We start from the raw sequence: 113016 nt of genomic DNA, 5'->3' as shown, positions 1-113016 counted from the left end.
CCCTCCCCCCTCCCCCCCCCCCCCCCCCCCCCCCCCCCCCCCCCCCCCCCCACCCCCCCCCCCCCCCCCCCCCCCCCCCCCCCCCCCCCCCCCGCTGCCGCTCGTTTGTGGCGTCCCGGTGACACGTGAGACAAATTTTTGGCACGCAGTGTCTTTACGACTGGCACTGCGTGCCATACCGTGACGGTAGTCCGGGCGGCCGGCGTACGGATATCCCGCGTACGCCGACTGTCCCCAAGGCCCGGACCCGCCTGCGTCACAGGTATCCCCGCGCCACCGCGCACATGGTCAGTTCCACCGCCGTACCCGCCGGACCGACGACGGCACCCCCAGCCATCCGCCCCTGCGTTCCCCCAGCGTCAACGCAGCAGCAGCACGCTTCGCCGGAGGTCAGACACCATGAAGGAAATCCTGGACGCGATCCTCGCGCCTGACAGTTCGGCCGCCGACTTCGCGGCCCTCCCGCTGCCGGAGTCCTACCGCGCCGTCACCGTCCGCAAGGACGAGGCCGAGATGTTCGCCGGACTCACCACCCGCGAGAAGGACCCCCGCACCTCGCTCCACCTCGACCAGGTCCCGCTGCCCGAACTCGGGCCCGGCGAGGCCCTGGTGGCGGTGATGGCCAGCTCGGTCAACTACAACTCGGTCTGGACCTCGATCTTCGAGCCGGTCTCGACCTTCTCCTTCCTCGAGCGCTACGGCAGGATGTCGCCGCTCGCCAAGCGGCACGACCTGCCGTACCACGTCATCGGCTCCGACCTGGCGGGCGTCGTGCTGCGCACCGGCGCCGGGGTCAACGCCTGGAAGCCCGGCGACCGGGTCGTCGCGCACTGCCTGAGCGTGGAGCTGGAGTCCGCCGACGGGCACAACGACACGATGCTCGACCCCGAGCAGCGGATCTGGGGCTTCGAGACCAACTTCGGCGGCCTCGCCGAGATCGCGCTGGTCAAGTCCAACCAGCTCATGCCCAAGCCGGAGCACCTCACGTGGGAGGAGGCCGCGGCGCCCGGACTGGTCAACTCCACGGCCTACCGCCAGCTCGTCTCGCGCAACGGCGCGGGCATGAAGCAGGGCGACAACGTGCTGATCTGGGGTGCGAGCGGCGGACTCGGCTCGTACGCCACGCAGTTCGCGCTGGCGGGCGGCGCCACCCCGATCTGTGTCGTCTCCAGCCCGCAGAAGGCGGACATCTGCCGGGCGATGGGCGCGGAGGCGATCATCGACCGCAGCGCCGAGGGCTACCGGTTCTGGAAGGACGAGCACCACCAGGACCCGCGCGAGTGGAAGCGGTTCGGCGCCCGGATCCGCGAACTGACCGGCGGCGAGGACGTCGACATCGTCTTCGAGCACCCCGGCCGCGAGACCTTCGGCGCCTCGGTCTACGTCACCCGCAAGGGCGGCACGATCGTCACCTGCGCGTCCACCAGCGGCTACACCCACGAGTACGACAACCGCTACCTGTGGATGAGCCTGAAGCGGATCGTCGGCTCGCACTTCGCCAACTACCGCGAGGCGTGGGAGGCCAACCGGCTGATCGCCAAGGGGAAGATCCACCCGACGCTGTCGCGGACGTACACGCTGGCCGAGACCGGGCAGGCGGCGTACGACGTGCACCGCAATCTCCACCAGGGCAAGGTCGGCGTCCTCGCGCTGGCCCCCGAGGAGGGCATGGGCGTCACCGACCCGGAGCTGCGCGCGAAGCACCTGCCCTCGATCAACCTGTTCCGCGACGCGACGTCCGGTGTCCCCGACTCCTTTGCCGGGGACGCCCGATGACAGGGCGTCAGAAGGACCGGCCCTGGCTGATGCGGACCTACGCGGGGCACTCGACCGCGGAGGCGTCCAACGAGCTGTACCGGCGCAATCTGGAGAAGGGCCAGACGGGCCTGTCCGTCGCCTTCGACCTGCCGACCCAGACCGGCTACGACTCGGACCACGTGCTGGCCCGCGGCGAGGTCGGCCGGGTCGGCGTGCCGATCGCCCATCTCGGCGACATGCGGCGGCTGTTCCAGGACATCCCGCTGGAGCGGATGAACACCTCGATGACCATCAACGCCACCGCCATGTGGCTGCTGGCGCTCTACCAGGTGGTCGCCGAGGAGCAAGGACTCGGCGAGGAGGGCCTCACCGCGCTCCAGGGCACGACGCAGAACGACATCGTCAAGGAGTACCTGTCACGGGGGACGCATGTCTTCCCGCCGGTCCCTTCGCTGCGGCTGACCACCGACATGATCACGTACACGGTCAACCACCTCCCCAAGTGGAACCCGATCAACATCTGCAGCTACCACCTCCAGGAGGCCGGGGCCACGCCGGTCCAGGAGATCGCCTACGCGATGTCCACGGCGATCGCCGTCCTGGACGCGGTCTTCGCCTCGGGGCAGGTCCCGGAGGAGCGCAGGGGCGATGTCGTCGCGCGGATCTCCTTCTTCGTGAACGCGGGCGTGCGCTTCGTCGAGGAGATGTGCAAGATGCGCGCCTTCGGCCGGATCTGGGACACCGTCACCCGCGAGCGGTACGGCATCGAGAACGCCAAACAGCGCCGCTTCCGCTACGGCGTGCAGGTCAACTCGCTCGGCCTGACCGAGGCGCAGCCGGAGAACAACGTCCAGCGGATCGTGCTGGAGATGCTGGCCGTCACGCTGTCCAAGGACGCCCGCGCCCGCGCGGTGCAACTCCCGGCGTGGAACGAGGCGTTGGGGCTGCCCCGGCCCTGGGACCAGCAGTGGAGCCTGCGCATCCAGCAGGTGCTGGCGCACGAGAGCGACCTGCTGGAGTACGAGGACATCTTCGACGGCAGCCATGTGATCGAGGCGAAGGTCGAGGAGCTGGTGGCGCTCGCCACCGCCGAGATCGAGCACATCCAGGAGCTGGGCGGCGCCATGGCGGCGGTCGAATCGGGCTATCTGAAGTCGGAGTTGGTGTCCTCGCACGCCGAGCGCCGGGCCCGGATCGAGTCCGGCGAGGAGAAGATCGTCGGCGTCAACGTCTACGAGTCCACCGAGACCAGTCCGCTGACCGCCGACCTCGGCACGGCCATCATGACCGTCGACCCGGCCAACGAGGCGCGGGTGGTGGCCGCGCTGCACGACTGGCGGGTGGCGCGTGACGAGGCGCGCGCGCAGGAGGCGCTGACCGCGCTGCGCTCGGCGGCGGCGGGCACCGACAATCTGATGCCCGCGACGCTGGACTGCGCGCGGGCGGGGGTGACGACCGGCGAGTGGTCGTGGGCGCTGCGCGATGTGTTCGGTGAGTTCCGGGCGCCGACCGGGGTCAGCGGCGCGCCGGTCGCGGTGGCCGCCGAGGAGGGCAGTCCGATGGCCGAGGTACGGCGCAAAGTCGCCGAGACGGCCAAGGAGTTGGGCGGCGGACGGCTGCGGCTGCTGGTCGGCAAGCCGGGTCTCGACGGGCACTCCAACGGCGCCGAGCAGATCGCCGTACGCGCCCGCGACGCCGGTTTCGAGGTGGTCTACCAGGGGATCAGGCTGACACCCGAGCAGATCGTGTCGGCGGCGGTGGCCGAGGACGTGCACTGCGTGGGTCTGTCGATCCTGTCCGGTTCGCACGCCGCTCTGGTGCCGGACGTGCTGGAGCGGCTGCGCGGGGCCGGGGTGGACGACATCCCGGTGGTCGTCGGCGGGATCATCCCCTCGGCGGACGCCAAGGCGCTGATCGAGGCCGGAGTGGCGGCCGTCTTCACCCCGAAGGACTTCGGAATCACCGGGATCATCGGCCGGATCGTGGACGAGATCCGGCTCGCGAACAAGCTGGAAAAGCTGGAGGTATGACGTGCAGTTCGGCCGCACTTACGAGGAGTTCGAGGTCGGTGCGATCTACAAGCACTGGCCGGGAAAGACCGTCACCGAGTACGACGACCACCTCTTCTGCCTCCTCACGATGAATCACCATCCGCTGCACATGGACGCCAACTACGCGGAGAAGACAACCGACTTCGGCCGCAATGTCGTCGTCGGCAACTACATCTACTCGCTCCTGCTCGGGATGTCGGTGCCCGATGTCTCGGGCAAGGCCATCGCCAATCTGGAGATCGAGTCGCTGAAGCACGTGGCGCCGACCTTCCACGGCGACACGGTCTACGGCGAGACGACGGTGCTCGACAAGCGCCCGTCGAAGTCGAAGAACGACCGCGGCATCGTCGAGGTGGAGACCCGGGGCTACAAGCAGGACGGCACCCTGGTCTGCGTCTTCCGCCGCAAGGTGCTGGTGCCGACCGCCACGTACATCAAGGAGCGCGGCGGGGAACAGCCCGGCCGTCCCGAGCTGGGAGAGAGCTGAGTCATGAGCCGCCTCGCGCAGACCGACGGGCTGACCGACGTCCAGAAGGAGATCCTCTCCACCGTCCGCTCCTTCGTGGACAAGGAGATCCTGCCGGTCGCCACGGAGTTGGAGCACCGCGACGAATATCCGACGGACATCGTCGAAGGGCTCAAGGAACTGGGCATCTTCGGCCTGATGATTCCCGAGGAGTACGGCGGCCTCGGCGAGTCGCTGCTGACGTACGCGCTGACGGTCGAGGAGATCGCGCGCGGCTGGATGAGCGTGTCCGGCATCATCAACACCCATTTCATCGTCGCCTACATGATCAAGCAGCACGGCACACAGGAGCAGAAGGACCATTTCCTGCCGCGTATGGCGGCGGGCGACGTGCGCGGCGCGTTCTCGATGTCGGAGCCGGAACTGGGCTCCGACGTGTCGGCGATCCGCACCAAGGGCGTACGCGACGGGGACGCGTACGTCGTCAACGGCCAGAAGATGTGGCTGACCAACGGCGGTTCTTCCCATCTGGTCGCGGTGCTGTGCAGGACCGACGAGGGGCAGGCGGAGGACGCGCCGCCGCACAAGTCGATGACGACCTTCCTGATCGAGAAGGAGCCCGGCTTCGGCGCCAACGCCTCGGTCCCCGGCCTCACCGTGCCAGGGAAGATCGACAAGATGGGCTACAAGGGCGTCGACACCACGGAACTGATCCTCCAGGACGTGAGGGTTCCGGCCGACCGGGTGCTCGGCGGACAGAGCGGCCGGGGTTTTTACCAGATGATGGACGGCGTCGAGGTCGGCCGGGTCAATGTGGCCGCGCGCGGCTGCGGTGTGGCACAGCGGGCGTTCGAACTGGGCATCGCCTACGCACAGCAACGGCACACGTTCGGCAAACCCATCGCACAGCACCAGGCGATCCAGTTCAAGCTCGCCGAGATGGCCACCAAGGTGGAGGCCGCGCACCGGATGATGGTCAACGCCGCACGTAAGAAGGATTCGGGCGAGCGCAACGACCTGGAGGCCGGGATGGCGAAGTACCTGGCCGCGGAGTTCTGCAAGGAAGTGGTGGAGGACGCGTTCCGCATCCACGGCGGCTACGGCTTCTCCAAGGAGTACGAGATCGAGCGGCTGTACCGGGAGGCGCCGATGCTGCTGATCGGCGAGGGGACCGCCGAGATCCAGAAAATGATCATCGGGCGGCGACTGCTGGAGGAGTATCGTCTCCAGGGATAACCGAAGGAAGAATGTCCGTATTTATTGACATTTACCCGAGGGGAAGGTCACACTGCGTGAGCCGTCGCGGCACGGGAACCAGCCATCGACTCGCCCTTGAGCTTGCCGAGTTGCCCGTGTCAACCGATACCATCGGGTTAAAGCCGCCGTCCCCAGAAGTAATTCGCGGCACCCTCCGCTACGAAGGTCTTCCATGCCCCACAGCCATTCCTCTGCACCACGCGACGGCCTTGTCGGCGTACGACTCGCGCGCGGAGCGTCGCCGTGGCTCCTCCCGACCGTCGCCACCGCGGCGGTAAGCCTTGTCCGCGCGCGCCGCTCAGGCCGCTGGGCGACGGTGGCCGTCCCCGCCACCGCGCTCGCCGCGGGCATGCTGTGGTTCTTCCGCGACCCCGAGCGCGAGATCGCCGAGGGCCGTGTGATCTGTCCCGCGGACGGTGTGGTGCAGAGCATCATGCCGTGGAAGGACGGGCGTACCCGCGTCGCGATCTTCATGAGCCCGCTGAACGTCCACGTGAACCGCGCGCCCCTCGCGGGCACGGTCACCTCCGTCGAGCACATCCCCGGCGGATACGTACCGGCGTTCAACAAGGAGAGCGAGAACAACGAGCGGGTGGTCTGGCACTTCGACACCGAGATCGGCGATGTGGAGATGGTGCAGATCGCCGGCGCGGTGGCGCGCAGGATCGTTCCGTACGTGCCGCGCGGCTGCAAGGTGGAACAGGGCGAGCGGATCGGCCTGATCCGGTTCGGCTCGCGGGTCGACGTGTACCTGCCGGAGGGCATCGAGCCCGACGTCGAGGTCGGGCAGACCACCACGGCTGGGGTGACTCGCCTTGACCGTGGTTGAACCCGACACGCAGGCAAAGGCCCACACTCACACTCCGGTGCAGGCGCAGTCGCACTGGGTCACCGAGCTGGAGGACGAGGTAGCCGACCTTCCGCTGTCCACCCGGCTGTCCATCGCCGACGCGCTCACTCTCGGTAACGCGATCTGTGGCTTCATGGCCGTGTACTTCACGACCACCGGAGTCCTGGTCCCGCACCTGATGGGCACCACCGTCGGCGGCATGTCCAAGCACAGCGCCGCCACCGCGGTGACGCTCATGCTGCTCGCGTCCGTCTTCGACCTCTTCGACGGGCTGGTCGCGCGCAAGCTGCGCAGCTCCGCGATGGGCGCCGAGCTGGACAATCTCTCCGACCTGATCAGCTTCGGCCTCGCGCCCGCCTACTTCGTCGTCGTCTGGGGTCTGGTCGCCGACGACGCCCACGGCAAGGTGTCGGCCGCCGCCGCGGTGATGGTCGTCCTGGCCGTGGTGCTGCGGCTCGCCCGCTTCTCCTGCACCACGATCAGGGACGGTGTCTTCCAGGGCATGCCCAGCCCCTTCGGGGCGATGACGGTCGTCTCCGTCGTCCTGCTGGAACTGCCCTTCATCCCCACCGTCGTCGCCATCGTCGGCGTCGCCTGGCTCATGGTGAGCCGCGTGGAGTACCCCAAGCCGCGCGGACGCCTCGCCGTCATCACCCTCGGCTGGATCCTCATCAGCATGGGCTGCCTGACCGCCTGGACCCTCGACGTCCCCGGCGGCCACCTGCTCCTCCAGACGGGCGCCGCCCTCCAGTGCGTGGCCGCGGCGGTCATCCCCTGCTTCGCGACCACGCGCCGCGTCAATACGATGCGGGCCAATCGCCGTGAGGCCAGGGCGGACGCTCTGCGCTGACATGTCTCCGGGGTGAGCCCCCGGTGCGCCGCTACGGCCCGCGGCCCCTCCGCTCTCGGCGGAGGGGCCGCAGTCGTTTCCGCACGCCTGCGCCTGGCGCTGGGGCTGGGGGGGCTGGCGCTGGGGCTAGGGGGCTGGCGCTGGGGCTGGCTAGGTCAGGAAGTCGCGGGCCAGCTCGGCGGAGAGCTGTTCCAGGAGCGGGCCGGCGTTGGGGATGGAGACGGCCGGGTCCGGTTCCAGGGACGAGAGCGGGTAGGCGCGGCGGATCCCGGCGGAGCCGAGGGCGCTGGGGCTGAGCGCGAGACGGCCGCAGACGGCGACGACGTCGATGCCACGGGCGCGGGCGGCCTGGGCGACGCCGACCGGCGCCTTGCCGTGCAGGGTCTGCTCGTCGAGGGAGCCCTCGCCGGTGATGACGAGGTCGACGCCGTCGAGGGCGGCCGCGAAGCCGAGGACGTCGAGCATGACCTCGATACCGGCCCGGAAGGTGGCGCCGAGGCCGACGAGGGCCCCGTAGCCGATGCCGCCCGCGGCGCCCGCGCCGGGGGCGTCGGCCGCCGCGGCGGCGGTCGGACCCTCGGCGAGGGCGAGGACGTCGACGTAGTGCCCGAGGGCGGCGTCGAGCGTGGCGACGTCGGCCTCGGAGGCGCCCTTCTGCGGCCCGTAGACGGCGGCGGCGCCCTTGGGCCCGAGCAGCGGGTTGTCGACGTCGCTGGCGAGGACGATCTCGGTGTCGACCAGCCGCGGGTCGAGCCCGGACAGGTCGGCGGTGGCGAGCGCGGCCAGCGGGCCGCCGCCGGGCGCGACGGGCGCGCCGTCGCGGTCCAGCAGCCGGGCGCCGAGCGCGCTGAGCATGCCCGCGCCGCCGTCGTTGGTGGCGCTGCCGCCGACGCCGAGCACGATGGTGCGGGCGCCCGCGTCGAGCGCGGCCTTCAGCAGCTCGCCGGTGCCGTACGTGGTCGCCGTGAGCGGCGCGAAGACGCCGGACGGCAGGTGCCGGAGGCCGGACGCCTCGGCCATCTCGACCACGGCGGTACGGTCACGCAGCGCGTACGAGGCGTCGACCGGCTCGCCCAGCGGTCCGATGACGCGTACCGTGCGCCGTTCGAAACCGCCGGTGACGGCGGCCTCGACGGTGCCGTCACCGCCGTCGGCGACCGGTACGGAGGTGACGGTCACACCGGGCGCGCCCTTGCGCAGCCCCGCCTCGACATGCGCGGCCACCTGCACCGCGGTCAGCGAGCCCTTGAACTTGTCCGCGGCGATCAGCACACGTCCCGTGGATCTTGTTGCAGCGTCGGACACTGTCGTACTCCCCATCCGAAAACGGAACATCGCGCCGGTGGGACCCTATCCCGGCCGGGCCCGCCTGCCCATGGGCACCGCGCTGTGTCACCGCGTGATCACCGGTTCGCGAGTCCGCCGCGCGGCCCGTGGTCGTAGGTTTGGCGGCATGACGACGACCGACTTCGCCACGTACATCGCAGGGCTGCCGAAGATCATTTCGGGAGCGAACACCCTCTTCAGGTCCGCCGACGGCCGGATCCTCATCGTCGAGCCGAACTACCGCGACGACGGGACCTGGACGCTGCCGGGCGGCACCATCGAGTCCGATCTGAACGAGACGCCGCGGCAGGCGGCCCGCCGGGAGAGCGCGGAGGAGATCGGTCTGGACATCGAGCCGGGCCCGCTGCTCGCCGTCGACTGGGTGACGGGGCCCGGCAGGCCGCCGCTGGCCAGCTACCTCTACGACGGCGGCGTGCTGGACGAGACGCGGCTGGCGGCGGTACGGCTCCAGGAGGAGGAACTGGACTCCTGGAAGCTGGTCCCGGCCGACGAGATCGACTCCTACTTCTCGCCGGGCGCCGCCCGCCGTGTCCACGCGGCCCTGGCCGCGCTCGCCGCGGGCGCCGGTCCTGTGGAGCTGGAGAACGGCCGCCGCGCGGGCGTCAACTGACGTCACGTCAACTGGCTGGGCAGCGGGGCCTGTTGGGGACATGGCCGAGGTCGGGGTCCGGGGCGGCGAGGCGAGTTCGCCTGCGGCGCATGTGCCGTCGAACCGTCCGGCTCGTGCCGCCGCGCGGTATATCCGTCGCCGGGTCCGCGACCCCGGACCTAGGATCCTGCCTCATGATCGAATCCACACGGCCAGCCGGGTCGGTCCCGCCGTCTGCCGCCGTGCTCGCGGCCTTCGGTGCGCCGGGGCGGCCGGTGCCGCTGCCGGGCGGGCAGGGGCAGACCTGGCGGGACGGCGAGGTGGTGCTCAAGCCGACCGGGCTCGCGGCCGAGACCGCGTGGCGGGCCGAGGTGCTGACCGCGCTGCCCGCGTCCCCGCACTTCCGGATCGCGCGGCCGGTCCGGGCGGCGAACGGCGGCTGGACGGCGGAGGGTTGGGAGGCGTGGCAGTACGTGGCCGGCCGGTCCGACCCGGGGCGGCCCGCCGATGTGCTGCGGACGGCCGCCGCCTTCCACGCTGCGCTCGCGGACGTACCGCGCCCCGGCTTCCTCGACACGCGCGAGGGCCCGTGGTCGTACGCGGCCCGGGTCGCCTGGGAGGAGTCGCCGCTGGACGACGGGGGCGACGGTGACGCCGAGGTGGCCGCGCTCATCGCCCAACTGGCCGCAGAACGCCGCCCGTTCGAGCCGTCCGGCGCACCGGCGCCGCAGGTCGTGCACGGCGACCTGCTGGGCAATGTGCTCTTCGCGGACGGCCTGCCGCCCGCGGTCATCGACTGGCCGCCGTACTGGTACCCCGCCGACTGGGCGGCGGCCGTCGTGGTGGTCGACGCGCTGCTCTGGTACGGGGCGGGGCCCGCGGTCCTCGCGCTCGGCCCCGCCGGGGACGGCTGTGTCCCCGACCCCGACGCGTGGGCCCAACTCCTCGTCCGCGCCCTGCTGTTCCGGCTGGTCACCGGCGCCGTGCTCGGCCCGGACGCGCAGCCGCGACCGTACGAGCGGGCGGCGGTCGCGGCCGTACGGGCGTATGTGGCCGCGGGCGGTCAGGGCTTGGGGATGTCGAAGAAGTAGGTCAGGCCGCCGGCCAGCCGGATGTCCCCCTGCACCTTCAGCTTCCGGGTGAAGAACAGCGCCGGGCCCGAGGCGTTGCCCGAGACCAGTTTGAGGAATTCCGGCGCGGCCATCGTGAGGGTGAGCTGCGGCGTACGTCCGGTGTCCTCGGCCGTGACCGCGCAGGCGCCGTTCGCGATGTGCGTCTCGTAGACGTCCGGTGCCTCGTCCCCCGCCGTGATCCGCCAGCGGATCAGGGCGTCGCGGCGGCCCGCCGACTCCGGCTTGAAGAGGGTGCCCATCCGGTGGAAGACCTCGTCCAGGACCCGTCGGCGCTGCGCTCCGTTCATGAACTCCGCGATCCGGCGGGCCGGAAGATCCCGTACGATCCGCGCGAATTCCTTCGGCTCGACCGTGCCGAAGTCGAGGAGTTCGAGGTCGATGTCGTCGAGCGCCGCCATGTCGGGCCTTCCTGACTCCAGAGTAAGTTTACTGGTGAGTAAGGATAGGTACGGCGCGGCACCGTGGCAAGGCGTCGCCTCGGGCACCGCACGGGCAGCGGAAATAGGCGCGCGGGGCCGCCCCGCCCTCCCGTACCGTCACGGCATGCATGCTGATCAGCCGCCGTTGCCCGAAGTCCTCGCCGCCGCGCCGGACGTTCCCGTGGTCGCCATGGCCCAAGCCCTTCGGGAGGTGCCCGGGGTGGTCGGGGTGCTGCTCGGGGGCAGCCGTGCGCGCGGGACGCACCGCGCGGACTCGGACTGGGACCTCGGCGTGTACTACCGGGGCGAGCCGGATGTGGCCGCGTTGGCCGCGCTCGCACGGGAGTTCACCGGGGAACCGGTGGAGGTGGCCGCGCCGGGCGGGTGGGGGCCGTGGGTCAACGCCGGGGCGTGGCTGCGCGTGGACGGGGTCGCCGTCGACTGGATCCTGCGGGACGTCGACCGCGTCCGGCGGGTGTGGCAGGACTGCCGCGAGGGCCGCTACGAGGTCGGTATCCAGCCGGGGCACCCGCTCGGTTTCTGGTCGCCCTGCTATCCGGGCGAGGTCGCCCTCGGGCACGTACTCGCCGACACCGACGGGGAGTTGGCGGCGCTCCGGGCCGAGACGCGGGTGTACCCCGAGGCGTTGCGGCGGGCGCTGGTCGAGGCCGCGTGGGAGGCGGAGTTCACGGTGGCCGCTGCCGCGAAGTCGGCCGTCAAGGGGGATCACGTGCACGTGTCCCTCTGCCTGTCGCGGGCCTTCGGTGTCCTCGCGCAGGCGTTGCACGCCTGGAACCGGGTGTGGTGCCTGAATGAGAAGGGGGCCTTCCCCGCGGCTGCGGTGCTTCCGGGGGCTCCCGCGGGGTTCGCCGACGAGGTCGGCGTTCTTCTCGGTCGCAGTGGGCTCTCGGCCGAGGAGCTTTCCGCCACCGTGGCCTCGGCGGCCCGCCTGGTCCGCGAGGCCCGCCGCGGCCTCCCCCTCCCCTGACCCGGACTGCGCGCCGGGCTGGCGCAGGGCCTGCTTTGAGCAGCGCGGGAATGCGCGCCGGGCTGGCGCAGGGCCTGTTCTTAGGGGCGCGGGGAACTGCGCGCCCAGCCACCAACGGTGGCGAGCTGTAAATACCGGCCCCAGCGGGGCAGTTGCTGTGTGTTTTTCGGGCTGAAAGCCCGGCGGTGGCTGGGCGCGCAGTTCCCCGCGCCCCTGAAAAGATCGGGGTGCCGCCCACAGCAGAGTGACCGCCCGGGCGCCGCGCCCCTGAAAAGATCGGGGTGCCGCCCTGGTTGAGAAACCGCCCCGGCGCCGCGCCCCTAAAGACGCGGGGTTAGCGGCGGGCGGCGCGGCGGAGGTGGTGGAGGACGGCGCGGGCGGCGTGGTGGCCGGGCATGCCGTGGACGCCGGGGCCGGGCGGGGTGGCCGAGGAGCAGAGGAAGAGGTTGGGGCGGATGGTGGTGTAGGGATTGGCGGCGAGGCGGGGCCGGATGACGGACTGGAGTCCGGAGTAGGCGCCGCAGGCGATGTCACCGCCGACATAGTTGGCGTTCCGGGCGGCGAGACCGGCGGGCCCGGTGACGGCGCGGGCGAGGACGAGGTCACGGAAACCCGGCGCGAAGCGCTCGATCTGGCGCTCGACGGCATCGGTGGCGTCCCCGTGCCAGTTGTGGGGGACGTGCCCGTAGGCCCAGAAGACGTGCTTGCCCTCGGGGGCGCGGGAGGGGTCGATCACGGACGGCTGGGCGGTGATGAGGAAGGGCGTCTGCGGCGGGCGGCCAGTCACGGCCCGGTTGAGGGCGTCGCCGATCTCGGTGTAGCTGGGCCCGATGTGCACGGTGCCCGCGCGCCGCGCGTCGGGGGACGTCCACGGCACCGGGCCGTCCAGCGCGTAGTCGATCTTGAAGACGGAGGCGCCGTAGCGGTAGCCGCGGTACGCGTCGCCGAGTCCGGCGATCCGGGCGAGCGCGGTCGGCGAGGTGTCGAAGACATAGGCGCGGGCGGGCGGCAGCTCGTCGAGCTTGCGGACGGTGACGCCGGTGCGGATGACGCCGCCCAGTTCGGTGAGGTGCCCGGCCAGCGCGTCGGAGATGGCCTGGGAGCCGCCGCGGGCGACCGGCCAGCCGTTCTCGTGCGCGGCGAGCGCGAACATCATCGCCATCGCCCCGGTGAACGGCTGCGTGAGCCGGGTAATCGCGTGCCCGGCGAGCCCGGCGATCAGCGCCCGCGCCTTGGGGTCGCGGAAGCGCTGGGCGAGGACGGCGGCGGGCGGCGTGCCGGTCAGGCCGAACCGGAGGAAGCGATACGGGTCACGCGGTATCCCGGCCCACTGCGGCCGGAAGAAGTCCGCGGCGAGGGTGTCCCAGTGACCGGTGTACGGCGCGAGCAGCCGCCGGTAGGTGCCCGCGTCGCGCGCGCCGAGCGAGGCCGCGGTCTCGCCGACCGTGCGGGCGAGAACGGCGGCGGTGCCGTCGGGGAACGGGTGCGCCATCGGGACTTCCGGCTGGAGCCACTCCAGGCCGTGCTCGGCGAGCGGCAGCGCGCCGAAGGCGGGCGAGCCGATGCCGAAGGGGTGCACGGCGGAGCAGGGGTCGTGCCGGAAGCCCGGCAGCGTCAGCTCCTCGGTGCGGGCGCCGCCGCCCACGGTGTCGGCGGCCTCGTAGATCTGCACGGAGAGCCCGGCGCGGGCCAACTCCACCGCCGCCGTCAGCCCGTTGGGACCCGCGCCGACGACGACGGCGTCGGCCACGACCGCGCGGCTCACCTTCCGGCCGCCATCAGCTCGGTGACCTGCCGTGCGGTGGCCTCGTCGCGGGCGAGGGTGAAGGGCAGTTCGTTGCCGCCGGGGATCGAGAAGGGCGCGCCGGACGCCGTACGGCTGACGCCGCCCGCCTCGGTGGCGAGCAGCAGTCCCGCCGCGTGGTCCCAGGGCGCTTCCCAGAAGAAGGCGACAGCGTCGATCGCGCCGCGGGCCACGTCCAGGTAGGCCAGGCCCGCGCAGGTGCAGGGGGTGCAGACCGCGCCCGAGGCGTCCAGCCGGGTCAGGGCGTCGCGTTCGTAGCCGGTGCGGTAGACCGGGTTGGAGGTGGACAGCCGCAGCGGCTCGCCCGCCTCGGGGGTGCGGGTGTGCAGCCGCTCGCCGTCCAGATGCGCGCCCCGGCCGCGCCGCGCGGTGGCGAACAGGCCGCGCTGCGGGGCGTACGTCCAGGAGGCGAGCGGTACGCCGTCGCGCACGAGGGCGACCAGGGTGGCGAAGCCGTCCTCGCCGCGGACGAAGGCGGAGGTGCCGTCGACCGGGTCGACCACCCACACCGGGTCGTCGCCGCCCAGCCGTTCCAGTACGCCGCTGTCGGCGCTCACCGCCTCCTCGCCGACCACGACGGAGCCGGGCAGCAGCGCGGTCAGCTCTTCGGTGAGCCGTTCCTCGGCGCGCCGGTCGGCGGTGGTGACCAGGTCGTACGGGCCGCTCTTGCGCGAGATGTCGTCGTCGCCGAGCCGCCGCCAGCGCGGCACCACCTCGGCGGCGACCACCGCTCTGATCACGTCTTCGACGGCGGCGAGCAGTGCGTCGTCCACGCCGTCGCCGACGCCGTCCGCGCCCGCCGCGTCACCCGATACCGCACCGACCTCATTGCCCATGCCGCCATCCAATCAGACCCGGGCGCCGCGCGGTTCCCGCCCTGTGGACAACGGCCGTCCTACGGGTGCGGGCAGCCGCGGCGCTGCCGCCGCGGGCCCGCTCCCCCAGGTCAGCCGCGCGCCGGGACCCGGCAGCGCGATTCAGCCCAGCACCGGGATGATGTGTTCGCCGTACGCGTCGATCGTCGCCTCCTTCGCGTCGTGCATGTCGTAGACCGCGAACTGGTCGACGCCCAGGTCCCGCAGGGCCCGCAGCTTGTCCAGGTGCCGGTCGACCGGGCCGATCAGGCAGAAGCGGTCCACGATCTCGTCGGGCACGAAGGCGGTGTCGGGGTTGCCCGAGCGGCCGTGGTACGCGTAGTCGTAGCCGTGCCGCTGGGCGATGTACTCGGTCAGTTCCTCCGGCACCAGGTCGGAGTGTTCGCCGTAACGGCTGACGAGGTCGGCGACGTGGTTGCCGACCATGCCGCCGAACCAGCGGCACTGTTCGCGGGCGTGCGCGAGGGCTTCGGGCGAGTCGTCGGCCGTGACGTAGGCGGGCGCGGCGACGCAGACGGTGACCGAGGCCGGGTCGCGGCCCGCCTTCTCGGCCGCGTCCCGTACCGCCTTCACCATCCATTCGGTGAGGTAGACGTCGGCGAGTTGCAGGATGAAGCCGTCGGCCTTCTCGCCGGTCAGCGCCAGCGCCTTCGGCCCGTACGCCGCCATCCAGACCGGCAGTTCGCCGTTCTCGACCCACGGCAGCCGCAGCGGTGTGCCGTCGACCACGGCCTCGCGGCCCTCGGCGAGGTCGCGGATGACGGTCATCGCCTCGCCGACCCGCGCGAGGGTGTTGGGCTTGCGCCCGGCGACCCGCATCGCCGAGTCGCCGCGGCCGATGCCGCAGACCGTGCGGTTGCCGTACATCGAGTTGAGGGTGGCGAAGGTGGAGGCGGTCACCTCCCAGGTGCGGGTGCCGGGGTTGGTGACCATCGTGCCGACCTTGAGCCGGTCGGTGTGGTCGAGGATGCGGCTGTGGATGACGAACGGCTCCTGCCACAGCACGGCGGAGTCGAAGGTCCAGCCGTACGTGAAGCCGTTGCGCTCGGCGCGGCGCATCAGGCCGACGACGTTCGAGGCGGGTGGATCGGTCTGCAGCACGAGGCCGAAGTCCATGGCGCCGCTCCTTCTGTGAGGCTGAGGGCTAGATCAGGTACTGACAGATGCCGCGCGGCGTGTACTGGCCGTGACCGGCCCGGCCCACGTACGACCGGTCCTCGATCACGGGCACCCCGCGGGACAGCACGGTCTCGACCCGGCCGGTCGTCCGCTTGCCCTCGTAGGCGGAGTAGTCGACGTTCATGTGGTGGGTCTCGGCGGACATGACCTGCTCGGCGTGCGGGTCGTAGATCACCACGTCGGCGTCGGCGCCCGGCGCGATGGTGCCCTTGCGCGGGTAGAGGCCGAACATCCGGGCCGGGGTGGCGCAGGCGATCTCGATCCAGCGGCGGCGGCTGATGTGCCCGTCCACGACGCCTTGGTGGAGGAGGTCCATGCGGTTCTCCACGCCGGGCATGCCGTTGGGGATCTTGGAGAAGTCGCCGACGCCCATGTCCTTCTGCCCGGTGAAGCAGAACGGGCAGTGGTCGGTGGAGACCACCTGGAGGTCGTTGGTGCGCAGGCCCTGCCAGAGCGCGGCCTGGTGCTCGCGGGGGCGCAGCGGCGTACTGCACACGTACTTGGCGCCCTCGAAGCCGGGTTCGGCGAGGTTGTCGGTGGACAGGAACAGGTACTGCGGACAGGTCTCGCCGAAGACGTTGAGGCCCAGGTCGCGGGCGGCGGTGAGTTCGGCGACGGCCTGCTGCGCGGAGACGTGCACGATGTAGAGCGGGGCGCCGGCGACGCGGGCGAGCTGGATGGCGCGGTGGGTGGCCTCGGCCTCCAGCAGGGCGTGCCTGACCTCGCCGTGGTAGCGCGGGTCGGTCTTCCCCGCTTCGAGGGCCTGCTGGACGAGGACGTCGATCGCGATGCCGTTCTCGGCGTGCATCATCGTCAGGCCGCCGTTGCCCGCGGCGCGCTGCATGGCGCGCAGGATCTGCCCGTCGTCGCTGTAGAAGACGCCGGGGTAGGCCATGAACATCTTGAAGCTGGTCACGCCCTCCTCGACCAGGATGTCCATCTCCTTGAGCGAGTGCTCGTTCACGTCGGAGACGATCATGTGGAAGGCGTAGTCGATCGCGCACTGCGCGTCGGCCTTGGCGTGCCAGGCGTCGAGCCCCGAGCGGAGCGACGCGCCGACGCCCTGGATGGCGAAGTCGACGATGGTGGTGGTGCCGCCCCAGGCGGCGGCGCGGGTGCCGGTCTCGAAGGTGTCGGAGGCGGTGGTGCCGCCGAACGGCATCTCCATGTGGGTGTGCCCGTCGACGCCGCCGGGGATGACGTATTTCCCGGTGGCGTCGATGACGGTGTCGGCGGTCCAGCCCGCCGCGGTGTCGCTGTCGTGGGCGGCGAGGGCGGCGATCCTGCCGCCCTCGATCAGGACGTCGGCGTGCATCTCGTCGGCGGCGGTGATGACGAGGCCGCCGCGGATCACGGTACGGGTCGCGGTCACTGCGCGGTCCCTCCTTCGGATTCGCCCGGTGCCTGGTCCGCGAGTTCGCTCTGCGCCTGTTTCAGGGCCGCCTCCAGCAGGTCGGCGCCTTCCTCGGCCTCGGCGACGGTGAGCGAGAGCGGCGGGGCGATCCGCAGGACGTTCCCCGCGAGGCCGCCCTTGCCGATCAGCAGTCCGTGCGCGCGGGCCGCTTCGAGGACGGCGGAGGCCGCCGCGGGGGACGGGGTGTCGGTGCCCGGCTCGACCAGTTCGACGCCGAGCATCAGGCCGCGTCCGCGCACCTCGCGGACGATGCCCAGGCCCGCGGAGACGGCGGTGAGGCGGGCCTTGAGCAGGCCGCCGACCCGGCGGGCGTTGCCCTGGAGGTCGTGGTCGAGGAGGTAGGTGAGATTCGCCAGCGCTCCCGCGGTGGTGATCGGGCTGCCGCCGAAGGTGGAGATGGAGTTGGCGTTCAGGCAGTTCATCACGTCGGCGCGGGCCACCACGCCGCCCATGGACATGCCGTTGCCGATGCCCTTGGCGAAGGTGAGGATGTCGGGCGCGCCGGAGCCGCTGTGCGCCTGCCAGCCCCAGAAGTTGTCGCCGGTACGGCCCCAGCCGGTCTGCACCTCGTCGGTGATCCACAGGATGCCGTGCCGGTCCAGGACCCGCTTGAAGGCGGCGAGCAGCCCGTCGGGGCCCGAGGTGAAGCCGCCGACGCCCTGGACGGGTTCGGCGATGAGCGCGGCGACCGTGCCGTTGGCCTGGCCGAGGATGTCCTCCAGGTCCGCGACGCACGCGGCGGTGAACTCGGCGTCCGTCAGATGCGCGTACGGCCCGCGGCTGCGCACCCCGCCGTGCACGTACAGCGTCTGGAGCGGGGACAGGCTGGTCGGCGACCAGGCACTGTTGCCGGTGATGCCGATCGAGGTGAAGGAGCGGCCGTGGTAGCTGTTGCGCAGCGCCAGCACCTGGTTGGAGCGGCGGTAGGCGGTGGCCAGCAGCAGGGCCGTGTCGTTGGCCTCGGTGCCGGAGGTGGTGAAGAAGACCCGGGCGTCGGGGATGCCGGACAGCCGGGCGATCCGCTCGGCCAGCTCCACGGCCTGGCGGCTGAGGTAGAGCGTCGAGGAGTGCAGGATCTTCCCGGCCTGCTCGGCGACGGCGGCGGTGACCTCGGGCAGCGCGTGCGCGGTCATCGTGGTGAGGATGCCGCCGAAGAAGTCCAGGTAGCGGTTGCCCTCGGCGTCCCAGACGTGGCGGCCCTCGCCGTGCGTCAGCTCGATCGGCCGGGCGTAGTACGTGGCCAGCCAGTCGGGCAGGACGGCGCGGTGGCGGGCGTGCAGCGCGGCGTGCGCGCTCTCGGTCGCGGTGGCCATCGCTCAGCCCTCCGTCAGGTCGCCGTAGGCGTCGGGCCTGCGGTCGCGGTAGAAGGCCCAGGTCTGCCGGACCTCGTCGATCAGGTCCAGGTCCAGGTCGCGGACCAGCAGTTCCTCCTTGGTGTCGGAGGCGGTGCCCTCCACGAACTGGCCGCGCGGGTCGACGAAGTAGCTGGTGCCGTAGAAGTCGTTGTCGCCGTACTCCTCGCGGCCGACCCGGTTGATCGCGGCGATGAAGTACTCGTTGGCGACGGCCGCCGCGGGCTGCTCCAGCTTCCACAGGTACGCCGACAGGCCGCGGCTGGTGGCCGACGGGTTGTAGACGATCTGGGCGCCCGCGAGGCCCAGGGCGCGCCAGCCCTCGGGGAAGTGGCGGTCGTAGCAGATGTAGACGCCGATCCGGCCGACGGCGGTCTCGAAGACCGGCCAGCCGAGGTTGCCCGGCTTGAAGTAGTACTTCTCCCAGAAGCCGTTGACCTGCGGGATGTGGTGCTTGCGGTACTTGCCGAGGACGGTGCCGTCCGCGTCGATCACGGCCGCGGTGTTGTAGTAGACGCCGGGCTGCTCGATCTCGAAGACCGGCACGACGATGACCATGCCGGTCTCGCGGGCCAGCGCCCGCATCCGCTGGACGGTCGGCCCGTCGGGGACGGGCTCCGCCCACCGGTAGTGCTCGGCCTCCTGGACCTGGCAGAAGTAGGGGGCGTTGAACACCTCCTGGAAGCCGATCACCTTCGCGCCCTGCGCGGCGGCGGCCCGGGCGTGTTCCTCGTGCTTCGCGATCATCGATTCCGTATCGCCGGTCCAGGTGGCCTGGACGAGCGCGGCACGCACGACATTGCTCATGAGCAGCTCCTCAGACGTGGCAGCTTCACGCCGGTAGTCCCGTTCTACGCCCGTAGATCCCAGCCGTGGGGAAGAACGTAGAAGCGCCCTACCCACTGTGGCAAGACCGCTACCGTTACCGGGCGAAGACGATCACGTTTCCCCCTCGGGGAACCCGTTCGGCGGCGCGCGCCCGCGTCAGCCGCCGGGCAGGCCCGCCCGGCGCAGGGCGGCCACGATGTCGCGGCGGCGGGACTTGGAGACGGCTTCCGCGGCGTCCAGGACGGGAACGGCCAGGCCGGGGCGGGCTCTGACCACGGCGGCGGCGTCCTCGGGCGGACGCGCCCGGGCGAGCGTCCGCAGGAGTTCGCCCGCCTCCTCGTGGCGCCCCGCGTCGGCCAGGTCGCCCGCGATCGTGGCCAGGTCGGCGGGCGGGCGCGACGCGGCCTGGTGCAGGAGCGTGCGGCAGTCGCCGGTACGGCCCGCGGCGGCCAGTTCAGAGGCGGCGGCGGCCAGCGGGGCGCCGGGCAGCGCGGCGACCTCCCAGAGCAGGGTGGCCACATCGGCGGCCAGTTCGGTGCGCTCCAACTCCCTGAGCAGGTAGGGCAGTCGGGGCGCCGGGCCTTCCGCCGCCTCGCAGATGACGACGTAGGCGGCGCCGCTCTGCCCGGTACGGCGCAGCTCGCCGAGGCGCGCGGCCTCCTGCCGCGCCTCGGCCAGCCAGCGCGGGTCGAGGGTGGGCCGCGCCTGGCGCGGTTCCGCGCTCTCCGGAGCGCCGGCGAAGCGCGCGCCGCGCGGGGTGGCGCGTACAGGTCCCTGGGCGGTCTCCGCCTGCGGGGCCGGGGCGGCGGGCGCGCCCGCGAAACGCGCGCCGCGCGGCACCGACCGCTCCAGGGGCGTTTCCTCGGCGCCCGCCGCCTCCTCGAAGGCCCCGGCGAAGCGTGCGCCGCGCGGGCGGGAGGCGCCCTTGGTGCGCGCGCCGGTCGCCTTGGCGGGCCGCGGTCGCGCGGCTTCCTCGGGGCGGGGGTCGCGGGCCCAGGAGGCGGTACGGGCGGTGGGCGCGGCGGGGTCGCGCTCGGGGGGCGAGGAGGGCTGGGCGGCGGGATGCCGCTCGGCGGGCGGGGAGAGCTGGGCGGCGGGATGCCGCTCGGCGGGCGGGGAGAGCTGGGCGGCGGGATGCCGCTCGGCGGCCGGGGAGAGCTGGGCGGCGGAATGGCGCTCGGCGGGCTGGGCGGCGGGATGCCGCTCGGGCGTCTGGCGGAACCAGTCGGCGGCCGGGGGCGCGGCGAAGGCGGCCAGCCGGGCGCGGAGTTCGTCGCAGCGGGCGGCGGCCCGCTCACGGTCGTCGCGGGCCCAGGCGAGGATGTTGGCGAGCCGGGCGGTGGCGGCTCCCGCCGGGTCGGCGGGGGCCTGGTCGAGGGCGCGGGCCGCCTCGCGCTCGCGCAGCAGCGCCATGTCACGGGCCCGCGAGGTCACTTCGAGCCGGAGGCGGAGCGCGCTCTCCGCGCCGGGCGCGGCGTCCCACTCCGCGACGGCGGCGCGGTGCAGGACCCGGGCACGGGACACCTCCGCCTCGTCGAGCGGCGCCCGGACGGCGGCGGCCAGATCGTGCAGGACGGCCCCGACGACGTCCCAGGGCGGTATGTCCGCGCCGCCCTCGTAGGCGTGCGCGGCCTCCGGCTCACGCCCCGCGAACACCCCGTACCAGCCGGGACGGTCCCCGAGCGCCGCCACCATCGACCGGAAGTAGAACGTGAACTCCGTTGCCGCACCGGCCAGTTCCGTTGTCATCACACCCTCGCATCCGCCGCCCCCGCTCCCCGCGCCCGGTGGGCATTCGACACCCACGGTGTTACGGCGCTGCTACGGGGAGTTTTCAACGGCGGACGATTTCGACAGTCAAACTTGCAAGTTTTCCTGTCGAGGTCGTACGGTGCAACCATGCCCACTCAGGACCAGGCGCGGGTCGCCGACGAGCTGACCACGGTGATCGCGCAGCTCCAGCGCCGGTTGCGCACCGCGTCGGCCTCGGCGCAGGGCGCGCTCACGCCCTCGCAGGTCTCGGTGCTGGGGCGGATCGGCAGCGAGGGTCCGGCGACCACCGCCGCCCTGGCCCGCGCCGAGATCGTCCGGCCGCAGTCCATGCGGATGACGCTCGCGGCCCTGGAGGAACGCGGCCTCGTCGCCCGCTCGCCGCACCCCACCGACGGGCGTCAGGTCGTCTTCTCCCTCACCGAGGCAGGGGTCCGGCTGCGCGGCACCGGCCGCCGGGCCCGGCGCGGCTGGCTCGCCGAGGCGATCGGCACCCAGTTGTCCGCCGAGGACCAGCGGCGGCTGACCGAGGCGCTCGGCATCCTCCAGCGCCTGGTCAAGGCGTGACCGCACAGCCACGACCCCGCGACCCGAACAGCACGGCAACACCGTTCACCGCACAGGGAGTTACCCGCATGACCGCCACGACGATCGACCCCCGCACCGCCCTTGTCGTCATCGACCTCCAGCGCGGCATCGTCGCGCTGCCCACCGCGCACCCGGCCCGGGAGATCGTCGCGCGCGCCGCGAAGCTGGCCGCCGCCTTCCGCGAGCGCGGGCTGCCGGTCGTGCTGGTGAACGTAGCCGGGGGCCCGCCAGGACGCAACGAGGGCCCGGCCATGAGCGGTTCGCTGCCCGCCGACTGGACGGAGCTGGTGGACGAACTGGATGTCCAGGACGGCGACATCAGGATCACCAAGCTCCAGTGGGGCGCCTTCCACGGCACCGCGCTCGACCTGGAGCTGCGCCGCCGCGGGGTCACGCAGATCGTGCTGGCCGGCATATCGACCAGCATCGGCGTCGAGTCCACCGCCCGCGCGGCGCACGAACACGGCTACCACGTGACGGTCGCCGCCGACGCGGTGACCGACACCGACGCCGAGTCCCACGCGCACGCGTTCGCCAAGATCTTCCCGCGGCTGGCCGAGACGGCGGGCACGGACGAGATCATCGCCCTGCTGCCCGCCGTCCCGGCCGCCTGAGCGGAGTAGCCGCGTCGAGGCAGGTCAGCGCGTGGGAACCACCACCAGCGCCGAGCCGCCGCCGCGCCGTACCGGCTCCGCCGCGGCCAACCACCGGCCGTCGGAGAGCCGTTGCACACCGGTGGCGGCGCCGATCTCCGGATTCTGCGTGAAGTGCTGCCCGAGGGCTTCGAGTTGGGCCTTGAGCGGGCTGTTCCACAGGGCCGGTTCGAGTTCGGTCGCCGCCGCGTTGCGCTGGCTGGCGCGCGGCGCGGCGATGGCGTCCACCAACGGCAGGCCCCGGTCGACGTGTTCGGTGAGCACCTGGAGCACGGTGGTGATGATGGTCGCGCCGCCGGGCGAGCCGACCGCGAAGTCCACCCGGCCGTTCTTCAGCACGATCGTCGGCGAGATCGACGAGCGGGGCCGCTTGCCGGGCCCCGGCAGGTTCGGGTCGTGCACGGCCGGGCTTGCGGGCACGAAGGAGAAGTCCGTCAGCTCGTTGTTGAGCAGGAAGCCGCGGCCCGGGACCGTGATCGCGCTGCCGCCGGTCTGCTCGATGGTGAGGGTGTAGGCGACGACGTTGCCCCACTTGTCGGCCACCGTCAGGTGCGTGGTGTTCTCGCCCTCGTAGGTGGTCGGCGCGGCCTTGCCGGTGGCGGCGCACGGGGTGGGGTGCGCCGGGTCGCCGGGCGGGAGCGGGCTGGTGAGCGTCGTGTCCTCCTTGATCAGGCAGGCCCGCGAGGCGGCGAAGCCCTTGGAGAGCAGCCCCGCGGTCGGCACCTGCTCGAACGCCGGGTCGCCGACCCAGCGGCCCCGGTCGGCGAAGGCGATCCGGCTGGCCTCGATGTAGTGGTGCAGATACTGCGCCTGGCCGGCGTGCGCCAGGTCGGTGTGCTCCAGGATGTTCAGCGCCTCGGCCACCGTGGTCCCGCCGGACGACGAGGGCGCGGGCCCGTACACGTCGAGGCCGCGGTAGGTCGTGTGCGTCGGCGCCTGGGTCTTGGCGTGGTAGGCGGCAAGATCCGCGGCGGTCAGGTCACCGGTGCGCACCACGCGGGTGGACGCCGGGTCGACCGGGGGTTTGCGTACGGTCCTGACGATGTCCGCGCCGATGTCGCCGCGGTAGATCGCGTTGATCCCCTTGCGACCCAACTCCTTGTACGTGGCAGCCAGTTGGGGGTTGCGCAGGGTGGAGCCGACCGCCGGGGGCTGTCCGCCGGGCAGGAAGAGCGCGGCGGTGGCGGGGAAGTCCTTGAAACGGTCCTGGTTCGCCGCGGTCTGGGAGTTGAAGGTCGCGTCCACGGTGAAGCCGTCGCGGGCGATCCGCTCCGCGGGCTTGAGGACGTCGCCGAGCGAGCGGCTCCCCCAGGAGTCCAGGGCGGTCTGCCAGGTGGCGGCGGTGCCGGGCACGCCGACACTGCGCCCGCTGGTGACCGCGTCGGCGAAGGCGAGCGGCTGGCCGTTCTCGACGAAGAGCTGGTCGGTGGCGCTGCGCGGGGCGGTCTCGCGGCCGTCGATGGTGGAGACCTTGTGCTGCCGCGCGTCGTAGTAGACGAAGTAGCCGCCTCCGCCGATGCCCGAGGAGTACGGCTCGGTCACGCCGAGGGCGGCGGCGGTGGCGACGGCCGCGTCCACGGCGTTGCCGCCGCGCCGCAGCACCTCGATGCCGGCGGCCGACGCGTCGGCGTCCACGCTGGCGACCGCTCCCCCGTAGCCGACGGCCAGCGGGGTCTTGGCCGTGGAGCCGGGCGGATGCGCGGGGCCGCCGTGCCGGGCGGGCGCCGCGGCGGTGACCGCCGCCACCGCCGCGGTGACGGCGAGCGCGGCGACCGCGCGGACGGCGGTCCTGCGGACGCGGGACCCGCGGACGGCCGTACGGGATGCGCGTTGACCGCCGCCCGGACCGCCGTCCGGACCGCCGTCCGGTCCGCTGTCAGAACGCGTGCCCGCGGCCCTGCCCCGGGCGCCGCCGGGGCTGCCGCCCGGGCCGCTACGGAGACCGGTGTCGCCACCACTGCTGTCACTTGTGCGTCGCATTGCGGAGTCCTCCACTCAACGGGCGTCCCGGAAGCGTAACTTCACCTCTCCTGTCCCGTCAGGACCGCGTATCCCCGCGGTGGGTCGAACACCGCTACGATGCCGCGCCATGAGCGACGACCTCCGCAATCTCGTCCTGGGCCTGGTGGCCCTCGCCATCGGCGCCGCCCTGGGCTGGTTCGCGCGCACCTACTTGCTCAGCCGCAGGCTCCAGCGCAAGCAGCGCTTCTTCGGCCTGCCGAAGGACTCCGAGTGCCTGCTGGTGGTGCCGCGCGACCCCGGCTCGCGGGGCTGGAGCCTGGCCAGGCACGACGCCTTCGCGCTGCTGGAGCTGGCCGCGGTGATCAAGGAGTGCGGGGCGCACGCCGAGGTGCTGGCGCACGACACGGCCTGGCAGGGCTTCGGCGCGCGCACCGAATTCTGCATAGGCGGCCCGGCCGCCAACCTCCGGCTGGCCGCGCATCTGCGCTCGATGCTGCCGGGCGTCGAGATCGACACCGACCCGGCGCCGGGGCCCGAGCAGGGCGCGATCAGCGTCGGCGGCGAGACGTACCTGATGGAGAAGGGCGCCGTCGAGTACGTGCTGCTGGCCCGGCTGGCCGCCGCCCGCGACTCGGGCAACGACCGCCCGGTCTTCCTCTCCTCCGGCCAGCGCGGCATCGCCAACCAGGCCGCCGTCCGCTATCTGGCCAGGCACCAGGTGCGGCTGGCCCGCAAGCACGGCGCCGACGCGACCTTCTGCCTGCTGCTGAAGGTGGTCAATTCGCAGGCGTACGGCTCCGACGTGGTGGAGCTGGTCGCGGACGTCACCAAGGCCGCGACGACGGCGCCGAAGGCGCCCAAGGGCGGCAAGGTCATCCCGCCAGACCGATCACCAGCCACATGAGGGACGCTCCGCCGACCGTGCACAGCAGCGTCGAGGTCGACGGGTGCGGGCTGTGCGCCTCGGGGAGGATGTCCGAGGTCGCCAGGTAGAGCAGGAAACCGGCGAAGAAGCCGAGGTAGAGGCCGAGGACACCGGCCGGGATGGTGAAGGCGAGAGTGACCGCGGCGCCCGCCACCGGCGCCAACGCGTCGGCGCCGAGCAGCAGCCGCGCCCTGCTGTGGTCGTTGCCGTACATCCGGGTGATCGTGTACGTGTTGAAGCCGTCCGCGAAGTCGTGCGAGACGACCGCGATGGCCACCACGATGCCGACGGTGCTGCCCGCCTGGAAGGCCGCGCCGATCGCGAAGCCGTCCATGACGCTGTGCCCGACGAGCGCGGCGCCCGCGGTGAGGCCGATGCCCTTGACCGGGGCGTGGGCGTGCCCGTGGCCGTGCGCGTGCGGCGCGTACTCGCCCTCGTGCGCCCGGTGGATCGCCACCGAGCGCTCGACGATGTGCAGGGCCAGGAAGCCGGCGACGAACATCAGCAGCGCGGCGGGGACGCCGAAGACGTCCCGCGGCTGCATGTCCAGCGCCTCGGGCAGCAGGTCGAAGCCGACGACGCCCAGCATCAGACCGGCAGCGAGGCCGAGGACGAGGTGCCTGCGGTCGCCGATGCGCTGGGCGACGAACCCGCCCACCAAGGTCATCGCGAACGCGCACGCGGCTATCAGGACCGGCATGAGGTCATGATCCATGACGCCCGGCGCGCCCGCGACTCAGGGGTACCCCTGAGCCTTACCGACCGTGACCGGCGCGGTGTCCCGTCCCGACCGTCCTCAGCACCGCCCGGGCCATCGACTGCTCGCCCTTGGCGTTCGGGTGCGCGGGCGCGGCGGGTGACGCCGGGGCCAGCGGCTCGATCCAGCGGTCGGCGGGCGCCTTGCACATGTCGTGCCCGACGGTCGGCTTGTACGTGTCGACGTAGCGCGCCCCGCCGAGCAGCGCCTCGACCCGCAGCATCGCGTTGAGCTTCTTCTCCACGTCCCTCAGGTACGGGAAGTCCCCGGCCGCGAAGGGCACGGACGGGAAGCAGCCCACGCCGTCGTCGGGCAGCAGGTCGGGGTAGCCGACCAGGACGACCTCCGCGTGCGGCGCCCTGCTGTGGACCGCGCGCAGCACCTGGGCGATCTTGGGGGCCGTCTTGAGGATGGTCACGGTGAGCTGGTCGACGCCCGTGGCCCGGTAGTGGTCCTTGCACGGGCTGCCCGTGACGTCGGTGACGCTCAGCCCCGCGCAGGTGGCGATGATCGGGCCGAAGCCGACGTCGTTGCCGCCGATCTGCACGGTGACCAGCGTCGTGTCCCGGTGGACGGCGTCGAGCTGCGGGCCGTTGGTGCCCTGCGGCTTCCACATCTCGGCGGTGGTGGCGCCGCCGCAACTCACGTCGGTGAACGACGCGAAGGCGTTCGCGTCGTTCACCAGCGACGGGTAATTGCGGTCGGAGCGCGCGCAGTTGGCGTCGACCTGGGTGGGGATGGCCGGGCCTGAGGTGTACGAGTCCCCGAGCGCGACATAGTGGACGGCCGGTGCCGGGCGCCCGTGCGAGGGCGGGCGGCCTCCTGAGTGGGCCGCCGCGGGCGAGACGGTGGCGGCGGTGAGCGCGAGCGCCCCGCCGAGGGCCGCGGCCACGGTGACGGCGGTGCGCCTGCCGGACGTCCTGCCCCGTACGCTCCCGGTTTCGGTGTCCTTGTCGCCCGCGGTGCCGTTTCCGTTGCCCAGACCTGCGGCCATCGAGCCCTCCCCTGGTGTCGTCATTGACGATGCTCAGGCTCGGGTGTGCTCGCATCGCTGTCAATGGCCCGTCGCTCCCGCGTCGTTCGGGCTTCACGTTCCGTTCCGGCGTCGGTGATGTCGAGGAACACCCGGTCGGCGGTGGGCCACTTGGCGTGGATATCGCGCCGGATGCGCAGGCTGACCTCCTCGACCCGCTCGCTGTCCAGGCCGCCCACCAGGTCGATCCTGGCGGCCACCAGCGTGGAGTCCAGGCCGAGCCGCATGGTGAGCAGTTCCTCGACAGTGTCGATCTCCGTCTGCCCCAGGAGCAGTTCGCGGATGCCGTCGCGCAGTTCGGCGTCGACCGAGACGCCGATGAGCTGGTGGTGGGCGGTGCGGCCGAGGGTGAACGCGACGACCATCAGCAGGGCGCCGATCGCCATCGAGGCGATGGCCTCGCCCAGCGCGTTGCCGGTCGTCATGTGGATGACCATGCCGGCGGCGGCGAACAGCACACCGATCACGGCGGTGCTGTCCTCGGCGAGGACCGTCCGCAGCGCCGGGTCGTCGGCGCCCTCGTCGGACCGGCGCGCCTGGACCACCGCCTTGAGCAGCGAAGCGCCCTCGGCGAGCAGCGCGATCAGCAGGACGGCCAGACCCGCCACGTATCCGCTGCGGGACTCGTCCTCCGTGCCGCCGAGCGCGTGAATGCCCTGGTAGAAGGAGAAGCAGCCGCCGAGCACGAAGATGCCGACGGCGGCGAGCAGCGACCAGAAGTAGCGCTCCTTGCCGTAGCCGAAGGGGTGGTCGCTGTCGGGCGCGCGGCGGCTGCGGCGCAGCGACAGCAGCAGGAACACCTCGTTGAGGCTGTCCGCCACCGAGTGCGCGGCCTCCGAGAGCAGCGCGGGCGATCCGGAGAAGAGGCCCGCGGCGGTCTTCGCGGCGGCGATCACCAGGTTGGCGCCGAGCGCGACGAGCACCGCTCCCTTGGTGCCCTCGTCGCGCTCGCCGCCGGTGTAGTCCGCGCCGGGTTTCGGCGGTCCGGACGCCGCACGGCCGGTGTCCGTGTCACCGGCGTCCGTACCGCTCGCCTCCGTGCCGCCTGCCGCCGTGTCGCCGGTCTCCGTCTCGCCTGCCGCCGTGTCGCCGGTTTCCGTCTCGCCCGTTCCGGTGTGCCCGGAGGGTTCCGGGGCGTCGCCGGTCAGGTCCTGGTCGGTGCTGGTCAGGGTGTGCTCTCCACTCATTCGTGTGTGTGCCCGATCAGCGTCCGGGCCGCGGCGGCGATGGCGTCGGCGTCGATGCCCGCCGCGTGGAGCTGTTCCTCGGGGGTGGCGGAGCCGGGCATGGTGTGGACGGCCAGGCGGGTGAGCAGCGGCATCGGGTGACCGTTGCCGAAGGACTCCAGGACCGCGTCGGCCAGGCCGCCCTCGGGGTGGTGGTCCTCGACGGTGACGAAGCGGCCGGTGGCCCGCGCGGCGGCGCGCAGCGCCTGGGTGTCGACGGGCTTGACCGAGTAGAGGTCGAGCACGCGGGCGCGGATGCCGTCGGCGACGAGCCGGTCGGCGGCGGCCAGCGCCTGGTGCAGGGTGACGCCCGCGCCGATGAGGGTGACCTGGTCCTCGGGGTGCTCGCGCAGCAGCTTGCTGCCGCCGATCGGGAAGTCCTCCTCGGGCCCGTAGATCACCGGGGTGGCCCCGCGGGTGGCGCGCAGATAGCCGACGCCGGTGCGGTCGGCCAGCGCGGCGACGAGCTTGGCCGTCTGATTGGCGTCGCACGGATACAGCACGGTGCTGCCGTGCACCGCGCGCATCATCGCCAGGTCCTCCAGCGCCATCTGCGACGGGCCGTCCTCGCCGATCGCGACACCCGCGTGCGTGCCGACGACGTTGAGGTCCGAGCGGCTGACCGCGGCCATCCGCAGGAAGTCGTGCGCGCGGGTCAGGAACGCGGCGAAGGTGGCCGCGTACGGTGTCCAGCCGCGTACGCCGAAGCCGACCGCGGCGCCGATGAGCTGCTGCTCGGCGATGTAGCACTCCACGTACCGCTCGGGGTGCTCCTTGGAGAACAGCTCGGCCTTGGTGGAGTCGCCGACCTCGCCGTCCAGGACCACGACGTCCTCGCGCCGGGTGCCGAGCGCGGCCAGCGCCTCGCCGAAGGCAGTACGGGTGGCCACGTCCTCGCCGATCCGGTACTCCGGCAGCGCAGCGGACGGGTTCCCGCCGCGCTCGCGCCGCTCGGCGTCCGGCGGACGGCGTACGTGGACCCGCAGGTCGCGTACGCCGCCGAGCTCGCGGATCGCGGCCTCGGCGTCCGGCAGCGGCTTGCCGTGCATGCCCTCGCGGTCCTCGACGGCCGCGACGCCGCGGCCCTTGCGGGTCCTGGCGATGATCGCGGTGGGCGCGCCGCGGTTGGTGCGCGCGGTGGTCATCGCCTCGTCCACCGCGGCGATGTCGTGGCCGTCGATCTCGACGGTGTTCCAGCCGAAGGCGCGGATACGGCGGGTGTAGGCGCCCAGGTCCCAGCCGTGCCGGGTGGGGCCGCGCTGGCCGAGCCGGTTGACGTCGAGGATCGCGGTGAGATTGTCGAGCCCTTCCATGCCGGCGTGCTCGAACGCCTCCCACACCGAGCCCTCGGCCAGCTCGCTGTCCCCGCACAGCACCCAGGTGCGGTACGGCAGGTGCTCCAGGCGCTTGGCGGACATCGCGACGCCGACGCCGATCGGCAGCCCCTGGCCGAGCGATCCGGTGGCGACGTCGACCCAGGGCAGCCGGGGCGTGGGGTGGCCCTCCATGCGGCTGCCGAGCTTCCTGAAGGTCAGCAGTTCCTCGTCGGTGATCGCGCCCGCGGCCTTGTAGGCGGCGTAGAGCAGCGGTGAGGCGTGGCCCTTGGACAGGATCAGGTGGTCGTTGCCGGGGTGGTCGGGGCGGTCGAAGTCGTAGCGCAGATGGCGGGCGAAGAGGACGGCGGCCAGATCGGCCGCGGACATCGACGACGTGGGGTGGCCGGACCCGGCGGCGTCGGCGGCGCGTACCGCGTCCACCCGCAACTGCTGGGCGAGTTCGGTGAGCTCGGCCGTGTCGACCGGTTCGGTGTCGTGCGTGGTGACGTCGTTCATGGCGGCGTCTCTCCCTTCGTGGCGTGGTGGCCGCCTCGTGCCGCCACCCGCTCCCGTGCGTGCCGCTCTTCCTGCTTTCCCCCGCGTTCGGCCGCTGTCCCCCCGCGGTGCGGCTGCCCGGCCCGGGGCCGGACAAACGGGGCGGCGGCGCGGTCTGTCGCGCCCCTGGTGTCGCACCTTCCCCATCAATCGTTACCCGTGCGTAACATGCACGCGAGTTACCTTCGGTAAGTCCGCGTGGTTACTCTCCAGTCACTTCGCATCCGGCGTGTCAGGAGCAGTCCATGAGAGCAACCACAGCGGGTGTCGTCGGCGCGGCGCTGCTCGCCTCCACGGCCCTCGGCCTCGCCCCCGCCGCGACCGCGGCCCCCGCCCCCGCCCCGGCCCCCGTACCGAAGGTGTCCGCCGCCGCGGCCCCGGCCGCCGCGTCGGCCCTGCGCTTCGTCGACATCCCCGGCTCCGGCGGCATCACCCTCAAGGCGAACGTCTACACCCCCGGCGGCTACGACGGCTCGCAGCGCTACCCCGTCGTCGTCCTGCCCAGCAGTTGGGCGATCAACGACCTGGAGTACCTCGCCCAGGAGAAGCTGCTCGCCGACTCCGGCTATGTCGTGGTCAGTTACACCAGCCGCGGCTTCTGGCTCTCCGGCGGCGAGATCGAGACCGCGGGCCCGCCGGACGTCGCCGACGTCTCGAAGGTCATCGACTGGACCCTCGCCAACACCCCGGCGGACCCGGCGCGGATCGGCATGGCCGGTGTCTCGTACGGCGCCGGGATCGGGCTGCTGGGGGCCGCGCACGACCCGCGGATCAAGGCGGTGGCCGCGCTCAGCGGCTGGGCCGACCTCGTCGAGTCGATCTACCAGGGCCGCACCCCGCACCTCCAGGCGGCGGCCCTGCTCGGCGGCTCCGCGTATCTGACCGGCCGCCCCAGCGCCGAACTCCAGTCGATCCTCGCCAATTTCCTCAGCGCGAACCTGGCGTCGGAGGACACCATGATCGCCTGGGCGAAGCTCCGCTCCCCGCTGACCTACGTGGACCGGCTCAACGCCAACCACACCGCCGTCATGCTCGCCAACGCCTGGGGCGACAGCCTCTTCCCGCCCAACCAGTACGCGGACTTCTACGAGAGGCTGACCGGCCCCAAGCGGCTGGAGTTCCGGCCCGGCGACCACGCCACGGCGGAGGCGACCGGACTGCTCGGGCTGCCCAACGACACCTGGACCGACGCCCGCGCCTGGCTCGACCACTATCTGAAGGGCACCGACAACGGGATCGACCGCCAGCCGCCGGTCCAGCTCACCTCCCGCTCCACCGGGGCCTACGAGGGGTACGCCGACTGGTCCTCGGTGCCGTCGCGGACCGAGAAGCTGGCGCTGGGCGCCAAGGGCGCGCGCACCGGGGCGCTCGGCGGCGACGCGGGCACCGGCTGGCACACCACGATCGGCACCGGCGTGGACTCCGGCGCCGACGGCGGCGTCATCTTCCTGTCCAGCCTGCTCGACCAGTTCGCCAAGGCCCCGCCCACCGCGTCGATCCCGCTGCTGCCGCGCGCCTTCGCCGGGGTGTGGCAGTCGCAGCCGTACACCACCGCCCAGCACGTGCGCGGCACGAGCGTGCTGCACACCACGCTCACCCCGTCCGCGGCCAACGGCACGGTGATCGCGTACCTCTACGACGTGGACGCGCTCGGCACCGGCAAGCTCGTCGCGCACGCGCCGTACACCTGGATCGGGAAGACGCCGGGGAAGGCGTTCGGCACCGACATCGCGCTCCAGGCGACGGCGTACGACGTACCGGCCGGGCACCGGCTCGCGCTGGTCGTCGACACCGTCGACCCGCTCTACATCGGGGAGAATCCGGCGTTCGCGACGGTGGGCTTCTCCTCCCCGGCCGGCGACCCCTCGACACTGTCGGTCCCGTTCGACGACAGGTGAACCGCTGAGCGGGACGTCGGGCTCAGATCTCCGGCGGTGTGGCGACCGTGACCGGCACGTCCTTGACCTTGGGGCTGTGCCGTTCACGGCGCGCCAGCCAGTTGGCGAACCACGACAGCAGCATGCACATCCCGATGTAGATCGGCGCGATCACCATCACGACCGGGATGAAGGGCAGGTCGTAGTCGAGGTTGGTGGCGATCAGCTTGCCCGCGTACAGGAACTCCTCGTAGGTGATGAGGTAGCCGAGCGAGGTGTCCTTGAGGGCCACCACGAGCTGGCTGACGATCGCGGGCAGCATCGCGCGGGCCGCCTGCGGCACCAGCACCTGCGCCATCACCTGCGTCTTGCGCATCCCGAGCGCGAAGGCGGCCTCGCCCTGGCCGCGCGGCACCGAGTTGACACCGGCCCTGAACACCTCGGCGAGCACCGAGCCGTTGTACAGCGTCAGGCCGATGACCAGGGCCGTCATCGGCTCCAGCTTGAGGGCGATGAAGATGAAGAAGATCATCACCAGCAGCGGCATCGCGCGGAAGAACTCCACCACCAGCGTGCTGAACCAGCGCACCGGCCGGTGGTCCGAGAGCCGTCCGGCGGCGAAGACCGCGCCGAAGACCAGCGAGAGGACCGCCGCCCAGGCGAACGCCTTCAGCGTGTTGGCCAGGCCCTTGAGCAACAGCCGCTGGATGCCCGCGTAGGCGAAGGGCCGCCACTTCACGGCGGAGAACTGCCCGGTGTCCACGAGCTTGTAGACGACGAAGCCGACCAGCGCGGCGAGCACCGCCGTGGTGAGCCACGCGTACAGCCGGTGCCTGGCCAGCGCCTTGGGCCCCGGAATGTCGTACAGCGCGCTGCTTCCGCTCATCGCGCGACCCCCAGCTTCCGCTCCAGCACGGTGAAGACCGCGCTGATGGTCAACGTGACGATCAGATAGCCGACGGCGATCCAGACGAAGGTCCACACGATGCTGTAGCCCAGTTCGTTGAGCGGCTTGTACGTGCCGAGCAGTTCGGTGACCGAGAAGGACCCGGCGATGGCGGAGTTCTTGGCCAGAGCGATCAGTGTGGAGCCGATCGGCGAGATCACCGCGCGGGCGGCCTGCGGCAGCACCACCAGGCTCAGCGTCTGCGTGAAGGTCATGCCCAGGCTGCGGGCCGCCTCGCCCTGGCCGAGCGGCACGGTGTTGATCCCGGCCCTGACCGCCTCGCAGATGAACGCCGAGGTGTACGCGCCCAGCGCCAGGATCGCGAACACCCGGAAGGGCAGCACCAGTCCGAAGCGCGGCAGGCCGAGCAGCACCGCGAAGAACAGCAGCGTCAGCGGGGTGTTGCGCAGCACCGTCACCCAGGCGGTGCCGAACGCCCGGAGCGCTTTGACGGGCGACACCCGGAATCCGGCGACGATCACCCCGACGACCAGCGAGAGCGCCCCGGCGAGCAGGGTGAGCTGGACGGTGCCCCACAGGCCCTTGCCGAAGAGCGAGTAGTTGTCGGTCAGGACGTTCACGCGGTGTGTCTCCCCCTCAGTACCGGTCGACCGGCGGCGGTACGGGCGCCGGGACCCCGGACAGACCCAGCGTCGCCGCGTACGCCTTCTTCCAGTCGCCGTCGCGCTCGTGCGCCACGATCGCGTCGTCCAGCGCGCCCCGCAGCGCCGTGTCGCCCTTGGCCAGTCCGATGCCGTACGGCTCCTTCGAGAACGGCTTGCCGACCAGCTTCATCTCGTTCGGCGCCTTGGCCGCGTAGCCCAGCAGGATCGAGTCGTCGGTGGTGACCGCGTCGACCTGGTAGGTCAGCAGATTGTCCACGCACACCGAGTACGTGTCGTACGTGACCGGCGTGGCATCGGGGTAGTCGCGCTCGATCCGCTGGATCGGGGTGGAACCGGCCGCCGAGCAGACCTTCTTGCCCTTCAGGTCCTGCGGCCCGTTGATGTCCTTCTCGTCCTTGCGCACCAGCAGGCCCTGCCCGGCCATGTAGTACGGGCCCGCGAAGCCGACCTGCTTCTTGCGCAGCGCGTTGATGGTGTACGTGCCGACGTAGTAGTCGATCTGGCCGTTGCTCAGGGCGGTCTCCCGGTTGGCGGAGGCGATCGGCTTGTACTGCACGCGGTCGGCCGCGAAACCGAGCGAGGCGGCCATCATCTTGGCGATCTCGATGTCGAAACCGGAGTACGTGCCGGTGGCCGGGTCGCGCTCGCCGAGGTACGGCTGGTCGTCCTTGACGCCGACCACGAGCCTGCCGCGCCGGTGGGCGGCCGACCAGGTGGCGGAGGCGGGCAGCGAGAAGTCGCGGTTGACCCGGTAGGCGGGCAGGGCGTCGGCGCGGGGGCCCTTGGCGGGCGGGCTGCCCTGCTTGCCGCAGCCGGTCACAGCGGTCAGCGCGGCCAGCCCGGTCACCGCGGCCAGCGCCGCGAGACGGGCCACGGCCGCCGGGCGCGCCGGGCGGGCGGGCCGGTGAGTGCGTCGCATGGCGGTCCAGGTGCTGATCAGTGGTGCAGGATCTTGGAGAGGAAGTCCTTGGCGCGCTCGCTGCGCGGCGCGGTGAAGAACTCCTCCGGCACCCGGTCCTCGACGATCCGGCCGTCCGCCATGAAGACCACCCGGTGCGCGGCGGACCGGGCGAAGCCCATCTCGTGGGTGACCACGACCATGGTCATGCCCTCCTCGGCGAGCTGCCGCATCACTTCCAGCACCTCGTTGATCATCTCGGGGTCGAGGGCCGAGGTGGGCTCGTCGAAGAGCATCGCCTTGGGGTTCATGGCCAGTGCGCGGGCGATGGCCACCCGCTGCTGCTGGCCGCCGGACATCTGCGCGGGGAACTTGTCCTCGTGCCCCACCAGGCCCACCCGGTCCAGCAGTTCGCGGGCCTGCCGCTCCGACTCGGCCTTGCCCCGGCCGCGCACCTTGACCGGCGCGAGCATCACGTTCTGCAGGACGGTCTTGTGCGCGAAGAGGTTGAAGGACTGGAAGACCATGCCGACATCGGCGCGGAGCCGGGCCAGCTCGCGGCCCTCGGCGGGCAGCGGCACGCCGTCGATGGTGATCGTGCCCGACTCCACGGGTTCGAGGCGGTTGATGGCCCGGCACAGCGTGGACTTCCCGGAACCCGAGGGACCGATGATCACGACGACCTCGCCGCGGCCGATGGTCAGATCGATGTCCTTGAGCACGTGCAGCGGGCCGAAGTGCTTGTTGACTCCGCGCAGGACGATCAGGGGTTCCCGGGTCATCCGCGCGCTCAGCCCAGCACGCGATGGACGAGGGTGTCGCGTTCGGTCTGCGGGATCGCGGTCCAGCGCATGCCGCGCAGCGCGCCCTCCAGCGCGAGCAGCGTGTGCGTGCAGGCGTCTTCCGGCAGTTCGGGCCGGATCTTCTCGAAGGCGCGGCCGGAGCCCAGCCGTCGCAGTTCGCCCGCGTCGTCGACGCCCGCGCGGCGCAGGCGGTCGGCCAGGACCGACCCGATGTTCGGGAGCTGCTGAAGGGAGTCCACGTCGTGCCTCCGGTACCGAGCTGGTGGGGACTGGTGCGAAAAGGGGGACCTTCGGCGCCATCATGCACGTCCTCTAGTGCCCTGCGCGGCCATCGCGTGGTGACACGCCCTGGACCGCACCCCACTGTGTGGTGATGACCACTGGATCGGGTGACAGCCGCACCGCCGTACGGGCTCAGTCTTCCGACGACTCCGCGAGCACCTGGGACAGTTCGGGGCTGCCGCTCTCGGCCCAGGCGTGGCCGATCGCCACGGTGTCGATCTCGCGGCCGGACGCGAGCCGCACCACGGGCTGGCCGTTGGGCAGGATCTCCCACGCCGCGTCGGGGACCGTGAGCACCATGACGGTGCCGAGGTAGAGACCCGCGTCGTTGCCGAGGTCCGACAGCACCTCTTCGTCGTCCCGCCAGCTCGGCGCCAACTGGTCGAGGGCGGCGAGCGATTCGGGGGTGTCGTCCAGGTCCACCCCGTCGTCGGCGGCGCGGGCGCGCAGCAGTTCGCACTCGCCGAGCAGTTCCGCGACGCCGGTCGCGTCGGGGGCGCCGTCGGTGTACACGGCGAAACCGCGGGCGACGCCGTGTCTTCTGCGCCACTTGCCGATCAGGGGGATGTCCATGCGGTCAGCGTCGCACCTGCCGTGCCGCCGCGACCACAGGCGCGCGTGCCGGGACCGGCCGCCGGAGCGCCCCCGCGCGCCGCGGCGGCCCCCGGTCAGACCTCCAGGTCCACCACGACCGGCGCGTGGTCGGAGGCGCCCTTGCCCTTGCGCTCCTCGCGGTCCACGTACGCGTCGCCGACGGCCTTGGCGAACGGCTCGTTCCCGTACACCAGGTCGATCCGCATCCCGCGGTTCTTGGGGAAGGCGAGCTGCCGGTAATCCCAGTACGTGTACGGGCGGTCGTACTTCAGCGGGCGCGGCATCACATCGGTGAGGCCGGTCTCGCGCAGGGCGGCCAGCGCGGCGCGCTCGGGGGCGGTGACATGCGTCTGGCCCTCGAAGACCGACAGGTCCCACACGTCCTCGTCCACCGGCGCGACATTGAAGTCGCCGAGCACCGCGAAGGGCCGCGGACCGGCCGCGTCCTGCGCGACGGCGGCGCGCAGCGCCTCGAACCACTGGAGCTTGTACGCGTAGTGCGGGTGGTCGACCTCACGGCCGTTGGGCACGTAGACCGACCAGAGACGGACCGCGCCGCAGGTCGCGGAGACCGAACGCGGCTCGTGCACGCCCTCCCAGTCGGGTCCGCCGGGCAGGCCCTCGACCACGTCCTCCAGGCCCACGCGGGAGACCAGCGCCACCCCGTTCCACCTGCCGGTGGCGTGCACCGCCGACTCGTACCCCAGCTCGCGCAGCTCGTCGCGCGGGAACTGCTCGGCGGTGCACTTGGTCTCCTGGAGGCACAGGACGTCGGTGCCGCTGCTCTCCAGCCAGGCGAGCAGCCGCGGAAGGCGGGCGGTGATCGAGTTGATGTTCCAGGTCGCGATGCGCATGCTCCCCAACCTAACCGGTGGGTCCGACAGTGACCCGGTGGCGGCGCTGCTACGCCTGCGTGCTGTCGCCGGGCGCCAGCCGTACGTGGTCGGCGCCGCCGAGGCCGCCGATCTGCGTGTCGTAGATCGGCCGGGCCAGGTCGGTCAGCAGCGCGTCGTGCACGTCGATGGCGCGGCGCGGCTTGACCTCGCGGACGTAGTCGATGACCTCGGAGATCTTGCTCCAGGGGGCCTGCACGGGCAGCAGCAGGGTGTCCACGGCGGCGCCCGGCAGGGTCAGCGCGTCACCGGGGTGGAAGAGCGAACCGTCGATCAGGTAGCCGACGTTGGTGATCCGCGGGATGTCCGGGTGGATCACGGCGTGCAGCTCGCCGTGCACCTGGACGTCGAAGCCCGCGGCGGTGAAGGTGTCGCCGTCGCCGACGGTGTGCACGCGGCCGGGGAAGGCCGCGGAGACCTCGTCGGCCACCGCGCGCAGGGTCCACAGCTCCGCGCCCGGATTGGCTTCGAGCCCGGCGCGCAGCCGGTCGGCGTTGAAGTGGTCCAGGTGCTCGTGCGTGACCAGGATGACGTCGGCGCCGACCGCCGCGTCCTCCTCGCTGAAGGTGCCCGGATCGATGACGAGCGTGCGCCCGTCCTTCTCCAGCCGGATGCAGGCGTGGCGCTTCTTCGTGAGCTTCACAGGGTCCGTCCTCGGCAGCGCGTTCTGGCTTCTCTGGTACTCGGGTGCTGGGGTTCTCGGATGCTGGGTTCTCGGATGCTGGGCGTTTCGGATGCTGGATCTTCGGATGCTGGGTCTTCGTGCTGGGCGTTTTCCGGTACGCCTCCATCTTGCTACGGGTGCGCCCCGGTCTCCTGCCGGATCACCGTACGCGCGGTGTCCACCGCGGCCCTGGCGGCGGGCAGGCCGCAGTAGAGCGCGGTGTGCAGCAGGACCTCCTCGATCTCCGCCGGGGTCAGGCCGTTGCGCAGCGCCGCCCTGGTGTGGTCGGCCAGCTCCTCCAGCCTGCCGGTGGCGGTCAGCGCGGTCAGCGTCACGCAGCTCCTGGTGCGCCGGTCGAGGCCGGGCCGCGACCAGACCTCGCCCCAGGCGTAGCGGGTCAGGAAGCTGTCGAAGTCGGCGCCGAAGTCCTCGGCGCGGGCCAGCGCCTGGTCGACCTCCGCGTCACCGATCACCTCGCGCCGTATCCGCAGCCCTTCCTCGTACGTGTCGGGCGCCACCGCGGCGGGCGGCGCGGCGACGGCCTGCGGCGGTACGACGGGGGCCGGGGGTACGGCGACGGAGCCGGTCGACACGGACACCGGCTCGGTCCACACGCTGCCGAAGTGCGTCGCCAGCAGGTCGCCGACGGCCACGGGCTCCTCGACGGGCGCCAGGTGGCCGGTGGCCGGGACGACCGCGAGCCGGGCGTCCGGTATTCCGGCGACCAGCAGCCGGGCGTCGGCGGGCGGGGTCTCGGTGTCGTCGGCGCCCGCCACCACCAGCGTCGGCACCTTGATGCTGCCGAGCGCGTCCCGGATGTCGAAGGCGGCCAGCGCCTCGCACCCGGCGATGTAGCAGTCCGCGTCGGTGGTCCTGACCATCTGCACGGCCCAGTCGGTGATCGCGGGCTGGGTGGCGAGGAAGGGGCCGGTGAACCAGCGCTCGGGGCTGGCCAGCGCCGTGCGGTCCAGGCCGTTGGCGCGGACCACGACGCCGCGCTGCCGCCACACGTCGGCGGTGGCGTACCGCGCGGCGGCCGAGACCAGGGCGAGGGCGGCGACCCGGTCGGGGCGCAGCAGCGCGAGCCGGGCGCCGATGGCGGCGCCGAGCGAGCAGCCCGCGTAGCCGAAGGTGTCGACGCCCTCGTCGTCCAGGACGGCGAGCAGCCGGGCGGCCAGGTCGTCGACCGAGGCCGCGGGGTGCGCGGGCGCGCCGCCGTGGCCCGGCAGCTCGTAGCGCAGCACCCGCCACTGCTCGGTGAGCGCCGGGAGCTGCCGGTCCCACATGTGCCAGGTGGCGCCGAGGGCCGGGCCCAGGATCAGGACGGGGGCGTCGGCCGGGCCGTCGAAGCGGTGCTGAAGGGGGGGCCGCGGGTCCAGATCGCCGTCGGTCGAGTCGCTCATCGCCTCACGCTACCGAGTGGAGTGTGTGCTTCCGAAATCCGAGTGGCCCGCTTCCGCGGGCCCGCGAGGACTGTCATGGGCCATCGTTGTCATCGCCCCTGACATCGGCGCCCCGCCGCCGTCATCCCTTGAAGCCGTGCCGGAAGTTGACGGTGGAGACCGCGTACACCGTGGGGACGTCCGGGTCGGTGAGGTCCACCACGATGTTGCGGTCCGGTTTGTCGCCGGCCTGGTGCATGCTGATGCCCACATACGTGCGGCCGGTGAGGAAGTCCCAGCCCGCCGTCCTGGCCTGCGCGGCGGTGATCGCGTCCTTGCCCCCGCGCAGCACGTTCCGGGCGCTGCCGACCTGCGCGAGGAAGGTGTCCAGGCCGCCGGAGGTGGTGGTGAACTGGACGTACAGCGCGCTGGTGTCCCAGGAGTTGGTCTCCAGGTAGCCGGGGCCCGTGGTGCCGTCGGGGAAGGGCAGTTGGTATATCTGCCGCTGGAGGATGGTCGGAACGGCCAGCTCCAGATGGCTGAGGGCCGCCTCCTTCTGCTTGGTGACCCCGCTGTCCCGGCTCTGCTCGGCGGAGATCAGCACGTACCCGATCGGTACGAGGACGAGCAGCGGGACGACGGTCCAGCGGACCCAGCGCGGCGGGTTCCGCGGCGGCGGTGCGAGCCGCGCCCGGCCCGCGTCGCCGTCCGCGGGCGGTCCCCCGTCGGACTCGGGGCCCGGCTCCAGGGTGTCCTGGTCGAAGGGTGTGGTGGTCACGACTGGGCTCCCTGCCGTCCGTAGACGCGGCCGTAGCGTTCGTACCGCTCGACGCGGCGGCGGGTGGCGCGGCGGAAGCGGCGGGCGACCAGCCGGGCCAGGTCGGCGGCGCCGACCATACCGGCCTCGGGGCCCAGCTCGGCCTTGGCGATCCGCGCCTCCGGCCGGTAGCCGCGGCCGGTGAGATTGCGCCGGAAGGCGTCCCTGGCCGGGTTGATCAGCAGGTCGTCGGCGGCGCTGACGCCGCCGCCGATGACGAAGCAGGACGGGTCGAGGGCGGCGGCGAGGTTGGCGATGCCGATGCCCAGCCACTGGCCGATGTCCTGGAACAGCTCGACGCACATCGCGTCGCCCTCGCGGGCCAGCTCGGTGATGAGCGGTCCGGTGATCTCGCTGATGCTGCCGCCGACCCGGTCGATGATCCCGTAGGCGACCGGGGAATCCGCGGCGGCCATCTCGCGGGCCTCCCTGACCAGCGCGTTCCCCGAGCTGTACTGCTCCCAGCAGCCGCGGTTGCCGCAGGCGCAGCGGTGGCCGCCCTGCACCACCTGCATATGGCCGAACTCGCCCGCGACGCCGTAGCGGCCCCTCTTGACCTGGCCGTCCTCCAGGATCGCGCCGCCGATGCCGGTGCCGAGGGTGATCATCACCAGGTCGGCCTCGCCGCGCCCGGCGCCGAAGCGCCACTCGGCCCAGGCCGCGGTGTTCGCGTCGTTGTCGACCATGACGGGGACCAGCAGGCGCTCGGCGAGCCGGTCGCGCAGCGGCTCGTCGCGCCAGGACAGGTGCGGGGCGAAGAGCACCCGCGAGCGGTCGGCGTCGACCCAGCCCGCCGCCCCGATGCCGACCGCGTGCACGTCGTGCCGCTCCGACAGGTCCAGGACCAGCTCGACGATGGTGTCCTCGACGACCTTGGGGCTCTTGGACTTGTCGGGCGTCTCGGTGCGGATCTTCTCCAGGATGACCCCGTCCGCGTCGACCACCCCGGCCATCACCTTGGTGCCGCCGATGTCGATACCGACGGTGGGGACGCGGGGCGCGGTCAGATGCGAGCGCCTCTCGCGGCGGCCGACGGTCTGGAGCACCGTCGCCCTGGCGGCGCCGCCGCGGTACACACGTTCACGATTGGCACTCAAGCGGAGGTCTCCGGGTCGGTCGCCGGTGGTGTGGTGGTCGTCCGGCGCATCAGTTCGTGGGTCAGCTCGTCCAGCTCGCTGCCCCCGGCCATCTCTCGGGTCAGCTCGTCCAGCGTAATGTCCTTCTTCAGGTGGCTGCCCGACATCGCGCCTCGCTTGAGCAGAATGAACCGGTCACCGACCAGATACGCGTGGTGCGGATTGTGCGTGATGAGTACCACACCGAGCCCCGCGTCGCGCGCGGCGGCCACGTATTTCAGCACCACACCCGACTGCTTGACGCCGAGGGCGGCCGTCGGCTCGTCCAGGACCAGCACCTTCGCGCCGAAGTGCACGGCGCGGGCGATGGCCACGCACTGGCGCTCGCCGCCGGACAGGGTGCCGATCGGCTGGTCGACGTCGCGCAGGTCGATGCCCATCCGCAGCAGCGCCTGGTGGGTGGTGGCGCGCATGGCGGCCACGTCGAGCCTGCGCAGCGGGCCGCGGCCGAGGGTGGGCTCGGAGCCGAGGAAGAAATTCCGCCAGACCGGCATCAGGGGGACCACCGCCAGGTCCTGGTAGACGGTGGCGATGCCGCGGTCGAGCGCCTCGCGCGGCGAGCTGTGCCGTACGTCCTCGCCCTCGATGGCGTAGCGGCCCGTGTCGTGCTGGTGCAGCCCGGCGATGATCTTGATGAGGGTGGACTTGCCCGCGCCGTTGTCGCCGAGGACGCAGGTGATCTCGCCCGCGCGCACTTCGAGGGAGACGTCCCGCAGCGCGCGGACGTTCCCGTACGACTTGGAGACGTCGGTCAGCTCGACCAGCGGGGCGCCGGCGGGCGCGGGGACCTTGTCGAGGACGGGTTCTGCGCTCATGCCGCGGCCTCCGCCCGCTTGCGGACCCAGGCGTTCAGCAGCGTCGCGAGCAGCAGCATCGCGCCGAGGAAGAACTTGAACCAGTCCGGATTCCACTGGGCGTACACGATGCCCTTGTTGGTCATGCCGAAGATGAACGCGCCGACCGCCGAGCCGATGGCGCTGCCGTATCCGCCGGTCATCAGGCAGCCGCCGATGACGGCCGCGATGATGTACAGGAATTCGTTGCCGACGCCCTCGCCCGACTGCACCACGTCGAACGAGAACAGCAGGTGCTGTCCCGAGATCCAGGCGCAGAAGGCGACCGCCATGTACAGGCCGATCTTGGTACGGGCGACGGGGACGCCGACCGCGCGGGCCGCGTCCGCGTTGCCGCCCGCGGCGAAGATCCAGTTCCCCGCGCGGGTGCGCAGCAGCACCCAGGTGGCCACGGCGACCAGGCCGAGCCACCACAAGATGGTGACCTGGAGGTCGACGGAGCCGATCGTCCAGTGCGAGGCGAACAGGTCGCGGGCGGTCGGGAAGCCCTCCATGTCGGCGATCGTCTTGGTGGAGACGGTGCCGCTGATGAGCTTGGTGAAGCCCAGATTGAGGCCGGTGAGCATCAGGAAGGTGCCCAGCGTGATGATGAAGCTGGGCAGTTTGGTGCGCACGAGCAGGATGCCGTTGAAGAAGCCGATGGCGAGGGTGACCAGCAGCGACACCCCGACGCCGACCCAGACGTTCGCGGTCATCTGGTAGCTGAACATCGAGGAGACCAGCGCGGAGCTGGTCACCAGGACACCGGCCGACAGGTCGAACTCGCCGCCGATCATCAGCAGCGCCACGGGGACGGCCATGATGCCGATCGTGGAGGACGCGTACAGCACCGTGCCGAGGCTGGACGCCCGCAGGAAGGCGTCGGCGACGACGGAGAAGAAGACGAAGACGGCGACCGCGCCGACGACGGAGCCCAGCTCGGGCCTGGCCAGCAGGGCGCGCACGACGGATCTCGGCGCCAGCCGCTCGTCGTCCACCGGGCTCACCAGCAGGTCGGGGGCGCCGCCGTCCGGGGTGCGCGTGCTCTGCCCGCTCAACGGGTGCCCCGCTTGGTGTACGACAGCAGGGCTTCCGCGTCGTCCTTGGTGACGATCTGCGGCCCGGTCAGGACGGGCTGGCCGCCGCCGAGGGTGTCGCCGTTGTAGCGGTACAGCCACAGCAGGTCGATCGCCTCGTAGCCCTGGAGGTACGGCTGCTGGTCGACGGCGAAGCCGATGGTGCCCGCCTTGAGGGAGGCGGCGACCTGCGCGTTCAGGTCGAAGGTGTCGACCTCGGCGGAGGAGCCCGCCTGGTCCTTGGCCTTGACCGCGGTGGCCGCGAAGGGCGCGCCGAGGGTGACGACGGAGTCGATGCTCTTGTCGGCCTGGAGCTTGGCCTGGACGGCGGACTGCACGTCGGGCATGTTCGTGCCGTCGACGTAGAGGTTGTCCATCGTCCCGGAGAAGGTGGCCTTGGCGCCCGCGCAGCGCTGCTCGTGGCCGACGTTGCCCTGCTCGTGGAGCACGCACAGGGCGTGCTTCCTGCCGCGCTTGTTCAGCTCGTCGCCGACCGCGCGGCCCGCGATGGTCTCGTCCTGGCCGATGTGTCCGAGCGTGCCGAATTCCTTGGACTCCTGCGAGCCGGAGTTGATCGTGATGACCGGGATACCGGCCTTCTCCGCCTTGAGCACGACGGCCTTCATCGCGTCGGGCTTGGCGAGCGTGACGATCAGCCCGTCCACGTGCTGGTCGATGGCGGCCTGGACGAGCTGCGACTGCTCGTTGGCCTGGTCGCTGTTGGAGTAGAGGAACTTGATGTTGTCCTTGTCGGCGGCCTGCTTGGCGCCGCTCTGGACGATGTCCCAGAAGGTGTCGCCCGCGCCGGAGTGGGTGACCATCGCGAAGGTCCAGTGCGGGGTGTTGACGGCGGAGCCGTTGGCCGCGGCCTGCTTGGCCCGGTCCTCCGCGCGCTTGCCGCCGGTGCTGCTGCACCCGGCCAGGCAGACCGCGCCGAGCACCGCCGCCGTCAGCACGCCCACCACCCGTGTTCCCGCCCTTGCCATCGCCACGAGGCCCTGCCTTTCCCTGCGGTTCCTGTTACTGCCGGGATGAGAGTGTTGCGAGCGACCATCCCGGCGGCCCAAGTATCCGTCAAGGGGTACGGCGCGATGCCCGGCGGGCCGGTGCGGCGGGTTGGCGGGGGTGCGGTAGAGGGCGCCTTCCCGGGGTCGGCGAGGGGGTCCGTACGCGGTCGGCGGGCGTCTTCGCACCGGTCCTGCCTCAGGCTCTGACCAGCAGCCGGAACTCGAAGGTGTAGCGCGAGGCCCGGTACAGATGGGAGCCGAACTCGATCGCGCGGCCCCGGTCGTCGTACGTGGTGCGCTGCATCGTCAGCAGCGCCGCGCCCGGCGGCTCGGCCAGCAGCCGGCTCTCCTCGGCCGTGGCCGCGCGGGCCCCCACGGTCTGCTCCGCGCTGTGCAGGGTGATGCCGTGGTGCCGCATCAGCGCGTACAGACCGTTGGCCTCCAGCTCGCCGGTGGCCGGTTCCAGCAGGTCGCAGGGGAGGTAGTTGCACAGGTACGCCATCGGCTCGCCGTGGGTGAGGCGCAGCCGGTGCACGACGGCGACCTGGCAGGACTCCGGCAGGCCCAGGGCGGCGGCGACCGCGGCGGGCGCGGGCCCGCGGGCGTTCGCGAGCACCCGGGTGCTCGGGTGCCGCCCCGCGGCGAGCAGGTCGTCGTACAGGCTGCTCAGTTCCAGCGGGCGGGCGACATGGCTGTGCACCACCTGGGTGCCGACGCCCCGGCGGCGCACCAACAGGCCCTTGTCGACCAGCGACTGGATGGCCTGCCGGACGGTCGGCCGGGACAGGCCGAGCCGCGCGGCCAGCTCTATCTCGTTGCCGAGCAGGCTGCCGGGGGCGAGCGCGCCCTCTTCTATGGCGGCTTCGAGCTGCCGGGCGAGCTGGAAGTACAGCGGTACGGGGCTGGCGCGGTCGACGGCCAGCCGCAGATCGCGGTGGACGGGCCGGGCCTGCGGGCGCCCACGGCCGGGCGGCACGGCTTCGCGGCCTGGTTCGTGCGGGGGTGCGTGCGTGGGCTCCTGCTTGGGCACGGAGGGAGCGTATCGGCCACCCATGATCACCGGAAGTCCTTATGTCCGGACAAAGCGTTGACAGGGGGCGGGCGGCGCGGGAGGTTGGGACAGCGCGCACGTCTCCCGCGGTGAAGGGGCAAGTAGCAGCTATGCGGATCGGACTCATCGGCGCCGGGCGGATCGGCTCCTTCCACGCCGCCACGCTGGCCGCCCACGAGGACGTCGACGAGGTGACGGTCGCCGACACCGAGGCGGTACGCGCCCGGCAGGTCGCCGCGTCGGTCGGCGGGCGCGCGGCCCTTTCGGTGGACGCGCTCTTCGACAGCGCGCCGGACGCCGTCGTCATCGCCTCCGCCACCGCGTCGCACGCCGCGCTGATCACCCACGCCGCCCGCGCCGGTGTCCCCGCCTTCTGCGAGAAGCCGGTGGCGCTCGACCTCGCCGGTACGGTGGCCGCGCTCGACGCCGTCGAGGCCGCGGGCGCCGTGCTCCAGATCGGCTTCCAGCGGCGCTTCGACGCCGGGTACCGCGCGGCGCGCGAGGCCGTACGGGCGGGCAGGGTGGGCCGGTTGCACACCGTGCGCACCGTCACCTCTGACCCGGCGCCGCCGCCGGCCGCGTACGTCCCGCTCTCCGGCGGCCTCTACCGCGACTGCCTCATCCACGACTTCGACGTGCTGCGCTGGGTCACCGGCCGGGAGATCACCGAGGTGTACGCGGCGGGCGCCAACGGCGGCGACGACTTCTTCCGCGCGGCGGGCGACGCCGACACCGCGGCAGCGCTGCTCACCCTGGAGGGCGGTGTCCTCGCGACGGCGACGGCGACCCGCTACCACGGCGCGGGGTACGACGTCCGGATGGAACTGGCCGGGACCGACGACCAGATCGCGGTGGGCGTCGGCCCGCGGACGCCCTTGCGCTCGATGGAGCCGGTCGCGGTCGCGGCCCTGCCCACGGCGCCCTGGCCCGGCTTCCTCGACCGTTTCGCCGCCGCCTACCGGGCCGAACTGGCCGCCTTCCTGCGCGTCGTACGCGGCCTGGAGCCGAATCCCTGCGAGGGTCGGGAGGCGTTGCGCGCGCTGCTCGTCGCCGAGGCGTGCGAGGTCTCGCGCCGCGAGAGACGTCCGGTGACGGTCGCCGACGTGGGCATGCGCGTACGTGAGGGCGACGTGAGCGGAGTGGTGGCATGAGCCGGGCAGGACGGCGGCGCCCGCGGGGCGGGTCCACGGGACACCGGAGGTGGTGACGGCATGAAGCGGGAGCGGATCGCGGGGGCGCCGATTTCCTGGGGTGTGTGCGAAGTGCCCGGCTGGGGGCACCAGTTGACGCCCGAGCGGGTGCTGGCGGAGATGACGGAGCTGGGCATCACCGCCAGTGAGTTCGGTCCCGACGGCTTTCTGCCGGGGCCGCTGCTGGCCGCCCGCGGCGTCACCGCGGTCGGCGGCTTCGTGCCCGCCGTACTGCACGATCCCGGCCACGATCCGCTGCCGGACATCCGGGCCGACCTCGACCGTTTCACCGCCGCGGGCGCCCGCACGCTCGTCCTGGCCGCGGCCACCGGGCTCGACGGCTACGACGAACGTCCCGCCGTGTCGGCCGACGGCTGGCGCACCCTGCTGGACCGGCTCGACGCCGTCACCGACCTCGCCGCCTCGCTCGGCGTCACCGCCGCCCTCCACCCCCATGTCGGCACCGTCGTCGAAGGGCCCGCCGAGGTCGACCGCGTCCTCGACGGCAGTCGGATCGGGCTCTGCCTCGACACCGGGCACCTCCTCATCGGCGGCACCGACCCGGTGGCCCTGGCGCGCCGGGCCGCCTCCCGCGTCACGCACGTCCACCTCAAGGACGTCGACCCCGCCGCCGCCGACGCCGTCCGGGACGGCCGCACCACCTACACCTCCGCCGTCCAGCAGGGCCTCTACCGCCCCCTCGGCCAGGGCGGCCTCGACCTCAGCGCCCTCATCACCCACCTCGAATCCGCCGGCTACCCCGGCTGGTACGTCATGGAGCAGGACACCGTCCTCACCGCCCCCCCACCCCCCGGTCAAGGCCCCCTCCCCGCCATCCGCGCCTCCCTCCACTGGCTCACCCACCAATGACACCCCCCACCGACAAGAGCCAGCCCCTTGCGAACAACGCGCGCGCAAGCGGGCGCGCGACCCAGGCCGACGTGACCCGTCCCCACCGGCCGCCCGCCGCCGGCAACGCCCCACCCCACCCCGCTCAGTCGCGCCCCGCCGCATCCCGATCCCAGCCCCCGCAGCCGAGCCACACCCCGTCTCCCCCCGACCCCCCTCAGTCGCGTCCCGCTCCCCCTCCCTCCCAACCCCCGCAGCCAGACCCGGCGCCCTCTCAGCCCCAACCCGCCCAGCCAGACCCGACGCCCTCTCAGCCCCAACCCGCCCAGCCAGACCCGGCGCCCTCTACGCCCCAACCCGCCCAGCCAGACCCGGCGCCCTCTACGCCCCAACCCGCCCAGCCAGACCCGGCGCCCTCTACGCCCCAACTCTCGGAGCCCGTCCGGCGATTGAGGACACAGGGGCGGGCGGGCGGGGGAGAGAACCCTCCTGAGGGCGGGGCGTATGACGTGGTGACGTTGGGGCGGGTGGGGGTGGACCTTTATCCCGAGCAGAGCGGGGTGGGGCTCGCGGAGGTGCGGACGTTCGCGAAATCGCTCGGCGGGACGGCCGGAAACGTGGCGGTGGCAGCGGCCCGCCTCGGGCTGCGAACGGCCGTGCTGACGGGCGTGGGTGACGACCCGTTCGGCACGTACGTCCGCACGGCGCTCAAAGGCTTCGGCGTGGACGACAAGCTCGTGACGACCGTGCCCGGGGTGCAAACCCCCGTCGTGTTCTGCGAGTTGTTCCCGCCCGACGACTTCCCGATCTACTTCTACCGGCGCCCGGTCGCGCCCGACCAGTGCCTCGAACCGGCCTCGCTGGACCGCGCGGCGGTCAGGACGGCGCGGGCCCTGTGGATCACCGGCTCGGCCCTCGCGGTGGAACCGACGCGCTCGACCGTCTTCGCGGCACTGGACGCCCGCGAGGGCGGCGAGGTGTGGTTCGACCTGGACTGGCGCCCCGGCTTCTGGGAGGACCCGGCGCAGGCCCCCGCGCTGTACGCCCGCGCGCTGGCGTACGCGACGGTGGCCGTCGGCAATCTGGACGAGACGGAGATCGCGGTCGGCAGCCGCGACCCGGAGACGGCGGCCGGGCTGCTGCTGCGGCGCGGCGTGCGGACGGCGGTCGTCAAGCAGGGCCCGGCCGGAGTGCTGGGCAGAACCGCCCGCGAGCAGCACTCGGTGCCGCCGGTCCCGGTGAAGGCCGTCAACGGCCTCGGGGCCGGTGACGCCTTCGGCGGAGCCCTGTGCGCGGGCCTGCTGTCCGGGGAGCCGCTGCCCGACGTGCTCCGGGCGGCCAACGCGGCCGGTGCCCTGGTCGCCTCCCGCCTGGCGTGCGCCGACGCGATGCCGACCCGCCGGGAGATCGACGAGCTGCTGCGCGAGCCCGCGCCACCCCCCGTGCTCGCGCCACCCACCGCGCCCGGCACGCCCGGCACGCCCGCCGCGCCCGCCGCGCCCGCCGAAGGAGTTGAGCCCCAGTGACCCATCTGGCCGCGGGCACCGCGGAAAAGGACGGCTTCGACCTGTGGGTGGATCCGGCCGTCGCGGGATGGTCGTACTCGTCCCTGCGGACCCTGACCCTGGCGCCGGGCGCCCTGCGCCGCTTCGCGGCCGGGGACAGCGAGTGGATCGTGCTGCCGCTGGCGGGCGGCTGCGCGGTGACGGTGACGCAGGCCGACGGCACCGAGACCGCCTTCGAACTGCGCGGCCGCGTCAGCGTGTTCAGCGGCGTCAGCGACTTCGCGTATGTGCCGCGCGACGCGGAGGTCACCGTCGTCAGCCCCGGCGGCAGCCGCCTGGCGCTGGCAGGGGCGCGCTGCGAGCGGCGGCTGCCCGCGCGGTACGGCCCGGCCTCCGCGGTGCCGGTGGAGCTGCGCGGGGCGGGCGGCGCGAGCCGCCAGGTCAACAACTTCGCGGCGGCGGGCGTCTTCGCCTGCGACCGGCTGATCGCGGTGGAGGTGCTGACACCGGGCGGCAACTGGTCGTCGTTCCCGCCGCACAAGCACGACGAGGCGGGCCCGCACGAGTCGGTCCTCGAAGAGATCTACTACTACGAGTTCGGCGGCGGCCCGGCCGCGCTGGGCTACCAGCGCGTCTACCCCTCCCCCGCAGGTGCCACCGACGTCCTCGCCGAAGTCCGCACCGGCGACGCGGTGTTGATCCCCGACGGCTGGCACGGCCCGAGCATGGCGGTCCCCGGCTACGACATGTACTACCTGAACGTGATGGCGGGCCCGGGCGCCGAACGGGCCTGGCTGATCAGCGACGACCCGGCACACGCGTGGGTCCGCGCGTCATGGGCGGACCAACTCCCCGACCCCCGGCTGCCGTTGTACGAGGCGCCGGTCACGAAGCAGGAGGGCGGCACCGTATGAGCGTCAGACTCACCGTCGCACAGGCCCTCGTCCGGTTCCTGTCCGTCCAGTTCACCGAGCGGGACGGCGTGCGCCACCGGTCGGTGGCCGGGATGTGGGGCATCTTCGGGCACGGCAATGTCGCGGGCGTCGGCCAGGCGCTGCTGGCGGCCGGGCCCGAGGCGATGCCGTACCACCAGGGGCGCAACGAGCAGGCGATGGTGCACGCGGCCGTCGGCTACGCCCGGACCCGGCACGGGCTCTCGGCGATGGCGTGCACGACGTCGATCGGTCCCGGCGCGACCAATCTCGTCACGGGCGCGGCGCTCGCGACGATCAACCGGGTGCCGGTGCTGCTGCTCCCCGGTGACGTCTTCGCGACCCGCCCGGCCGACCCGGTCCTCCAGCAGCTCGAAGTGCCGTGGGCGTACGACATCACCGTCAATGACGCGCTGCGGCCGGTGTCGCGCTGGTTCGACCGGATCTGGCGGCCCGAGATGCTGCCCGCCTCGCTGCTTCAGGCGATGCGGGTGCTGACCGACCCCGTCGACACGGGCGCGGTGACGCTGGCGCTGCCGCAGGACGTGCAGGCGGAGGCGTACGACTGGCCGGACGAGCTGTTCCGCGAGCGGGTCTGGCAGGTGCGGCGGCCCGTGCCGGACGCGGACGCGGTGGCGGAGGCCGCCGCCCTGCTGCGCGGCGCGCGTCGGCCGTTGATCGTCGCGGGCGGCGGGGTGCGGATCTCCGAAGCGGCGTCCGCGCTGGCCGAGTTGGCGGCGGCGACCGGCATTCCGGTGGCCGAGACGCAAGGAGGCAAGGGCGCGCTGCGGTGGGACCATCCGCAGGCGCTCGGCGGCATCGGGCACACCGGTACGGCGCCCGCCGACGCGGCGGCGCGGGAGGCCGACGTGGTGCTCGGCGTCGGCACCCGGTGGACGGACTTCACCACGGCGTCCGGTGCGCTCTTCGCGCCCGACGCGCGCTTCGTCAGTCTCAACATCGCCTCTTTCGACGGCCACAAGATGGCCGGACTGGCGCTCGTCGGCGACGCTCGGGCCGGAATCGCCGCCCTGGCCGCCGAGTTGGCGGGCCATCAGGCACCGGGGCGGACCCCCGACGCGCGCCGGGCGCTGGCCGACTGGCGCGCCCGTACGGACGCTGCCTTCGGTGACGGCGGCGGCGAGGGACCGCCGTCGCAGAGCGAGGTCGTCGGGGCGCTGGACGCGGTGCTGCACGACCGGGACGTGGTGGTCAACGCGGCCGGTTCCCTCCCGGGTGACCTGCACAAACTGTGGCGGGCGCGGGACGTGGGGCAGTATCACGTCGAGTACGGCTTCTCCTGCATGGGGTACGAGATCCCGGCCGCGATCGGCGTGAAGCTGGCGGCGCCCGACCGCGAGGTGTTCGCGCTCGTGGGCGACGGCACGTACTTGATGCTGCCGACCGAGGTCGTGACCGCCGTCCAGGAGGGCGTCCCGATCAATGTGGTGATCGTCCAGAACCACGGATACGCCTCCATCGGGGGCCTGTCCGAGCAGGTCGGCGCCGAACGCTTCGGCACCGCCTACCGGTTCCGCGCCCCTGACGGGTCCTTCGCGGGCGAGCCGCTGCCGGTGGACCTCGCGGCCAACGCCGCCAGCCTCGGCCTCGAGGTCTTCACCGCCCGTACGGCCAAGGAGTTGCGCGCCGCGCTGGCCGCCGCCCGCGAGTCGCCCCGGGCGACGGCCGTGTACGTCGAGACCGACCCCGCGCGGCCCGGACCCGGCGCCGAGGCGTGGTGGGACGTCCCGGTCGCCGAGGTGTCGGACCGCCCGGCCACGCGGGCCGCCCGCGAGGCGTACGACCGGGCGCGCCCGGCACCCGGGACCCGGCCCCGTCTTTAGGGCCTGTCCGCGGGGCCCTGGGCCGGGCCGCCGCATGCGGCGGGCGGGATCGGCACGCCCTTGCGGGCGAGGAGCGACTTGAGGGACTGGATGATCGGGAAGACCTCGTTGTTGAGGTCGGCGCCCTGGCTCTCGTAGGCGCGCTGCTCCGCCTCGACGATGACGCGGTCCTGGCCGAAGATGCCCTCGGTGAAGAGCGTGATGACCGGCCACAGCAGGTGGATCACGCCGGGGACCGGAGGCTTTTGGATCATGATCAGGCCGTAGGTGTGATTGTGGTGCTGGGCCTGGTCGGTGGGCATGTAGGCGTTCCACAGGTCGAGGGCCGGGGGCTCCTCGCGCTTGCCGTCGGTCCAGTACCGCAGCGTCTGGTACGGGTAGCCGGTGCGGATCGTCATCAGGTCCGCGTACTTGTCGTCGTTGCCGCTGCCGACGATCAGGCGCTCGCCGAGGGACTGCTTGCCCTCGGTGCGCGAGAAGGAGTAGTCGGCCTCCAGCCAGTCCTCGCCCTCGCGGACGTCCAGCAGCTTGGCCCGGATCCGGCCCATCAGACTGCGGTGCAGGAACTGGTGGTTCATGTCCATCAGGTTCTCGTGCATGAACGAGTAGTGGCAGGCGATGTCCCGGTCGAGCACGCGCGTCTTGTACCGGCGGTCGGCGTACGAGGGCAGTTCCGGCATCGGCGTGACCTCGGCCAGTTCCTGATCGCCGGGGAAGACGAAGACGAATCCGTACGCCTCGCGGCACGCGTAACTGCGCACGCCGTTGGGCAGTTTCCGCTTCCGGTCCAGATAGGGGATGTTCACGCACGCGCCCGTGCGGTCATACGTCCAGCAGTGGTAGCCGCAGAGCAGCCGCTCGTCCTTCACCACGCCCATGCTCAGCGGGACCTGGCGGTGGGCGCAGCGGTCCTCCAGGGCGTACGGCGCGCCCTTCTCCGGCCGGACCAGGACGATCTCCGTCCCGGCGTACTTCACGGCCAGCGTCTTGCCGCTCTTGAGGTCGCGGGACCGGGCGAGCGGATACCAGAAGTCCGGGTCGAGTCCGGTCGTGCGGGTGGTGGGGACGTCCTCCTCCGGTGCCACGTCGCGGTATTTGCGCAATGGGGGCTTCGTCTGCGGGAGCGTCATACCAGAAATACGAACGTACCGGTCAGTACGTTCGCGTGGCGGCCTCACCAAATCGTCATGACTTGGTCAAGTCCACGTCCACGCGTAGATTTCCGGTGCCGATGTCGTGATCATCTCCGGGACCGGCGGCGGAATTCCGCCGGGCCCGGCACGGGGACCGGCGGCGCGGAGCATCACTGGGGGCAGATGTGGACTGGGGAACGCTCGTCGCGACGCTCAGCGGCGGTGGCATCGCCATTTCCGGCACCGTGCTCGCCGACCATTTGCGCCGCCGCCACGAGGACGGCCGGGGCACCGACGCGCGGCGCCGGGCGGTCTACATCGACTTCATCAGCGCCACCGGGGTCTGCCACGCGGGCCTGCGCCGGATCGCCCAGAATCCGGGCGCGGAGCCGGACGTGGACGCCGCGTCGCGCGCCGCGCTCGACGACGCCGGGATCTACGAGGCGCGCGAGCGGCTCTTCATCGACGCCTCCACCGCCGTCGCGGGCGCGGGCCAGGCGATGTTCGAGCACTTGCGCGCCGTTCAGCGGGCGGTCGCGGCGGGGGCCGCTTCGACGTCCGTCGCCTTCCACGACGTCTATCACCCCTATCTCGGCGCGGTGTGGACCTACCGGGTGGCCGTGCGCAGGGAGTTGGAAGGTCTCTCCCTTTCACCGGAGGCTTTCGGCTGGTCCGAGTGGGACGGCAAGGACCGGTGCCCGATCTGCCGGGCCGCGCTCGACGCGAGTTGATGACCGCGCTCGGCGCGAGCTGATTCCGGAACGGGCACACGGCGCGGCCCGCGTACACCCGACATGCCGTAAAGGCATTATCCGGACAGAAATTGGCGTTCTTTCGCCCGCGCGGCAACCTGTGCGCGCTCGCGTCCCTGTTCGCAGGTAGACCCAACCGCACCTGGACGCGAGGAATTCGATGACGCATACCCAAGGCAGCCGACGTCTCAGGCGCTCGGCTCTCGTGGCCGCGGCGGCTTTCGCCGTGGTCGCGGGCGGCGTCGGCGCCGCACCCGGCGCCGGAGCGGCGACGCCCGTGACCCCCAAGCTGAAGCTGGTGGCCGCCTCCACCTCGGTCACCGCTGACCGCTACGACGGCGACACCGGCGTCTACCTGGACCTCGGCGCGTACCTCACCGCCGACAAGGCGCCGTTCGAACTCCGCGTGACCCGTAAGTCGTACAAGGACCCGGTGGTCGTCGCGCAGGTGACGCGCGGCGGCTCGAAGACGGTCACGAAGAAGCTGCCCGCCGGGCTGGTCAAGGACTTCGCCGGGCTGCCGGGCTTCCTCCAGGTGACCATCACCGACAGCAAGGGCGTGAAGGTCGCGAGCACCAGCGACACCTTCTGCCCGAACTCCGCGTCGGGCCGCATCCGTCCGGACGCCCCGGCCACCTCGCCGTACCCGGACGGCTGCTCCGACAACCCGTTCACGCTCGGCTCGGTGTGGGGCGTCCAGAAGGGCTGGGCCGCGGCGGCCTCGCAGGGCATCGGCCCGGACGGCGGGGTCGACCTGAAGGCCGGCACGTAGACCGCGAAGATCTCCGTGGCGAAGAAGTACCGGGACGTGTTCGGGATTCCGAACGACCAGCCGACGGTGAAGGTGACCGTGCGGACCGTGCAGGACGGGTCGGGCGCGGCGCGGTCGCGGATGTCGGCCGCGCTGCCGGGCGGACAGCCGCGCGCGGGCTCCGCGCCGGGCACGCTCAGGGCCGCCGCGCACCGGCCGACGGGCGCGGCGGGCGTGCCGTCCAACGTGCCGAAGCCGGACCTGCGGGCGCTGCCCGCGTACGGCATCGCGATCACCGACGGCAGCGACGGCGGTGAGGGCGACACCCCGGCCACCGGCACCGACTACCTGGCCTTCAGCGCCACCGTGTGGGACGCGGGCCCGGCGCCGCTGGTCGTGGACGGCTTCCGGACTCCCGGCAAGGAGAAGATGGACGCCTACCAGTACTTCTACGACGCCAAGGGCAAGCAGGTCGGCTACACGCCCACCGGCACCATGGAGTGGGACCCGCGCGTCGGCCACCAGCACTGGCACTTCTCGGACTTCGCCAGCTACCGGCTGCTGAGCTCCGACAAGAAGCTGATCGTCCGCAGCGGCAAGGAAGCCTTCTGCCTGGCCAACACCGACGCCATCGACTACACGGTGAAGAACGCCAACTGGCACCCGAACAACACCGATCTGGCGACCGCCTGCGGTGAGCACAGCGCGCTGTCGGTGCGCGAGGTGCTGGACGTCGGCAACGGCGACACGTATTCGCAGTACCGCCCGGGCCAGTCCTTCGACATCAGCAAGCTGGCGAACGGCACGTACTACATCCAGGTGATCGCCAACCCCGACCACCGGCTCAAGGAGAGCAGTTACGGCAACAACGTGGCGCTGCGCAAGGTGATCCTGGGCGGCACGCCGGGCCACCGCACGGTCAAGGTGCCCGCGTACGAGCTGGTCAACGCGCCCTGATCCAGGGCGCGTTGACCGTCCGGGGTCCGGCCGCCTCCCCTCCTCGCGGCCGGGCCCCTCTTCCGCGTCCTTCGCGCTCTTCGCGTCCTTCGCGCGCGGGCCGCGGGCTAGGGTGACGTGATGGTCGAGATTCCCGAGGACTTCGCGCGCGGCACGGTGGCGCGGGAGGCGGGCCGGGGCCGCGAGTGGATCGCCGGGCTGCCGACGCTCGTCGACGAACTGCTCCAGCGCTGGGACTGCGTACCGGAGGCGGCCGTCGTCCACGGGCAGGTCGGCGTGGTGCTGCCCGTACGCGAAGGCGAGGGCCGGTCCGCCGTCCTCAAGGTCTCCTTCCCCCACCCCGGGAACGTCCACGAGCCGGACGCCTTCGCCGTGTGGGGGCGGCGGCACGGTGATCCTGACTGGGTGGTGCGGGCCACGGATGTCCTGGCGGACCTGCTCGTCTGAGGGCCGGGATCACCGATGCCGGGGCGCGCGGACGTATAAAGGAGCGCATGGACTCCTCGCAGGCCGACGCCTACCTCCAGCGCATCGGGGCCGAACGGCCCGCCGTCCCCGACGCGGCGGGGCTGCGCGAACTGCACCTGCGGCACCAGCTCGCCGTCCCCTTCGAGAACCTGTCGATCCACCTCGGCCAGGACATCGTGCTCACCGAGCCCGCGCTCTTCGAGAAGGTCGTCACGGACCGACGGGGCGGATTCTGCTACGAGTTGAACGGCGCCTTCGGCGCGCTGCTGCGCTCGCTCGGCTACGGGGTGGAGCTGCTGGCCGCGCGGGTGTACGGGAAGGACGGCCGCGTCGGGCCGCCGTACGACCATCTCGCGCTGCGGGTACGGACGGCGGACGGCGAGACGTGGCTGGCCGATGTCGGCTTCGGCCGCCACAGTCACTTTCCGCTGCGCTACGCCGAGCGGGGTGAACAGGTCGATCCGGGAGGGGTGTTCCGGATCGCGGACGCCGATGCCGACGCCCACTCGGACGCGGGGGATCTTGTCGTCGTGCGCGACGGTGAGCCGCAGTATCTGCTGGAGCGGCGGCCCCGGCTGCTGGCGGACTTCGAGGCCACCTGCTGGTGGCAGCGCACCTCGCCCGGCTCGCACTTCCGCACGTCCCTCATCTGCTCCCGCCTCACCCCCGAGGGGCGCGCCACGCTCAGCGGGCGCACCCTCGTCCTCACCGCCTCCGGCACGCGCGAGGAGCGCGAACTCCCCGACGCCGAGGCCGTGCTCGCCGCCTACCGCACCCACTTCTCGCTCGACCTCCCCCGCGAGCCCGCCGTCACCCCACCCACACCGCCCGCAGCGTGACCTGCTCCGGGGCGCGCCGGCTGTGCGGGCCCAGCGTCGCGTACCCGCCGGTGCAGTCCGCCCCCGTATAGACCCGCACCGTCTCCCCCGTCTCGTTCCACGGCGCGTACGCCGCCCCGTACGCTCTCGGCCCGATCACCTCCGGCAGCACGAGGCACTGCCCGCTCGGCGGGTCGGTCAGCACACTGGTCAGCGGCCCCTGCCGCGTCATGAACGTGTACGAGAATCTGCCGGTCGCGGCTGCGGCGCTTCCGTCCGGCAGACACGTCGCTGCCGCGAGCAGGCCCGTCGTCACGGCGACGGCGGCGGTACGCGTGCGCATGCGGCCCCTCCCAAGGTCGGCTTCTCCGCCCCCGAAGCTACGGCTGACGCCGTCCTCTCCCCGCAAAACCGTTCCCCCCGGCGAGCCGCCGCCATCTGGGACACAGGAAGGTGCGTTCCCCGCGCCCCTGAAAAGATCAGCTCACCGCCCACGGCAACGAACCCGCCAGCGCCCCGCGCCGAAGGATGGGTGCGGGGCGGAACGGGGGGCAGGCTTACCGCAGGTCTCATGCTCCTCTCATGTCACGTTGCGGTGACAGCTGCCCCCACCCCCGGCGAAAGGCGAGGCGGCTGCCGGTACCGTGCTGATCGCGTGCACCGCCCCACCGGCGCACGGTCCGTTCGCGCCCGCGCGCTTCGGTGCGCCCGCGCAGCAGCCCGCAGCCTCAGGAAGGACGGCGATACGCCGTGTACCGCTGGGAAACCACGCGAGCCGCACTGGCGCAGCGGGTGTTCGCCACGATCCGTAGCGAGAGTTACGACCAGGCGGCGGCGACGGCGGACACGCTGCTGTCCGCGGGGCTGACGACGCTGGAGATCTCGCTGACGACGCCCTTCGCGCTGGAGGCGGTGACGACGCTGGTGCGCGAGGTCGGGGACGACGCGGTGATCGGCGCGGGGACCGTACTGGACGCGGTGTCGGCGCGGATGGCGATCGACGCGGGCGCGCGGTTCCTGCTGTCGCCGAGCCTGGACGAGGACGTGCTGAAGACCGGCCACCGGTACGGCGTACCGGTGTTCCCCGGGGTCGCCACGCCCGGCGAGGTGGTGCGGGCGATGGAGCTGGGCGCGGACGCGCTGACGCTCTATCCGGCCACCTCGTTCACCCCCGCGTGGGTCACCGACGTGCTGGCGATCATGCCGCAGGCGGCCCTGCTGCCCTGCGGCGGCATCACCGTGGCCGACGCGCCCTCGTGGGTCGCGTCGGGCGCCGTCGCGGTCGGCATGGGCTCGGCGCTGACGTCGGGCGACCGCGAGACCGTGACGAAACGGCTGACCGAGCTCCTGGAACGGCTGGCGGACACCGTCTGAACGCCGTGCCTCCTGGTTAGGCTGGTCCGTGGGGGACGCGGACCCGAGGGGGAGCTGTGAGCACACCGGAGACGGTGGATCTGCATGTCTACGCCCGCGCGTACGGCGAGGACTTCACCGCCGACCCGTACCCCGTCTACGCGCGGCTGCGCGAGCGCGGCCCCGTCCACCACGTCCGGACGGCGGACACCGGCGCCATGTGGCTGGTCGTCGGGCACGACGAGGCGCGCGCCGCGCTCGCCGACACCCGGCTGAGCAAGAACTGGCAGTCGCTGCTGCCCGACGGCGACGTCTCGGGCGGCTTCGCCAGCCACATGCTGGACGCCGACCCGCCCCGGCACACCCGGCTGCGCAAGCTGGTGTCACGGGAGTTCACCCCGCGCCGCGTCGAGGCGCTGCGCCCGCGCGTCCAGGCGATCACCGACGACCTCGTCGAGGCGATGCTGCCCGGCGGGAGCGCCGACCTCGTCGACGCCCTCGCCTTCCCGCTGCCGATGACCGTCATCTGCGAACTGCTCGGCGTGCCCGACCTGGACCGCGAGGCGTTCCGCGGCTGGTCCAACGAGATCGTCGGCCCCACCGGCCCCGAGGCCGAGGCCGACGCGGTCCAGGCCATGTCGGAGTACCTGGTCGAGCTGATCGAGGACAAGCGGTGCGCCGCGCCGCGCGACGACCTGCTGAGCGCGCTGATCCGTACGCGGTACGAGGACGGCGACCGGCTCTCGTCCGACGAACTGGTGGGCATGGCCTTCCTGCTGCTGGTCGCCGGGCACGAGACGACCGTCAACCTCATCGCCAACGGCGTCCTCGCCCTGCTCCGGCACCCCGACCAGCTCGCCGCCCTGCGCGCCGACCCCGGACTGCTCGACGGCGCCGTCGAGGAGATGCTGCGCTACGACGGTCCGGTGGAGACCACGACCTGGCGGTTCGCCCGCGAGACCCTGGAGATCGGCGGCGTACGCGTGCCCTCGGGCGACTCCGTCCTGATCGCCCTCGCGTCCGCCGACCGCGACCCCGGCCGCTATCCGGCGCCCGACACGTTCGACATCCGCCGCTCCCCGCAGGGGCACCTCGCCTTCGGCCACGGCATCCACTACTGCCTCGGCGCGCCGCTGGCCCGGCTCGAAGGCCGGATCGCCGTCAGGACCCTGCTGGACCGCTGCCCCGGCCTGGCGCTCGCCGCCGACCCGGCCGCCCTGACCTGGCGCCCCGGCCTCCTCATCCGCGGTGTGCACCGCCTCCCGGTGACCTTCTGACCGCTCTCCCCGGCCAGGGCCCGTGCGGGGGCAGGCTCTAGAATCACGGCGGCGGCCGAGCCGTACGCGCGCGCCCCTTACCTGCCAGGAGGCACCCCGTGTCAGTCGTCGCCGTCCCCGGTTCCAAGTCGGTGACCGCCCGGGCGCTCTTTCTCGCCGCCGCCGCCGAGGGCACCACTGTGCTGCGCCGGCCGCTGCTGTCGGACGACACCGACGGGTTCGCGGAGGGCCTGACCCGGCTCGGGTACCGCGTCGAGCGCGATCCGCAGGCGTGGCGGATCACCGGCCGCCCGTCGGGGCCCGCCGTGCCGGAGGCCGACGTGTACTGCCGCGACGCCGCCACCGCCGCCCGCTTCCTGCCCGCGCTGGCCGCCGCGGGCCACGGCACGTACCGCTTCGACGCGTCCGCGCAGATGCGCCGCCGCCCGGTCGCGCCGCTCACGACGGCGCTGCGCTCGCTGGGCGTGGACCTGACGCACGAGGAGGCCGAGGGGCATCTGCCGCTGACGGTGGTCGCCGACGGTCTCAAGGGCGGGGCGATCGACCTGGACGCGGGGCTGTCGTCGCAGTTCCTGACGGCGCTGCTGCTCGCGGGGCCGCTGATGGCCGAGGGGCTGCGGATCCACGTCACGGACCTGGTCTCCGCGCCCTATGTGGAGATCACGCTGGCGATGATGCGGCGCTTCGGCGTCGAGGTGGCGCGCGAGGGCGCGACCTTCGTGGTACCGCCGGGCGGCTACCGCGCCGTCGACTACCCGATCGAGCCCGACGCCTCCACGGCCAGCTACTTCTTCGCCGCCGCCGCGCTGTCCGGCCGCACCGTGACCGTGCCGGGGCTCGGCGCGGACGCCCTCCAGGGCGACCTGCGCTTCGTGGACGTCCTGCGGTCGATGGGCGCCGACGTCGAGATCGGCCCGGACGCCACCACCGTCACCGGCACGGGCCGCCTGAGCGGTCTCACCGTCAACATGCGGGACATCTCGGACACGATGCCGACGCTCGCGGCCATCGCGCCCTTCGCCGACGGGCCGGTCCGTATCGAGGACGTCTACAACACCCGCGTCAAGGAGTGCGACCGGCTGGTGGCGTGCGCGGAGAATCTGCGGCGCCAGGGCATCACGGTCACCACGGGACGCGACTGGATCGAGATCGCGCCGGGGACCCCCGCGCCGGTCGAGATCGCCTGCCACGGGGACCACCGCATCGCGATGAGCTTCGCGGTCGCCGGGCTGCGCACGCCGGGCACCACCTTCGACGAGCCGGGCTGCGTGAAGAAGACCTTCCCCGACTTCCACTCCTTCTTCGCCTCGGTGCGCGCCGACTGGGGCGTGTGACCGACACTGCGTGCCGGACCCCGCCCCGGCCGGAACGGCGGCGGCCGGGGTCAGCCCGCGTGCGTGGAGAACAGACCTCCGGTGGGCCCCTGCTTGTCGCCGCCCTGGGACTTCTTGAGGGCGTTGGCGAGTCCTTCGATCGTCATGGACTGGAGGATGACCCGGCCGTTGCCTTCGAGGGTGGCCAGGGACAGGCCCTCGCCGCCGAAGACGGCGTTCATGACGCCCTGGCGGTTGAGGCCGCCGATGCGCTGGACGCCGTACTGGATGCCCTCCTCGAAGGCGACGATGCAGCCGGTGTCGACCTCGATCCGGCCGCCGAACTCGGCGGGGTTGAGGTCGATGAAGTTGCCCGCGCCCGCGATGATCACGGTGCCGGTGCCGGTGAACTTCTCCAGGACGAAGCCCTCGCCGCCGCTCATGCCCTGGCGTCCGCCCGCGAAGGCGATGCCGAACTGGACGGTGGACTCGGCGGCGACGAAGGCGTCCTTCTCGGCGAACCAGGCGCGTGAGCCGGTCAGTTCGAGGGCGCGCATCTCGCCGGGGAGCACACCGGCGAAGCCGACGGTGCCCTCGCCGCCCGAGGCGGTGAAGTACTGGAAGGCCAGCGACTCCCCGGCCAGGGCGCGCTGGCCGACCTGCATGGCGGTGCCCATGGCCTGCCGGAGCATGCCGCCCACACCGGAGCCGCCGGAGCCGGACCCGGAACCTGCGCCTGAACCGCCCGAGCCGGGGCCGCCCAGCCGCGTCTCCATCGAGACGTTGGCCGTCTTGAACAGGAACTTCCCCGCCTCGCAGTACACCGTCTGGCCCGGGCTGAGGGTGCAGACGGCCATCTGCATGGCGTTGCCGACGATCTGCTGCTGGAGGGTCACAGCGGTACTCCTAGGACGACGGGCCAAGGTGCGGCGGGCGGGTGGCCGCCGGCCCGAGCGTAGCCCCGGCGCGGCACACCACCAGCCTCACCGTCAACGTATCGCCCGCGCGATCCGGTTCCGCGCCGGACCCGGACCGCCGAGTGCCGTGCCGCCGCCGTCGGGCCCTGCGGGCTGCGCGGGCAGCCGTACGGTCCGCTCGCCGCCCGCGTCGAGGAAACGGGCCAGCGGCAGTGTCGCGGCGCCCACGGTGACCGCGTCGGCGCCGAGCCTGCCCAGTTCGATGGAGGTCTGCGCGCAGGGGTGGTGCAGGGAGTACGCGGCGGCGACCTCGCGGACGGTGGGCAGCAGCCGGGGGCCGAGCAGCAGTCCCGCCCAGCCGCCGATGACGATGCGCTGCGGGTTGAAGAGGTTGATCAGGTCGGCGATCCCGGCGCCGAGGTATTCGGCGGCCTCGGCGAGCAGTCCCCCGGCCTCGGGGTCGTGGTCGGCGGCGGCGATGAGCGCGGCCAGGCCGGTCTCCTCGCTGACCCCCGTGGGCGCCGACGGCCAGCGGCCGAGCAGTGCCTCGGCGCCGACGTACGCCTCCAGGCAGCCGCGTGAGCCGCAGCGGCAGGTGCGCCCGCCGACCCGCAGCGTGGTGTGGCCCCACTCCCCCGCGCTGCTGCTCGCGCCGCGGTACGGGGTGCCGTCGGCGACCACGGCCGCGCCGACGCCGGAGCCGATGAGGGCGATGACGACGTTGCCGGAGCCGCGTCCGCCGCCGAACCACATCTCGGCCTGGCCGAGGGTCTTGGCACCGTTGTCGATGTAGAGCGGAAGGGCGGTCCCGGCGCGCAGCAGGCGGCCGAAGGGGACGGCTTCCCAGCCGATGGTCTGGCCGTGCACGACGACGCCGTCGCCCTCGCCGGGCGCGTTGTCGCCCTGCTCGACGATGCCGGGGACGCCGATGCCGACGCCGAGCACCTCGCTGTCGTCGATCCCGGCCTCGCGGACCACGGACTCGATGCCTTCGAGCGCGAGCCGTACGACGTGGTCGACGTCGTGGCCGCTGTCGGACAACGGCAGGTCGGCCGCGGCCCGTTCGGTCAGCGCGAGGTCGAACAGCTCGACCCTGACGCGGGTCTCGCCGACGTCCACGCCGACCACGTATCCGTATCCGGCGGAGACCTGGAGCAGGATGCGCGGCCGGCCGCCGTCGGACTCGACGGCACCCGCCTCCTCGACCATGCCGTCGGCGATCAGCTCGCCGACGACGTTGCTGATCGACCCGGCGCTGAGGCCGGTGTCCCGGCCCAACTCCTGGCGGCTGAGGGGTCCCTCGAAATACAAATGACGCAGAAGCGATGCACGGTTGCCCCGCCGCAGGTCACGCACTGTTCGCTTGCCGCGTTCAGCCACTTTGTCGCCCTCCCGTCTCGTCCGGCGTGAATCTATCGCTGCACAGGGTCTTGACGCCACCTTTTCTCACAAGTTAAATCACGGCCTGAATTAAGGCACAGGCGCTGTTCACTTCCTGAAGCGAACCCACCTCTGAGAGGGACCCGTTATGCGCACCTCCAGCACCTCCAGCAGACTCCTCGCGGCCACTGCCCTCGTGGCCGCGCTCGGTCTCACCGTCTCCGCCTGTGGCGGCTCGGACGACAGCAGCAGCGGCGGCAAGAGCACCAGTGGCGGCGGCGGCAAGACGCTGACGTACTGGGCCAGCAACCAGGGCACCAGCCTGGACAACGACAAGCAGGTGCTCACCCCCGAACTCGCCAAGTTCACCCAGCAGACCGGCATCAAGGTCAAGCTGGAGGTCATTCCGTGGTCCGACCTGCTCAACCGGATCCTCGCGGCGGCCACTTCCGGCCAGGGTCCCGACGTGCTGAACATCGGCAACACCTGGTCCGCCTCCCTCCAGGCCACCGGCGCCCTGCTGCCCTTCGACGACGCGACCTTCGCGAAGATCGGCGGCAAGGACAAGTTCGCGCCCGCGTCGATCGCCGCCGCCGGCGCGGCCGGCAAGGACCCGGCCGCGGTGCCGCTGTACTCGATGGCGTACGGCCTGTACTACAACAAGAAGATGTTCGCCGACGCCGGCATAGCCAACCCGCCCAAGACCTGGGACGAACTGGTCGCCGACGGCAAGAAGCTCACCAAGGACGGCCACTACGGCCTCGCGGTCGAGGGCGGCAACGGTTCCGAGAACATCCACCACGCCTTCGTGCTGGCCAAGCAGCGGGGCTCCGACTGGTTCGACGCGTCCGGCAAGGCGACCTTCGACACCCCGAACAACGTCGCCGCGGTGAAGCAGTACGTCGACTTCATCGCCAAGGACAAGATCGCCGCGAAGGGCAACGCGGAGTACGCGCAGAACCAGACCATCACCGACTTCGCCACCGGCAAGGCCGCGATGATGATGTGGCAGTCCGCCGCCACCTCGATCAAGTCGCACGGCATGAACCCCGACCAGTACGGCGTGGTTCCCGTCCCGACCCTCCAGGCGGGCGCGACCGGCGACGCCGGTGTGACCTCGATGGTCGCCGGTATCAACATGGCGGTCTTCAAGAACTCCAAGAACATCGACGGCGCCCTGAAGTTCGTCAACTTCATGACCAGCGACGCCGAGCAGAAGACCCTCAACTCGACGTACGGTTCGCTGCCGCCGGTCAAGGCCGCGCAGAGCGACCCCGCCTTCCAGACCCCGGACCTGAAGACCCTCGCGAGCGTGCTGGGCAGCTCCGCCGCCCCGCTGCCGCAGGTCGCCAACGAGGCCCAGTTCGAGACCCTGGTCGGTACCGCGGTCAAGGACCTGTTCGCGGACGCCGCGGCCGGCAAGGACGTCTCGACCGACTCCGTCAAGGCCGCGCTGACCAAGGCGCAGCAGCAGATGCCCGCTTCCTAAGGATCGGCTCCATGACTGCCACTGCCCCTCCTCGGAGCGCTCCCGAGGCCGGCCCCTCCGACGGCAAGCCCGTCGGAAGGGGCCGGCTCCGGCCGCGTATTCCCGCTCGGCTGCGCCGCGTCGGCGTGCCGTACCTCATGCTCTTCCCCGCACTGATCCTGGAACTGCTGATCCACCTGGTGCCGATGGTCGTCGGCATCGTGATCAGCTTCAAAGGGCTCACGCAGTTCTTCATCCGCGACTGGGGCAGCGCGCCCTGGACCGGTCTCGACAACTACCGCGTGGCGGTCAAGTTCGACCAGCCCGTCGGCGAGGCGCTGCTGCACTCGTTCTGGGTGACCGTCATGTTCACCGTCCTGTCGGTCGGCCTGTCCTGGCTGATCGGCACCGCGGCGGCGATCCTCATGCAGGACGCCTTCCGCGGCCGGGCGATCATGCGCGCGATCTTCCTGGTGCCGTACGCGCTGCCGGTCTACGCGGCCGTCATCACCTGGGCGTTCATGTTCCAGCAGGACACCGGCCTGGTGAACCACGTACTGCACGACCAGTTGCACCTCACCTCCAACAAGCCGTTCTGGCTGATCGGTGACAACAGCTTCTGGGCGCTGGTCATCGTGTCGGTGTGGAAGTCCTGGCCGTTCGCGTTCCTGTGCCTGATGGCCGGTCTCCAGAACATCCCGCGCGAGCTGTACGAGGCCGCGGCGATGGACGGCGCGGGCATCTGGCAGCAGATCCGCAAGATCACCCTGCCGTCGCTGCGGCCGGTGAACCAGGTACTGGTCCTGGTGCTCTTCCTGTGGACGTTCAACGACTTCAACACGCCGTTCGTGCTCTTCGGCAACTCCGCACCGCACGCGGCCGACCTGATCTCCATCCACATCTACCAGTCGTCGTTCATCACCTGGAACTTCGGCTCGGGCTCGGCGATGTCCGTGCTCCTGCTGCTCTTCCTGCTCGTGGTGACCGCGTTCTACCTGCTGTTCACACGGAAGCGGGAAGTCGATGCCTAGGATCCCCGTGCAGCCGTCGCCGATGGCCTCCCCGAAGTCCTTCCTGTGGACCCGCCGGGTCGTTCTGACCCTGCTGCTGCTCTTCGTGCTCACTCCCGTGTACGTGATGCTCAGTTCGTCGCTGAAGCGGTTGCAGGACGTGCAGGGCACGTTCCACTGGATACCGAACGGCCTCACCCTGCGGCCGTACGTCGATATCTGGAAGACCGTGCCGCTCGGGCACTACTTCATGAACTCGCTGATCGTGTCGGTGAGCGCCACCCTCTTCTCGGTGGTCATCGCGATCTTCGCGGCGTACGGCGTGAGCCGCTACCGCTTCCCCGGCCGCCAGTTCTTCACCGTCACGGTGCTGTCGACGCAGATGTTCCCCGGCATCCTGTTCCTGCTGCCGCTGTTCCTGATCTTCGTCAACATCGGGAACAGCACGGGCATCCAGCTCTACGGCAGCAGGCTCGGCCTGATCATCACGTATCTGACCTTCTCCCTCCCCTTCTCCATCTGGATGCTGGTCGGGTACTTCGACTCCATCCCGCGCGACCTCGACGAGGCCGCGAAGGTGGACGGCTGCGGCCCGCTCGGCGCGCTGTTCCGGGTCGTCGTGCCGGCCGCCATCCCCGGCATCGTCGCCGTGTGCGTCTACGCGTTCATGACGGCGTGGGGCGAAGTGCTCTTCGCGTCCGTCATGACCAATGACTCGACCAGGACACTCGCCGTGGGTCTGCGCGGATACGCCAGCCAGAACGACGTGTACTGGAACCAGGTCATGGCCGCGTCGCTCGTGGTGAGTGTGCCGGTGGTCGCCGGATTCCTCCTCCTCCAGCGTTACCTCGTCGCCGGGCTCACCGCCGGCGCCGTCAAGTGACCCCACCGAAAGGCTGCTTGTGAACGACCTCAGCTCTCTTCCCGCCGATTTCGTCTGGGGCGCGGCCACCGCCGCCTACCAGATCGAGGGCGGGGTGGACGAGGACGGCCGGGCCCCGTCCATCTGGGACACCTTCTCCCGAACCCCCGGCAAGGTCGCGGGCGGCGACACCGGCGACGTCGCCTGTGACCACTACCACCGCTGGCCCGAGGACCTGGAGCTGATGCGCGCCCTGGACCTCGACTCCTACCGCTTCTCGATCGCGTGGCCGCGGGTGATCCCGCAGGGTTCCGGCGCCGTCAACGCCGCCGGACTCGCCTTCTACGACCGGCTGGTCGACGCCCTGCTCGAAGCGGGCATCACGCCCAACGCCACGCTGTACCACTGGGACCTGCCGCAGGCGCAGCAGGACAGGGGCGGCTGGCCCGAGCGGGAGACCGCCGAGCGGTACGGCGAGTACGCGGCCGTCGTCGGGCAGGCGCTCGGCGACCGGGTCAAGGACTGGGCGACGCTCAACGAGCCGCTGTGCTCGGCGTGGATCGGCCACCTGGAGGGCACCATGGCCCCCGGCTGGACGGACCTGACGGCGGCGGTCCGCGCCTCGTACCACCTGCACGTCGGCCACGGCCTGGCCGTGCAGGCGCTGCGCGCGGCCCACTCCGATCTGCGGATCGGCATCGTGAACAACCTCAGCCCGTGCGAGCCCGCCACCGACCGCGACGCCGACGTGGCCGCCGCCCGGCGCGCGGACGGACACACCAACCGCTGGTGGCTGGACCCGATCCACGGCCGCGGCTACCCGCAGGACATGGTGGAGCTGTACGGCGTGGACCTGCCGATCAAGGACGGCGACCTGGAGTCGATCGCCGCTCCGCTGGACTGGCTGGGTCTGAACTACTACTTCCGCAATGTCATCACGGACGACCCGACGGGCCCCGCGCCGTACGCCAAGTCGGTGTACCTGCCGGGCGTCCGGCGGACCGCGATGGACTGGGAGGTCAACGCCGACGGCCTGGAGCAGCTTCTGGTCCGGCTCTCCGAGGAGTACGGCGCGAGCCGGATCTTCGTGACGGAGAACGGTTCCGCCTACCACGACACCGTCGGTCCCGACGGACAGGTCGACGACCCGGAGCGGGCCACCTACCTGGAGGAGCACCTGGCCGCCTGCGCCAGGGCGGTCCGCCGCGGGGTGCCGCTGGCCGGTTACTACGCCTGGTCGCTGCTGGACAACTTCGAGTGGGCGTACGGCTACGACAAGCGCTTCGGTCTGGTGCACGTCGACTACCCGACGCAGAAGCGCACGATCAAGGGCAGCGGTCGCCGCTACGCGGACATCATCGCCGCCCACCGGCGCCGGGTGCGGCGCGCGGCCTGAGATCGCGGTCGCGGATGAGGGGTGCCGTCCCGGGGATGCGGCACCCCTTCCGCGCGCCCGCCCCTGACGGGGCCTCAACTCCCGTCGGCCGGCCGTTCGATGAGCCGGCCGACGGGCTCGCCGGTCACCGCGCCGTGGTCGGCGATCCGCTCGCCGCGCAGCCAGGTGCCGCGTACGACACCGTGCAGGGTCCTGCCCGCGTAGGCGGTGATCGGGTTGCGGTGGTGCAGACGGGCCGGGTCGACGGTGAAGGTCTCCTCGGGGGCGAGGACCGCGAAGTCGGCGTCGTAGCCCGCGGCGATGGCGCCCTTGGCGGTGAGTCCGGCGAGCCGGGCGGGTCCCGCGGACATCCAGCGGGCGACGTCGGCGACGGTGTGGCCGCGGCGCCGGGCCTCGGTCCAGACCGCGGGCAGGCCGAGTTGCAGCGAGGAGATGCCGCCCCAGGCGGCGGCGAAGTCGCCGGTGTCCTTGCGCTTGAGGTCGACGGTGGACGGCGAGTGGTCGGAGACCACGCAGTCGATGGTGCCGTCGGCCAGCGCCCGCCAGAGCGCGTTCTGGTTGGCGGCCTCGCGGATCGGCGGGCAGCACTTGAACTCCGTTGCCCCGTCCGGGACTTCCTCCGCGGTCAGGGTGAGGAAGTGCGGGCAGGTCTCCACCGTGACGCGGACGCCCTCGCGCTTGGCCGCGGCGATCAGCGGCAGCGCCCCGGAGGAGGACAGGTGCAGCACATGGACGCGGGCGCCGAGCCGCTCGGCCAGCGCGATCAGACCGGCGACGGCGGTGTCCTCCGCGGCGCGCGGCCGGGAGGCGAGGAAGTCGGCGTAGTGCGGGCCGCCGCGCCGCGGGGCGCCGTCGATCAGCCCCGGGTCCTCGGCGTGCACGATGAGCAGGGCGTCGAACCGGGTCAACTCGGTGAGGGCTTCCTCCAGTTCGGCCGGGTCGAGCTGCGGGAACTCGTCGACGCCGGAGTGCAGAAGGAAGCACTTGAAGCCGAAGGCGCCCGCGTCGTGCAGGGGTTGGAGGTCCTTGACGTTGCCGGGGACGGCGCCGCCCCAGAAGCCGACGTCGGTGTGCACCCGGCCGCGCGCGGTGTCCCGCTTGACCGTCAGATGCGCGGTGGTGGTGGTCGGCGGGACGCTGTTGAGCGGCATGTCGACGAGCGTCGTGATGCCGCCCGCCGCAGCCGCCGCGGTGGCCGTCGCGAAGCCTTCCCACTCCGTGCGGCCGGGGTCGTTGATGTGCACGTGGGTGTCGACCAGGCCGGGCAGCAGGACGTCGTCGCCGAGGTCGACCACGCGCGCACCGGCCGGGTCGGGGGTCTCGTAGGGCCGCACCGCGCTGATCACTCCGCCGCTGACGGCGACCGCCGCGGGCCGTTCGCCCTCCGGCGTCACGACGCGCCGCGAGCGCAGGATCAGTTCCTCCGCGTCCTTCACGTACCCTCCCACCACACCTTCAACAATTCGTTGAAACGCAATGTGCAGGAAGATCCCGCACACCGTCAAGGGCGTGTAAGCTTCCGCAGAGCGGAAACCGCATTTCGCAACACCGTCGGCACGGCTGGTGACCTGGCCGCCGACGCCTTCGCGCACTGCCGTACCGCCGCACCGCCATGATTGCCGACGAACGCCGACCTTGCCGAGGGGATCGCACGTGTCTGCTGACCGCGCCGGGGGCGTCCAGTCCCTCGAACGGGCCTTTGACCTGCTGGAGCGCATGGCGGACGCGGGCGGCGAGGTGGGGCTCAGCGAGCTGTCCTCCAGCAGCGGGCTCCCGCTGCCGACCATCCACCGCCTGATGCGCACCCTCGTGAGCTGCGGATACGTCCGCCAGCAGCCGAACCGCCGCTACGCGCTCGGCCCCCGCCTGATCCGCCTCGGCGAGACCGCCTCCCGCCTGCTCGGCACCTGGGCCCGCCCCTACCTCGCCGAACTGGTCGAGGCCACCGGCGAGACCGCCAACATGGCGCTGCTCGACGGCGACGAGGTCGTCTACGTGGCCCAGGTCCCCTCCCGCCACTCCATGCGGATGTTCACCGAGGTCGGCCGCCGCGTCCTCCCCCACTCCACCGGCGTCGGCAAGGCCCTGCTCGCCGACGTTCCCCCGGAGGAGGTACGCGCCCTGCTCGCCCGGACCGGCATGCCCGCCGCCACCGACCGCACCATCACCGACCCGGACGACTTCCTCACCGAACTCGGCCGCATCCGTGCGATGGGCTACGCCGTGGACGACAACGAACAAGAGGTCGGCGTCCGCTGCCTCGCCGTCACCGTCCCCGACTCCCCCACCGCCGCCGCCATCTCCATCTCCGGCCCGGCCGGCCGCGTCACCGAATCCGCCACCGACAAGATCATCCCCGTCCTCCACGAGGTGGCCCAGGCCCTGTCGCTCGCCCTGGCCACCACCACGGCGCCGTCGCCGTCCTCCTGAGGCGCACCGCCTGCGCCCGTCCATGGACCGGGACCGGCCCACGCACGGGCGGCGCCCGCGAAGAACGGCACCCGCACGGTCAGCACGTCGGCGTCGCGCGCTCCACCGTTTCGTGCAGCTCCGCGAGCGGTTCGGTCAGGGCGCTGACCGAACCGAGAGCGGCGGCGACGAGTAAAAGAGAGTGCCGAACGGCCTCGGCGTCGCGTATCGCGGCCGGCGCCGGCTGCGCGGCGAGCCTGGCCAGGACGGCCAGCTCGTCCTCCGCGACGGCGCGGTCCGGCAACGCCGGGCGATACGCCGCGAGTTCCCGTTGAACGCGAGCCACCGCCGCCCGTAATTCCGCCGCCCCCGGCGCACTGACCACCTGTGTCTCCCCCAGCGCGTACTTCTGCCTCACACCCACTCCGCCCCCGGTTCTCCGACGTGGCCTCCGGGGCCGATCAGTTAACGCGACGCGAAGCCGGTCGCGCTATACGGTCTTCGAAAAATGCGCCAAATTCACTGTGCCGAGCGCTTGTGGGTTTGGAATGCCGTCCTGGTTGGCCTCGGCGCTGCGCCCCTCGGTCCGCCACACGGTGACGTCCAGACTGGCACTGGGTGCCGGAGCGCCCTTCGGCGTCAGCGCGCGGAAGACGACCAGCGCGACCGTGCCGTCGGCGGACTGTACGCAGACGCGCGAGCCCGCGCTCACCGAGTCCCGCGGGATGGAAGGGCTTGCGGCGGCGGCACCGCGGCAGCCCGCGAGGGTGTCGGGCGCGGCCGGGTCCAGCAGGGCGACGGTGCCGTGGGCGGGGTCGGTGCCGAACGCCTCGGGCTCCGGGGTGAAGCCGATGTCCCCGGTGAAGGGGCCGGGGAGCACCACGGGCGGGTCCTGGGTCAGCGACAGGCCCGAGCCCGCCGGGAGCCGTATGCCCGCGTAACGGATGCCGCTCGGCTGCTCGGGTGCGCCGGTCGCGTCCCCGCCTCCTGCGCCGGAGTCCGGCGGCGAGGTGGTGGGCGCCGCGGCGGGCGCGGTGGAGGCGGTGGACGCGCCGCTCGCGCGGTGGTCGTCGTCGGAGCGGTCGAGGAGGACGGCCCCGACGGCGGCCACGACCGCCAGGGCGGCGACCGCCGCCAGGACGGTGCCGCCCCGGCGCCGGGCGGGCGGGCGCGGGAGGTGCGGCAAGTGCGGCAGGTGGGGGCGGTACGGTACGTGCCCGGCGCTCGGCCGCGCCCACCCGTAGTGCAGCGATCCCGGATGCCCGGTCGGCGGCGCCACCGGTATCGGCGGCGCGGGCGGCGGCATCGCCGGAACGATCGCCGCCAGCAGCGCGGGCGGCAGCCACCGGTCCGCCCGCCGCCGCGACGCGTCGGGCGCCGCCTGCGCGCACATCGCGATGATCTGCGCGGGCGACGGCCGCAGCGCGGGGTCCTTGATCAGGCACCGCGTCACGATCTCCCGCAGCTCCCCCGGCAGCTCGTTGAGATCCGCCTCCCCGCCCCCGACGGCCGCCCCTCCGACGGCCGCGTACGCGGCGATCAGCCCCAGCGAGAACACATCGGCCGCGGGCCCCCCGGCCTTCCCCGCCAGCTGCTCGGGCGCCAGGAACGCCGCCGCGGCGGGCGGCTCGTCGGCGACGGGTTCCCCCATGAGCGAGACGGGCGCCGGTCCCTGGGCGGGCGAGCCCTCCGCGGCGCCCGCGGGCGCCGTCCGGCTCGCCGACGACGCGGCGGCTGACGTATCGGATGCGGCCGCGCCCGTCAGGGCGAAGTCCTTGACGCGCGGGCCGTCGGCGGCGAGGAGGACGTGGGCGGGGGTGAGGGCGGCATGGGTGAGCCCGCGGTGGTGGATGGTGCGCAGCGCTTCGGCGATTCCGGCGACGAGCCGCAGAACGCTGGGGACGGGGAGCGGCCCTGTGGTGGTGACGGCGGTGCGCAGCGAGAGGCCGGGGACGTAGGCGGTGGCGAGCCAGGGGCCCGCGCCGGAGTCGTCGGTGCCGCCGTCGACGAAGGGGACGACGTAGGGCCCGTGCACCTGCCGCAGGGCGTGGACGTCGGGCGGGAGCCGGTCGATCAGGCGGAGCGCGACCGGTATGCCGCCCGGCGCGTGCGCGAGGTAGACGCGCCCGCCGAGCCGCGCGCTGATCCGGTAGCCCGGGACGCCGGTCGGATCCTCGGCCGTCAGCGGCTGGAAGTGCTGAGCGCCCATCAGTCCCCGTTCCCTCGGCCGGTCACCGCCCCTTCCGGCCCTCACGCCGACGATACCGGAACACGCCACGCCGACCGCGGCCTGTTCGGCCATGGTCCCGTCACGGTATGCAGGAGTTATGCACACAAAGGGCGAGGTAGCCGGACTGCTGCTGGCGGCCGGTGGCGGGCGGCGGCTGGGCGGGCGGCCGAAGGCGCTGCTGCCGTACGAGGGGCGGCCGTTGGTGGAGCACGCGGTACGGGTGCTGCGCGCGGGCGGCTGCGGCCCGGTGCACGTGGTGCTGGGCGCGGCGGCCGACGAGGTGGTGGAGCGCGCCGACCTCTCCGGCTGCGTGGTGGTGCGCAATCCGCGCTGGGAGGAGGGCATGGGTTCCTCGCTGCGGGCCGGGCTCGCCTCGCTCGCAGCGTCGGCCGACGCCCCGGCCGCGGCGCTGATCGGCCTGGTGGACCAGCCCGGCGTGGGCGCGGCGGCCGTCGCCCGCGTGCTGGCGGCGGCCGGTGGAGGCGAGGCCCTGGTGTCGGCCCTGGCCTCCGCGGTGTACGACGGCAGGCGCGGCCACCCGGTGCTGATCGGGGGCGCCCGCTGGGCCGGGGTCGCGGGCAGCGCCACCGGGGACCGCGGGGCGCGTACGTATCTGCGCGAGCACGCCGACCACACCGTGCTCGTGGAGTGCGGGGACATCGGCGACCCGGCCGATATCGACACCCCCGCCGACCTGGGGCTTCTCCGGCCCGCCCCGGACCCGGCGGAGCCTGCGGCTGCACCCCGTGCCACAAAGCGTTGAACTTCCGCACTGTGAAATCTATACTCCACCTTGCAGAACCGCCCGTACCTCGGACCGGCCCTGGCACCCGGTGCCAGTCCCGCACCCCGGCGGGCGCCAGACACACTCGCACTCTGGAGCAGTGACAGCATGTCCGCATCAGCGCCGTCTCCGGCCGTCGTCTCCGAGGCCGCCGGGCCCGTCCCCCGCGCGGAGGAGGTGCTGACCCCCGAGGCGCTGGTGTTCCTCGCCGAGCTGCACCGCCGTTTCGCGCCCCGCCGCGCCGAGTTGCTGGCCCGCCGCCAGGAGCGGCGCGCCGGGATCGCCCGCACCGGCACCCTCGACTTCCTCCCGGAGACCGCGCACATCCGGGACGGCGACTGGCGGGTCGCCCCCGCGCCCGCCGCGCTCGACGACCGCCGGGTGGAGATCACCGGCCCCACCGACCGCAAGATGACCATCAACGCGCTGAACTCCGGTGCGCGGATCTGGCTCGCCGACTTCGAGGACGCCTCCGCCCCCACCTGGGAGAACGTCATCGGCGGCCAGGTCAACATGATCGACGCCTACGAGCGCAGGATCGACTTCACCTCCCCCGAGGGCAAGTCGTACGCGCTCGGCGACCCGGCGGACCTGGCCACCGTCGTGATGCGCCCGCGCGGCTGGCACCTGCCGGAACGCCACCTCACCGTGGACGGCGAGCAGATCCCCGGCGGCCTGGTCGACTTCGGCCTGTACTTCTTCCACAACGCCCAGCGGCTGATCGACCTCGGCAAGGGCCCGTACTTCTACCTGCCCAAGACCGAGTCGCACCTCGAAGCCCGGCTGTGGAACGACGTGTTCGTCTTCGCGCAGGACTACGTGGGCGTCCCGCAGGGCACCGTGCGCGCGACCGTGCTGATCGAGACGATCACCGCCGCGTACGAGATGGACGAGATCCTGTACGAACTGCGCGACTACGCCTCGGGGTTGAACGCGGGCCGCTGGGACTACCTCTTCTCCATCGTCAAGAACTTCCGTGACGGCGGCGCCCGTTTCGTGCTCCCGGACCGCAACGCGGTGACGATGACGGCCCCGTTCATGCGTGCGTACACCGAACTGCTGGTGCGCACCTGCCACAAGCGCGGCGCGCACGCGATCGGCGGGATGGCCGCCTTCATCCCGTCCCGGCGCGACGCGGAGGTCAACAAGGTCGCGTTCGAGAAAGTCAGGGCGGACAAGGACCGTGAGGCCGGGGACGGTTTCGACGGCTCGTGGGTCGCGCACCCCGACCTGGTGCCGATCGCCCGCGCCTCCTTCGACGCGGTCCTCGGCGACCGGCCGAACCAGAAGGACCGGCTGCGCGAGGACGTGCACGTCACCGCGGCCGAACTGATCGACATCGCCTCGCTGGACGCGAAGCCGACCTTCGACGGGCTGCGCAACGCGGTGCAGGTCGGCACCCGTTACATCGAGGCGTGGCTGCGCGGCCTCGGCGCGGTGGCGATCTTCAACCTGATGGAGGACGCCGCCACCGCCGAGATCTCCCGCTCGCAGATCTGGCAGTGGATCAACGCGGGGGTCGTCTTCGAGAACGGCGAGAAAGCGACCCACGACCTCGTGCTGCGGGTGGCCGCCGACGAACTCGCCGCGATCCGCGAGGAGATCGGCGAGGAGGCGTTCGCGGCGGGCAAGTGGACCGAGGCCCATGAGCTGCTGCTGCGCACGGCGCTCGACGCGGAGTACGTCGACTTCCTGACGCTGCCCGCCTACGAGTTGCTGGCGGACTGAGCCCCGGCGCCCGGGAACGGCCGCCGCGCCGAAACGCGCTTGCACCCGGCGCCGGCGGCCGTTCATGCTGCTCCGCATGCTCATCCGTGATGTGACCGAGGCCGACTGGCCGCGGATCTGGCCGTTCCTGCGGCGGATCTGCGCGGACGGCGAGACCTTCAGCTATCCGACGGACATCCCGGAGGCGACGGCCAGGGACTACTGGCTGCTCGCGCCGCCCGCGCGGACGGTCGTGGCCGTCGGCGACGACGGCACGGTGCTCGGCACCGCCAAGATGAACGCCAACCAGGGCGGCAACGCCGCCCATGTCTCCAGCGCCAGCTTCATGGTCGACCCCGCGCACCGCGGCCGCGGTGCGGGCCGCGCGCTGTGCGAGGAGGCGCTGCGCTGGGCGGAGCGCGAGGGCTTCCGCGCCATGCAGTTCAACGCCGTGGTGGAGTCCAACACGTACGCGGTGAAGCTGTACGAGTCACTGGGCTTCCGGGTGATCGGTACGGTCCCCGAGGGGTTCCGGCATCCGCGTCTGGGCTACGTCGGCCTGCACATCATGCACCGGGCGCTGTGAGCCCCGGCTTCCTCGGCGGGGTGCGGGCGGCGAGCCAGGAGTCGTAGGTGATCCGGCCGTCGGCGTGATCGGGGGTCAGATTGCCGCCCGCGCGCAGCGCGCCCGCCAGGGCGCCGGGCAGCCGCAGCGGTACGACGAGCCTGCGGCGGCCCGCCGCGCGCAGGGTCGCGCGGGTCAGATCGGCGGCGCTGCGGATCTGCGGACCGCCCAAGTCCGGTGCGTGGCCCACGGGTTCGCCTCCGGCCAGCTCCACGAGCCGGTCCGCGACCTCGGTGACGTCGACCGGCTGGAAGCTCACTCCGGACAGCGTCAGGATCGCGGGCAGCCGCCGCTGCGCGACGGTGAGCCGGGCCACCAGGTCGTGGAACTGCGTGGTGCGCAGCACCGTCCACGGCAGCCCGCACTGCTCCACGACGGTCTCCGCGGCGAGTTTGGCGCGGTAGTAGCCGAGCGGGACGCGGTCGACGCCGACGATCGAGATGTACACCAGGTGCGGGTCGCCGCCCGCGCGCACCGCCGCTCCGGTCAGCCGCTCGGTGGCCTCGACATCGCCGCGGCCGTTGGTGGTCGCGCAGTGCGCGATCGTGCCGACGCCGTCGAAGAGCGCGCCGTCGATGCCGACGCCGGTCCGCAGGTCGCCGACCGCCCACTCGTACGGCCGCGCGTCGTCGGCCCCGCGCGGGCCGCGGCTGAGCACGCGTACCGGGCGGCCGGCGGCGAGCAGCCGGTCGACCAGCGCGCGGCCGAGGGTGCCGGTGCCGCCGGTGACCAGGGTGACGGCCCCCGTGGCGGGCTCGGCGGCGGAGCCTTCGGCGGATACGGGCTCGGTCGGGCTCACGGGCGCTCACCTCTGGCTGTGGCGGGATCCTGCCTGCCGCGCCCCGCACCCGGCGGGGTGCGGACGTCCGGCTGAACGCATAGTAAACGGCGCGGAGCGGGAGGTCGTCGCGTACCCGCCGTGGCGCCCGGCCCCGGTGCGCGCGCCGGGGTGCGGGCGGGGTGCGGGCCGTCGTTTCGGGGAGACGCCGCCCCCGGAGCCGCGGGGCCGACCGTGGTCCCACGGTCCGGGGGCGGTGTCGCCGGACCCGTGTCAGGACAGGGTCCGGCTACCGGTCGGGGGCCGTCCCTCCCCGACCGGTCGCTTTCGCGGCGGTGCCTACGGTGTTACGCCAGGCCCGCGATCCGCGCGAGGCGCTGCGCCTCGGTCCTGGTCAGCCGCGCGATGGCGTCCTCGTCGGCGCGGGTGAGCCGGTTGTTCTCGACCACCGGCACGCCGTTGACCAGCGACAGGGTGACCGGGGCCGCCGCGCCGAAGACCAGCGCGGCGACGGGGTCGGCGATCGAGGCGTGCGCGATGCCGTCCAGCTTCCACAGCACGAGGTCGGCGAGCTTCCCGGCCTCCAGGGAACCGATCTCGGCGGTACGGCCGAGCACGCGCGCGCCGCCGTACGTGCCCAGGCGCAGGGCCTGACGGGCGTTCAGCGCCTTCTCGCCGCCGCCGAGGCGGTTGATGAGCAGGGCGTTGCGCAGTTCGGTGTGGAGTTCACCGGACTCGTTGGACGCGGTGCCGTCCACGCCGAGGCCGACCGGGACCCCGGCGGCGAGCATGTCGGGCACCCGGGCGATGCCCGCGGCGAGCCGGGCGTTGGACGACGGGCAGTGCGCGACGCCGGTCCCGGTCCGGGCGAAGGCGGCGATGTCGGAGTCGTTCATGTGGACGCAGTGCGCCATCCACACGTCGTCGCCGAGCCAGCCGGTGGACTCGAAGTAGTCCGTCGGGCCCATGCCGAACAGCTCGTGGCAGAACTTCTCCTCCTCCACCGTCTCGCTGCCGTGCGTGTGCAGCCGGACGCCCTTGCGGCGGGCCAGCACCGCGGCCTCGCGCAGCAGTTCGGTGGAGACCGAGAAGGGCGAGCAGGGCGCGGCGGCGATGTGCAGCATCGAGCCGAAGGAGGCGTCGTGGTGGGAGTCGATGGCCTCCTCCGTCGCGAGCAGCGCGCCCTCGGTGGTCTCCACGGCGAAGTCCGGCGGCAGTCCGCCGTCGCTCTTGCCGCGGTCCATCGAGCCGCGGGCGGCGGTGAAGCGCACGCCCAGTTCGGCGGCGGCGCGGATCTCGGCGCCGAGCAGGTCGCCCGCGCCGCGCGGGAAGACGTAGTGGTGGTCCATCGCGGTGGTGACGCCGCCGCGGGCCATCACGCCGAGCGAGCCGGAGGCCGCCGCGTAGACCATCCGCTCGTCGATCCGCGCCCAGGTCGGGTACAGCTCGACCAGCCAGTTGAAGAGGTTGCTGTTCTGGGCGAGGCCGCGGGTGATCCACTGGTAGAAGTGGTGGTGGGTGTTGACCAGGCCGGGGGTGACGAGGTGTCCGGTGCCGTCGATCCGGCGGGTGACGTTCTCCAGACCGGCCGGTGCGGGGCCCGCTCCGACGGACTCGATCAGATTGTCCGCGACGACGACGTGCCCGGTGGCGTACTCGGTGTCGTCGGCGTCGACGGTCGCGACGCCGCAGTTCTCGATGACGATGCGGTTGCTCATGGTGGTGCCTCTCAGTCCGTCACCGGGATGCGGGGCTCGGCGCCGTCACGCAGCACGGTGCCCTCGATGAGGCCGTACGGACGGTCGGCCGCGAGATAGACCTCGTTGTCGTTCTTGAGGCCGAACGGCTCCAGGTCGACCAGGAAGTGGTGCTTGTTGGGCAGCGAGAGCCGGACCTCGTCCACGTAGGAGCGGCTGGTGATGACCCGCGAGCCCATCGCGTAGAGGGTCTGCTGGAGCGAGAGCGAGTACGTCTCGGCGAACGCCTCCAGCAGGTCCGTGCGGACCTGCCCGTACGCCTTCTCCCACTGCGGGGCGCGCCGCTCGTCGCTGGTCCAGTTGAACCGCCAGCGGGCGGTGACCTCGGTGGCGAGGATGCGGTCGTACGCCTCTTTGAGGGTCGTGTACTCGTCCTTGACGAAGCCCCAGAACTCGGAGTTGGTGGAGTTCATGACCACCAGGTCCTTCAGGCCGGAGACGACCTGCCAGTTCTCGCCGTCGTAGCCGACCTCGGTGGTGCGGGTCTCCTGGCCCTTGCGGACGAAGGAGTGCTGGATCTCGTCGGCGCCGATGAAGCGGGAGCCCGCCTCGGAGGCGGCGATCCGCTCCCAGGAGTACTCCTCTATCCGTATCCGCGCCCGCTTGATCGGCTCCTGGCTGGTGACGAAGTGCCGGGCGAGGTGGATGCCGAACTGCTCGGCGGACTCGATGCCGTGTTCCTTGGCGAAGGCGAACACCGTGTTCTTGGTGGTGTCGGTCGGCAGCACGTTGGCGTTGGAGCCGGACAGGTGCACGTCGTCCATGTCGCCGGAGAGCGCGACGGAGACGTTCAGGTCCTTGATGTGGTGCGTGCCGCCCTCGCGGGTGATCCTGACGACACGGTTCTCTGCCTTGCCGTACTGGTTCTGGCCGAGAAAAACCGGGTGGGACGGGCGGGAAGTGGCGGTCATCGGTGCTAGCTCCCTCGGTATACGGAGTAGCCGAACGGATTGAGCAGCAGCGGTACGTGATAGTGCTCGCCCGGCCTGACGGCGAAGACGATCGCCACCTCCGGGAAGAAAGCTCCGCTGTCCCTTGCGCGGGGGGCGTCCTGCTGTGCGTTGGCTTGGCGGGTGAGGTACGGCTCCACGTCGAAGTGCAGCCGTACGTGGGTGGTGCCTTCCGGCAGGGCCGGGAGATCCTTGCAGCGGCCGTCGGCGTCGGTCTTCGACGACCCGTGCGGCGACCAGATCCCGCCGGACGAGGCGCGCACCGACAGATGGACGGGCACGCCTTCCGCCGGGCGGCCGACGCTCGTGTCCAGGATGTGCGTGGACACCGACGTGTCGGTCATGAGGGATCTCCTTCGGACGCGGCCTCGCGTGCGGCTCCGGCTCCGGCGGTGGCACTGGTGCCGGTCCCGGTATCGGCTCCGGCTCCGGCTCCGGCTCCGGCTCCGGCTCCGGCGAGGCGGGTGAGCCGGATGCGGTTGATCTTTCCCAGTTCGGCGCGGACGATCTCGCGTTCGGTGTCCGTGTCGTTGCCGATCCGCTCCTTGAGGGCGGCCAGCATCTGCTCACCGGTCCTGCCGGTGGCGCAGATCAGGAAGACATGGCCGTGCGCGTCCTGGTAGGCCAGGTTGAGCGCGAGCAGTTCCTCGCGCTCGGCCGCGCCGACCCCGCTCTGCTCCCGCGCCGACGTGGCGTCGCCCGGGGTCGGGCGGCCGATCGGCGGGTGTCCGGCCATCGCCTGCGCGAGGTCGTCCGCGGTGAGCGCCGCCATGGCGGTGTCGCTCGCCGCGAGCAGGTCGTCGAGGCGGTCGTACGGCCGTCCGGCGGCCAGCGCGGCGTCCCACGCCGTACTGGCGCACACCTCGTGGAGCAGCGCGGACGCCGCTGACGAGGTGGCCTCATTGAGCCGGGAGAGACCCGGCGATGCGCTGGAAGTCACAGTCGCAAGCTAAGAGCCGCCGCCGTACGACGTCAACAGTTTGTTGAAAACTTCCGGTAACAAAGCCGTCCGGGAGCGGACGGAAGAGGAAACAACGGCCGGTCACTCGCTCTCGCGGGCACTCTTCTCGCTGTTCAGGGCGTTCTCCCTGTTCAGGTAGTTGTAGACGGTGAAGCGGCTGACGCCGAGCGCGGACGCGACGGTCTCCACGCCGTGCCGCACGGAGAAGGCGCCGCGCTCCTCCAGGATGCGGACGACGGTCTGCTTGTCCTTGCGGCCCAGGGCGGGCAGCGAGCCGTGCCGGCGTTCGAGGTCGGCCAGCAGGTGGTCGAGGGAGTCGGCCAGATGGGGCAGCCGGACGGCCACCACCTCCTCGCCCTCCCAGCTCAGCACCACGTCGTCGCCGCGCGCCTCGTGCGGCGCGACCATCTCCGCGCCCATCGCGTCCACCAGCGGCTTCACCGCCGCGGCGAAGGGGTGCCCCCCGGTGCCCGTCACCTGCCGTCCTCCTGCGCCCGCCCGGCCGCCGCGACCACGTTGACCTGGAGCGACACCCGGGTGGCGCCCGCCGCCAGCGTGCGCCGCAGCAGCTCCGCGACGGACGCGACGACCGCGTCGGCCTCGCCCTCGGCGGTGTTGCCGAACGGGCCGACGTCCACCGCGTCGAGCGACGCGCCCTCGACCACCTCACGGGCCACCACCGCGTGCTCGGGCGGCTCGTCCAGGTCGAACGGCTCGGTCGTGAATTCCAGCCTCAGTCTCACCAGGGCCCCTCGGGTGGCTGCGCTACGTGCCCGCCGTCCCCCGCCCTGCCGGACGGTCCTGCCGGGACGGCGTCGTCGATACGCTCGACGCGGTCGATGCGACCTTAACCGACGGCATACGGGCCTGTACCGCCACAGTCATCGCCGCGATACCCGCTTCGAGGGTGAGGCGGGGGTGCGGGGCGAACCGCGAGGAGTGGTTCGGCGGCAGCGCCGCCAGCCGCCCGGCCGTGTCCGTGTCGCCGCGGCCCGCCTCGACCCACTGCCGGGGGCCGACCGCGCCGAGCATCCAATAGCCGGTCCGTATCCCCGGCACGCCGTGCAGCGCGCGGCCCGCGTCCCCGTACAGCGCGAAATCCTCCGTGGCCGTCGACGGCTGCCAGCGGGTGACGCGCTGCGGACCGAAGGCGGCCTCGTGGGCGCGGCGCACGGCGGTGGTCAGCTCGGCGTCGGGCACGGTGGGGCAGGAACGGGACAGGACGCGCAGGTCGGGAGCGGGCGGCTGCGGGTCGGGCGAGGCGGCGGACTCGGCGCGCGCGATCCGGTGGACGGCGGCCACGGCCCGGTCGAGCGCGGCGTCGGAGAAGGCCCGCACGGTCACCTGGAGGGTCGCGGAGTCCGCGATGACGTTCCCCGCGCCGGGCGTGCCCGCCCGTACCGAGCCGACCGTGAGCACCAGCGGCTCGCCGGGACCCGTCTCGCGCGACACGACGGTCTGGAGGCGCAGGACGACCGCCGCCGCGGTGATCACCGGATCGGCGGCGAACTGCGGTGTGGACGCGTGACCGCCGCGGCCGTACAGCACGATCTCCAGGGTGACGCTGCCCGCGAGCAGCGGGCCCTGCGCGTGCGCGACCATGCCCGCGGGCAGCGGCACCACATGCTGCGCGAGCACGTCGTCGGGCACGGGGAAGCGCCGGTAGAGGCCGTCGGCGAGCATGGCGGCGGCGCCGCTGAGCGTCTCCTCGGCCGGCTGGCCGACGACGACGAGCGTGCCCTGCCACCGGTCGGCGGCCCCCGCGAGCGACGCCGCCGCGCCCGCCGCGCACGCCAGGTGCATGTCGTGGCCGCAGGCGTGCATGACGGGGACGGGGGCGCCGTCGGGTCCCGCGGCGGTGGCGGAACTGGCGTACGCCAAGCCGGTGTTCTCGCGTACGGGGAGGGCGTCCAGCTCCGCGCGGAGCATGACGACGGGACCGGGGCCGTTGGCCAGCACCCCGACCACGCCGTGGCCGCCGACGCCGCGTTCGACGCGCAGTCCCGCGGCCCTGAGCGCGGCGGCGAAGCGGGCGGCGGTGCGCTCCTCGGCCCCGGACAGCTCGGGGTGCCGGTGCAGGTCCAGATACAGCTCGGCGGCGCGGGTCAGGACGGCGTCGGAGACGGTTCCTGAGACGGGCGGGGATACGGGTGTGGGTCCGGTCGGCGGGTTCATCGGGCGCTCCGGGCGGGGGTCGGGGGCGGGGGTGCCGGAATGCGGGTCACGTGACAGGGGCGGCGGGCGGTGCAAGCGGGATGACAGCGGGCGGCAGGGTGATTCGCCAGTGGACGCGCGTAGAAAGATGGGGCCGGTCCGTCGCGGGCCGCGCTCCCTGCTGAGAAGGAGTCATCATGGCTGACATCTCCAAGCTGGACACGCCGCTCGCCTCTCTGGCCCAGGAGATCCTGGAGCTCGAGTCGGAGACCTTCGAGATCACCGACTACTCGGACGCCAGCGAGGTCATGCTCGGCTCGTCGACGAGCTGCTCCAGCACCAGCACCTGCTCCAGCACCACCAGCACCACGAGCTGCACCGCCTGACGAGCCACCACCCGCTTCACGCTCCGCGGACCGGCCTCCCCGGTCCGCGGAGTAGTCATGTCGCGGCGTCGTCATCGTCGGTTTCCTCGGAGATTCCTCAGGGTTCCTGCGGGTTCCTACGGGAACGGGTGCGGCACGCGGCGCACCTCGTCGTCGCGCAGGTCGTCGGGGCGCAGGCCGCCGCGGCGCTGTGCGGTACGCAGCCGGGGCATGGTCAGCGCGCGCTGCCGCGGCCAGCCGAAGTCGATCGGCAGCAGACCTGGCGCGAGCGTGCAGACCGTCCGCAGGCCCATCCGCCGCTGCTCCGGGGTGGTCTGGTCGACCACGACGACATCGCATCCGGCGCGCGCCAGTTCGTCCCGGCACCACAGGACGTCGTCGCGCAGGTCGAGCCCGCGCGGCCGGTCCCGCTCCCACCGCGCGTAGACCTCGTCCAACGGCCTTACGGCGGGCGGCTCCAGGTAGCTGCCGACGTGCTCCCTCATCCGCGGCAGGCCGAACAGGGCCGCGTGGTCGGGGAGTCGGCGGACGAGGTCGAAGTCCTCGGCCATCGCCTCCAGTTCGGCCGGACGCTCCGTCACCTGCCGTGGCAGGTGCGGGAGATACGTCAGGATCTCGGAGACCGCCGACTCCACCGCGGTCTCCGGGTCGAAGGCGGCGCCCGCGGCGAAGGCGAGCGTGCCGGGGCCTCCGTCGCGGCGGACGGCGAGGCCGGTGACGACCGGCACGGCGAGGTCGATGCGGTTGTCGAAGGCGTGCACGTCGTAGCCGCACAGCGCCGCCCGGTCGGTCATGGCTCGCACCACCGGGCTGCGGCAGGAGCCGAGGTCGATCTCGGTGAGCCGGGCGTTGCCGTACCAGCCGAGCAGGAACGCGTCGCGTTCGATGAGTTCGAGCAGGCCGAACAGCACGGCCTCCTCCAGGCAACTGCCGATCGCGCAGCCGTTGGAGCACTCGAAGACGAAGTGGTCGGCGGCGGTGCCCGCGCTGTAGTAGACCAGCCGGGCCGGCACCAGCACCTCCCGCTCGTCGCGCAGCGACCAGCCGCGTACCCAGGGGATCGGCCGCGCGGGATCGAAGGGCGCGATCATCGGGTCGGCGGCGTAGGTCTCCGGCGTGTAGAGCCCGCAGTCGCGCGGGTCGAGGGCCGCGTCGCCGAGGTTGTCGTACGAGTCGGTGACGATGCCGCCGGTCTCCCTGCGGTGGGTGCCCGCGTACCGCTCCAGCCCTTCGAGGAACGCCAAGTCCCTGCTGTGCGCGAAGGAGTTGGCCTGGCCGCTCCACGTGACGTCGGTCAGGCCCGCGTAACCGCGCATGAAGACGCTGCCCGCGACGGGCGCGGTGGTCGGCGAGGTGACATCGCTCCAGGTGCCCGCGCCGAGCACCCCGCACACGGGGTTGGCGAGCGCGGCGGTCGGCAGGGCGTACGCGCCGGGTGACCGCAGCCGGTAGCTGTCGGGGGTGGGCTTGGGCCGCGAGACGGGAAAGGGCTCGGCCTCCGGCCCGGCGGCGAGGAAGTGCCCGGGCCCGGACGGGCCGGTACCGGATACGTCGGCGGCGGATACGTCGAGGCCCGCCGCGTCGGGTGCTGGCAGGTCGGGCCGGGTCGGTGCGGTCGTCGCGGGCGGGGCGCCGTGCGGGTGCGGGCACAGCGGATCGGCGAGCAGCGGCACGGTCTGGACGAGGCCGGTCTCCAGGTCGTACCGGGTGACCCGGGGCAGGTCGTGGCCGCCGGTCCCGGCCCCCGTCTCCGCCCCGGTCTCCGAGCCGGCCCCCGCCTTCCGCCCGAGGGTCAGTTCGTAAAGGGCCCAGACCGCGTCGACCGTGAAGTCGGGCAGCACGGGCCAGCGCCCGGCGGCGGTACGGGCGAGACCCGTCTCCAGCGCCTCGCGTTCGGTACGGGTGCGCAGCCGCTGCCAGCGGATGGCCAGGCAGGTGCCGCAGGCGGCCTCGGCGGCCGAGCCGCCCCAGGGGCCGAGGAGCACGGCGTCGGCGGTCAGGTGCACGGTGGCGCGGGCGCGCCGCCCCGCGGTCTCGGCCGGTTCCGGGCGCAGCACATCGGTGCCGCCGACGACGGCGGTCCCGGGCGCGGGCGCGGCGGCGCGGGCGGCTCGCGCGGCCAGCCGCCGTTCCAGGTCGCGGCCCGCGGACTCCAGCGGCGTCTGCCCGGGGACCTCGGGCACGTGAGCGGGCCGTACCGCGGTGTCGAGGCTCATGTCCGGTTGCTCCAGCGGAAGGTGCGGGCGGCGATCAGCCCGAAGACGACGGTGAAGGCGGCCAGGCCGCCGCAGTCGACGGCGAGCGAGGCGAAGTCGGCGCGCCCCGCCAGCACATCGGTGAGTCCGTGGTCGAGGTAACGCAGCGGCAGCACCCACGACATGGTCTGGATCCAACCCGGCAGCAGGTCCGCCGGGTAGAAGGAGCCGGACAGGAACGCCATCGGGACCATCACGCAGTTGGCGATGGCGGCGACCGCCTCCGGGGTGTCGGCGAGGCTGCCGACGACCAGGCCCATCGCCAGGAAGGCGGCGACGCCGAAGACCAGCAGCGGCAGCGCGAGCGGCCAACTCCCGTCCAGGTGGAGGCCGAAGAAGGGCAGCAGCGCGACCGCCGTGAACAGCACCGCCTGCGACAGGCCGACCACGACGGCGACCACGAAGCGCGAGGCGAGGACGGTGGGCAGCGGCGTGGGCGTACGCCAGATCAGCCGCAGGATGTCGTCGCGCCGCCAGTGCATCAGCGCGAAGGCCGGGCCGAACAGCGCCGCGTTGCCGACGCCCCACGAGAGCACGCCGGGTGCCACGTAGTTGATGTACGCCAGGCCCCCGTCGACCGACTGGCCGCGGAAGAGCAGACCGAAGACGACCAGGAAGACCAGCGGGAAGGCGAAGGTGAAGAAGACGGTGGTGCGGTCGCGTATCGACGCCAGGTATGTGGCCCTGGTCAGCGCGGAGTAGGCGGTGGTGGTGGTCATCGACGGTGCTCCGTTCCGACGGCGGCCGTCGTGGTGGCGGTCCCGGTGTCGAGGTCGGGATCGGGGCCGGTGTCGGGATCGGGGCCGGTCCCGGTGTCGGGGCCCGAGGCTTCCGCCTTTCCGGCTCCCCCGGCGCCCGGTCCCGTCAGCCGCAGATACGCGTCCTCCAGGGTCGCGGTCCTGGTCTGGATCGCGTCCATGTCGACGAACTCGCCGAGCGCGACCAGCACCCGGTTGGCGTGCCGGGTCTCGACGACGACCTCGGCGCCCTCCAGGAACGCCCGGTCGACGCCCTCGACGGCGCGCGCCTGGTCGAGCGTGATCCGGCCGGCGGGGATCAGCAGCCGCGCGGGCGCGGCCATCGACCTGATCAGCGAGCCGGGGCTGTCGAGCGCCACGACGCGGCCGTCGGCGATGATCGCCACCCGGTCGCACAGCGCCTCCGCCTCGTCCAGGTAGTGCGTGGTGTAGACGATGGTGCGGCCCTCGCCGCGCAGGTCCCGCAGCACCGACCACAGGGCGCGGCGCGCCTCAGGGTCGAGCGCGGCGGTCGGCTCGTCGAGGAAGATCAGGTCGGGCTCGTGGACCAGCGCGGTGGCCAGCGCCAGGCGCTGCCGCTGGCCGCCCGACAGGTCGTCGACCCGGCTGCGCTCCTTGTCCCGCAGCCCGACCAGGTCCATCGCGTGCCGCGCGGCGGCGCGGTCCACGCCCTGGAGCGCGGCGACCGTCTCCAGGTGCTCCCACGCGGTCAGCCGTGTGAAGAAGGCCGACGCCTGGGTCTGCACCCCGATCCGCCGCAGCAGCGCGATGTTCCGCGGCCACGGGCTCTGGCCGAACACGGCGACCTTGCCCGCGTCCGCCTTCCGCATCCCCTCCACGATCTCCACGAGCGTGGTCTTTCCGGCCCCGTTGGGCCCGAGAACGCCGAAGAACTCGCCCTGCTCGACCGTCAGCGACACCCCGTCGAGCGCGTGCACCTCGCCGTACCGCTTGCTGACCCCGACCAGTTCGATCGCCGGCCCCGTCGGACGTGCGGTTCGTTTCATGTCGCCTTTCTCCCGCTCCTGAGGTGTCCCCGCTGACGCGGGCCGTTCAGAGTCCTTCGCGCCCGCCGCGGCGCCCGTAGCGGTCGTCGCGGAGCCGCTTCCCGGCCGGAGGTCGGCCGTCTCACCCGGCGTCCGGCGCGCGAGCGCCGCCTCGCGCATGGCCGCGGCGCGCAGGCCGAGCAGGCGCAGGAGGAGGGCCGCGGCGACCAGGGCCACCGGGAGGTACGGGGTCCAGGTGCGCCAGTCGTCCGGCAGTGCCGCGCGGCACAGCAGTCCGGCCACGGCGAGCGCCGCCAGGGCCAGCACCGCGCAACAGGCGGCGTATCCGCCGTAGATGACGCGCAGCCGCGTGGGATAGGCGGCGAGCCGCGCGCGGGCGTTCCGGCCGGAGCCGGGCACTCGGCCAGTCGTCGCGGCGGCAGCCGCGCCGTCCCGGCCGGAGTCGGCCCTCCGCCCGAGCGGGGCACGCGCGGCCACGCCCAGGAACTGGCGGCTCTCGGTGGCCAGTTGGAGCGTGCCCAGGGTGTAACCGAGGGCTTTGTAGCCGTCGAGCGGCGGGAGCGGCAGGAGATTGAGCAGGGCCATGGCGGTGCCGAGGAGGATGAGGCCGCCGAAGAAGGGGAGGGCCTGGGCGTGTTCCGGCAGGAGGGCCCAGACGAGCCAGAAGGGCGCGAGGAAGAGGAGGTTCATGACGGCGCCCGCCGCCGCGACGGCGACCTGACGGCCGCGCCGGTCGAGGAACTGGACGTCGTGCACCTCGCAGTAGAGGTACGTCATGAAGCCCCAGACCCGGCGGAGCCCGATCTCCCCGACCCGCAGCCCGTACGCCCGCGCGACCAGCCCGTGGGCCAGTTCGTGCAGGCCGAGGCTGACCCACAGCACGCAGCCAACGGCGGCGAGCGCGACCGGCTGGTCGTACAGGCGCCCGGTCTGGTCGGCCAGTTGGCCGAAGCGGAGGCCGGCGAGGGCGAGGACGGCGACGGCCAGCGCGAGCAGCGGGAACAGGACGGCGCGCCTGCGGGCGAAGGCGGTGGCGCCGTGCAGGGTGTCCATGAGCGCGGGGGCGTCCGCGACCATGCGCGTCTTCCCGCTCAACAGCGTTGATTTGAAGGCCGGTTCGGCACGGGCGGCGGGCACGACGACCGGCCGGCCGCCGCCGTCGAGGAGCTGACGGGTCGACAGCAGCCGCAGCATCTGCTGCCACTGCGCGTCGCCGAGCCGCGCGCCGAACCGGTCCGCGTACTCCGTGCCGATCTCGGCGAGCGACCGGCTGCCGTCGAGCCGGGCGATGATGAAGTGCTCTTTGGCGCCGACTTCGAGCCGTACCCCGGTGACCGGGTCCTTGAGCAGATGGACGAGGGCGGGGCCGCGCATCAGGGCGGGGCCGACCAGGATGCCGGGGCGCAGCGCGGGCCGCAGTTCGAGCAGGCCGCCGGTGGTCATGGCGCCGCCGAGGGCTGCGGCTCGGACCGGCCGTCGGAGTCGGCGCCGGGCGGCGTCCGGGGCTCGCGCAGCGCGCGGGCCAGGACGTACGACAAGAACGCCTCGTCGCGGACGGTGACCGACAGCCGGTTGTTGGTCATGTGCATGTACGGCGACAGCAGCATCGGCAGCGCCTGTCCGGGGTCGGTGACCGGCAGGTCGCGGGTGCCGTCCCAGGAGCGGAAGACCAGGTCGCCGCCGTCCGCCAGGGCCACGACGCGTTCGCGCAGCTCCAGGCAGTGCTCGGCCCACCCGGCGAGGAATGTCGGCAGCCGCTCGGGCGCGGGTTCCGCGACCGCCGCGCGGATCTCCTGGAAGCGCTGGGGCAACGCCTCCATCGTGCCGTAGGCGCGGTCGTAGCCGTCCTGGGCGGTGTAGTTGGTGCCGGAGAACGCGGAGTTCCAGAACTCGTGGTAGCGGTCGAGGAATTCCAGCAGCGCGGTGTCGTCGCGCAGCAGGCACCCGGACATGGTCATCATCAACTGGGCCGATACGCCCAGCAGTACGGTCCGCAGGTGCAGGTTCATGGTGGCGAGCGCGTCGATGACCAGGTCGCTGGAGCGCTGGAAGTGCCACTCGGCCAGTTCGACCCCGGCCGGGCCGCCGTACTTCCCGTACTCGGGCTCGTAGGGCTCGAGGCTGAAGGAGTTGTTGGGCCGCAGGCGCATGCGGCCCTCCTCGTCGACCAGGCCGTTGCGCTCGCCGCCGGGGAACTCCAGCTCGAAGAGGGTGTTGTACAGGTCGGCGAGGAAGCCGCCCTTGACCTCGTAGAGCGCGGGGCGCTTGCGCAGGAAGGCGTCGACGGCGGCGGTGGCGCGCGCGGTGACCACGGGTGCGGCCTGCGGGGACGAGGGGCGCAGCCGCACCCTGATGTGCGGGCCCTCCAGCCAGTAGTTGATGAAGAAGTAGCCGCTCAACAGGCCGTCGCGGGTGAGCCCTTCGACCAGCGGGCGCACGCACTGGAGCAGGAAGGGGCGGGGGCTGGCGGCGTAGAAGACGTGGAACGCCTGCCAGTCGCCGCGCCCCGAAGCGCCTGCCGGTGCGGGCACGGCCGCGGATTCGGGCGCGGACCGCGGTGTCGGGCGCGGGCCGGTGACGGGGGCGGATCGCGCCCCGGAGGTGGTCATACGGAGCTGTCCTGCCTTCCGTGGTGGCCCGCCGCGGCCGGTTCCGCCGCGCGGGGGACGATTTCGACGGCCAGTTCCGCCACGTGGTGGCCGCGCGGGGAGCGGACGTGCAACTCCTGCTCGCCCGGCAGCATTTCCTCGAAGACGGTCCTGGTACGGCCGCCGCCGGTCAGCCCGTCGAGCGCGATCAGTGACAACGGGCTGTCGAAGTCGACGAATTGCGGCTTGGAGCCGCCGAAGACCGCGCCGAAGCCGCTCGCGTCGTCGGCCTTCTCCTCGTGGACGGTGGCGAACACCCGGTCGGGCAGCCCGTGGTCGCGCCGCCAGCGCTGCCAGCGCAGATAGAACCCGGCCTCGTCCAGGCCCGGTTCGCGGGCGGGCAGCGCGCCGGGCGCCGCCGTCCACGACCTGCGGTGCAGCACCAGGCTCCGGAAGCGGACCCGGGGCCGCGCGGTGACGCCGTCGCGCTCGGGGCCCGCGGGTACACCGCGCCACACGTCGACCGCCGCGCGGGAGGTCGGCGAGAAGAGCAGCAGCGTGCGCGGCACCTCGGGCAGCACCATCGGGACGAGGTAGCCGAGGTAGAGCGGGACGACCTCGCGGCCGAGCCGCCGGGACCGCAGCACCAGCCGGTCGTCCACCGGGTCGTGTTCCGCGTACAGGTCGTCCAGGTCGATCCGGCCGGCGGCGGGCACGGTGCTGCTCTCGCCGGGGCAGACGATCTCGTGGTCGGTGAGCCGTCCGTGCAGGTTGAGATTGGTGGTGGCGGACCCGGCGGTGATCTCGGCGAACACCGCGCCGGGCGGCTGCCATTCGCGCAGGGTCTCACGCAGCCGGTCGGTGAGGCCGCCGGGTGCGGGGTCGCCGCCTTCCGCCGCCGCGCCGCCGGGTGCCGCCGCGCCGCCGTTCTCAGGTGCCGCGTCGAAGCAGTGCGTGAAGCGGGTGAAGGGGAAGGACAGGCCGCCGTAGGAGTTGTTGAGCACCACCAGCGGGTCCTCGGCGCGGCGGGCGAGTTGCAGGAAGTGGCTGTGCGGGGCGAAGGACGTGCCCAGCGGGGCGAGTTCGGCGGTGACGGCGGCCACCGTGTCCTCGTCCAGGCGCAGTTCGCCGCCGGGCGCCGCCGCGTACGCGGCCCAGGCGTCGCGCATCCGGCGGGTGAACTCGGCGCGGGCCCGGTCCACCGCGGTGACCTCGGGCATGCCGAGCCAGTTCTCCTCCGGCGCGTGGCCGCCGTCGGCCGCCCAGGGCGACTTCATCGAGGTGAACTGGAGGTACTGCGTGAAGATGTCCTCGTGGAAGTCGTGGACGAGCCGCAGCAGGTCGTCGCACCGGCCGCCGCGGCCGTAGCGGGCCAGGAAGAAGCCCTTGAGGACCAGGCGCTGCGGGAGGGCCACGTCGAAGGCGGGCAGCATGCCGGTCAGGGCGTGCAGCGGCGCGGCGGCCAGCTCGGTCCACTGCGTGACGTCGGCCTCGACTGCGTCCTCGCGGACGTCCTCGTAGAGCAGGGTCTGCGGCAACGACGGCGCGGCGGCGCCCAGTTCGGTCTGGAGCGCGGTCAGGTCGCGGCGCAGCCCGGCGAGCAGCGCGCGCCGGGTGGGTACGTCGGCGGTGGCCCAGGCGTCGACGCGGGCGGCCGGGGAGTCGAGCCGGTCGGCGACGGCGTCGGCCCAGTCGCGGCCGAGGCCGCGCAGCGCGCTCTGGAAGGACCGCAGCGGGTCGGGGGCGTGCACATCGGTGGCGAGGCCGGTCATCTGGAGGATGCCGAGGTCGAGCAGGGTCGCGGCGTAGTGCGCCGCCTCGTCCCGGCTCGCTCCGGTCTCCGCCGCCAGCCAGGCCGTCAACTCGGCGTATCTGACGGGCTTTTCGCCGTGGAAGAGGGCGATCATCCGCTCCAGGATGTCGCTGTGGCGCAGGAAGAAGAGCCGGTCGTGGGCCGCGTCGAAGCTGACGGCGGCGCTGTCGTCGCCCGCGGTGACCGAGCGGCGTACGTAGCGGATCCGGTTCTCGTCCAGTTCCCAGCCCGCCGACAGGGCGACGGGGAGGTCGCCGCGCCGCGTGCCGTCGGCGCCGATCAGCTCGGCGAGCCTGGCGAGCACCACGACGTTCAGCCGGGGGTGGCTGGTCCAGTCGCCGCCGGTCCGCACCTCGGGCCCGACCTCGCGGAACCGGCCCTCGGCGACGGCGGTGAAGGTGCTGAACGGGCTGGTCTTGCAGGCGGTCCTGTAGAGGTACGCCAGCAGCGAGCGCTCCTTCTTCCTGGTCCGCTTGTCCGGTACGGCGGCGCGGTCGGCGATGAACGCGTCGAGCTGGCCGTCCAGCGTCGGCGAGGCCAGGGCGAGGGCGAGCCGCAGCCGCTCCTCGCCCGCGAGGCCGCGCAGCTCCGCGCGGCTCGCGGCCAGGTCCCGGTCGAGCAACGGGCCACCATCGCCGCGCAGTTGCTCAAGCCCGAGCCGGGACTCCAGCCAGTCGGTGAGGAGTTCGCCGGTCGGGCCGCCGAGTGCCGCGGCGAGGTCCCGTACGGCGTCCGGGTCGCGCGGCAGCCGGTCGTTGAAGACCTGGCGGCGCAGCGCGAGCACGGCGCGCCGCTCGGTGTCGTCCTCGGTGGCCTTGACCAGGACGGTCAGCGGGTCGCTCAACTCGGCGGCGAGCGCGGCCAGTCGCTCCTCGGCGGCGAGCACGCGGTCGGCCCAGCGCCGGGTGTCGGGGCAGCGCAGCCGGTGGACGGCCTCGACCGGCAGTCCCGCCACCCGCAGCATGAAGCGGCGGTGCAGCAGCCAGCTCCGTGGCGCCTCGGTGTCCTGCGCGTCGGCGATGACGCTCATGCCGCTCCTTTCCGTCCTGCGGTCGTAAGGCCCTGCGGTCCTCGGGCTCTGCGGTCGTAAGGCCCTGCGGTCGTAAGGTTGTGCGGTCGTAAGGCCCTGCGGTCCCTCGGGCCCTGGGGCCGTGCGGGGTCGTGCGAGGTCGTGCGGGGTTCGGGACTCGGCCGCCGTCAGCGGCCGTTGCCGCCCGGTCAGGCGATCTCGTAGCGGAAGTCGGCCGGGCGGGGCCGTTCGTGGCCGATCATCATGATCAGCAGCGGCACTTCACCGGTCCGGTCGAGCGCCAGCTCCTCGGTGAAGGAGATCGCGTCGAAGCCGAGCGCGACACCGCAGGAGAGCCCGGCCGCGGCGGACGCGGTGTAGACGGCCTGCGAGACGGCGCCGATCACGGCGTTGACCAGCCGGTAGCCGCGGTCGCCGACCGCGTCGAGCACGGCGGTGGTGCGGGCGACGGGCACGATCACCGCCCCCGCCTGCTCCAGGTTGTAGTTGGCGAGGAAGTAGTTGCGCTGGAGGAATTCGCCCGGCGCACCGGCCTTGACCAGCCGCAGCGAACGGTCCTCCCGATCGTAGAGGTAACTGCCCTGCGCGATGCCCGCCACATGGTTGACGAAGACGTAGGCGCGGCTGAGGGGTGGTGCGCCGGGGGTCTCGGTGTCGGTGTCGAGGCTGCTCGCCGCGTCGACCGCGGCCAGTACGGTCGACAGCGCGTCGGCGGGCAGCGGGCGGACGGCCTGGAAGCGGCCGAAGCTGCTGCGCCGGGCCCGCAGCGCCTGCCCGACGGGGGTGTCCAGGGGCCGGGGGGCGGGCAGCGCGGTCCGCTCGCCGCCCTCGGGCACGGGCAGCGCGAGCGCGGTGTCCAGCGTTCCGGGGGCCGGTCGGTCCGCGGCGCCGTCGAGGGTCGCCGCGTGCATCCGGCGTACGGTCTCGAACGTCATGGTGGTGCGGGAGCGCTCCTGGTCGGCGTGGCGGACCCGTGGCGCGGTCGGCGGGTCGCCGGCCGGCAGCGCCGGGGCCGCCGACGGGGCGCCGTCCCAGGTCAGCGGTACGACGGCGAAGACGCCCTCCTCGTCCTGGCCGAGGCCGAGCAGCCGTCCGAGCCGGGCCTCGTCGAACCACAGCGCGGCGCCGATGTGCAGTCCGCGGGCCCGCGCCCAGATCCGCCAGGTCTGGAGCAGCGCGCCGATGTCCATCGTGACGACGTGGTAGCTGAAGCTGTTGTACTTGAAGGCGTTCTGCCAGAAGCGCACGCCGAGGACGAGGAACTGGTCGCAGTCCGCGCCGAGTCGGCCGCCGAGCGCGGCCCGGACCTCCCCCGTGGCGTCCCCGGCGAGCAGCCGCCGCATGTGGTGGTGGGGCGTCGAGTAGTAGTACACGCCGGGTGTGAGCGGGCCGGAGGGGCCGCTGACCCAGTGGACGCCGATCGGGTAGAGGCCGCCGCCCGACGCGGTGCCGCGCGACCAGTTGGCCTGGGTGTACATCGGCAGGGTGCCGAGGTCGGAGTTGGCCTGTACGGCGAGACGCCTGCCGACCAGGCCGTAGGACTCCTGGAGCATCCCCGCGAGCAGCGGCAGGGTGAAGGCGCCGGTGCCGCGCGGGCCGAACAGGCCCTGCTGGACGGTGGCTTCGGCCGGTGCCTCGTCGCGCGGGAGCGGGAAGGTCTCCGCGCCGGGGAAGTGCTTGCCCTTCCTCGGCCGGTCCGCCCAGTCGGGCACGAAGTCGGCGGGTTCCATGGGATACCGGCCCCGCCGGACGATGGCGGTCGCGTACTCATGGGCGAATCCCACGGGCGTTCCTCTCTCGGTCGACGGTCGGGGCTCAGGTCTCAGGGCTCGGGGCTCGGGGCTCAGGTCTCGGGGCTCGGTCGGGGTGTCGGGTCGGGGCTCGATGCTCTGTTTCGGTCTCGGTCTCCGTGAGGCCGCGGGGACGGCGGGCGGCTCAAGGGAACGGATGCGGGGCCTGGTTGAGTTCGTCGGCCGTCAAGTCCCGCTCGCGCAGCCCCGCTTCCCGCAGCGCGGTCCGCGTCCTGCTCATATGGCGTGCGCGTTGGCGGCGCCAGCCGAAGTCGATGGGCAGCAGACCCGGCACGATGACTCCGGCCGTGTGGAAGCCGAGGGCCCGCTGTTCCGGCATGGTCTGGTCGACGGCGATGACGTCGAACCCGGCCTTGGCGACCGCCTCGACGCAGGCGGTGACGTCGTCGGCGAGGTCGTCGGCGGGCGGTACGGCGCCGACCCCGGTCGTGGTGAGGTCGCCCAGCGCCACGCGCGGCCGGTCGTCGCCGCGCAGCAGGAAGTCGGCGTGGACGGCCATCTCGGGCAGCCCGTAGAGCAGCGGGTGGTCGTGCAGCACCTGGACGCGGTCGAAGTCGGCGGCCAGGGCGCGCAGTCGCGGCTCGTCGCGGGCGGTCCTGCGGCGCAGGTTGACCGCGTCGGTGGCGATCTCGCACAGTCCGGCCGCGAGCGCCGCCTCCGGGTCGAGGCCCGCGCCCGCGCCGAAGCAGAGCCGGCCGAGGCCGCCGTCGATCCGTTCCGCGACGGCCGTGACGACCGGGATCGGGAAGGTGACGCGGGTGTCGAAGAACCGGGCCCGGTAGCCGTACATCGCGAGCCGGTCGATCATCGCGCGGGTCTCGGGGCTGCCGCTGCCGCTCGCGTCGATCTCGGGCAGCGGCGCCTTCGCGTACCAGCCGAGCAGGAACGCGTCACGCTCGACGACCTCCATCAGCCCGAAGTACACGGCCTCGGCCAGACTCCCGCCGGACGCGCAGCCGTTGGAGCTCTCCTGCACGAAGCGGTTCTCCAGGCCGCCGGGCGCGTGGTAGTACGCCAGGATCTCCGGTACGAGCACCGGCCGTTGGTCGCGCAGCGACCAGCCCCACACCCACGGGATCGGCCGCTCGGGGTCGAAGGGGCGTACGCCGGGCTCGGCGCGGTGGAAGTCGTCGGTGTACAGGCCGCAGGTGCGCGGGTCCAACACGGCTTCGTCGCTGGCGAGTTCGCTGTACGCGGCGGTGACGTCCGTCCGTTTGCCGCGCGGGCGCATCCCGGCGAAGCGCTCAAGTCCTTCGAGCAGGCCGACGCGTTCGCTGGAGCGGTAGCGCGGGGTGTGGCCGCCCCAGAAGCACTCGCGCAGATAGTCGCCGGATCGCAGGAGGAAGGAGCCGACCGTCGAGGACGTGGACGCCGAGATCAGATCGGGCACGACCGAGGGGCCGAGCATGCCCGCCGCCGGGTTCACGAACGCCTCGAACGGCACGTCGTAGTCGTCCGCGGGCCGCGCCCTGAACACGTCCGGCGCGGGCTTCGGCGACGGCGCGAAGCCGATCCGCGCGCCCTCGGCCGTATCGGCGGCGCGCTCCCCGCACTGGGGGCACTCGGCGTCCGGCACGAAGGCGAAGCGGGTGACGCGCAGGGTCTCCATGTCGACCAGGAACGCGTACGGCAGACGGCTGTCGCCGCCGGTCTTCCCGCCTCCTGCCCCGCCCCGCTGGTGGTGGGCCGCGATGAGCGCGGCGAGGCCGTCGACTCCGAAGGCCGTGGCCCGCGGCGGCCGTCCCGCGGCGCGCGTGCCCGTACCCGTCTCCAGCGCCTCCCGCAGCGCCCGCGCCCGGACGCTCTGCCACCGCCGCGCCAGACACCGCCCGCACCCGGCCCGGCCGCCGGGCGCGAAGGGACCGACGACGGTGTGGTGCCCGTAGACGCGTACGCCGACGGCCTCGGTCGACGGACCGTCGAAGTCGCGCGCGGGCGGCGTCAGTTCGTCACGGACACCGAGCGCGCTGACCGCCACGGCCGGTACGGCCCGCGCCGGGGCCGGACCGGCGACTCCACCGGCCTGACCGCGAGCGCCGGGCGCGCCCATGTTCACAGCCGCTAGGTCTCGCGCCGAGCCACGGTCTTCCGCGACGCCGACGCCGACGCCAACCGCCTGACCACGAGCACCGGGCACCACCGGCGTACCGGTCCCGGCGGGCCCGGCGGCTGGGTCGGCGACTGGCGCGTGGGCCGCCAGGCCGGCGGTGAGGCGATCGGCCAGGGCCGTGCACGCGTCCGCGAGGAGATCCGCGGTCATGGCCGGTCCGGGGCGTTGGTGAGCAGGACGCGGGTGGTGTGGACGCGGCCCGCGGCCAGGTCGGGGGCGTGGGTGGGGGCGGTCAGCAGGTCGCGGCCGGTGGCGCGGAGGCGGTCGGCGACCGTGGGCCAGTCGGTGGCGGCGGCCAGGTCGGCGCGGGTTTCGGCGGTCACCGCGACGGTGCCGGGGGCGAGGTCGGCCAGCAGCGGGTCGCCCGAGTCGGGCGCGCCGCCGACCTGCACGGCGCCGAGCAGGTCGCGTACGGCGTCGAGCGCCGCGTCGCGCCAGCGCACTCCGGCCGCCACCGCCCAACGGGCTTGTCCGGTCGCCGGATCGGCGGCGCGGGCCAGCACGACCGGCAGGACGCGCTCCTCATGGGCGCCGAGGTCGAGGATCTCCAGGTCGACGCCGAGCCCGGCGGCCGAGCGGGCGAGGAAGGTGAGTTCGGCGTCCGCGCCCTCCAACTCGGCGGTGGGGACGTGCTGTACGGCGAGCGATCCGCCGACGGCGCGGCGCAGCGCGTCGTGGGCGAGCGCGGTGAGCACACCTCGGGTGGCGGCCTCGGCCGCGGTGCCGCCCGCGCCGGTGCCCGCGGAGGTGGCCTCCACGATCCGCTCGCGGTTGTCCGGGCCGAACGGCCGCAGCGCCGCCGCGGGCACCAGCAGCGTCTCGCCGCTGAGCAGCGAGGTGGCCGCGCACCAGCGCGGGACCAGCCCGGCCGCGGTGCCGAGTCCGCTGGTGATGCTCAGCGCGGCCGGGTCGACGGACCGCCACTTCCCGCGCGCCGCCTCCAACTCCGCGCCGGACAGGGCTTGTTGGACGGGCACGACGTGCTCCGCGTAGACCTCGGCCGCCCGGTACAGCGCGCGCAGCCGGGCACCCGCGACATGGTGGACGTCGAAGGCGGTGATCTCCCGCCGGGCGCGGTGTCCGGTGCCGAGTACGACGGTGCTGACCTTCAGCGGTGTCTGCGCCCACTCCTCGTCGGCGTACGCCTGGAAGACGCCGGTCCTGCGCTGGACGAGGACGGACCGGCCGGTGATCTCGGCGAGGGCGGCCTGCGCGGCGTCCTCCTCGCCCCCGCCGTCCGAGACGGGTCCGCCGAGCGGCGACGCGGCGGCCCCGACCTCGGCCGCCGACTCGCTGTCCAGGGCGGCCAGTTCGAGCGGGGCGTCCGCGGAGGCCGCGTCCGAGGCCGTGGCGGACTCCGAGGCCGCCGCCGTGCCGCAGTGCGGGCAGCGCGGGTGCGGGAGCAGCGGTTCGGCGACGGTGTCGAGCGAGTCGATGTCCTGGACGAGGAGTTGGTTCTCCGTCTCGGCCGGGAGGACGCCGGTGGTGCGGCGGAAGACCTCGTACGCCAGGAGGTTGCCGATCATCGCGGCGAGCGGTCCGCCGACGACGGGGGCGGCGCTGTCGCGGGGCCCCGCGGGGGCGACCGCGCTCCACAGGTCGGCCGCCGCGCCCGCCTCGCCGTTGGCGCCGAGCCGCAGCGCGGCGCAGGTCCAGCAGCCGGCGGTGTCGGTCGCCATGAGCGGGCCGATGACGACGGACTCGCCGAACGTCCAGGCGGGGAGCAGCAGTCGGCCGGCGGGCAGGCCCGCGTCGAGGAGCCGGGCGATCTGCCGGGGGCCGCGTTCGCCGGTGACCAGGACCGTGTCGTAGCCGTCGAGGTGTTCCCAGCCGTATGTGCCGGGCGCGCCCTCCGCGTCGGCCGGGTCGTCCAGCCAGTCCAGCTCGACCGGGCAGTTCTCGGCGCGCAACGCCCTTGCTTCGTCGAGGACTTCGGCGAAGCGGTTGCCGGGGCTGTCGACGGCGCGCGGCACGGCGACGGCGGCGCAGCCGTTGCGGACGAGGCCGAGGACGGCCCAGCGGGCGAGGGCGTCGTCGCCGAGTACGGCCACGCGGGCCTGCCGGAAGCGCCGGAAGCGGTCGGCGGCGCCGTCGGTGTAGTGGTCGACGTAGTCGATCTGCGCGGCGAAGCGCTCGATGACGGCGGGGTCGAGCGGTTCGGTGTCGCTCGGCGCGGGGACGGCGTCGCGGGCGAAACCACGCGCGTAGAGCGTGCCTACCAGCCGTACCACCATCTCGCGCTGCTTGTCGCCGAGGCCCTGGCAGAGCGCGGCCACGGTGTGGTCGCCGGTCAGGTGCGGGACGATCAGCGTCGCGAAGCGGTAGGCGGAGGGCATGACGACGCTGAAGCCGCCGCGCGCGTTGTGAAAGTGCACGCCGGTCGGGGTCTGCGTGTAGAGCACGTCCCGGCGGATCCGCGGCCGGGTGTCGGCGATCTCGTCATACGGTGACACCATGTCAGTCACGCCTCCGTAGGATGCAGTTCCACGGCGCTCGGCCGCTGCGATGGGGTGGGGGTGTGCCCGGTGCGTCCGGGGGGCGCGGCGCCGCCGACCCCGTCGGCCGCCGCTGCGCGGGTGAACACCCGCAGGAGTTCGTGCATCCGGTAGAGACCGCGCGGACCCTCTTCGAGCAGTCCCGCGCCGACCAGGCTGTCCAGGACGCGACCGCCCTCGACGGGTTCGCCCGCGACCGGGTCGGCGCCCGCGTCACGGACCGCCGCCGGGCCTCCGGATGCCGCCGGGCGCGGGTCGCCGCGGGTCACCGGCCGGCCCTGCGGCGGCGGGCTCTGCTCGGATTCACCGCGCAGGATGGCCAGTTCGAGGCGTTGCAGCCCGGGTCCGGGGTCCACGCCGAGGGCCTGGGCGAGGTGGTTCTTGACCCGCCGGTACTCGGCGAGCGCTTCGGCGCGGCGGCCGACGCGGTACAGCGCTTCCATCAACTGCTCGGTGAACCGCTCGTGCAGCGGGTGGGCGCGGGCCGTCGGCCAGATCTCGGCCACCGCCTCCCGGTGCCGCCCGCATGCCAGTTCGAGGTCGAAGACGCGCTCGATCGCGCGCAGCCATTCCTCGTGCAGCCGGGGCAGTTCGTCGCGGTGCAGCAGGTCGGAGGGGACGTTGGCCAGCAGCGGCGGCTGCCACAGGGCGAGCGCGGAGCGCAGCAGACGCAATTCGGCGTCGGGCTCCTCGGTGGCGTACGCCTGGTCGAGGAGTTCGCGGAACTGCACCAGGTCGAGGGTCGCGGCGTCCGCCGTGAGCCGGTATCCGCCGGGTACGGCTTCGATGGTGTTGCCCGCGATCCCGTATTTGCCGAACAGCCGGCGCAATCGCAGGACGCAACTGTGCAGGGCGGACTTGGCCTGGGCAGGAGTCTCCTCGCCCCAGATGACGCGTTGCAGGAAGTCGGCGGAGACGACGGAATTGGCATTCAGCAGCAATGCGGCCAGGAGTGCGGCGGGCCGCGACGGCTGAAGCACCGCGGATTCGCTGCCGTCGGTGACGGCCAGCATTCCCAGTACCGTGAATCGCGTCTGCGGGACTACCTGCGGCGGCGTATCGCCTTTTGCCGTTGGTAATCCAGCACTATTTTCGAGCGCGTTGGACCAGACCACCAATCCACCATCCCCGTTGCCCCGTTACGACCGCTGTCACACCCGGCGGGAGTGGGCCGGAGTGAGGCAGAATCCCCTGAGGGTCATACCTATTGGCGGTCACCGAGGACAGTACGGCAGCACTCTTTGCCTTGTCCAGGGAAAAATCACGTGACACCGGGTTACCGGTCTGTTAGATGGGGTCGGTGTACCCAAAATGTGAACTCGCTCCCGGAATCGGGACACACCGGACCGTATCCCTCCGGTACGGATGCGAGTAATCGGACATACTTCGCAGTATTGCGGGAGCGTAAAGCGGCATTCCCCTTACCCCTCACCGGGCGGCTTTATGCCCGTCACCCCGAGGTCGACTTTGATTTACGTGTCAAGTTTCTGTCGGATTTTGACCGGGCGTGCGCGCCAGAGGAATAGACCAGCGCCATTCCGTGACACCCGCGCCCGGCCTGAGCTGCGCAGGGTCGCCGCCGACCGGATCGCGCACGGACGCGCGCACGGGAGAAGGCTCGGACGGGCGGCCGGGCGCGGACCGCGGCGGACGGGGCCGCGGAGACTTGACAGCCGCCGAAGGGCTGATTCAATGTTCCACAAGACAGAAAACAACTTCCGCAATACGGAAGGGGCGCACACTAGTGAGCTTCACCGACGCGCGCTTCGATGTGAACCTCTCGATCCTGTTCACCGAACTCCCGCTGCTGGAGCGGCCCGCGGCCGCCGCCGCGGCGGGCTTCGACGCGGTCGAGCTGTGGTGGCCGTGGACCGACGACCCCACGCCGGACCAGGCCCGGCTCGACGGGCTGCGGTCCGCGCTCGAAGCGGCCGGGACCCGGCTCGTGGGCCTGAACTTCTACGCGGGCGAGCTGCCGGGGCCCGACCGCGGCGCGCTGTCGGTGCCCGGCGCCGAGTCGGACCGCTTCCGCGCCAACATCGACGTCGCCGCGGACTTCGCCGCGTCCGTCGGCTGCACCGCGCTGAACGCGCTGTACGGCAACCGGGTCGACGGCGTCGACCCGGCGGTCCAGGACGAGCTGGCGCTGGAGAACCTGGTGCTGGCCGCGCGCGCCGCCCACCGGGTCGGCGCCACCTTGCTCATCGAGGCGCTGAACGCACCCGAGTCACCGCGCTGTCCGCTGGTCAGCGCCCCGTCCGCGGTCGCGGTCGTCGACCGGGTCAACGCCGCCACCGGCCTGGACAACACGCGCTTCCTGCTGGACCTGTACCACCTGTCGATGAACGGCGAGGACCTGCCCGAGGTCATCGACCGCTACGCCGACAGGACCGGGCACGTCCAGATCGCCGACAATCCGGGCCGCGGCGCCCCCGGCACCGGCACCCTCCCGCTGGAGGAGCTGCTCGGCCGCCTGCGGAAGGCGGGCTACACCGGCTGGACCGGTCTGGAGTACAAGCCGGGCGCCGACGGCTCGGGCAACGCCTTCGGCTGGATTCCCGGCAGGCGGCCGCGCCCGTAGACGCGCGAGGAGCGGCGCGCCCCCGGCACGCGGGCCGCGCTCCCGTACCCCACCATCCCCTGAGAGGACCCCATGAGCACCCACCTTCCCAAGGTCGCCTGGATCGGACTCGGCATCATGGGCTCCCCCATGGCAGAGAATCTGATCAAGGCCGGATACGACGTCACCGGTTACACGCTGGAGGCGGCGAAGCTGGAGCGGCTGGCGGCCAACGGCGGCACGGCCGCCGGGTCGATCGCCGAGGCCGTACGGGACGCCGATGTGATCGTCACGATGGTCCCGGCGTCGCCGCAGGTCGAGGCCATCGCGTACGGCGAGGACGGCATCCTGGCGCACGCGCGGTCGGGGGCGCTGCTCATCGACACCTCCTCCATCACCCCGCAGACCTCGGTGGACCTGGCGAAGGCCGCCGCGGACAAGGGCATCCGCGTGCTGGACGCGCCGGTGTCCGGCGGCGAGGCGGGCGCGGTCGAGGCCGTACTGTCGATCATGGTCGGCGGTGAGCGGGCCGACTTCGACGAGGCCAAGCCGCTGCTGGACGCGCTCGGCAAGACGGTGATCCTGTGCGGCCCGCACGGGGCGGGGCAGACGGTGAAGGCCGCCAACCAGTTGATCGTCGCGGTCAACATCCAGGCGTGCGCCGAGGCCGTGGTCTTCCTGGAGAAGTCCGGCGTCGACCTGAACGCCGCCCTTGAGGTGCTCAACGGCGGTCTGGCCGGCTCCACCGTGCTGACCCGTAAGAAGGACAACTTCCTCGCGCGCGAATTCGCGCCCGGCTTCCGGATCGACCTGCACCACAAGGACATGGGCATCGTCACCGACGCCGCCCGTACCGTCGGCGCCGCGCTCCCGGTCGGCTCCGTGGTGGCCAACCTGGTGGCCTCGCTGCGCGCCCAGGGCGACGGCGGCCTCGACCACTCCGCGCTGCTGCGCGGCGTGGAGCGGCTGTCCGGCCTCCCGGTCGAGGACTGACACACCCGATGTCCTGACCCCATGAACTCCGCCCGGTGGTGCGTGACTTGTCCTGTCGCGCCCAAACGCACCACCGGGCGGTACCACCCTCTTGCTCTCTTCGAGCGCGCTCGTCACGGAAGGCCGTCATGCCCTGGCGTACGGGGAGTGCTCCCGGCCGTGGTCCAGGTGCGGCAAACTCCTGCACTATGGGATGTGCACGTTGTCATAGGCACATTCCGCCGCCGCAGACCGGGAGTTGTCCACATGGCAGAGAGGGTGCTCGTGCGCTGTCCGGCCTGCGACCGTGAGCACACGTACACCGCGCCCACCTTCCCGTGCGCGTGCGGTGCGCCGCTCGCGCTCCCGGTGCTGTCCGGGGGCGCGCCCGAGCAGATCGGGCACAAGACGTGGGACGACTCGTGGGTACGGCTGCGGTGTCCCGACTGCGGCCGGGCCGACGAGTGGCCGAAGCCGGAGTTCGACTGCGCCTGCGGCGCCCTGATCCGGCTGCCGTTGGCGGGCGAGGCCGCGCAGGAGGCCGGGGCCGTGCCCGCGGGGGCGCATCAGGCGGATTCGCCGCCCGAGCCCACCGGGCAGGTTCCGCCGCCGCCGACGGACCGGCCGCCGTTCAGGCCGGTCACGATCAGGACCGGCAGGGACGCGCTGACCGCCGCCGCGCAGTTCCTGAAGTGGCTGGGCTTCGGCGGGATACGGCTGGCCGGGGACCGTACGGCCAACGGCATCGACCTGCGCGGGGACGGACTGGTCGCCCAGGTCGACCCGACCACGCAGCCCACCGCGGCCCGTGACGTGGAGTGCCTCTGGCTGAACTGCGCCAACGAGGACGCGGTCGGGGCCTTCTTCTCGCTGGCCGGTTACGCGCACGACGCGCGGCTGCGCGCCGACCAGCTCGGCGTACCGCTGTTCGTGATGGACCTGACCGGCACCCCGCAGCCGGTGAACGACGCGGCGGACGAGTTGATCAGGACGGGCCCCGGCACCCCCGGCTGACCCGCCCCCCCTTTCCCGGCACCTCCGGCTGATCCCCCCTTTCCGGCACCCCCGGCTGACCCGCCCCCCTTCACGGTGCCCCGAGGCGCCCGGCAGCGCGAATTCCCGCGCGCCGGGCGCCTTTTCGCTGCCCGGGACGCCTCTTGACGCGCGCACCGGCACGGCTTACGTTCATTCCATATCGCAGAACTACTTTTCCACATAGCGGAAAGCGTGGAGGGAAGTAGTCGCCGACAGAAGCAGGAGAGGGACCTCATGCCTCGTATGACCGCCGCCCGCGCGGCCGTGGAGATCCTCAAGCTGGAGGGCGTCGACGTCGCCTTCGGTGTGCCCGGGGCCGCGATCAACCCCTTCTACGCGGCGCTCAAGGCGTCCGGCGGCATCCGCCACACGCTGGCCAGGCACGTCGAGGGCGCCTCGCACATGGCCGAGGGCTACACCCGCACCAGCCCCGGCAACATCGGGGTGTGCGTCGGCACCTCGGGCCCCGCGGGCACCGACATGATCACCGGCCTGTACTCGGCGACCGGCGACTCCGTCCCGATCCTGTGCATCACCGGCCAGGCCCCGACCTCCGTGATCCACAAGGAGGACTTCCAGGCGGTCGACATCGCCTCGATCGCCGCGCCGGTCACCAAGGCGGCGACCACCGTGCTGGAGGCCGCGCAGGTCCCCGGCGTCTTCCAGCAGGCGTTCCACCTGATGCGCTCGGGCCGTCCGGGACCCGTGCTGATCGACCTGCCGATCGACGTCCAGCTCACCGAGATCGAGTTCGACCCGGAGACGTACCAGCCGCTGCCGGTCTACAAGCCCGCCGCGTCCCGCGCCCAGATCGACAAGGCGCTCGCGATGCTGCTGGCCTCGCGGCGCCCGCTGATCGTCGCGGGCGGCGGCATCCTCAACGCCGACGCCAGCGACCTGCTGGTCGAATTCGCCGAGCTGACCGGCACCCCGGTCATCCCGACCCTGATGGGCTGGGGCGCCATCCCCGACGACCACGAGCTGAACGCGGGCATGGTCGGCCTCCAGACCTCGCACCGGTACGGCAACGCCACGTTCCTGGAGTCCGACTTCGTCCTCGGCATCGGCAACCGCTGGGCCAACCGCCACACCGGCTACAAGCTCGACGTCTACACCGCGGGCCGCACCTTCGTGCACGTCGACATCGAGCCCACCCAGATCGGCAAGATCTTCGCCCCCGACTACGGCATCGCCTCGGACGCCAAGGCCGCGCTCGCGCTCTTCGTCGAGGCCGCCCGCGAGCTGAAGGCCGAGGGCAGGCTGCCCGACCGCCGCGCCTGGATCGACTCCACGCTGGAGCGCAAGGCGACCTTGCAGCGGCGTACGCACTTCGACGACATCCCGATCAAGCCGCAGCGCGTCTACGAGGAGATGAACCGGGCCTTCGGCCCCGAGACGCGGTACGTCACCACCATCGGCCTCTCGCAGATCGCGGGCGCGCAGATGCTGCACGTCTACCGCCCCCGGCACTGGATCAACTGCGGCCAGGCGGGCCCGCTGGGCTGGACCATCCCGGCCGCCCTCGGTGTCGCCACCGCGGACCCGGACGCGCAGGTCGTCGCCCTGTCAGGCGACTACGACTTCCAATTCATGCTGGAGGAGCTGGCGGTCGGCGCGCAGCACCGGATCCCCTATGTGCACGTGCTGGTGAACAACTCGTACCTGGGGCTGATCCGGCAGGCGCAGATCGGTCTCGACATCGATTTCCAGGTCAATCTGGAGTTCGAGAACGTGAATTCGCCCGAGCTGGGCGTCTACGGCGTCGACCACGTCAAGGTGGTCGAGGGCCTGGGCTGCAAGGCGATCCGGGTCACCGACCCGGCCGAGCTGGGCGCGGCGTTCGAGCAGGCCAAGAAGCTGGCGGCCGAGTACCGGGTGCCGGTGGTGGTCGAGGCGATCCTGGAGCGGATCACCAACATCTCGATGAGCACGACGGCCGACATCAGCAACGTCGTGGAATTCGAGGAGCTGGCCACCGAGCCCGGCCACGCGCCCACGGCGGTCGTGCCGCTGCGGGTCTGAGGCCGACGGGCCCGGCGGGTCTGAGGTCCACGGGCCCGGCGGTCACGGCCCGGCCGTCACGCGGCTTCGGGCCCGCCGGTCACGCTCCTCCGGGCTTGAAGTCCTCCCGCAGCTCCACCTTGCGGATCTTGCCGCTGACCGTCATCGGGAAGGCGTCCATGATCCGCAGGTGGCGCGGCACCTTGAAGTGCGCGAGCCGGTCGGCGCAGAAGTCCTTGATCTCGGCGAGGGTCGGCGGGTCGGCCGGGTCGCGCGGGATCACACAGGCCAGGATCTCCTCGCCGTACCGCTCGTCGGGCACTCCGACCACCTGCACGTCGGAGATCTTCGGGTAGGTGTAAAGGAACTCCTCGATCTCCCGCGGGTACACGTTCTCCCCGCCGCGGATGATCATGTCCTTGATCCGGCCGACGATGGCGAGATAGCCGTCGTCCCGCATCGTCGCGAGGTCGCCGGTGTGCATCCAGCGCCCGGCGTCCACCGCCTCGGCCGTGCGCTCCGGCTCCTCCCAGTAGCCGAGCATCACCGAGTAGCCGCGGGTGCACAGTTCGCCGGGCTCGCCGCGCGGCACGGTGACGCCGCTGACCGGGTCGACGACCTTGACCTCCAGGTGCGGCAGGACCCGGCCGACGGTGGCGGTGCGGTGTTCGAGGGCGTCGTCCATCCGGGTCTGGGTGGAGACCGGCGAGGTCTCGGTCATCCCGTAGCAGATGGACACCTCGGCCATGTGCATCTCGGCCATCACCCGCTTCATCACCTCGACCGGGCACGGCGATCCGGCCATGATGCCGGTCCGCAGCGACGACAGGTCGTAGTCGGCGAAGTCGGGCAGTCCCAGCTCGGCTATGAACATCGTGGGGACGCCGTAGAGCGAGGTGCAGCGCTCCTCCTGGACGGCGCGCAGGGTCGCGGCCGGGTCGAAGGAGGGGGCCGGGATGACGATGCACGCGCTGTGCGTGGTGATGCCGAGGTTGCCCATCACCATGCCGAAGCAGTGGTAGAAGGGCACCGGCAGACAGACCCGGTCCTCCTGCGTGTAGCCGACCGTCTCGCCCACGAAATAGCCGTTGTTGAGGATGTTGTGGTGCGAGAGCGTGGCGCCCTTGGGGAAGCCCGTGGTGCCCGAGGTGTACTGGATGTTGATCGGGTCGTCGCAGCTCAACGTCGCCTCGACGGCGGCGACTTGATCCTCGGACACACCGTCGGCGGCGGCCAGCAGGGCGTCCCAGGTCGGGTCGCCGATGAAGACGACCTCGCGCAGCAGCGGACAGTTGCCGCGCACCTCGCCGACCATCCCGCGGTAGTCGCTGGTCTTGTGGCCGGTGGAGGCGATCAGCACCTCGATGCCGGACTGCCGCAGGACGTAGTCGAGTTCGTGCACGCGGTAGGCCGGGTTGATGTTGACCATGACCGCGCCGATCCGCGCGGTGGCGTACTGCACCAGCACCCACTCGGGGCAGTTGACCGCCCAGATGCCGACGCGGTCGCCCTTGATCACCCCGCGGCCGAGCAGTCCGCGCGCCAACCGGTCGACGTCCGCGCCGAATTGGGCGTACGTCCAGCGCCGCCCGCTCGCCACGTCCACCAGGGCCTCGCGTGCGGGGTGCGCGGCGATCGCCCTGTCGAGATTGCGCCCGATGGTGTCCCCGAGCAACGGCGTCTCCCCTGTCCCGTGCGCGTAGGAGGGCTCGGCGCTCCGGGCCGCCGGGCCGCCCGCCGCGCTCACTTGTAGTCCTCCTCGTGGAATTCGCCGCTCCCGTCGTGCATCGTGCGTTCGCGCAGCTCGATGCGGCGGATCTTGCCGGAGACGGTCTTGGGGAGGTCGGCGAACTCCAGCCGCCTGATGCGCTTGTACGGGGCGAGGACGGCCCGCGAGTGCGCGAAGATCGCCTTGGCGGTCTCGCCGTCCGGGGCCCAGCCCTCGGCGAGGACGACGTACGCCTTCGGTACGGCCAGCCGCAGTTCGTCGGGCGCGGGCACGACCGCCGCCTCGGCGACCGCCTCGTGTTCGAGCAGCGCGCTCTCCAGCTCGAAGGGCGAGATCTTGTAGTCGGACGCCTTGAAGACGTCGTCGGCGCGGCCGATGTACGTGATGTAGCCGTCGGCGTCGCGCGAGCCGATGTCGCCGGTGCGGTAGAAGCCGCCGCCCATCGCCTCGGCGGTCAGCTCGGGCTCGCCCGCGTACCCGGTCATCAGGCCGACCGGCCGGCCCCGCCGCAGGTCGAGGCAGATCTCGCCCTCGTCGCCGGTCTCGCCGGTCACCGGGTCGACGAGCGCGACCGTGTAGCCGGGCGTCGGCCGTCCCATGGAGCCGGCCTTGACCAGTTGGCCCGGGCTGTTGGCGACCTGCACGGCGGTCTCGGTCTGCCCGAAGCCGTCCCTGATCAGCACGCCCCACACCCGCCGTACGTGCTCGATGACCTCGGGGTTCAGCGGTTCACCGGCCGCGACCGCCTCGCGCGGCGGGGTGCCCAGCGCGCTGAGGTCGGCCTGGATCAGCATCCGCCAGACCGTGGGCGGGGCGCAGAAACTGGTCACCCGGGCGCGTGCCATCTCGGCCATCAGCCGGGCGGCGTCGAAGCGCGTGTAGTTGTGCACGAAGACGGTCGCCTCGGCGTTCCACGGCGCGAACAGACTCGACCAGGCGTGCTTGGCCCATCCGGGTGACGAGATGTTGAGGTGGACGTCACCGGGCCGCAGCCCGATCCAGTACATCGTGGCGAGGTGGCCGACCGGGTACGAGAGGTGGCTGTGCTCGACCAGCTTGGGCTTGGCGGTGGTGCCCGAGGTGAAGTAGAGCATCAGCGGGTCGCCCGAGGGGGTCGGCCCTTCGGGTACGAAGCCGGGGTCCGCCGCGTACGCGTCCTCGTAGGAGAGCCAGCCGTCGGGGGCGCCGCCGACCGCGATCCGCGTGTAGTCGCCGGGGACTTCGGCGAATTTCCCGGTGTCCGCGGCGCGTACGACGACGTGCCGGGCGGCGCCGCGGTCGATACGGTCGCGCAGGTCGGCGGGGCCGAGCAGCGGGGTGGCGGGGATGACGACGGCCCGCAGCTTCATGGCGGCGAGCGCGGTCTCCCACTGCTCCGCCTGGTTGCCGAGCATCACCAGGACCCGGTCGCCCGCGCGGACGCCGCGCGCCCGCAGCCAGTTGGCCACCTTCGCGGACCGCTCGGCCATCTCCGCGAAGGAGATCCTGACCTCGGTGCCGTCCTCCTCGACGATCCACAGCGCGGTGCGGTCGTTGTCCTTCGCGATGGCGTCGAACCAGTCCAGCGCCCAGTTGAATTCCTCGGGCTCCGGCCACCGGAAGCCCTCGCGGGCCGCCTGGTAGTCCTCACGGTGCCGCAGCAGGAAGTCACGGGCGGCCCGGAAAGCACCGGTCGCGTCCGTTGCCGCCATCTGTCCTCCTCATCGATGGACCCCTCGGTAGCATCGTGCGGTAGTGACCTGGGTCTCACTACCCCCGGACGGGGGTGAGAGCCGGTGTCCGATTCCGTCCGGCCGGGAGTCACGGGCTCCTGGCCGGGGTGGACGGTCGGGGGCGAGGAGGTGGATCGGGTGGACGGTCAGCGGGGCGAGGCGGTCGAGGTACGGGCCGCGTTGCTGCGAATGCGCAGGTCGGGGCTGTTGCCGGTGGCCTTCGGCGGGCTGGTGACCGGCGCCGCGGGCCAGGCGGGCGGCTACGGCGCCCGGCAGTTCCGTATCTCCGAGATGTCCGGTACCGACACCGAGTCGCTACGGGGCCTCGCCATCACCACCGGCAACGGTCTGGGCGGCAAGACCCTCGCCACGGTCCGGCCCTGCTCGGTCACCGACTACGGCTCGTCCCGCGTGATCAGCCACGAGTACGACCCGCCCGTCGCCGCCGAGGGGCTGCGCTCGGTGCTCGCGGTGCCCGTCGTCGTCCGCCGCCGGGTGCGCGGGGTGCTGTACGGCGCGCTGCGGCAGCCGTACGCCCTGGGCGACCGTCCGCTGTCCGTCGCCCTCGACGCGGTCCGCGAACTGGAGCAGGCGCTGGCCGTACGGGACGAGGCCCAGCGGCTGCTCTCCTTCTGCCAGCAGCCGTTGACCGCCGACCCGCGGGCCTGGGAGCAGGTGCGCGAGGCGCATCTCGAACTGCGCGCGCTGGCCACCCGCATTCCCGATGTGCGGCTGCGGCAGGAACTGCTGTCCGCCTGCGCCCGGTTGGCCTCGGCCGCGGTCCCCTCCGGCGCGGCGTCGCGGGTCCCGCGCCCGGCGCCGCTGACCCCGCGCGAACTGGACGTGCTGGCCTCGGTGGCGTCGGGCGCCACCAACGCGGCGGCTGCCACGCGGCTTCGGCTGCGGCCCGAGACGGTGAAGAGCTATCTGCGGTCCGCGATGCGGAAGCTGGGTGCCCACACGCGCCTCGAGGCCGTGGTCGCGGCGCGCCGCGAGGGCCTGCTGCCCTGACCTCGGGCGGATGAACGGCGGCGTTATTGGGGAGCCTCGGCCGGGGGCCCGCCGTTACGCTCGTCGGACCTGCGGCGCGCCGACGGCGCGGACGGCGGGAGTCGAGGCGTGGAGGGGGACGGGATGTCGGTCGACCGGTTGGCCGGGTTCGCGGCGATGTCGTTGGTGCTGGTGCTGATTCCGGGTCCGAGCGTGCTGTTCGTGCTCGGCCGGGCGCTGGCCCATGGGCGGCGGACCGCGCTGGGCAGTGTGCTGGGGAACGCCACGGGCGCGTATGTGCTGGTGACGGCGGTGTCGGTGGGGCTCGGGGAGATCGTCGCGCGGTCGGTGACGGTGTTCGTGGCGCTGAAGCTGGCGGGCGCCGCGTATCTGGTCTATCTGGGGGTGAAGGCGTTCCGGCAGCGGGGCGCGCTGTCGGCGGCGATGAGCGCGGACGAACCGGCCGGGGCCGCCCGGGGGGATCTCCGTACGCTCTGGGAGGGGTTCGTGGTCGGCGTGACGAATCCGAAGACGATGGTGTTCTTCGCGGCCGTGCTGCCGCAGTTCGTCGACCGGGGCGCGGGGCACGTACACGAGCAAATGCTGCTGCTCGGGCTGGTGTTCACGGTGATCGCGCTGATCTGCGACAGCGTCTGGGCGCTGACCGCGTCGGCGGCCCGTACCTGGTTCGCCCGCTCGCCGCGGCGGCTGGCGGCGGTCGGCGGCACCGGGGGTCTGGCGATGATCGGCCTGGGTGTGACGGTCGCGGTCACGGGGCGCGCCGACCAGTAGGACGGACCCCGCGGCGCCGGATGTGACATGTACGCGCGCGGTGGACCAGCGCCCTCACCCCTCCCGCCCGGCCGTCGTGCCTGGTGGGACGGGTGGATCGGGTGATGTGATCAGAGGCACAGGGCACGCGGCAACGAAACGTTTGCGTTTCGATAGGTCGGGTCGTACCGTCGTTGGAGTACGAAACCGTTTCGTTCATGCAGCGGTTCCGGTCGGTTCCTGCCCGTCCCGTTCCTCCTCAGGAGTCCCGCCTCATGTCATCCCAGTCCACCGCCGACGCGCACGTCGGCGACTCCGCCGCGGCCTCAGGGCCCCTCGGCGCGGGCCCCACGGGCCCGGTGCAGAAGACAGAGAAGGCGAACCACCGCTGGTGGGTGCTGAGCGTCATCGCGCTCGCCCAGCTCATGGTCGTCCTCGACGCCACCATCGTGAACATCGCCCTGCCGTCCGCCCAGAACGCCCTCGGCTTCAGCGACGGAAACCGGCAGTGGATCGTCACCGCGTACTCCCTCGCCTTCGGCTCCCTGCTGCTGCTCGGCGGACGCCTGGCCGACCTCATCGGCCGCAAGATCGTCTTCCTGATCGGCGTCGTCGGCTTCGCGGGCGCCTCCGCCCTCGCCGGCGCCGCGCAGAACTTCGAGGTGCTGGTCACCGGCCGCGCTCTCCAGGGCCTGTTCGGCGCCCTGCTCGCGCCGGCCGCGCTGTCGCTGCTCAACACGACCTTCACCGACGCCAAGGAACGCGCCAAGGCGTTCGGCATCTACGGCGCCATCGCGGGCGCGGGCGGCGGTGTGGGCCTGCTGCTCGGCGGTGTGCTCACCGAGCACCTGAGCTGGCGCTGGACGCTGTACGTGAACCTGATCTTCGCCGTCCTCGCCTTCGTCGGCGGTATGGCCTTCCTGCGCAAGGGCGCTCCCGCCGACCGCCCCAAGCTCGACGTCCCCGGCACGGTCATGGTCGTCGCGGGTCTGTTCGGCCTGGTCTACGGCTTCTCGAACGCCGAGACCCGCCACTGGGGCTCCCCGATGACCTGGGGCTTCCTGGTCGCGGGCGGCGTGCTGGTCGGCGCCTTCGCCTGGTGGCAGACCAGGGCCGCGCACCCGCTGCTGCCGCTGCGCGTCCTGCTGGACCGTGACCGCGGCGCGTCCTTCATCATGCTGGCGATCTCCGGCGCCGGGATGTTCGGCGTCTTCCTCTTCCTGACCTACTTCCTCCAGGCGTCGCTGCACTACACGCCGGTCAAGACCGGTCTGGCGTTCCTGCCGATGATCGGCGCGCTGATGGTCTCCGCGCAGATCGCCACCAACAACCTGATGCCGCGGTTCGGGCCCCGCCCGATCGTCCCGCTCGGCATGGCGATGGCCGGCGCCGGTATGGCCTGGCTGACCGTCCTCGACCTCAACAGCACCTACGCGGCGCACGTCCTGCCGCAGTTGCTCGTCATCGGCTTCGGTATCGGCCTGGCCCTGCCGCCCGCCATGAGCGTGGCCACCGCGGGGATCGGCGCCGACGACGCCGGTGTGGCCTCCGCGGCCGTCAACACCATGCAGCAGGTGGGCGGTTCCATCGGTACGGCGCTGCTCAACACGCTGGCCGCCAGCGCCGCGACGAGCTACCTGTCCAGCCACAAGCCGTCCCCGGCCGTGGCCGCGCAGGCCCAGCTCCACAGCTACTCCACCGCCTACTGGTGGTCGGCGGGCCTCTTCGCCGTCGGCTTCGTCCTCGCCGCCCTCATGTACCGCAGCGGCCGTCCCAGCCAGGGCGACACCACCGTCCAGGCCGTCCACATGTAAGCAAGCCTCCGGGCTCCCCAAGCCCCCCGGCCCCGCAGTGAGCGGTAGTGGGCCGGGGTCAAGGGGACCGGGCCGCCGGGTCATCGTGGGGACGGGACACCCGGCACCCCCGGCCCCCCGACCGGCCGCCCGGCCAGTGCGCCGCCCCCGTGCGCACAGGCCGGGCGGCCGGTCTCTCTTTTCCCGCACCCTGTCCGACGGGTAGGGTGCGGCGCATGATCCTCCCCCACCGTGTCTAGGCAGCGGTAAACGCCCACAGACGACCGGCCCCGCCCTGACGGCGGGTTGACGGCGCTGCGCGGCATACGCGAAACCGCCCGCCTTCCCCCGGAAACCCGAGGATCACCCCCATGTCCGCGCCTGCCCGGGCTGCGTCCTACGCTGCCGTCTTCCGCCTTCCCCATGCCCGTCGCACCTTCGGTGCGGCCCTTTTCGGACGCCTCGGCTACGGCGTCGTCTCGCTCTCCCTCGTCCTGTCCCTGACCTCCGCCACCGGGTCGCTGTCGCGCGGCGGGCTGCTGGCCACGCTCTTCGCGACCGTGTCCGTCCTGCTCGGCCCCGCGCGGGCCGCGCTCGTGGACCGCTGGGGCGCCAGGCGCGGCCTGACCACGCTGGCGCTGCCGTTCGCCACGACCCTGTTCGTCCTGGCCGCGGCCGTACGGGAGCCCGGCACGCCGCTGTGGGCGTTCGCCGGGCTCAGCGGCGCGGCGGGGGCGCTGTGTCCGCCGCTCGGGCCGACGATGCGCGCGCTGTGGGACGCGCTGACGCCCGACGAGGCGCTGCTGCAAAGGGCGTTCAGCGTCGACACGGTCGCGGAGGAGCTGATCTTCCTCAGCGGGCCGCTGCTCGTGGTGGCCGTGCACCCGGTGAACGGCCTGGTGCTCTCCGGCGCCCTGATCGGCTGCGGCACGCTCGCGATGGTCACCTCCCCCGCCGCCCGGCTGCTGCCGCCGCGCCACACGTCGACCGCTTCGGCGGTCGAGCGGCTGCGGCTGTTCGGCGAGAAGGGCGGCGGCGTCCGCAGGGCCGCGTACGCCGCCGCCGGGATCGGCTGCTGCCTCGGCTGCGTGGAGCTGTTCGTGATCGCCTTCGCCGACCGGCACCACCACCCCTCGGCGGTCGGCTGGATCCTCGCCGCGCAGTCGGCGGGCAGCGCGCTCGGGGGTCTGCTGTACGGCCGGATCTCCTGGCGGCTGCCCGCCGCCGCCCGGCTCCCCGGCCTGCTCCTCGTCCTGGCCGCGCTCGTCTCGGTCACGGCCGCCGCCCCCGTACTCACGGTGTTCGGCCTGTGCGTCGCCGCCGCGGGCACCTTGACCGCGCCGATCCTCTCGACCGCCTATCTCGCGGCGGCGGGCGCGGCGCCCGACGGCGCCACCACCCGCGCCACGACCTGGGTCAACTCGGCCGTCAACGCCGGGTCTTCGGCCGGTGGCGCCGTGGCCGCACTGCTGGTCGCCGGCGTGCCGCTGGCGCTCTGCTTCCTCCTGGCGGCGGTCCCGCCGCTGCTGGCCGCCGTCGCGATCGGCCGGGCGCGGCGGACGAAGGGCGGGGCCGAGGGTCCCGTGCTCGCGGAGGAGGGCGGAGGCGTCTGAGCGCCCGGCCACGGGGCGGCGGGCGGGCCCTCAGAGTTTGGGGGCCGCCCGGTTGAGGCGCGTGGCCAGGCCCTCGTAGTGCACGACCAGACCGTCGGCGTCCACGTCGATCTCGCTGCGGTACGTGCCGGAGGCGTAGCCGAGCCGGGCCCCTGACATCAGCGGGGTCAGGTGGGTGTAGCCCTGGATGGAGGGGCGGACGGCGAGGGTCGGGACGGGGACGAAGG

The 113016-nt window shown here is 72.5% G+C and carries 96 protein-coding genes and 2 pseudogenes (1 of these 98 cut by a window edge); 42 read left to right on the top strand and 56 right to left on the bottom strand.

The annotated features are described in order from the left end of the window. Nucleotides 1–399: 399 nt before the first annotated feature. From ccrA to pssA, 6 genes are all read left to right on the top strand, one after another. Complete coding sequence (gene ccrA, locus ACZ4EF_RS10275; RefSeq protein ID WP_467503808.1) at nt 400–1776, top strand: crotonyl-CoA carboxylase/reductase; 1377 nt, start codon at nt 400–402, stop codon at nt 1774–1776. Further along, complete coding sequence (locus tag ACZ4EF_RS10270) at nt 1773–3788, top strand: protein meaA (protein ID WP_467503806.1); 2016 nt, start codon at nt 1773–1775, stop codon at nt 3786–3788. The genes ccrA and ACZ4EF_RS10270 overlap by 4 nt, the downstream gene beginning before the upstream one ends. Before the next feature lies 1 nt (nt 3789). After that, nucleotides 3790–4296 (top strand): MaoC family dehydratase, encoded by a 507-nt coding sequence (locus ACZ4EF_RS10265; RefSeq protein ID WP_355339138.1) that lies wholly within the window; start codon nt 3790–3792, stop codon nt 4294–4296. A gap of 3 nt (nt 4297–4299) precedes the next feature. Continuing rightward, a complete protein-coding gene (locus ACZ4EF_RS10260) occupies nt 4300–5511 on the top strand; it encodes an acyl-CoA dehydrogenase family protein (RefSeq protein ID WP_355339135.1) in 1212 nt (403 codons plus the stop codon). 193 nt (nt 5512–5704) lie between these two features. Next, nucleotides 5705–6361, top strand: a complete 657-nt coding sequence (locus ACZ4EF_RS10255) for a phosphatidylserine decarboxylase (protein WP_355339132.1) — start codon at nt 5705–5707, stop codon at nt 6359–6361. Further along, on the top strand, nt 6348–7232 hold the full coding sequence (gene pssA, locus ACZ4EF_RS10250; RefSeq protein ID WP_391049537.1) for a CDP-diacylglycerol--serine O-phosphatidyltransferase: 885 nt from the start codon (nt 6348–6350) through the stop codon (nt 7230–7232). Before ACZ4EF_RS10255 ends, pssA begins: the two co-directional genes overlap by 14 nt. Before the next feature lie 150 nt (nt 7233–7382). Here the strand turns inward: pssA and ACZ4EF_RS10245 are convergent, their stop codons facing one another. Then, nucleotides 7383–8552: a glycerate kinase gene (locus tag ACZ4EF_RS10245; protein WP_467503803.1), complete on the bottom strand. Its 1170-nt coding sequence runs from the start codon at nt 8550–8552 to the stop codon at nt 7383–7385. 133 nt (nt 8553–8685) lie between these two features. Between ACZ4EF_RS10245 and ACZ4EF_RS10240 the strand changes: the two genes are divergently transcribed. Together ACZ4EF_RS10240 and ACZ4EF_RS10235 are read left to right on the top strand one after the other, a co-directional pair. Beyond that, nucleotides 8686–9189 carry an NUDIX hydrolase gene (locus tag ACZ4EF_RS10240; RefSeq protein WP_355339123.1) on the top strand — a complete coding sequence of 168 codons (504 nt, stop codon included), beginning with the start codon at nt 8686–8688 and terminating at the stop codon, nt 9187–9189. Nucleotides 9190–9362: 173 nt separating this feature from the next. Beyond that, nucleotides 9363–10259, top strand: coding sequence for an aminoglycoside phosphotransferase (locus ACZ4EF_RS10235; protein WP_467503801.1), 897 nt, complete (start codon nt 9363–9365; stop codon nt 10257–10259). Here ACZ4EF_RS10235 and ACZ4EF_RS10230 read toward each other — a convergent pair. After that, the gene (locus ACZ4EF_RS10230) at nt 10232–10699 is read right to left on the bottom strand and encodes an SCP2 sterol-binding domain-containing protein (RefSeq protein ID WP_355339117.1); all 468 of its coding nucleotides are present in this window, start codon (nt 10697–10699) and stop codon (nt 10232–10234) included. The two genes, ACZ4EF_RS10235 and ACZ4EF_RS10230, sit on opposite strands and share 28 nt — an antisense overlap. 145 nt (nt 10700–10844) lie before the next feature. Between ACZ4EF_RS10230 and ACZ4EF_RS10225 the strand changes: the two genes are divergently transcribed. Next, the gene (locus ACZ4EF_RS10225; protein ID WP_401856020.1) at nt 10845–11708 is read left to right on the top strand and encodes a nucleotidyltransferase domain-containing protein; all 864 of its coding nucleotides are present in this window, start codon (nt 10845–10847) and stop codon (nt 11706–11708) included. A gap of 334 nt (nt 11709–12042) precedes the next feature. Here the strand turns inward: ACZ4EF_RS10225 and ACZ4EF_RS10220 are convergent, their stop codons facing one another. From ACZ4EF_RS10220 to ACZ4EF_RS10190, 7 genes are all read right to left on the bottom strand, one after another. Next, nucleotides 12043–13458: a phytoene desaturase family protein gene (locus ACZ4EF_RS10220; protein ID WP_391163766.1), complete on the bottom strand. Its 1416-nt coding sequence runs from the start codon at nt 13456–13458 to the stop codon at nt 12043–12045. An 11-nt stretch (nt 13459–13469) separates the two neighbouring features. Beyond that, nucleotides 13470–14348, bottom strand: coding sequence for an inositol monophosphatase family protein (locus ACZ4EF_RS10215; protein ID WP_355339114.1), 879 nt, complete (start codon nt 14346–14348; stop codon nt 13470–13472). Nucleotides 14349–14489: 141 nt separating this feature from the next. Then, nucleotides 14490–15503: a TIGR03842 family LLM class F420-dependent oxidoreductase gene (locus ACZ4EF_RS10210; RefSeq protein WP_467503798.1), complete on the bottom strand. Its 1014-nt coding sequence runs from the start codon at nt 15501–15503 to the stop codon at nt 14490–14492. Nucleotides 15504–15531: 28 nt separating this feature from the next. Continuing rightward, on the bottom strand, nt 15532–16938 hold the full coding sequence (hydA, locus tag ACZ4EF_RS10205) for a dihydropyrimidinase (protein ID WP_355339110.1): 1407 nt from the start codon (nt 16936–16938) through the stop codon (nt 15532–15534). Next, nucleotides 16935–18293 carry an aspartate aminotransferase family protein gene (locus tag ACZ4EF_RS10200; protein WP_355339107.1) on the bottom strand — a complete coding sequence of 453 codons (1359 nt, stop codon included), beginning with the start codon at nt 18291–18293 and terminating at the stop codon, nt 16935–16937. The genes hydA and ACZ4EF_RS10200 overlap by 4 nt, the downstream gene beginning before the upstream one ends. Before the next feature lie 3 nt (nt 18294–18296). Next, a complete protein-coding gene (locus ACZ4EF_RS10195; RefSeq protein WP_355339104.1) occupies nt 18297–19139 on the bottom strand; it encodes a nitrilase-related carbon-nitrogen hydrolase in 843 nt (280 codons plus the stop codon). Between the two features lie 177 nt (nt 19140–19316). Continuing rightward, nucleotides 19317–20909 carry a hypothetical protein gene (locus tag ACZ4EF_RS10190; RefSeq protein WP_467503796.1) on the bottom strand — a complete coding sequence of 531 codons (1593 nt, stop codon included), beginning with the start codon at nt 20907–20909 and terminating at the stop codon, nt 19317–19319. A 150-nt stretch (nt 20910–21059) separates the two neighbouring features. Here ACZ4EF_RS10190 and ACZ4EF_RS10185 point away from each other — a divergent pair, with 150 nt between their 5' ends. Together ACZ4EF_RS10185 and ACZ4EF_RS10180 are read left to right on the top strand one after the other, a co-directional pair. Continuing rightward, a complete protein-coding gene (locus ACZ4EF_RS10185) occupies nt 21060–21497 on the top strand; it encodes a MarR family winged helix-turn-helix transcriptional regulator (RefSeq protein ID WP_401719524.1) in 438 nt (145 codons plus the stop codon). Nucleotides 21498–21565: 68 nt separating this feature from the next. After that, nucleotides 21566–22132 (top strand): isochorismatase family protein, encoded by a 567-nt coding sequence (locus ACZ4EF_RS10180; protein WP_391163632.1) that lies wholly within the window; start codon nt 21566–21568, stop codon nt 22130–22132. A 24-nt stretch (nt 22133–22156) separates the two neighbouring features. Here ACZ4EF_RS10180 and ggt read toward each other — a convergent pair whose 3' ends face one another. Continuing rightward, on the bottom strand, nt 22157–24151 hold the full coding sequence (ggt, locus tag ACZ4EF_RS10175) for a gamma-glutamyltransferase (protein WP_467503793.1): 1995 nt from the start codon (nt 24149–24151) through the stop codon (nt 22157–22159). A 109-nt stretch (nt 24152–24260) separates the two neighbouring features. Between ggt and ACZ4EF_RS10170 the strand changes: the two genes are divergently transcribed. Continuing rightward, nucleotides 24261–25037 (top strand): hypothetical protein, encoded by a 777-nt coding sequence (locus ACZ4EF_RS10170; protein WP_391049520.1) that lies wholly within the window; start codon nt 24261–24263, stop codon nt 25035–25037. Here the strand turns inward: ACZ4EF_RS10170 and ACZ4EF_RS10165 are convergent. The 4 genes from ACZ4EF_RS10165 to ACZ4EF_RS10150 all read right to left on the bottom strand — a co-directional run bounded on the left by ACZ4EF_RS10165 (nt 25006) and on the right by ACZ4EF_RS10150 (nt 29906). Next, nucleotides 25006–25758 (bottom strand): ZIP family metal transporter, encoded by a 753-nt coding sequence (locus tag ACZ4EF_RS10165; RefSeq protein WP_355339086.1) that lies wholly within the window; start codon nt 25756–25758, stop codon nt 25006–25008. The genes ACZ4EF_RS10170 and ACZ4EF_RS10165 overlap by 32 nt on opposite strands. 55 nt (nt 25759–25813) lie before the next feature. After that, nucleotides 25814–26809: an SGNH/GDSL hydrolase family protein gene (locus ACZ4EF_RS10160; protein ID WP_467346352.1), complete on the bottom strand. Its 996-nt coding sequence runs from the start codon at nt 26807–26809 to the stop codon at nt 25814–25816. Nucleotides 26810–26829: 20 nt separating this feature from the next. Next, nucleotides 26830–27771: a cation diffusion facilitator family transporter gene (locus ACZ4EF_RS10155; RefSeq protein ID WP_467503967.1), complete on the bottom strand. Its 942-nt coding sequence runs from the start codon at nt 27769–27771 to the stop codon at nt 26830–26832. A gap of 260 nt (nt 27772–28031) precedes the next feature. Further along, entirely contained in the window at nt 28032–29906 is a 1875-nt protein-coding gene (locus ACZ4EF_RS10150) for a transketolase (RefSeq protein ID WP_355339077.1), read from the bottom strand. Nucleotides 29907–30190: 284 nt separating this feature from the next. On the opposite strand from ACZ4EF_RS10150, the gene ACZ4EF_RS10145 reads away from it, so the two are divergent. Next, nucleotides 30191–31843, top strand: a complete 1653-nt coding sequence (locus ACZ4EF_RS10145) for a CocE/NonD family hydrolase (protein ID WP_467503791.1) — start codon at nt 30191–30193, stop codon at nt 31841–31843. Between the two features lie 22 nt (nt 31844–31865). Here the strand turns inward: ACZ4EF_RS10145 and ACZ4EF_RS10140 are convergent, their stop codons facing one another. From ACZ4EF_RS10140 to ACZ4EF_RS10070, 15 genes are all read right to left on the bottom strand, one after another. Beyond that, a complete protein-coding gene (locus ACZ4EF_RS10140) occupies nt 31866–32708 on the bottom strand; it encodes an amino acid ABC transporter permease (RefSeq protein WP_401311582.1) in 843 nt (280 codons plus the stop codon). Then, the gene (locus ACZ4EF_RS10135; RefSeq protein ID WP_391049513.1) at nt 32705–33349 is read right to left on the bottom strand and encodes an amino acid ABC transporter permease; all 645 of its coding nucleotides are present in this window, start codon (nt 33347–33349) and stop codon (nt 32705–32707) included. The genes ACZ4EF_RS10140 and ACZ4EF_RS10135 overlap by 4 nt, the downstream gene beginning before the upstream one ends. A gap of 16 nt (nt 33350–33365) precedes the next feature. Continuing rightward, complete coding sequence (locus ACZ4EF_RS10130) at nt 33366–34313, bottom strand: glutamate ABC transporter substrate-binding protein (RefSeq protein WP_355339066.1); 948 nt, start codon at nt 34311–34313, stop codon at nt 33366–33368. A gap of 17 nt (nt 34314–34330) precedes the next feature. Then, on the bottom strand, nt 34331–35074 hold the full coding sequence (locus ACZ4EF_RS10125) for an amino acid ABC transporter ATP-binding protein (protein WP_188285421.1): 744 nt from the start codon (nt 35072–35074) through the stop codon (nt 34331–34333). Nucleotides 35075–35082: 8 nt separating this feature from the next. Further along, nucleotides 35083–35334 carry a TfoX/Sxy family DNA transformation protein gene (locus ACZ4EF_RS10120; protein ID WP_188285422.1) on the bottom strand — a complete coding sequence of 84 codons (252 nt, stop codon included), beginning with the start codon at nt 35332–35334 and terminating at the stop codon, nt 35083–35085. Between the two features lie 175 nt (nt 35335–35509). Continuing rightward, the gene (locus tag ACZ4EF_RS10115; protein WP_355339062.1) at nt 35510–35950 is read right to left on the bottom strand and encodes a DUF6278 family protein; all 441 of its coding nucleotides are present in this window, start codon (nt 35948–35950) and stop codon (nt 35510–35512) included. A gap of 95 nt (nt 35951–36045) precedes the next feature. Then, a complete protein-coding gene (locus ACZ4EF_RS10110) occupies nt 36046–36825 on the bottom strand; it encodes an exodeoxyribonuclease III (RefSeq protein ID WP_355339059.1) in 780 nt (259 codons plus the stop codon). Between the two features lie 49 nt (nt 36826–36874). After that, nucleotides 36875–37507, bottom strand: coding sequence for an MBL fold metallo-hydrolase (locus tag ACZ4EF_RS10105; protein ID WP_401311591.1), 633 nt, complete (start codon nt 37505–37507; stop codon nt 36875–36877). Between the two features lie 152 nt (nt 37508–37659). After that, nucleotides 37660–38931, bottom strand: a complete 1272-nt coding sequence (gene pcaDC / locus ACZ4EF_RS10100; protein WP_391049506.1) for a bifunctional 3-oxoadipate enol-lactonase/4-carboxymuconolactone decarboxylase PcaDC — start codon at nt 38929–38931, stop codon at nt 37660–37662. 121 nt (nt 38932–39052) lie between these two features. After that, a complete protein-coding gene (locus tag ACZ4EF_RS10095; protein ID WP_355339051.1) occupies nt 39053–39688 on the bottom strand; it encodes a hypothetical protein in 636 nt (211 codons plus the stop codon). Then, entirely contained in the window at nt 39685–40824 is a 1140-nt protein-coding gene (locus ACZ4EF_RS10090; RefSeq protein WP_355339048.1) for an ROK family glucokinase, read from the bottom strand. The genes ACZ4EF_RS10095 and ACZ4EF_RS10090 overlap by 4 nt, the downstream gene beginning before the upstream one ends. Beyond that, entirely contained in the window at nt 40821–41678 is an 858-nt protein-coding gene (locus ACZ4EF_RS10085) for an ATP-binding cassette domain-containing protein (protein ID WP_391163625.1), read from the bottom strand. Before ACZ4EF_RS10085 ends, ACZ4EF_RS10090 begins: the two co-directional genes overlap by 4 nt. Then, complete coding sequence (locus tag ACZ4EF_RS10080; protein ID WP_391163763.1) at nt 41675–42709, bottom strand: ABC transporter permease; 1035 nt, start codon at nt 42707–42709, stop codon at nt 41675–41677. Before ACZ4EF_RS10080 ends, ACZ4EF_RS10085 begins: the two co-directional genes overlap by 4 nt. Nucleotides 42710–42750: 41 nt before the next feature. Beyond that, nucleotides 42751–43758: a sugar ABC transporter substrate-binding protein gene (locus ACZ4EF_RS10075; RefSeq protein WP_391049589.1), complete on the bottom strand. Its 1008-nt coding sequence runs from the start codon at nt 43756–43758 to the stop codon at nt 42751–42753. 217 nt (nt 43759–43975) lie between these two features. Continuing rightward, on the bottom strand, nt 43976–44809 hold the full coding sequence (locus ACZ4EF_RS10070) for a GntR family transcriptional regulator (RefSeq protein ID WP_467346365.1): 834 nt from the start codon (nt 44807–44809) through the stop codon (nt 43976–43978). A 131-nt stretch (nt 44810–44940) separates the two neighbouring features. Between ACZ4EF_RS10070 and ACZ4EF_RS10065 the strand changes: the two genes are divergently transcribed. From ACZ4EF_RS10065 to iolD, 5 genes are all read left to right on the top strand, one after another. Continuing rightward, nucleotides 44941–45981 carry a Gfo/Idh/MocA family protein gene (locus ACZ4EF_RS10065; RefSeq protein WP_467503785.1) on the top strand — a complete coding sequence of 347 codons (1041 nt, stop codon included), beginning with the start codon at nt 44941–44943 and terminating at the stop codon, nt 45979–45981. A gap of 60 nt (nt 45982–46041) precedes the next feature. Next, entirely contained in the window at nt 46042–46890 is an 849-nt protein-coding gene (locus ACZ4EF_RS10060; protein WP_355339040.1) for a TIM barrel protein, read from the top strand. 512 nt (nt 46891–47402) lie between these two features. Then, entirely contained in the window at nt 47403–48395 is a 993-nt protein-coding gene (iolC, locus tag ACZ4EF_RS10055; protein ID WP_467503783.1) for a 5-dehydro-2-deoxygluconokinase, read from the top strand. Next, nucleotides 48392–49288 (top strand): 5-deoxy-glucuronate isomerase, encoded by an 897-nt coding sequence (gene iolB, locus ACZ4EF_RS10050; RefSeq protein WP_467503781.1) that lies wholly within the window; start codon nt 48392–48394, stop codon nt 49286–49288. The genes iolC and iolB overlap by 4 nt, the downstream gene beginning before the upstream one ends. Further along, nucleotides 49285–51150: a 3D-(3,5/4)-trihydroxycyclohexane-1,2-dione acylhydrolase (decyclizing) gene (gene iolD, locus ACZ4EF_RS10045; protein ID WP_467503779.1), complete on the top strand. Its 1866-nt coding sequence runs from the start codon at nt 49285–49287 to the stop codon at nt 51148–51150. The genes iolB and iolD overlap by 4 nt, the downstream gene beginning before the upstream one ends. Here the strand turns inward: iolD and ACZ4EF_RS10040 are convergent. Then, entirely contained in the window at nt 51147–52280 is a 1134-nt protein-coding gene (locus ACZ4EF_RS10040; protein ID WP_467503777.1) for a Rieske 2Fe-2S domain-containing protein, read from the bottom strand. The two genes, iolD and ACZ4EF_RS10040, sit on opposite strands and share 4 nt — an antisense overlap. 188 nt (nt 52281–52468) lie before the next feature. On the opposite strand from ACZ4EF_RS10040, the gene ACZ4EF_RS10035 reads away from it, so the two are divergent. The 4 genes and pseudogenes from ACZ4EF_RS10035 to ACZ4EF_RS10020 all read left to right on the top strand — a co-directional run bounded on the left by ACZ4EF_RS10035 (nt 52469) and on the right by ACZ4EF_RS10020 (nt 56050). After that, entirely contained in the window at nt 52469–53014 is a 546-nt protein-coding gene (locus ACZ4EF_RS10035; RefSeq protein ID WP_402711641.1) for a CchlQ, read from the top strand. A gap of 181 nt (nt 53015–53195) precedes the next feature. Then, nucleotides 53196–54743: pseudogene (locus ACZ4EF_RS10030) on the top strand (lysyl oxidase family protein). A 120-nt stretch (nt 54744–54863) separates the two neighbouring features. Then, complete coding sequence (locus ACZ4EF_RS10025; RefSeq protein ID WP_467503774.1) at nt 54864–55190, top strand: hypothetical protein; 327 nt, start codon at nt 54864–54866, stop codon at nt 55188–55190. Nucleotides 55191–55237: 47 nt separating this feature from the next. Beyond that, a complete protein-coding gene (locus tag ACZ4EF_RS10020; protein ID WP_467503772.1) occupies nt 55238–56050 on the top strand; it encodes an arylamine N-acetyltransferase family protein in 813 nt (270 codons plus the stop codon). On the opposite strand, the gene ACZ4EF_RS10015 is transcribed toward ACZ4EF_RS10020, so the two are convergent. Next, nucleotides 56022–56372 (bottom strand): hypothetical protein, encoded by a 351-nt coding sequence (locus tag ACZ4EF_RS10015; RefSeq protein WP_355339019.1) that lies wholly within the window; start codon nt 56370–56372, stop codon nt 56022–56024. The two genes, ACZ4EF_RS10020 and ACZ4EF_RS10015, sit on opposite strands and share 29 nt — an antisense overlap. 407 nt (nt 56373–56779) lie before the next feature. Here ACZ4EF_RS10015 and ACZ4EF_RS10010 point away from each other — a divergent pair, with 407 nt between their 5' ends. The 3 genes from ACZ4EF_RS10010 (at nt 56780) to aroA (ending at nt 59993) form a co-directional block, all read left to right on the top strand. Then, on the top strand, nt 56780–57403 hold the full coding sequence (locus ACZ4EF_RS10010; protein WP_355339016.1) for a bifunctional 4-hydroxy-2-oxoglutarate aldolase/2-dehydro-3-deoxy-phosphogluconate aldolase: 624 nt from the start codon (nt 56780–56782) through the stop codon (nt 57401–57403). 56 nt (nt 57404–57459) lie between these two features. Next, nucleotides 57460–58659 (top strand): cytochrome P450 family protein, encoded by a 1200-nt coding sequence (locus ACZ4EF_RS10005; protein ID WP_467503770.1) that lies wholly within the window; start codon nt 57460–57462, stop codon nt 58657–58659. Nucleotides 58660–58757: 98 nt separating this feature from the next. After that, nucleotides 58758–59993 carry a 3-phosphoshikimate 1-carboxyvinyltransferase gene (aroA, locus tag ACZ4EF_RS10000; RefSeq protein WP_467503768.1) on the top strand — a complete coding sequence of 412 codons (1236 nt, stop codon included), beginning with the start codon at nt 58758–58760 and terminating at the stop codon, nt 59991–59993. A gap of 50 nt (nt 59994–60043) precedes the next feature. Here aroA and ACZ4EF_RS09995 read toward each other — a convergent pair whose 3' ends face one another. Next, entirely contained in the window at nt 60044–60868 is an 825-nt protein-coding gene (locus ACZ4EF_RS09995) for an AIM24 family protein (protein ID WP_391049479.1), read from the bottom strand. Nucleotides 60869–60961: 93 nt separating this feature from the next. Continuing rightward, complete coding sequence (locus ACZ4EF_RS09990) at nt 60962–62269, bottom strand: ROK family transcriptional regulator (protein ID WP_467503766.1); 1308 nt, start codon at nt 62267–62269, stop codon at nt 60962–60964. Between the two features lie 148 nt (nt 62270–62417). Between ACZ4EF_RS09990 and ACZ4EF_RS09985 the strand changes: the two genes are divergently transcribed. The 4 genes from ACZ4EF_RS09985 to ACZ4EF_RS09970 are packed head-to-tail and all read left to right on the top strand — an operon-like array spanning nt 62418 to nt 67005. Next, nucleotides 62418–63758 (top strand): ABC transporter substrate-binding protein, encoded by a 1341-nt coding sequence (locus ACZ4EF_RS09985; protein ID WP_391163612.1) that lies wholly within the window; start codon nt 62418–62420, stop codon nt 63756–63758. A gap of 11 nt (nt 63759–63769) precedes the next feature. Further along, nucleotides 63770–64768, top strand: coding sequence for a carbohydrate ABC transporter permease (locus tag ACZ4EF_RS09980; RefSeq protein ID WP_355338998.1), 999 nt, complete (start codon nt 63770–63772; stop codon nt 64766–64768). After that, the gene (locus ACZ4EF_RS09975) at nt 64761–65630 is read left to right on the top strand and encodes a carbohydrate ABC transporter permease (protein ID WP_355338995.1); all 870 of its coding nucleotides are present in this window, start codon (nt 64761–64763) and stop codon (nt 65628–65630) included. Before ACZ4EF_RS09980 ends, ACZ4EF_RS09975 begins: the two co-directional genes overlap by 8 nt. 19 nt (nt 65631–65649) lie before the next feature. After that, a complete protein-coding gene (locus ACZ4EF_RS09970) occupies nt 65650–67005 on the top strand; it encodes a GH1 family beta-glucosidase (protein ID WP_355338992.1) in 1356 nt (451 codons plus the stop codon). 74 nt (nt 67006–67079) lie between these two features. Here ACZ4EF_RS09970 and allB read toward each other — a convergent pair whose 3' ends face one another. After that, entirely contained in the window at nt 67080–68441 is a 1362-nt protein-coding gene (allB, locus tag ACZ4EF_RS09965; protein WP_467503762.1) for an allantoinase AllB, read from the bottom strand. Between the two features lie 217 nt (nt 68442–68658). Between allB and ACZ4EF_RS09960 the strand changes: the two genes are divergently transcribed. Then, nucleotides 68659–69435, top strand: a complete 777-nt coding sequence (locus ACZ4EF_RS09960) for an IclR family transcriptional regulator (protein ID WP_391049472.1) — start codon at nt 68659–68661, stop codon at nt 69433–69435. A 79-nt stretch (nt 69436–69514) separates the two neighbouring features. Here the strand turns inward: ACZ4EF_RS09960 and ACZ4EF_RS09955 are convergent, their stop codons facing one another. Continuing rightward, nucleotides 69515–69832 carry a DUF5955 family protein gene (locus ACZ4EF_RS09955; RefSeq protein ID WP_355338983.1) on the bottom strand — a complete coding sequence of 106 codons (318 nt, stop codon included), beginning with the start codon at nt 69830–69832 and terminating at the stop codon, nt 69515–69517. A 72-nt stretch (nt 69833–69904) separates the two neighbouring features. After that, complete coding sequence (locus ACZ4EF_RS09950; protein WP_467503759.1) at nt 69905–71623, bottom strand: protein kinase domain-containing protein; 1719 nt, start codon at nt 71621–71623, stop codon at nt 69905–69907. 118 nt (nt 71624–71741) lie between these two features. On the opposite strand from ACZ4EF_RS09950, the gene ACZ4EF_RS09945 reads away from it, so the two are divergent. From ACZ4EF_RS09945 to ACZ4EF_RS09935, 3 genes are all read left to right on the top strand, one after another. Next, nucleotides 71742–72407, top strand: coding sequence for a nucleotidyltransferase family protein (locus ACZ4EF_RS09945; protein ID WP_401856060.1), 666 nt, complete (start codon nt 71742–71744; stop codon nt 72405–72407). A gap of 129 nt (nt 72408–72536) precedes the next feature. Then, entirely contained in the window at nt 72537–74156 is a 1620-nt protein-coding gene (aceB, locus tag ACZ4EF_RS09940) for a malate synthase A (RefSeq protein WP_467503757.1), read from the top strand. A gap of 76 nt (nt 74157–74232) precedes the next feature. Further along, nucleotides 74233–74721 carry a GNAT family N-acetyltransferase gene (locus ACZ4EF_RS09935; protein WP_401311650.1) on the top strand — a complete coding sequence of 163 codons (489 nt, stop codon included), beginning with the start codon at nt 74233–74235 and terminating at the stop codon, nt 74719–74721. Here ACZ4EF_RS09935 and ACZ4EF_RS09930 read toward each other — a convergent pair. The 8 genes from ACZ4EF_RS09930 to ACZ4EF_RS09895 form a co-directional block, all read right to left on the bottom strand. Next, entirely contained in the window at nt 74702–75493 is a 792-nt protein-coding gene (locus ACZ4EF_RS09930; RefSeq protein WP_402711751.1) for an SDR family oxidoreductase, read from the bottom strand. The genes ACZ4EF_RS09935 and ACZ4EF_RS09930 overlap by 20 nt on opposite strands. A 392-nt stretch (nt 75494–75885) precedes the next feature. Further along, a complete protein-coding gene (locus ACZ4EF_RS09925; RefSeq protein WP_467503755.1) occupies nt 75886–77256 on the bottom strand; it encodes an 8-oxoguanine deaminase in 1371 nt (456 codons plus the stop codon). A gap of 11 nt (nt 77257–77267) precedes the next feature. Beyond that, the gene (gene pucL / locus ACZ4EF_RS09920; RefSeq protein ID WP_355338965.1) at nt 77268–78206 is read right to left on the bottom strand and encodes a factor-independent urate hydroxylase; all 939 of its coding nucleotides are present in this window, start codon (nt 78204–78206) and stop codon (nt 77268–77270) included. A gap of 5 nt (nt 78207–78211) precedes the next feature. Beyond that, nucleotides 78212–78589: a hydroxyisourate hydrolase gene (gene uraH, locus ACZ4EF_RS09915; protein WP_391163606.1), complete on the bottom strand. Its 378-nt coding sequence runs from the start codon at nt 78587–78589 to the stop codon at nt 78212–78214. Next, entirely contained in the window at nt 78586–79185 is a 600-nt protein-coding gene (uraD, locus tag ACZ4EF_RS09910) for a 2-oxo-4-hydroxy-4-carboxy-5-ureidoimidazoline decarboxylase (RefSeq protein WP_391049460.1), read from the bottom strand. Before uraD ends, uraH begins: the two co-directional genes overlap by 4 nt. A 102-nt stretch (nt 79186–79287) precedes the next feature. Further along, nucleotides 79288–79683 carry a helix-turn-helix domain-containing protein gene (locus ACZ4EF_RS09905; protein ID WP_401856066.1) on the bottom strand — a complete coding sequence of 132 codons (396 nt, stop codon included), beginning with the start codon at nt 79681–79683 and terminating at the stop codon, nt 79288–79290. After that, nucleotides 79680–79949 (bottom strand): YkoF family thiamine-binding protein, encoded by a 270-nt coding sequence (locus ACZ4EF_RS09900; RefSeq protein ID WP_467503751.1) that lies wholly within the window; start codon nt 79947–79949, stop codon nt 79680–79682. Before ACZ4EF_RS09900 ends, ACZ4EF_RS09905 begins: the two co-directional genes overlap by 4 nt. A gap of 22 nt (nt 79950–79971) precedes the next feature. Next, nucleotides 79972–81381 carry an amidohydrolase gene (locus tag ACZ4EF_RS09895; RefSeq protein ID WP_401719614.1) on the bottom strand — a complete coding sequence of 470 codons (1410 nt, stop codon included), beginning with the start codon at nt 81379–81381 and terminating at the stop codon, nt 79972–79974. A 176-nt stretch (nt 81382–81557) separates the two neighbouring features. Between ACZ4EF_RS09895 and ACZ4EF_RS09890 the strand changes: the two genes are divergently transcribed. Next, nucleotides 81558–81746: a thiazolylpeptide-type bacteriocin gene (locus ACZ4EF_RS09890; RefSeq protein WP_093711265.1), complete on the top strand. Its 189-nt coding sequence runs from the start codon at nt 81558–81560 to the stop codon at nt 81744–81746. Between the two features lie 116 nt (nt 81747–81862). Here ACZ4EF_RS09890 and ACZ4EF_RS09885 read toward each other — a convergent pair whose 3' ends face one another. The 9 genes and pseudogenes from ACZ4EF_RS09885 to ACZ4EF_RS09845 form a co-directional block, all read right to left on the bottom strand. Continuing rightward, on the bottom strand, nt 81863–83962 hold the full coding sequence (locus ACZ4EF_RS09885; RefSeq protein WP_467503748.1) for a TOMM precursor leader peptide-binding protein: 2100 nt from the start codon (nt 83960–83962) through the stop codon (nt 81863–81865). Further along, the gene (locus ACZ4EF_RS09880) at nt 83959–84720 is read right to left on the bottom strand and encodes an ABC transporter permease (protein WP_188281751.1); all 762 of its coding nucleotides are present in this window, start codon (nt 84718–84720) and stop codon (nt 83959–83961) included. The genes ACZ4EF_RS09885 and ACZ4EF_RS09880 overlap by 4 nt, the downstream gene beginning before the upstream one ends. Before the next feature lie 131 nt (nt 84721–84851). Then, a pseudogene (locus tag ACZ4EF_RS09875) lies at nt 84852–85766 on the bottom strand (ABC transporter ATP-binding protein); the annotation flags it as partial. A gap of 1439 nt (nt 85767–87205) precedes the next feature. Continuing rightward, on the bottom strand, nt 87206–88375 hold the full coding sequence (locus tag ACZ4EF_RS09870) for a lantibiotic dehydratase C-terminal domain-containing protein (RefSeq protein ID WP_467503745.1): 1170 nt from the start codon (nt 88373–88375) through the stop codon (nt 87206–87208). Further along, nucleotides 88372–91197 (bottom strand): lantibiotic dehydratase, encoded by a 2826-nt coding sequence (locus ACZ4EF_RS09865; protein ID WP_467503743.1) that lies wholly within the window; start codon nt 91195–91197, stop codon nt 88372–88374. Before ACZ4EF_RS09865 ends, ACZ4EF_RS09870 begins: the two co-directional genes overlap by 4 nt. A gap of 188 nt (nt 91198–91385) precedes the next feature. After that, nucleotides 91386–92981 carry a nitroreductase family protein gene (locus tag ACZ4EF_RS09860; RefSeq protein WP_391163597.1) on the bottom strand — a complete coding sequence of 532 codons (1596 nt, stop codon included), beginning with the start codon at nt 92979–92981 and terminating at the stop codon, nt 91386–91388. Nucleotides 92982–93132: 151 nt separating this feature from the next. Continuing rightward, nucleotides 93133–95058 carry a TOMM precursor leader peptide-binding protein gene (locus ACZ4EF_RS09855; RefSeq protein ID WP_467503963.1) on the bottom strand — a complete coding sequence of 642 codons (1926 nt, stop codon included), beginning with the start codon at nt 95056–95058 and terminating at the stop codon, nt 93133–93135. A 206-nt stretch (nt 95059–95264) separates the two neighbouring features. After that, entirely contained in the window at nt 95265–97574 is a 2310-nt protein-coding gene (locus ACZ4EF_RS09850; protein WP_467503741.1) for a TOMM precursor leader peptide-binding protein, read from the bottom strand. 5 nt (nt 97575–97579) lie between these two features. Beyond that, the gene (locus ACZ4EF_RS09845) at nt 97580–98626 is read right to left on the bottom strand and encodes an AfsR/SARP family transcriptional regulator (RefSeq protein WP_467346409.1); all 1047 of its coding nucleotides are present in this window, start codon (nt 98624–98626) and stop codon (nt 97580–97582) included. Between the two features lie 731 nt (nt 98627–99357). On the opposite strand from ACZ4EF_RS09845, the gene ACZ4EF_RS09840 reads away from it, so the two are divergent. The 4 genes from ACZ4EF_RS09840 (at nt 99358) to gcl (ending at nt 104202) form a co-directional block, all read left to right on the top strand. Then, nucleotides 99358–100194 (top strand): TIM barrel protein, encoded by an 837-nt coding sequence (locus tag ACZ4EF_RS09840; RefSeq protein WP_467503738.1) that lies wholly within the window; start codon nt 99358–99360, stop codon nt 100192–100194. 72 nt (nt 100195–100266) lie between these two features. Further along, nucleotides 100267–101166 (top strand): 2-hydroxy-3-oxopropionate reductase, encoded by a 900-nt coding sequence (locus ACZ4EF_RS09835; RefSeq protein WP_355338928.1) that lies wholly within the window; start codon nt 100267–100269, stop codon nt 101164–101166. Between the two features lie 246 nt (nt 101167–101412). Beyond that, nucleotides 101413–102159 carry a hypothetical protein gene (locus tag ACZ4EF_RS09830; protein WP_391049440.1) on the top strand — a complete coding sequence of 249 codons (747 nt, stop codon included), beginning with the start codon at nt 101413–101415 and terminating at the stop codon, nt 102157–102159. A gap of 255 nt (nt 102160–102414) precedes the next feature. Beyond that, complete coding sequence (gene gcl, locus ACZ4EF_RS09825; RefSeq protein WP_401311691.1) at nt 102415–104202, top strand: glyoxylate carboligase; 1788 nt, start codon at nt 102415–102417, stop codon at nt 104200–104202. 79 nt (nt 104203–104281) lie between these two features. Here gcl and ACZ4EF_RS09820 read toward each other — a convergent pair whose 3' ends face one another. Both ACZ4EF_RS09820 and ACZ4EF_RS09815 read right to left on the bottom strand, forming a co-directional pair. Further along, entirely contained in the window at nt 104282–105928 is a 1647-nt protein-coding gene (locus ACZ4EF_RS09820) for an AMP-binding protein (RefSeq protein ID WP_467503736.1), read from the bottom strand. After that, a complete protein-coding gene (locus ACZ4EF_RS09815) occupies nt 105925–107601 on the bottom strand; it encodes an AMP-binding protein (protein ID WP_467503734.1) in 1677 nt (558 codons plus the stop codon). Before ACZ4EF_RS09815 ends, ACZ4EF_RS09820 begins: the two co-directional genes overlap by 4 nt. A gap of 210 nt (nt 107602–107811) precedes the next feature. Between ACZ4EF_RS09815 and ACZ4EF_RS09810 the strand changes: the two genes are divergently transcribed. The 4 genes from ACZ4EF_RS09810 to ACZ4EF_RS09795 all read left to right on the top strand — a co-directional run bounded on the left by ACZ4EF_RS09810 (nt 107812) and on the right by ACZ4EF_RS09795 (nt 112789). After that, nucleotides 107812–108633 carry a helix-turn-helix transcriptional regulator gene (locus ACZ4EF_RS09810; protein WP_467346559.1) on the top strand — a complete coding sequence of 274 codons (822 nt, stop codon included), beginning with the start codon at nt 107812–107814 and terminating at the stop codon, nt 108631–108633. A gap of 123 nt (nt 108634–108756) precedes the next feature. Beyond that, nucleotides 108757–109404 (top strand): LysE family translocator, encoded by a 648-nt coding sequence (locus ACZ4EF_RS09805; protein ID WP_391049584.1) that lies wholly within the window; start codon nt 108757–108759, stop codon nt 109402–109404. Nucleotides 109405–109658: 254 nt separating this feature from the next. After that, nucleotides 109659–111197 carry a DHA2 family efflux MFS transporter permease subunit gene (locus ACZ4EF_RS09800; RefSeq protein ID WP_467503732.1) on the top strand — a complete coding sequence of 513 codons (1539 nt, stop codon included), beginning with the start codon at nt 109659–109661 and terminating at the stop codon, nt 111195–111197. Between the two features lie 350 nt (nt 111198–111547). Continuing rightward, a complete protein-coding gene (locus ACZ4EF_RS09795; protein WP_467503730.1) occupies nt 111548–112789 on the top strand; it encodes an MFS transporter in 1242 nt (413 codons plus the stop codon). Between the two features lie 30 nt (nt 112790–112819). Here the strand turns inward: ACZ4EF_RS09795 and ACZ4EF_RS09790 are convergent, their stop codons facing one another. Next, nucleotides 112820–113016: the end of a putative glycolipid-binding domain-containing protein gene (locus ACZ4EF_RS09790; protein ID WP_391049429.1), read on the bottom strand. The gene runs 388 nt beyond the window's last position; 197 of the gene's 585 nt are visible here — the last part of the coding sequence; its start codon lies off the right edge, out of view — the gene reads right to left on this strand; the stop codon is at nt 112820–112822.

The sequence above is a fragment of the Streptomyces sp. NPDC025721 genome (assembly GCF_055558595.1).
This window is presented reverse-complemented; position numbering and strand designations above follow the sequence as displayed.

Excerpts from the sequence above, each read along its gene's own strand:
- ccrA (WP_467503808.1), top strand. The coding sequence starts at position 400 with ATGAAGGAAATCCTGGACGCGATCCTCGCGCCTGACAGTTCGGCCGCC.
- ACZ4EF_RS10270 (WP_467503806.1), top strand. The coding sequence starts at position 1,773 with ATGACAGGGCGTCAGAAGGACCGGCCCTGGCTGATGCGGACCTACGCG.
- ACZ4EF_RS10260 (WP_355339135.1), top strand. The coding sequence starts at position 4,300 with ATGAGCCGCCTCGCGCAGACCGACGGGCTGACCGACGTCCAGAAGGAG.
- ACZ4EF_RS10255 (WP_355339132.1), top strand. The coding sequence starts at position 5,705 with ATGCCCCACAGCCATTCCTCTGCACCACGCGACGGCCTTGTCGGCGTA.
- ACZ4EF_RS10245 (WP_467503803.1), bottom strand. The coding sequence starts at position 8,552 with ATGGGGAGTACGACAGTGTCCGACGCTGCAACAAGATCCACGGGACGT.
- ACZ4EF_RS10240 (WP_355339123.1), top strand. The coding sequence starts at position 8,686 with ATGACGACGACCGACTTCGCCACGTACATCGCAGGGCTGCCGAAGATC.
- ACZ4EF_RS10235 (WP_467503801.1), top strand. The coding sequence starts at position 9,363 with ATGATCGAATCCACACGGCCAGCCGGGTCGGTCCCGCCGTCTGCCGCC.
- ACZ4EF_RS10230 (WP_355339117.1), bottom strand. The coding sequence starts at position 10,699 with ATGGCGGCGCTCGACGACATCGACCTCGAACTCCTCGACTTCGGCACG.
- ACZ4EF_RS10225 (WP_401856020.1), top strand. The coding sequence starts at position 10,845 with ATGCATGCTGATCAGCCGCCGTTGCCCGAAGTCCTCGCCGCCGCGCCG.
- ACZ4EF_RS10215 (WP_355339114.1), bottom strand. The coding sequence starts at position 14,348 with ATGGGCAATGAGGTCGGTGCGGTATCGGGTGACGCGGCGGGCGCGGAC.
- ACZ4EF_RS10210 (WP_467503798.1), bottom strand. The coding sequence starts at position 15,503 with ATGGACTTCGGCCTCGTGCTGCAGACCGATCCACCCGCCTCGAACGTC.
- ACZ4EF_RS10200 (WP_355339107.1), bottom strand. The coding sequence starts at position 18,293 with ATGGCCACCGCGACCGAGAGCGCGCACGCCGCGCTGCACGCCCGCCAC.
- ACZ4EF_RS10195 (WP_355339104.1), bottom strand. The coding sequence starts at position 19,139 with ATGAGCAATGTCGTGCGTGCCGCGCTCGTCCAGGCCACCTGGACCGGC.
- ACZ4EF_RS10190 (WP_467503796.1), bottom strand. The coding sequence starts at position 20,909 with ATGACAACGGAACTGGCCGGTGCGGCAACGGAGTTCACGTTCTACTTC.
- ACZ4EF_RS10185 (WP_401719524.1), top strand. The coding sequence starts at position 21,060 with ATGCCCACTCAGGACCAGGCGCGGGTCGCCGACGAGCTGACCACGGTG.
- ACZ4EF_RS10180 (WP_391163632.1), top strand. The coding sequence starts at position 21,566 with ATGACCGCCACGACGATCGACCCCCGCACCGCCCTTGTCGTCATCGAC.
- ggt (WP_467503793.1), bottom strand. The coding sequence starts at position 24,151 with ATGCGACGCACAAGTGACAGCAGTGGTGGCGACACCGGTCTCCGTAGC.
- ACZ4EF_RS10170 (WP_391049520.1), top strand. The coding sequence starts at position 24,261 with ATGAGCGACGACCTCCGCAATCTCGTCCTGGGCCTGGTGGCCCTCGCC.
- ACZ4EF_RS10165 (WP_355339086.1), bottom strand. The coding sequence starts at position 25,758 with ATGCCGGTCCTGATAGCCGCGTGCGCGTTCGCGATGACCTTGGTGGGC.
- ACZ4EF_RS10160 (WP_467346352.1), bottom strand. The coding sequence starts at position 26,809 with ATGGCCGCAGGTCTGGGCAACGGAAACGGCACCGCGGGCGACAAGGAC.
- ACZ4EF_RS10150 (WP_355339077.1), bottom strand. The coding sequence starts at position 29,906 with ATGAACGACGTCACCACGCACGACACCGAACCGGTCGACACGGCCGAG.
- ACZ4EF_RS10145 (WP_467503791.1), top strand. The coding sequence starts at position 30,191 with ATGAGAGCAACCACAGCGGGTGTCGTCGGCGCGGCGCTGCTCGCCTCC.
- ACZ4EF_RS10140 (WP_401311582.1), bottom strand. The coding sequence starts at position 32,708 with ATGAGCGGAAGCAGCGCGCTGTACGACATTCCGGGGCCCAAGGCGCTG.
- ACZ4EF_RS10130 (WP_355339066.1), bottom strand. The coding sequence starts at position 34,313 with ATGCGACGCACTCACCGGCCCGCCCGCCCGGCGCGCCCGGCGGCCGTG.
- ACZ4EF_RS10125 (WP_188285421.1), bottom strand. The coding sequence starts at position 35,074 with ATGACCCGGGAACCCCTGATCGTCCTGCGCGGAGTCAACAAGCACTTC.
- ACZ4EF_RS10115 (WP_355339062.1), bottom strand. The coding sequence starts at position 35,950 with ATGGACATCCCCCTGATCGGCAAGTGGCGCAGAAGACACGGCGTCGCC.
- ACZ4EF_RS10110 (WP_355339059.1), bottom strand. The coding sequence starts at position 36,825 with ATGCGCATCGCGACCTGGAACATCAACTCGATCACCGCCCGCCTTCCG.
- pcaDC (WP_391049506.1), bottom strand. The coding sequence starts at position 38,931 with ATGAGCGACTCGACCGACGGCGATCTGGACCCGCGGCCCCCCCTTCAG.
- ACZ4EF_RS10085 (WP_391163625.1), bottom strand. The coding sequence starts at position 41,678 with ATGAGCGCAGAACCCGTCCTCGACAAGGTCCCCGCGCCCGCCGGCGCC.
- ACZ4EF_RS10075 (WP_391049589.1), bottom strand. The coding sequence starts at position 43,758 with ATGGCAAGGGCGGGAACACGGGTGGTGGGCGTGCTGACGGCGGCGGTG.
- ACZ4EF_RS10065 (WP_467503785.1), top strand. The coding sequence starts at position 44,941 with ATGCGGATCGGACTCATCGGCGCCGGGCGGATCGGCTCCTTCCACGCC.
- ACZ4EF_RS10060 (WP_355339040.1), top strand. The coding sequence starts at position 46,042 with ATGAAGCGGGAGCGGATCGCGGGGGCGCCGATTTCCTGGGGTGTGTGC.
- iolD (WP_467503779.1), top strand. The coding sequence starts at position 49,285 with ATGAGCGTCAGACTCACCGTCGCACAGGCCCTCGTCCGGTTCCTGTCC.
- ACZ4EF_RS10040 (WP_467503777.1), bottom strand. The coding sequence starts at position 52,280 with ATGACGCTCCCGCAGACGAAGCCCCCATTGCGCAAATACCGCGACGTG.
- ACZ4EF_RS10025 (WP_467503774.1), top strand. The coding sequence starts at position 54,864 with ATGGTCGAGATTCCCGAGGACTTCGCGCGCGGCACGGTGGCGCGGGAG.
- ACZ4EF_RS10020 (WP_467503772.1), top strand. The coding sequence starts at position 55,238 with ATGGACTCCTCGCAGGCCGACGCCTACCTCCAGCGCATCGGGGCCGAA.
- ACZ4EF_RS10015 (WP_355339019.1), bottom strand. The coding sequence starts at position 56,372 with ATGCGCACGCGTACCGCCGCCGTCGCCGTGACGACGGGCCTGCTCGCG.
- ACZ4EF_RS09985 (WP_391163612.1), top strand. The coding sequence starts at position 62,418 with ATGCGCACCTCCAGCACCTCCAGCAGACTCCTCGCGGCCACTGCCCTC.
- ACZ4EF_RS09980 (WP_355338998.1), top strand. The coding sequence starts at position 63,770 with ATGACTGCCACTGCCCCTCCTCGGAGCGCTCCCGAGGCCGGCCCCTCC.
- ACZ4EF_RS09975 (WP_355338995.1), top strand. The coding sequence starts at position 64,761 with ATGCCTAGGATCCCCGTGCAGCCGTCGCCGATGGCCTCCCCGAAGTCC.
- ACZ4EF_RS09950 (WP_467503759.1), bottom strand. The coding sequence starts at position 71,623 with ATGGGCGCTCAGCACTTCCAGCCGCTGACGGCCGAGGATCCGACCGGC.
- ACZ4EF_RS09945 (WP_401856060.1), top strand. The coding sequence starts at position 71,742 with ATGCACACAAAGGGCGAGGTAGCCGGACTGCTGCTGGCGGCCGGTGGC.
- aceB (WP_467503757.1), top strand. The coding sequence starts at position 72,537 with ATGTCCGCATCAGCGCCGTCTCCGGCCGTCGTCTCCGAGGCCGCCGGG.
- ACZ4EF_RS09935 (WP_401311650.1), top strand. The coding sequence starts at position 74,233 with ATGCTCATCCGTGATGTGACCGAGGCCGACTGGCCGCGGATCTGGCCG.
- ACZ4EF_RS09925 (WP_467503755.1), bottom strand. The coding sequence starts at position 77,256 with ATGAGCAACCGCATCGTCATCGAGAACTGCGGCGTCGCGACCGTCGAC.
- pucL (WP_355338965.1), bottom strand. The coding sequence starts at position 78,206 with ATGACCGCCACTTCCCGCCCGTCCCACCCGGTTTTTCTCGGCCAGAAC.
- uraH (WP_391163606.1), bottom strand. The coding sequence starts at position 78,589 with ATGACCGACACGTCGGTGTCCACGCACATCCTGGACACGAGCGTCGGC.
- ACZ4EF_RS09895 (WP_401719614.1), bottom strand. The coding sequence starts at position 81,381 with ATGAACCCGCCGACCGGACCCACACCCGTATCCCCGCCCGTCTCAGGA.
- ACZ4EF_RS09890 (WP_093711265.1), top strand. The coding sequence starts at position 81,558 with ATGGCTGACATCTCCAAGCTGGACACGCCGCTCGCCTCTCTGGCCCAG.
- ACZ4EF_RS09885 (WP_467503748.1), bottom strand. The coding sequence starts at position 83,962 with ATGAGCCTCGACACCGCGGTACGGCCCGCTCACGTGCCCGAGGTCCCC.
- ACZ4EF_RS09880 (WP_188281751.1), bottom strand. The coding sequence starts at position 84,720 with ATGACCACCACCACCGCCTACTCCGCGCTGACCAGGGCCACATACCTG.
- ACZ4EF_RS09870 (WP_467503745.1), bottom strand. The coding sequence starts at position 88,375 with ATGACCACCTCCGGGGCGCGATCCGCCCCCGTCACCGGCCCGCGCCCG.
- ACZ4EF_RS09865 (WP_467503743.1), bottom strand. The coding sequence starts at position 91,197 with ATGAGCGTCATCGCCGACGCGCAGGACACCGAGGCGCCACGGAGCTGG.
- ACZ4EF_RS09855 (WP_467503963.1), bottom strand. The coding sequence starts at position 95,058 with ATGGGCGCGCCCGGCGCTCGCGGTCAGGCCGGTGGAGTCGCCGGTCCG.
- ACZ4EF_RS09850 (WP_467503741.1), bottom strand. The coding sequence starts at position 97,574 with ATGGTGTCACCGTATGACGAGATCGCCGACACCCGGCCGCGGATCCGC.
- ACZ4EF_RS09845 (WP_467346409.1), bottom strand. The coding sequence starts at position 98,626 with ATGCTGGCCGTCACCGACGGCAGCGAATCCGCGGTGCTTCAGCCGTCG.
- ACZ4EF_RS09835 (WP_355338928.1), top strand. The coding sequence starts at position 100,267 with ATGAGCACCCACCTTCCCAAGGTCGCCTGGATCGGACTCGGCATCATG.
- ACZ4EF_RS09830 (WP_391049440.1), top strand. The coding sequence starts at position 101,413 with ATGGCAGAGAGGGTGCTCGTGCGCTGTCCGGCCTGCGACCGTGAGCAC.
- gcl (WP_401311691.1), top strand. The coding sequence starts at position 102,415 with ATGCCTCGTATGACCGCCGCCCGCGCGGCCGTGGAGATCCTCAAGCTG.
- ACZ4EF_RS09815 (WP_467503734.1), bottom strand. The coding sequence starts at position 107,601 with ATGGCGGCAACGGACGCGACCGGTGCTTTCCGGGCCGCCCGTGACTTC.
- ACZ4EF_RS09810 (WP_467346559.1), top strand. The coding sequence starts at position 107,812 with ATGCGCAGGTCGGGGCTGTTGCCGGTGGCCTTCGGCGGGCTGGTGACC.
- ACZ4EF_RS09805 (WP_391049584.1), top strand. The coding sequence starts at position 108,757 with ATGTCGGTCGACCGGTTGGCCGGGTTCGCGGCGATGTCGTTGGTGCTG.
- ACZ4EF_RS09800 (WP_467503732.1), top strand. The coding sequence starts at position 109,659 with ATGTCATCCCAGTCCACCGCCGACGCGCACGTCGGCGACTCCGCCGCG.
- ACZ4EF_RS09795 (WP_467503730.1), top strand. The coding sequence starts at position 111,548 with ATGTCCGCGCCTGCCCGGGCTGCGTCCTACGCTGCCGTCTTCCGCCTT.